General features: G+C 70.7%; 98 protein-coding genes and 1 pseudogene (1 of these 99 running past the window's edge). 42 read left to right on the forward strand and 57 right to left on the reverse strand.

What is annotated here, in order from left to right:
* Positions 1-70 precede the first annotated feature (70 nt).
* The 12 genes from AB0C30_RS48250 to AB0C30_RS48305 form a co-directional block, all read right to left on the reverse strand.
* The gene (locus tag AB0C30_RS48250; RefSeq protein WP_357957100.1) at positions 71-1,219 is read right to left on the reverse strand and encodes an IS630 family transposase; all 1,149 of its coding nucleotides are present in this window, start codon (positions 1,217-1,219) and stop codon (positions 71-73) included.
* A 152-nt stretch (positions 1,220-1,371) separates the two neighbouring features.
* Positions 1,372-1,677: a DUF6225 family protein gene (locus AB0C30_RS48255; protein ID WP_357957102.1), complete on the reverse strand. Its 306-nt coding sequence runs from the start codon at positions 1,675-1,677 to the stop codon at positions 1,372-1,374.
* Between the two features lie 76 nt (positions 1,678-1,753).
* Entirely contained in the window at positions 1,754-2,434 is a 681-nt protein-coding gene (locus tag AB0C30_RS48260) for an ATP-binding cassette domain-containing protein (protein ID WP_357957104.1), read from the reverse strand.
* Positions 2,431-4,242: a dipeptide/oligopeptide/nickel ABC transporter permease/ATP-binding protein gene (locus tag AB0C30_RS48265; RefSeq protein ID WP_357957106.1), complete on the reverse strand. Its 1,812-nt coding sequence runs from the start codon at positions 4,240-4,242 to the stop codon at positions 2,431-2,433. Before AB0C30_RS48265 ends, AB0C30_RS48260 begins: the two co-directional genes overlap by 4 nt.
* Before the next feature lie 56 nt (positions 4,243-4,298).
* A complete protein-coding gene (locus AB0C30_RS48270) occupies positions 4,299-5,291 on the reverse strand; it encodes an ABC transporter permease (protein WP_357957108.1) in 993 nt (330 codons plus the stop codon).
* Positions 5,292-6,881 (reverse strand): ABC transporter substrate-binding protein, encoded by a 1,590-nt coding sequence (locus AB0C30_RS48275; protein ID WP_357957110.1) that lies wholly within the window; start codon positions 6,879-6,881, stop codon positions 5,292-5,294.
* A 102-nt stretch (positions 6,882-6,983) separates the two neighbouring features.
* Positions 6,984-8,669: a helix-turn-helix domain-containing protein gene (locus AB0C30_RS48280; RefSeq protein ID WP_357957112.1), complete on the reverse strand. Its 1,686-nt coding sequence runs from the start codon at positions 8,667-8,669 to the stop codon at positions 6,984-6,986.
* Between the two features lie 2 nt (positions 8,670-8,671).
* Positions 8,672-9,982 carry a serine hydrolase domain-containing protein gene (locus AB0C30_RS48285; RefSeq protein ID WP_357957114.1) on the reverse strand — a complete coding sequence of 437 codons (1,311 nt, stop codon included), beginning with the start codon at positions 9,980-9,982 and terminating at the stop codon, positions 8,672-8,674.
* Positions 9,946-11,910: a S9 family peptidase gene (locus tag AB0C30_RS48290; RefSeq protein WP_357957115.1), complete on the reverse strand. Its 1,965-nt coding sequence runs from the start codon at positions 11,908-11,910 to the stop codon at positions 9,946-9,948. The genes AB0C30_RS48285 and AB0C30_RS48290 overlap by 37 nt, the downstream gene beginning before the upstream one ends.
* Positions 11,911-12,031: 121 nt before the next feature.
* Positions 12,032-13,534 (reverse strand): protein kinase, encoded by a 1,503-nt coding sequence (locus AB0C30_RS48295; protein ID WP_357957117.1) that lies wholly within the window; start codon positions 13,532-13,534, stop codon positions 12,032-12,034.
* Entirely contained in the window at positions 13,534-15,033 is a 1,500-nt protein-coding gene (locus AB0C30_RS48300) for a protein kinase (protein WP_357957119.1), read from the reverse strand. Before AB0C30_RS48300 ends, AB0C30_RS48295 begins: the two co-directional genes overlap by 1 nt.
* Positions 15,034-15,132: 99 nt before the next feature.
* Positions 15,133-16,416, reverse strand: coding sequence for a SpoIIE family protein phosphatase (locus AB0C30_RS48305; protein WP_357957121.1), 1,284 nt, complete (start codon positions 16,414-16,416; stop codon positions 15,133-15,135).
* A gap of 294 nt (positions 16,417-16,710) precedes the next feature.
* Here AB0C30_RS48305 and tuf point away from each other — a divergent pair, with 294 nt between their 5' ends.
* The 4 genes from tuf to AB0C30_RS48325 all read left to right on the forward strand — a co-directional run bounded on the left by tuf (position 16,711) and on the right by AB0C30_RS48325 (position 20,286).
* Complete coding sequence (gene tuf, locus AB0C30_RS48310; protein WP_357957123.1) at positions 16,711-17,889, forward strand: elongation factor Tu; 1,179 nt, start codon at positions 16,711-16,713, stop codon at positions 17,887-17,889.
* On the forward strand, positions 17,886-18,224 hold the full coding sequence (locus tag AB0C30_RS48315) for a hypothetical protein (RefSeq protein ID WP_357957125.1): 339 nt from the start codon (positions 17,886-17,888) through the stop codon (positions 18,222-18,224). The genes tuf and AB0C30_RS48315 overlap by 4 nt, the downstream gene beginning before the upstream one ends.
* A gap of 65 nt (positions 18,225-18,289) precedes the next feature.
* Positions 18,290-19,510, forward strand: a complete 1,221-nt coding sequence (locus AB0C30_RS48320) for an FAD-dependent monooxygenase (protein ID WP_357957127.1) — start codon at positions 18,290-18,292, stop codon at positions 19,508-19,510.
* A gap of 56 nt (positions 19,511-19,566) precedes the next feature.
* Positions 19,567-20,286: a helix-turn-helix domain-containing protein gene (locus AB0C30_RS48325; protein ID WP_357957129.1), complete on the forward strand. Its 720-nt coding sequence runs from the start codon at positions 19,567-19,569 to the stop codon at positions 20,284-20,286.
* Between the two features lie 429 nt (positions 20,287-20,715).
* On the opposite strand, the pseudogene AB0C30_RS48330 reads toward AB0C30_RS48325, so the two are convergent.
* From AB0C30_RS48330 to AB0C30_RS48365, 8 genes and pseudogenes are all read right to left on the reverse strand, one after another.
* Positions 20,716-21,560: pseudogene (locus AB0C30_RS48330) on the reverse strand (Tn3 family transposase).
* 437 nt (positions 21,561-21,997) lie between these two features.
* Positions 21,998-23,113, reverse strand: coding sequence for an FAD-dependent oxidoreductase (locus AB0C30_RS48335; protein WP_357957131.1), 1,116 nt, complete (start codon positions 23,111-23,113; stop codon positions 21,998-22,000).
* A complete protein-coding gene (locus tag AB0C30_RS48340) occupies positions 23,110-24,243 on the reverse strand; it encodes an ABC transporter ATP-binding protein (RefSeq protein WP_357957133.1) in 1,134 nt (377 codons plus the stop codon). The genes AB0C30_RS48335 and AB0C30_RS48340 overlap by 4 nt, the downstream gene beginning before the upstream one ends.
* Positions 24,240-25,529 (reverse strand): ABC transporter substrate-binding protein, encoded by a 1,290-nt coding sequence (locus AB0C30_RS48345; RefSeq protein WP_357957135.1) that lies wholly within the window; start codon positions 25,527-25,529, stop codon positions 24,240-24,242. Before AB0C30_RS48345 ends, AB0C30_RS48340 begins: the two co-directional genes overlap by 4 nt.
* 26 nt (positions 25,530-25,555) lie before the next feature.
* Positions 25,556-26,371, reverse strand: a complete 816-nt coding sequence (locus AB0C30_RS48350; protein ID WP_357957136.1) for a carbohydrate ABC transporter permease — start codon at positions 26,369-26,371, stop codon at positions 25,556-25,558.
* The gene (locus tag AB0C30_RS48355; protein WP_357957138.1) at positions 26,368-27,330 is read right to left on the reverse strand and encodes a sugar ABC transporter permease; all 963 of its coding nucleotides are present in this window, start codon (positions 27,328-27,330) and stop codon (positions 26,368-26,370) included. The genes AB0C30_RS48350 and AB0C30_RS48355 overlap by 4 nt, the downstream gene beginning before the upstream one ends.
* The gene (locus tag AB0C30_RS48360; RefSeq protein WP_357957140.1) at positions 27,327-28,388 is read right to left on the reverse strand and encodes an aminotransferase class I/II-fold pyridoxal phosphate-dependent enzyme; all 1,062 of its coding nucleotides are present in this window, start codon (positions 28,386-28,388) and stop codon (positions 27,327-27,329) included. The genes AB0C30_RS48355 and AB0C30_RS48360 overlap by 4 nt, the downstream gene beginning before the upstream one ends.
* A gap of 80 nt (positions 28,389-28,468) precedes the next feature.
* Positions 28,469-29,797 (reverse strand): alkaline phosphatase family protein, encoded by a 1,329-nt coding sequence (locus AB0C30_RS48365; RefSeq protein ID WP_357957142.1) that lies wholly within the window; start codon positions 29,795-29,797, stop codon positions 28,469-28,471.
* A 169-nt stretch (positions 29,798-29,966) separates the two neighbouring features.
* Between AB0C30_RS48365 and AB0C30_RS48370 the strand changes: the two genes are divergently transcribed.
* From AB0C30_RS48370 to AB0C30_RS48390, 5 genes are all read left to right on the forward strand, one after another.
* Positions 29,967-30,815 carry a MurR/RpiR family transcriptional regulator gene (locus AB0C30_RS48370; RefSeq protein WP_357957144.1) on the forward strand — a complete coding sequence of 283 codons (849 nt, stop codon included), beginning with the start codon at positions 29,967-29,969 and terminating at the stop codon, positions 30,813-30,815.
* The gene (locus AB0C30_RS48375) at positions 30,812-31,492 is read left to right on the forward strand and encodes an HAD family hydrolase (RefSeq protein ID WP_357957146.1); all 681 of its coding nucleotides are present in this window, start codon (positions 30,812-30,814) and stop codon (positions 31,490-31,492) included. The genes AB0C30_RS48370 and AB0C30_RS48375 overlap by 4 nt, the downstream gene beginning before the upstream one ends.
* Positions 31,493-31,601: 109 nt before the next feature.
* A complete protein-coding gene (locus tag AB0C30_RS48380) occupies positions 31,602-32,423 on the forward strand; it encodes a 6-phosphogluconolactonase (protein WP_357957148.1) in 822 nt (273 codons plus the stop codon).
* 40 nt (positions 32,424-32,463) lie between these two features.
* Positions 32,464-33,765 (forward strand): hypothetical protein, encoded by a 1,302-nt coding sequence (locus AB0C30_RS48385; protein ID WP_357957150.1) that lies wholly within the window; start codon positions 32,464-32,466, stop codon positions 33,763-33,765.
* Positions 33,766-33,767: 2 nt separating this feature from the next.
* The gene (locus AB0C30_RS48390) at positions 33,768-34,763 is read left to right on the forward strand and encodes a BadF/BadG/BcrA/BcrD ATPase family protein (RefSeq protein ID WP_357957152.1); all 996 of its coding nucleotides are present in this window, start codon (positions 33,768-33,770) and stop codon (positions 34,761-34,763) included.
* Between the two features lie 110 nt (positions 34,764-34,873).
* Here the strand turns inward: AB0C30_RS48390 and AB0C30_RS48395 are convergent, their stop codons facing one another.
* Complete coding sequence (locus AB0C30_RS48395; protein ID WP_357957154.1) at positions 34,874-35,611, reverse strand: GntR family transcriptional regulator; 738 nt, start codon at positions 35,609-35,611, stop codon at positions 34,874-34,876.
* A gap of 298 nt (positions 35,612-35,909) precedes the next feature.
* On the opposite strand from AB0C30_RS48395, the gene AB0C30_RS48400 reads away from it, so the two are divergent.
* From AB0C30_RS48400 to manD, 4 genes are read left to right on the forward strand one after another with little or no spacing between them, the layout of a single operon-like run.
* Positions 35,910-37,247 carry an extracellular solute-binding protein gene (locus AB0C30_RS48400; protein WP_357957156.1) on the forward strand — a complete coding sequence of 446 codons (1,338 nt, stop codon included), beginning with the start codon at positions 35,910-35,912 and terminating at the stop codon, positions 37,245-37,247.
* A 7-nt stretch (positions 37,248-37,254) separates the two neighbouring features.
* A complete protein-coding gene (locus tag AB0C30_RS48405; protein ID WP_357957158.1) occupies positions 37,255-38,199 on the forward strand; it encodes a sugar ABC transporter permease in 945 nt (314 codons plus the stop codon).
* Positions 38,196-39,008 carry a carbohydrate ABC transporter permease gene (locus tag AB0C30_RS48410; RefSeq protein ID WP_357957160.1) on the forward strand — a complete coding sequence of 271 codons (813 nt, stop codon included), beginning with the start codon at positions 38,196-38,198 and terminating at the stop codon, positions 39,006-39,008. The genes AB0C30_RS48405 and AB0C30_RS48410 overlap by 4 nt, the downstream gene beginning before the upstream one ends.
* Before the next feature lie 24 nt (positions 39,009-39,032).
* Positions 39,033-40,220 (forward strand): D-mannonate dehydratase ManD, encoded by a 1,188-nt coding sequence (gene manD, locus AB0C30_RS48415; RefSeq protein WP_357957162.1) that lies wholly within the window; start codon positions 39,033-39,035, stop codon positions 40,218-40,220.
* A gap of 282 nt (positions 40,221-40,502) precedes the next feature.
* Here the strand turns inward: manD and AB0C30_RS48420 are convergent, their stop codons facing one another.
* From AB0C30_RS48420 to AB0C30_RS48440, 5 genes are all read right to left on the reverse strand, one after another.
* Positions 40,503-41,312 carry a methyltransferase domain-containing protein gene (locus AB0C30_RS48420; RefSeq protein ID WP_357957164.1) on the reverse strand — a complete coding sequence of 270 codons (810 nt, stop codon included), beginning with the start codon at positions 41,310-41,312 and terminating at the stop codon, positions 40,503-40,505.
* Between the two features lie 139 nt (positions 41,313-41,451).
* On the reverse strand, positions 41,452-44,271 hold the full coding sequence (locus AB0C30_RS48425) for a glycoside hydrolase family 2 TIM barrel-domain containing protein (protein ID WP_357957166.1): 2,820 nt from the start codon (positions 44,269-44,271) through the stop codon (positions 41,452-41,454).
* 129 nt (positions 44,272-44,400) lie between these two features.
* The gene (locus tag AB0C30_RS48430) at positions 44,401-45,630 is read right to left on the reverse strand and encodes a M20 family metallopeptidase (RefSeq protein ID WP_357957168.1); all 1,230 of its coding nucleotides are present in this window, start codon (positions 45,628-45,630) and stop codon (positions 44,401-44,403) included.
* Positions 45,631-45,682: 52 nt separating this feature from the next.
* Positions 45,683-46,804, reverse strand: a complete 1,122-nt coding sequence (locus AB0C30_RS48435; RefSeq protein ID WP_357957170.1) for an amidohydrolase family protein — start codon at positions 46,802-46,804, stop codon at positions 45,683-45,685.
* A gap of 89 nt (positions 46,805-46,893) precedes the next feature.
* Positions 46,894-50,280 (reverse strand): phosphodiester glycosidase family protein, encoded by a 3,387-nt coding sequence (locus AB0C30_RS48440; protein ID WP_357957172.1) that lies wholly within the window; start codon positions 50,278-50,280, stop codon positions 46,894-46,896.
* Positions 50,281-50,554: 274 nt separating this feature from the next.
* On the opposite strand from AB0C30_RS48440, the gene AB0C30_RS48445 reads away from it, so the two are divergent.
* Both AB0C30_RS48445 and AB0C30_RS48450 read left to right on the forward strand, forming a co-directional pair.
* Complete coding sequence (locus tag AB0C30_RS48445; RefSeq protein ID WP_357957174.1) at positions 50,555-51,232, forward strand: hypothetical protein; 678 nt, start codon at positions 50,555-50,557, stop codon at positions 51,230-51,232.
* Between the two features lie 212 nt (positions 51,233-51,444).
* Complete coding sequence (locus AB0C30_RS48450) at positions 51,445-52,167, forward strand: VIT1/CCC1 transporter family protein (RefSeq protein WP_357957176.1); 723 nt, start codon at positions 51,445-51,447, stop codon at positions 52,165-52,167.
* A 22-nt stretch (positions 52,168-52,189) separates the two neighbouring features.
* On the opposite strand, the gene AB0C30_RS48455 is transcribed toward AB0C30_RS48450, so the two are convergent.
* The 7 genes from AB0C30_RS48455 to AB0C30_RS48485 all read right to left on the reverse strand — a co-directional run bounded on the left by AB0C30_RS48455 (position 52,190) and on the right by AB0C30_RS48485 (position 62,229).
* Entirely contained in the window at positions 52,190-52,825 is a 636-nt protein-coding gene (locus tag AB0C30_RS48455) for a LysE family translocator (RefSeq protein WP_357957178.1), read from the reverse strand.
* A gap of 30 nt (positions 52,826-52,855) precedes the next feature.
* The gene (locus tag AB0C30_RS48460) at positions 52,856-53,209 is read right to left on the reverse strand and encodes a spore germination protein GerW family protein (protein WP_357957179.1); all 354 of its coding nucleotides are present in this window, start codon (positions 53,207-53,209) and stop codon (positions 52,856-52,858) included.
* A gap of 24 nt (positions 53,210-53,233) precedes the next feature.
* On the reverse strand, positions 53,234-55,333 hold the full coding sequence (locus tag AB0C30_RS48465; RefSeq protein ID WP_357957181.1) for an alpha-galactosidase: 2,100 nt from the start codon (positions 55,331-55,333) through the stop codon (positions 53,234-53,236).
* A 66-nt stretch (positions 55,334-55,399) separates the two neighbouring features.
* The gene (gene zwf / locus AB0C30_RS48470) at positions 55,400-56,773 is read right to left on the reverse strand and encodes a glucose-6-phosphate dehydrogenase (protein ID WP_357957183.1); all 1,374 of its coding nucleotides are present in this window, start codon (positions 56,771-56,773) and stop codon (positions 55,400-55,402) included.
* 1 nt (position 56,774) lies between these two features.
* Positions 56,775-58,406 (reverse strand): glucose-6-phosphate isomerase, encoded by a 1,632-nt coding sequence (gene pgi, locus AB0C30_RS48475; RefSeq protein ID WP_357957185.1) that lies wholly within the window; start codon positions 58,404-58,406, stop codon positions 56,775-56,777.
* Positions 58,407-58,476: 70 nt separating this feature from the next.
* Positions 58,477-60,183: an IlvD/Edd family dehydratase gene (locus AB0C30_RS48480; RefSeq protein WP_357957187.1), complete on the reverse strand. Its 1,707-nt coding sequence runs from the start codon at positions 60,181-60,183 to the stop codon at positions 58,477-58,479.
* A 162-nt stretch (positions 60,184-60,345) separates the two neighbouring features.
* Positions 60,346-62,229: a hypothetical protein gene (locus AB0C30_RS48485; RefSeq protein WP_357957189.1), complete on the reverse strand. Its 1,884-nt coding sequence runs from the start codon at positions 62,227-62,229 to the stop codon at positions 60,346-60,348.
* A 187-nt stretch (positions 62,230-62,416) separates the two neighbouring features.
* Between AB0C30_RS48485 and AB0C30_RS48490 the strand changes: the two genes are divergently transcribed.
* The 4 genes from AB0C30_RS48490 to AB0C30_RS48505 all read left to right on the forward strand — a co-directional run bounded on the left by AB0C30_RS48490 (position 62,417) and on the right by AB0C30_RS48505 (position 68,150).
* Positions 62,417-64,720, forward strand: coding sequence for a phosphoketolase family protein (locus tag AB0C30_RS48490; protein ID WP_357957190.1), 2,304 nt, complete (start codon positions 62,417-62,419; stop codon positions 64,718-64,720).
* Entirely contained in the window at positions 64,696-65,883 is a 1,188-nt protein-coding gene (locus AB0C30_RS48495) for an acetate kinase (protein WP_357957192.1), read from the forward strand. The genes AB0C30_RS48490 and AB0C30_RS48495 overlap by 25 nt, the downstream gene beginning before the upstream one ends.
* Positions 65,884-66,153: 270 nt before the next feature.
* Complete coding sequence (locus AB0C30_RS48500) at positions 66,154-67,098, forward strand: acyl-CoA desaturase (RefSeq protein WP_357957194.1); 945 nt, start codon at positions 66,154-66,156, stop codon at positions 67,096-67,098.
* Between the two features lie 32 nt (positions 67,099-67,130).
* Entirely contained in the window at positions 67,131-68,150 is a 1,020-nt protein-coding gene (locus AB0C30_RS48505) for a hypothetical protein (RefSeq protein WP_357957196.1), read from the forward strand.
* 142 nt (positions 68,151-68,292) lie between these two features.
* Here the strand turns inward: AB0C30_RS48505 and AB0C30_RS48510 are convergent, their stop codons facing one another.
* The 5 genes from AB0C30_RS48510 to AB0C30_RS48530 form a co-directional block, all read right to left on the reverse strand.
* Positions 68,293-69,714, reverse strand: a complete 1,422-nt coding sequence (locus AB0C30_RS48510) for an NAD(P)/FAD-dependent oxidoreductase (protein ID WP_357957198.1) — start codon at positions 69,712-69,714, stop codon at positions 68,293-68,295.
* 203 nt (positions 69,715-69,917) lie between these two features.
* The gene (locus tag AB0C30_RS48515) at positions 69,918-70,337 is read right to left on the reverse strand and encodes a hypothetical protein (RefSeq protein WP_357957200.1); all 420 of its coding nucleotides are present in this window, start codon (positions 70,335-70,337) and stop codon (positions 69,918-69,920) included.
* Between the two features lie 56 nt (positions 70,338-70,393).
* Complete coding sequence (locus AB0C30_RS48520) at positions 70,394-70,738, reverse strand: nuclear transport factor 2 family protein (protein WP_357957201.1); 345 nt, start codon at positions 70,736-70,738, stop codon at positions 70,394-70,396.
* A 51-nt stretch (positions 70,739-70,789) separates the two neighbouring features.
* Positions 70,790-71,137: a MarR family winged helix-turn-helix transcriptional regulator gene (locus tag AB0C30_RS48525; protein ID WP_357957203.1), complete on the reverse strand. Its 348-nt coding sequence runs from the start codon at positions 71,135-71,137 to the stop codon at positions 70,790-70,792.
* Between the two features lie 184 nt (positions 71,138-71,321).
* Positions 71,322-71,960 (reverse strand): SDR family oxidoreductase, encoded by a 639-nt coding sequence (locus AB0C30_RS48530; RefSeq protein WP_357957205.1) that lies wholly within the window; start codon positions 71,958-71,960, stop codon positions 71,322-71,324.
* A gap of 554 nt (positions 71,961-72,514) precedes the next feature.
* On the opposite strand from AB0C30_RS48530, the gene AB0C30_RS48535 reads away from it, so the two are divergent.
* Positions 72,515-72,793, forward strand: coding sequence for a hypothetical protein (locus AB0C30_RS48535; RefSeq protein ID WP_357957207.1), 279 nt, complete (start codon positions 72,515-72,517; stop codon positions 72,791-72,793).
* Between the two features lie 201 nt (positions 72,794-72,994).
* Here AB0C30_RS48535 and AB0C30_RS48540 read toward each other — a convergent pair whose 3' ends face one another.
* Both AB0C30_RS48540 and AB0C30_RS48545 read right to left on the reverse strand, forming a co-directional pair.
* Positions 72,995-73,615: a pentapeptide repeat-containing protein gene (locus AB0C30_RS48540; RefSeq protein WP_357957209.1), complete on the reverse strand. Its 621-nt coding sequence runs from the start codon at positions 73,613-73,615 to the stop codon at positions 72,995-72,997.
* The gene (locus AB0C30_RS48545; RefSeq protein WP_357957212.1) at positions 73,612-73,752 is read right to left on the reverse strand and encodes a hypothetical protein; all 141 of its coding nucleotides are present in this window, start codon (positions 73,750-73,752) and stop codon (positions 73,612-73,614) included. The genes AB0C30_RS48540 and AB0C30_RS48545 overlap by 4 nt, the downstream gene beginning before the upstream one ends.
* A 174-nt stretch (positions 73,753-73,926) precedes the next feature.
* Here AB0C30_RS48545 and AB0C30_RS48550 point away from each other — a divergent pair, with 174 nt between their 5' ends.
* Positions 73,927-74,679, forward strand: coding sequence for an NUDIX domain-containing protein (locus AB0C30_RS48550; protein WP_357957214.1), 753 nt, complete (start codon positions 73,927-73,929; stop codon positions 74,677-74,679).
* 69 nt (positions 74,680-74,748) lie between these two features.
* On the opposite strand, the gene AB0C30_RS48555 is transcribed toward AB0C30_RS48550, so the two are convergent.
* The gene (locus AB0C30_RS48555; RefSeq protein WP_357957216.1) at positions 74,749-75,414 is read right to left on the reverse strand and encodes a lytic polysaccharide monooxygenase; all 666 of its coding nucleotides are present in this window, start codon (positions 75,412-75,414) and stop codon (positions 74,749-74,751) included.
* Between the two features lie 535 nt (positions 75,415-75,949).
* Between AB0C30_RS48555 and AB0C30_RS48560 the strand changes: the two genes are divergently transcribed.
* The gene (locus AB0C30_RS48560; protein ID WP_357957218.1) at positions 75,950-78,433 is read left to right on the forward strand and encodes a glycoside hydrolase family 3 N-terminal domain-containing protein; all 2,484 of its coding nucleotides are present in this window, start codon (positions 75,950-75,952) and stop codon (positions 78,431-78,433) included.
* A gap of 141 nt (positions 78,434-78,574) precedes the next feature.
* Positions 78,575-79,645 carry a PQQ-dependent sugar dehydrogenase gene (locus tag AB0C30_RS48565; protein ID WP_357957220.1) on the forward strand — a complete coding sequence of 357 codons (1,071 nt, stop codon included), beginning with the start codon at positions 78,575-78,577 and terminating at the stop codon, positions 79,643-79,645.
* A 3-nt stretch (positions 79,646-79,648) separates the two neighbouring features.
* Here the strand turns inward: AB0C30_RS48565 and AB0C30_RS48570 are convergent, their stop codons facing one another.
* Positions 79,649-79,867, reverse strand: a complete 219-nt coding sequence (locus tag AB0C30_RS48570; RefSeq protein WP_357957222.1) for a hypothetical protein — start codon at positions 79,865-79,867, stop codon at positions 79,649-79,651.
* A gap of 85 nt (positions 79,868-79,952) precedes the next feature.
* On the opposite strand from AB0C30_RS48570, the gene AB0C30_RS48575 reads away from it, so the two are divergent.
* Positions 79,953-80,534, forward strand: coding sequence for a hypothetical protein (locus tag AB0C30_RS48575; RefSeq protein WP_357957224.1), 582 nt, complete (start codon positions 79,953-79,955; stop codon positions 80,532-80,534).
* The gene (locus AB0C30_RS48580) at positions 80,498-81,130 is read left to right on the forward strand and encodes a copper resistance CopC family protein (protein ID WP_357957226.1); all 633 of its coding nucleotides are present in this window, start codon (positions 80,498-80,500) and stop codon (positions 81,128-81,130) included. The genes AB0C30_RS48575 and AB0C30_RS48580 overlap by 37 nt, the downstream gene beginning before the upstream one ends.
* 48 nt (positions 81,131-81,178) lie before the next feature.
* Here AB0C30_RS48580 and AB0C30_RS48585 read toward each other — a convergent pair whose 3' ends face one another.
* Positions 81,179-82,825: an L-lactate permease gene (locus AB0C30_RS48585; protein WP_357957228.1), complete on the reverse strand. Its 1,647-nt coding sequence runs from the start codon at positions 82,823-82,825 to the stop codon at positions 81,179-81,181.
* A gap of 87 nt (positions 82,826-82,912) precedes the next feature.
* Between AB0C30_RS48585 and kduI the strand changes: the two genes are divergently transcribed.
* Genes kduI through AB0C30_RS48600 form a run of 3 tightly spaced genes read left to right on the forward strand, consistent with a single transcriptional unit; the run spans position 82,913 to position 85,236 of the window.
* Positions 82,913-83,719 carry a 5-dehydro-4-deoxy-D-glucuronate isomerase gene (kduI, locus tag AB0C30_RS48590; RefSeq protein ID WP_357957230.1) on the forward strand — a complete coding sequence of 269 codons (807 nt, stop codon included), beginning with the start codon at positions 82,913-82,915 and terminating at the stop codon, positions 83,717-83,719.
* A gap of 3 nt (positions 83,720-83,722) precedes the next feature.
* Entirely contained in the window at positions 83,723-84,454 is a 732-nt protein-coding gene (locus AB0C30_RS48595) for an SDR family oxidoreductase (protein ID WP_357957232.1), read from the forward strand.
* Positions 84,455-84,468: 14 nt separating this feature from the next.
* Positions 84,469-85,236 (forward strand): IclR family transcriptional regulator, encoded by a 768-nt coding sequence (locus AB0C30_RS48600; protein ID WP_357957234.1) that lies wholly within the window; start codon positions 84,469-84,471, stop codon positions 85,234-85,236.
* A 14-nt stretch (positions 85,237-85,250) separates the two neighbouring features.
* Here AB0C30_RS48600 and AB0C30_RS48605 read toward each other — a convergent pair whose 3' ends face one another.
* From AB0C30_RS48605 to fxlM, 3 genes are read right to left on the reverse strand one after another with little or no spacing between them, the layout of a single operon-like run.
* Complete coding sequence (locus AB0C30_RS48605; protein ID WP_357957236.1) at positions 85,251-85,727, reverse strand: DUF6653 family protein; 477 nt, start codon at positions 85,725-85,727, stop codon at positions 85,251-85,253.
* The gene (locus AB0C30_RS48610) at positions 85,724-86,320 is read right to left on the reverse strand and encodes a TetR/AcrR family transcriptional regulator (protein ID WP_357957238.1); all 597 of its coding nucleotides are present in this window, start codon (positions 86,318-86,320) and stop codon (positions 85,724-85,726) included. The genes AB0C30_RS48605 and AB0C30_RS48610 overlap by 4 nt, the downstream gene beginning before the upstream one ends.
* A 27-nt stretch (positions 86,321-86,347) precedes the next feature.
* Positions 86,348-87,505 carry a methyltransferase, FxLD system gene (gene fxlM, locus AB0C30_RS48615; RefSeq protein WP_357957240.1) on the reverse strand — a complete coding sequence of 386 codons (1,158 nt, stop codon included), beginning with the start codon at positions 87,503-87,505 and terminating at the stop codon, positions 86,348-86,350.
* 123 nt (positions 87,506-87,628) lie between these two features.
* On the opposite strand from fxlM, the gene AB0C30_RS48620 reads away from it, so the two are divergent.
* On the forward strand, positions 87,629-87,916 hold the full coding sequence (locus AB0C30_RS48620; RefSeq protein WP_357957242.1) for an iron-sulfur cluster biosynthesis family protein: 288 nt from the start codon (positions 87,629-87,631) through the stop codon (positions 87,914-87,916).
* Positions 87,917-88,031: 115 nt separating this feature from the next.
* On the opposite strand, the gene AB0C30_RS48625 is transcribed toward AB0C30_RS48620, so the two are convergent.
* Complete coding sequence (locus AB0C30_RS48625; protein WP_357957244.1) at positions 88,032-89,012, reverse strand: acetylxylan esterase; 981 nt, start codon at positions 89,010-89,012, stop codon at positions 88,032-88,034.
* A 159-nt stretch (positions 89,013-89,171) separates the two neighbouring features.
* Here AB0C30_RS48625 and AB0C30_RS48630 point away from each other — a divergent pair, with 159 nt between their 5' ends.
* The 3 genes from AB0C30_RS48630 to AB0C30_RS48640 all read left to right on the forward strand — a co-directional run bounded on the left by AB0C30_RS48630 (position 89,172) and on the right by AB0C30_RS48640 (position 92,578).
* Entirely contained in the window at positions 89,172-90,935 is a 1,764-nt protein-coding gene (locus tag AB0C30_RS48630; RefSeq protein WP_357957245.1) for a glycoside hydrolase family 75 protein, read from the forward strand.
* A 29-nt stretch (positions 90,936-90,964) separates the two neighbouring features.
* Positions 90,965-91,243 (forward strand): hypothetical protein, encoded by a 279-nt coding sequence (locus tag AB0C30_RS48635; protein ID WP_357957247.1) that lies wholly within the window; start codon positions 90,965-90,967, stop codon positions 91,241-91,243.
* A gap of 105 nt (positions 91,244-91,348) precedes the next feature.
* Positions 91,349-92,578: an alpha/beta fold hydrolase gene (locus AB0C30_RS48640; protein WP_357957249.1), complete on the forward strand. Its 1,230-nt coding sequence runs from the start codon at positions 91,349-91,351 to the stop codon at positions 92,576-92,578.
* A 4-nt stretch (positions 92,579-92,582) separates the two neighbouring features.
* Here the strand turns inward: AB0C30_RS48640 and AB0C30_RS48645 are convergent, their stop codons facing one another.
* From AB0C30_RS48645 to AB0C30_RS48655, 3 genes are all read right to left on the reverse strand, one after another.
* Positions 92,583-96,572, reverse strand: coding sequence for a hypothetical protein (locus AB0C30_RS48645; RefSeq protein WP_357957251.1), 3,990 nt, complete (start codon positions 96,570-96,572; stop codon positions 92,583-92,585).
* Between the two features lie 394 nt (positions 96,573-96,966).
* Positions 96,967-97,818, reverse strand: coding sequence for a hypothetical protein (locus AB0C30_RS48650; protein WP_357957253.1), 852 nt, complete (start codon positions 97,816-97,818; stop codon positions 96,967-96,969).
* Between the two features lie 62 nt (positions 97,819-97,880).
* Complete coding sequence (locus AB0C30_RS48655; RefSeq protein WP_357957255.1) at positions 97,881-98,123, reverse strand: hypothetical protein; 243 nt, start codon at positions 98,121-98,123, stop codon at positions 97,881-97,883.
* Between the two features lie 217 nt (positions 98,124-98,340).
* On the opposite strand from AB0C30_RS48655, the gene AB0C30_RS48660 reads away from it, so the two are divergent.
* Entirely contained in the window at positions 98,341-98,883 is a 543-nt protein-coding gene (locus AB0C30_RS48660; RefSeq protein WP_357957381.1) for a GNAT family N-acetyltransferase, read from the forward strand.
* A gap of 120 nt (positions 98,884-99,003) precedes the next feature.
* Entirely contained in the window at positions 99,004-100,410 is a 1,407-nt protein-coding gene (locus tag AB0C30_RS48665) for an APC family permease (RefSeq protein WP_357957257.1), read from the forward strand.
* Between the two features lie 92 nt (positions 100,411-100,502).
* Here the strand turns inward: AB0C30_RS48665 and AB0C30_RS48670 are convergent, their stop codons facing one another.
* Positions 100,503-100,919, reverse strand: a complete 417-nt coding sequence (locus tag AB0C30_RS48670) for a hypothetical protein (RefSeq protein ID WP_357957259.1) — start codon at positions 100,917-100,919, stop codon at positions 100,503-100,505.
* Positions 100,920-101,393: 474 nt separating this feature from the next.
* On the opposite strand from AB0C30_RS48670, the gene AB0C30_RS48675 reads away from it, so the two are divergent.
* On the forward strand, positions 101,394-102,701 hold the full coding sequence (locus AB0C30_RS48675; protein WP_357957261.1) for an aspartyl protease family protein: 1,308 nt from the start codon (positions 101,394-101,396) through the stop codon (positions 102,699-102,701).
* Here AB0C30_RS48675 and AB0C30_RS48680 read toward each other — a convergent pair whose 3' ends face one another.
* Complete coding sequence (locus tag AB0C30_RS48680) at positions 102,702-102,896, reverse strand: hypothetical protein (RefSeq protein WP_357957263.1); 195 nt, start codon at positions 102,894-102,896, stop codon at positions 102,702-102,704.
* A 17-nt stretch (positions 102,897-102,913) separates the two neighbouring features.
* Entirely contained in the window at positions 102,914-103,555 is a 642-nt protein-coding gene (locus tag AB0C30_RS48685) for a hypothetical protein (RefSeq protein ID WP_357957265.1), read from the reverse strand.
* A 129-nt stretch (positions 103,556-103,684) separates the two neighbouring features.
* On the opposite strand from AB0C30_RS48685, the gene AB0C30_RS48690 reads away from it, so the two are divergent.
* The gene (locus AB0C30_RS48690) at positions 103,685-104,452 is read left to right on the forward strand and encodes an SDR family NAD(P)-dependent oxidoreductase (protein ID WP_357957267.1); all 768 of its coding nucleotides are present in this window, start codon (positions 103,685-103,687) and stop codon (positions 104,450-104,452) included.
* 134 nt (positions 104,453-104,586) lie between these two features.
* Here AB0C30_RS48690 and AB0C30_RS48695 read toward each other — a convergent pair whose 3' ends face one another.
* Complete coding sequence (locus AB0C30_RS48695; RefSeq protein WP_357957269.1) at positions 104,587-105,219, reverse strand: helix-turn-helix domain-containing protein; 633 nt, start codon at positions 105,217-105,219, stop codon at positions 104,587-104,589.
* Positions 105,220-105,279: 60 nt separating this feature from the next.
* On the opposite strand from AB0C30_RS48695, the gene AB0C30_RS48700 reads away from it, so the two are divergent.
* On the forward strand, positions 105,280-105,570 hold the full coding sequence (locus tag AB0C30_RS48700; RefSeq protein WP_357957271.1) for an antibiotic biosynthesis monooxygenase: 291 nt from the start codon (positions 105,280-105,282) through the stop codon (positions 105,568-105,570).
* A 191-nt stretch (positions 105,571-105,761) separates the two neighbouring features.
* On the opposite strand, the gene AB0C30_RS48705 is transcribed toward AB0C30_RS48700, so the two are convergent.
* From AB0C30_RS48705 to AB0C30_RS48715, 3 genes are read right to left on the reverse strand one after another with little or no spacing between them, the layout of a single operon-like run.
* Positions 105,762-107,198 (reverse strand): aldehyde dehydrogenase family protein, encoded by a 1,437-nt coding sequence (locus tag AB0C30_RS48705; RefSeq protein WP_357957273.1) that lies wholly within the window; start codon positions 107,196-107,198, stop codon positions 105,762-105,764.
* A 1-nt stretch (position 107,199) separates the two neighbouring features.
* Complete coding sequence (locus AB0C30_RS48710) at positions 107,200-108,366, reverse strand: P1 family peptidase (protein WP_357957275.1); 1,167 nt, start codon at positions 108,364-108,366, stop codon at positions 107,200-107,202.
* Complete coding sequence (locus AB0C30_RS48715; protein WP_357957277.1) at positions 108,363-109,544, reverse strand: M20 family metallopeptidase; 1,182 nt, start codon at positions 109,542-109,544, stop codon at positions 108,363-108,365. Before AB0C30_RS48715 ends, AB0C30_RS48710 begins: the two co-directional genes overlap by 4 nt.
* 228 nt (positions 109,545-109,772) lie before the next feature.
* Here AB0C30_RS48715 and AB0C30_RS48720 point away from each other — a divergent pair, with 228 nt between their 5' ends.
* From AB0C30_RS48720 to AB0C30_RS48740, 5 genes are all read left to right on the forward strand, one after another.
* On the forward strand, positions 109,773-110,744 hold the full coding sequence (locus AB0C30_RS48720; RefSeq protein ID WP_357957278.1) for an adenylate/guanylate cyclase domain-containing protein: 972 nt from the start codon (positions 109,773-109,775) through the stop codon (positions 110,742-110,744).
* Positions 110,745-110,796: 52 nt separating this feature from the next.
* Positions 110,797-111,279, forward strand: coding sequence for a SigE family RNA polymerase sigma factor (locus AB0C30_RS48725; protein ID WP_357957280.1), 483 nt, complete (start codon positions 110,797-110,799; stop codon positions 111,277-111,279).
* Entirely contained in the window at positions 111,276-112,301 is a 1,026-nt protein-coding gene (locus AB0C30_RS48730; protein ID WP_357957282.1) for a hypothetical protein, read from the forward strand. Before AB0C30_RS48725 ends, AB0C30_RS48730 begins: the two co-directional genes overlap by 4 nt.
* Positions 112,302-112,343: 42 nt before the next feature.
* On the forward strand, positions 112,344-113,333 hold the full coding sequence (locus AB0C30_RS48735) for an LLM class flavin-dependent oxidoreductase (protein ID WP_357957284.1): 990 nt from the start codon (positions 112,344-112,346) through the stop codon (positions 113,331-113,333).
* Positions 113,334-113,477: 144 nt separating this feature from the next.
* On the forward strand, positions 113,478-115,343 hold the 5' portion of the coding sequence (locus tag AB0C30_RS48740; protein WP_357957286.1) for a choice-of-anchor J domain-containing protein. 261 nt of this gene lie beyond the right edge of the window; the window shows 1,866 of its 2,127 coding nt (coding positions 1-1,866); the start codon lies at positions 113,478-113,480; its stop codon lies beyond the right edge, outside the window.

Consider the following 115,343-nt stretch of genomic DNA (forward strand, 5'->3'; position numbering starts at 1 on the left):
CCAGATGCATGGACGCGCAGGATTCACCCTCCTTCGCCATCGCATCCTTCTCGGATAGCTGCACGCTCGGTCACCACCGAATGTGAGACAGGGCCGAATGTGAGACAGGGCCGTTAAGTTGACACTCCCTCCGGCGTAGGCGCGGGTCGTCGGTGTTGCGGTTGCGCCAGGCGATGTAACGGCGGATCATGCTGCCCTGCTCACGGTGGCTGGCATGGTCGGTGCCGTTGAGGGCGAACTCGCGAAGTGCGGTGAATTGCGCCTCGATGCGGTTCAGCCACGAGGAGTTGGTGGGCGTGTAGGCGATCTCGACGTTATTGGCCTGTGCCCAATCGCCGACCCGCGTGTCCTTCTTGGTCGTCAGGTGCGGGCTGAAGTTGTCGCAGATGATCGCGATCCGCACGTCGGGTGGGTAGAGGCTGCGCAGGTAACGGCAGAATTCCAGGAACTCTCCGCGCCGCTTGCGCTTCTTGAGGGGCCCGTACATCTTGTTCCGGCCAACGTCCAGGGCGGCGAACAGGTGCCGTACGCCCTGGGTACGGGTGTAAGTGGCGCGCATCCGCGGCCGCGGTTCCCGGTCGGGCTCCTTGCCTTTGCCGCCGGCGCAAGCCCAGTGCCGGCTCGGGCGAGGTTGCAGGTTGAGCGGTCCGAACTCGTCCATGCAGAAGATCACGGCGGGGTCGTCATCCTGGCCGATCACCTCGCCATCGGCGATGGCGTACAGGTGCTCGACGCGTGCCTTCTTGACCGCGTAGTCCGGATCACGTGAGGACTTCCAGGTCTTCATGGCTTGAAAGGAGACATTTTCTGCAAGGAGAAGCTCGCGCAGGCCCTCATGGCTGATGTCGTCGACCACCCCCTCGGCGACCAGGAAATCGGCCAGCTTGGTCAGGCTCCAGCGGGAGAACGGCAACCCGTGCTCGGCAGGGGTGGACTTGGCGATCTTCTTGATCTCGACCCGCTGGGGCAGGGTGAAGGTCGGCGGCCTGCCGCCCTTGTACTTGGGATACAGCGAATCGAAGCCATCGGCGTTGAAGTTGTGGATCACATCGCGGACGCGGTCTTCGCTGGTAAAGGCCAATTCGGCGATCTTCGGCACCGGCATCCCCTGGGCCGACCACAGCACCATCTGAGCCCGCCGCCAGGTCACCACCGAACCGGTGCCGCGCCGCACGATGCGCAGCAGCCGACTCCCCTCATCGTCATCGATCTCACGCACGCGAACACGTTCAGCCACCAGCAGAGTCTGAAACGATCACGCCGACCGAGGTGGGACCTTGATCGGCGTGTCACCGCAAACAGGGCAAACCGAAGATGATGCGGCACTCGTTTCGTCCTCGACGGGACCGGCCACGGCAGACGCCAGCGCCCTCAACACTCCCGCGCGGCAGCACGCACGTACCAGTCAGAGGCGAAATCTGCCTGGAGGACCAGTTCGTTTCGCATCAGGTAGTCGGCGTCATGGAGCACGACTCCGCAAAGCACGAAGTGGTGCGGACCCGAGTCGACCGAGTTGAGGTCGACCGAGTCGGGCAGCTCTTCGCATCTCGGGGATATCGGCACGTCAATGCGCACTGGCGTCTCGTCGGCCAATTCATTGAGGGCATCGCGTAGCTGCCCCACCGTCAACTCGACAGTCTCGTGACGGTATCGCTCGATCTCCATGTCGTCAGCCATGCATCGAGATTAGAAGTCGATGAAGTGACCCGCTCACCCCCTGGACCAGACAGGGCAAACGCTGCCTGATGTGGCACTAGGTGAGCCGAGGCACCGCCTCCAGCAGGGCGCGTGTGTAGTCGTGGGCGGGCTCGCCGACCACCTGCTCCGTGGGCCCGGACTCGACGACGCGGCCCTGGTGCATGACCGCGACGACGTCGGAGACGTACCGGACGACCGCCAGGTTGTGCGAGATGAACAGCATCGACAGGCCCAGCTCGTCGCGGAGCGAGCGCACCAGGTTGAGCACCGCGCCCTGGACGGACACGTCGAGCGCGCTGGTGATCTCGTCGGCGACCAGCAGGTCGGGCGCGGCGCCGAGCGCCCGGGCGACGGCGACCCGCTGCCGCTGGCCGCCGGACAGCTCACGCGGGTAGCGCCCGGCCAGGTCGGCGGGCAGCGAGACGAGCCCCAGCAACCGCTCCACCTCGGCCCGCCGCCCCGCCCGGTCACGCCTTACCCCCTCCCCCACCGACTCGCCGACCGTCATGCGCGGGTCCAGGGAGGCGTACGGGTCCTGGAAGACCATCTGGACGTTGCGCGCCCCGTCGATCCGGCCCGTGTACGGCACCAACCCGCTCACCGCCCTGGCCAGCGACGACTTGCCCGACCCCGACTCGCCGACGAGCCCGACGATCCGGCCAGGGGGGATCTCCAGCGTGACCCGGTCGACCGCGGTGAACGCGCCGAAGCGCACGGTCAGGTCTTCGATGATCATTTGACCTCCCAGCAGGCCACGCGGCCCGCCTCGCCGTACGGGATGAGCGGAGGACGTTCGGCGGAGCAGCGGGCGGTCGCCAGGGCGCACCGGTCCGCGAAGGCGCAGCCATCGCCCACGTCCGATGGGGCGGGCTGGCGGCCGGGGATGCTCGCAAGGGGTTTGTCCCGGTCGGTGGCCATGTCGGGCAGGGAGGCGATGAGCGCCCGCGTGTACGGGTGCGCGGCTTCGGCGGCCAGCCGGCGGACGGGCAACTCCTCGACGACCCGGCCCGCGTACATGACCATGACCCGGTCGCACAGCTCGCCCACCACGGCGATGTCGTGCGTGATGAACAGCGCGGCCGCGCCGCTCTCCTCGGTGACCTCGCGCAGCAGCCGCAGGATCTGCCGTTGCACGGTCACGTCGAGCGCCGTGGTCGGCTCGTCGGCGATGATCAAGCGCGGCGTGGCCATCAAGCCCATCGCGATCACCGCGCGCTGCCGCATGCCGCCGGACAACTCGTGCGGGTGCTGCCGGGCGCGCGCGGCCGGGTCGGGCAGGTGGACGTGGCTGAGCCGGTCCACGGCCCGCCGGTTCGCCTCGGCCCGCCCGGCGCCCTGGTGCACCCTCGCCACCTCGGCGAGCTGCCCGCCCACCCGCAGCGCCGGGTTGAGCGAGGCCATGGGGTCCTGGAACACCATGGCCAGCGTCGTGCCGAGCTCCTTGCCCGACAGCGTGGCGAGGTCCCGGCCGCCGAGCAGCAGCCGCCCATAGGCGACCCTGCCCGGGTAGGGGACGAGCCCGCCGATCGCGGCGGCGGTCAGGCTCTTGCCGCTGCCCGACTCTCCCACCAGGCCGACGATCTCGCCGGGGGCGATGGTCAGCGACAGCCCGCGCACGGGCGTCACACCGCCGGGGAACGCAACGGTCAGGTCCCTGACCTCCAGCACCGCGCCGGGATCCGGCTCGCCGGGATCGGCCTGTACGGCCGCGTCCGACGCCTTCCCAGCCGCGGCGGTACGGGCGGCGGCCTTGGCCATGGCGTCGCCCAGCAGGTTGAACCCGATACCGGCGAGCGCGATGGCCGCCGCCGGGCCGAGCGCGACCTCGGGCGTGACGTAGATGCGGGCGAACCCGTCGAACAGCAGCCGGCCCCAGTCGAACGACGGCGGCTGCACGCCCAGGCCGAGGAACGACATCCCGGCCAGGCCGAGCAGGGCGCCGCCGAGCGCCTGGGTGAGCTGCAGGATGAGCGGCTCGGCGATGTTGGGCAGCACGTGCCCGGTCAGGATCCGGCGGCGGGACACGCCGAGCATGCGGGCGGCCGACACGTAGTCGGATCCGGCGACGGTCGCGGCCAGCGTCTGGGTGAGCCGGGCGAATCCGGGCGCGATGGCCACCCCGATGCCCAGGACCGCGCCGCGGGCGCCCAGCCCGGAGACGACCGCGGTGAACATGGCCAGCAGCAGTCCGGGGAAGGCGACCAGGGCGTTGACCAATCCGGTGATCAGCCGGGCGGGCCGGCCCGGCAGCACGGACGGGAGGGCGCCGAGCACGATCCCGGCCAGACCGCCGATGAGCGTGGCTGCCAGCGCCAGCGCCAGGGAGAACCGGCCGGCCACGAGCACTCTGGCGAGCAGGTCGCGGCCCAGGCTGTCGGTGCCGAGCGGGTGGGCGGCGGACGCGCCCTGGAGGATGGCCGCCGCGTCGATGCGCTCGGCGCTCGCGCCCCAGACGGGCGGCCCGACGACGGCCAGCACGATCATGGCCGCGACGAGCACGGCTCCGGCGACCGCCGCGGGCGTGCGCGGCAGGCGGGGCTTCACGCGGGACTCCCTGGTCGCACGGCCTTCACTCGTGTGCGCGGCGGGCGAGGCTTCACTCACGCCTCCCTGATCTTGGAGGTGGGGTCGAGCGCGGCCAGGGCCAGGTCGACGGCGAGGTTCACGACGAGCACGATCGCGCCGTAGACGAGGATGACGCCCTGGGCGACCGGATAGTCCTTCTGCGTGATCGACTCGACGATCTTCAGGCCGAGCCCCGGCCAGGCGAAGACGTACTCGACCAGCACGCTGCCCGCGATCAGCGCCGAGAGCAGCAGGCCGCCCAGGGTGAGGGTGGCGGTGAGCGTGTTGGGCAGCACGTGCCTGAGGTAGAGGCGGGCGGCGGGCAGGCGTTTGGCGCGCGCCAGCCGTACATAGTCGGTGCCCAGCTCGCGCAGCGTCTCCGCGCGGGAGATGCGGGCGATCATCGCGATCGGGCCGATCGCCAGGGCGAGGACCGGCAGCACGTACGAGACGGCGCCCGCCTTGCCCGCGGGCGGGAACGCGCCGAGGCCGATGGCGAAGACGGTCACCAGCGCGATCGAGTACAGGAACTCGGGGACGGCGACGGCGGTGCCCGTCACGGTGGTGAAGGCGTACTCGGTGCCGCGGTTGCGGCCGTTCTCGGTGCGGACGGCCGCCCACATGCCGAGCGGCACCGCCACCAGCAGCGCCACCACGGTCGCCAGCAGGGCCAGGGCCAGCGTGTTGGGGAGCCGGGCGGCGACGATCTCGACGACCGGCTCTCCCGAAAGGAACGAGGTCCCGAAATTTCCGGACAGCACGTGGCCGGTGTAGGTGAGGAACTGCTCGGGGATCGACCGGTCGAGCCCCAGCGCCGCCGTACGCGCCTGGACGAGCTCGATCGGCGCGGCCGGCCCGAGCGACGCCCGTACCGGATCACCCGGAATGAGGTGGATCATCGCGAAGGACGCGACGAGCAGCGCGGCGAGCGAGACGACGAACCGGACGATCTGCCGCACCACCCACCGCGACCCGCGCGACCGCTCCCGGCTCGGCGAGCCGGGTCCGGCCTTGTGGAGCTCGCGCACTCAGCCTCCTTGCGTGAGGCGGATCGAGGTCGGCACGACGCCCCCGGCCATCATGCGGAACGTGCCGCCCTTGCCGGCGGCCAGGACGGTGTTCTCCACGACCGGGACCAGGTCGGCGTTCTCGAACAGCGCCGACTCGGCCTCCAGCCACAGCTTGCAGCCTTCGGCCGCCGGCTTTCCCGAGGCTTGCGCGACGAGCGAGGTGTAGCGGGAGTTGGTCAGGTGGGCGAAGTTGGCGCCCTTGGGCGCGGCCGGCCCCGACAGGAAGCCGACGAGCTGGCTCGGCAGGGTGACGGCGATCGGCAGCCAGATGGCGTCCCAGTCCTGGGTGACGTTGAGCGACTCCGCCAGCTTGGCGTCGATGATGCCGTTCAGCTTCACCTCGACGCCGGCCTTCTTCCAGGCGGCGCCCAGGTACTCGGCCGCCGCCTGCACCCCGGATCCCCTGGTGGTGGGGTAGACGAAGCGCAGCGTCAGCCGCTTGCCGTCCTTGACCCTGACGCCGTCGGCGCCGGCTCGCCACCCCGCCGCGTCCAGGGCGGCGGCGGCCGCGGCCGGGTCGTTGGCGGGCACGTGCCCGGTGACCGTGTCGCCCTGGCAGGGTCGCGGGTCGAGGACGAGCCCGGTGGCGGGCCGGCCGGTGCCGCTGGCGGCGATCCCGGACAGCTCCTTGAGGTTGACGGCCTGGGTGAGCGCCTTGCGTACGGCCGGGTCGTGGGCGGGCCGGTCATCGCCCTGATGGTAGAAGAACTGGCCGTTCCCGTAGGGCAGTTCGCTCTTGACGACTCCCGGGGCGGCCGCCACGCGGGCGCGGTCGGGGCCGTAGAAGGTGGCGCCGTTGAGCGTGCCGGCGACGAGCAGGTTGGCGGCGGTCTGCTCGTTGGGCACGACCTTCAGCGTGACCGTCTCGGGCAGGTCCTTGGCCGTGGCTCCGCCGGGACCCCAGACGTACTCCCTGCGGACCTTGAAGGTGTAGTGGTCGCCCGAGACCGACTCGGTGAGCCGGTAGGGGCCGGAGCCGGAGGTGGCGTGGGCGAGCAGCGAACGGTCCTTGACGCCCTTGCCGCACACGATGAACATCTGCTCGGCACTCTCCAGGATGAAGCTGAAGGGCTCGGGCGTGGACAGGGTCACGGTGCCCGCCGCGTCGTCCGCCTTGGCCTTCATCCCGGTGGGCACGAGAACGCCGTAGATGGGCGACTTGGTGGCGGGGTCGGCGATGTGGTTGACGTTCTCGGCCACGTCGGAGGGGGTGAGCTTGGCGCCGTCGGAACAGGTCGCGTCCTTGCGCAGGGTGAAGGTCACCGAGTCGGGCTTGACCTGCCACTTCTCGGCGAGTGCCGGGACGATCCGGCCGTCGGCGCCGACGCCGACGAGGGTGTCGTACGCGAACGCGAGCACCTGGTTGGTGACCGACAGCACGCCCATGGCGGGGTCGAGCACGCCGGGGTCGGCGCTGAGGGCGAAGGAGAACGTGCCGCCGGTGACCGGCGCGCCCGTCCCCGAGCCGGTGCTTGTTTCTGTGCCCGCAGTGCCGCCGCAGGCCGCGGCGAGCAGGGCCAGCGCGACGAGCGCGGCTGGTTTTCTCATGTGGGGCGCTCCTGGGGAGTGGGATCTGAGGCACCACCCTGGTCGCTGACCGTAGATCGTTCTTCGTGCGCTGTAACGAAAAGCGCGGCGGGCGTGGTGCTATCACCCGAAGATGCGCATCTGGAGCATGACGGTGAGCCGGGCGTCGGCGTCGGACAGGTCCAGCCCGCTGATCTCGGTGAGCCGCTTGAGCCGGTACCGGAAGGTGTTGGCGTGTACGTGGACCCTGGCCGAGGCGGCGTTGACGTCGCCGAACGCGTCCAGGTAGGCCCGCAGCGTGGCGACCAGGTCGCTGCCGTGCTCGGCGTCGTGGTCGAGCAGCCGCTGGTAGGGGCCGGTCGGCGCCTGGTCCTCCGCCGCCGCCACGTCGGCGACCTGGAGCAGCAGCGACTCGAAGTGCACGGCGGTGTAGCCGGCGACCTGGCCCGTCGCGCTGCGGGCGAGCAGCACGCGCAGCGCCCGGTCGGCGTCCGCGCGGGACCTGGCGACGTGGGCGAGGCTGGCGGCCAGGCGGCCGACGCCGATGCTGGCCGAGTGCCGCGGCCCGACCCTGGCCAGGAAGCTCTCCGCGACGCGTACGGCCCGCGCCTCCTCCTCACCGCCCGCCTGCAGCGGCAGCACGGCGTAGGCCACCGAGCCGACGAGCGCGGCGGCCGCCTTGGGGTGGATGGCGCCGACGTGCAGCGCGAGCGCGTCGGCGAAGCGCTGCCGGTCGCTCTCGGCGCGCGCCGGGTCGTCGTCGGCGGGGTGCGCGAGCTGCGCGGCGAGCACGCACAGCCGGGCGGTGGCGATGCCGAGCCGCGCGGCGGCCTCGGGCGCGTCGGCGCCGCCCGCGAGCACGGTGGACAGCAGGTCGCTACGGAGCCGCCGCTGGGTGTCGGCTCCCGCCCGCTCGCGCAGCAATTGCAGGGCGACGATCTTGGCCGCGTCGGCGAGCGCGCGCTGCCGCTGGGGCGTGAGCGGCTCGCGGACGGCGGCCCAGATGGAGCCGAGGATCTCGTCACCCGTCCGCACGGCGACGGCCGCCCGGTTGATGCTGTCGCCGTCGAGTTCGAGGTAGACGGGCTCGTGGCTCTGGTAGAGCAGCTTGAAGAAGCCGTTCTCGTCGAGCATCCGCTGGTAGTGCTCGGGCACCTGGCGGCCGAGCACGGTGGCGATCCGGCCCTGGTCGGCCTCGTCCTGCCGTTCGGAGTAGGCCAGCACCCGCGCGGACCTGTCCTCGATCGTGACAGGCGCGTCGAGCAGCGCGCAGACCGCGTTGGCCAGCGAGAACAGGTCGCCCTGCGGCTCCTCCCCCGGCCCGGCCAGGTCGCCCTCCGCCAGCAGGGAGCGCAGCAGGGCGGCGACCTGGGCCCAGGAGGCGGCCCTGGTGAGTCCGAGCACGGCCACACCGGTCCCCAGCACGGTCGCGCGCACCTGCTCGTCAGCGTCCACGGGCAGCTTGACCACCACGCCGGCCGCCGCCGGGGCCCGCGTGAGCAGCGAGCAGATCTCCGCAGTGCCCTGCACGCCGACCGCCAGCAGGATGCCGCCCGGCGGGACGATCAGCTCGTCGAGCGGATCGAAGATGTGCACCCCGGTCACCTCGGCGTCGAGGTCGCCCGGCGAGGCGGCCACGTCGATCACGGTGCTGCCGAGGTCGTTCAGGATCCGTCCTAGGCTGGCGCGCGGGCGGTCGTTCATCCACTCACCGTAGTCCGGCCCGAAGCCGTTGTTCGGTCCGGAGCCGTTGTTCGGTCCGGAGCGAGTGAGCGGGCGGCCGTCCGCCCGCTCACCGTGGTCCGGCATGTTCAGCTGATCTTCGGAGTGGCGCGCGCTCCCAGGTGGATGTACGGCGAGCCGTCCTCGAGCCGGTAGAACACGGCGGACATCCAGTCCGGGTCCTCCTCCCGGCGGCAGACGAAGGTGACCTCGTCCACGGGGACGAGCTTCATCTCCATCGGCGGCTGGAGCGCGGCCAGAGCGCCGGTGGCCTCGCCGAGGATCCACAGCTCGCCGTCGCGGACGCTCAGCGTGGCGCGGAACCCGGCCCGCTCGTAGACGCCCACGTAGCCGTCGACGTCGACCTGGACGGGCGTCTCTGGCGGCCCGAGCCTGGGCGGCACGGACAGGCCGTCCAGCTCGGCGAACAGGTCGGTGGCCACGGCGTGCGTGAACGCGCCGCTGTGCCCGCCGTTGGCGGTGACGCACACGATCGTGCCGGTGTCCGGTACGGCCCAGAGCATGGCGTGCTGGCCGATGGTGTTGCCGCCGTGGGAGATGACCTGGTGACCGTCCCATTCGTCGAGGATCCAGCCGATGCCCCACTGCCTGCCCAGCGCGTACGGGTTGGGGATGTCGACCTGCGGCTCCCACATGGCGCGCGGGTCGTCCAGAAGGCCGCCTTCGAGGTGGGCGCGGGCGAACGCGACCACGTCGGCGGGCCGGGCGCAGATGAGCCCGGCGGGCCCGGCCGAGCGCATGAGGCCCCAGACGGGGGCGGTCGCGCCGTCGACGTGGCCCATGGCGGCGCGGAAGCGCAGCACGTCCTCCGGAAGGGTCCAGGTGTGGGTGAGGCCGAGCGGTTCGACGATCTGCTCGCGCAGCACGTCGTCCCAGCGCTTGCCCTCGAGCTTCTCCAGGATCCGGCCGGCGATGGTGAAGCCGGAGTTGCAGTAGGACTGGGTGGCGCCGAGCGGGTGGTTCTGGGCCAGGTCGGCGCAGGCCGCGACGTATTTCTCCACGCAGTCGTCGCCGCGCCCGGTGTCGAGGAAGAGGTCGCCGTCGATGCCGCTGGTGTGGGAGAGCAGGTGCCTGACCGTGACGGTCTTGGAGACCTCCGGATCCGCCACCCTGAACTCGGGCAGCACCTCGGCCACCGGCGTGTCGAGCGTCAGCCGGCCGCGCTCGATCTGCCGCATGAGCAGGGTCGCGGTCCACACCTTGGTGACGGAGCCGATCTGGAACAGCGAGTCGGGTGTCGCCTCGACACCGGTGTCCTTGTTGAGCGTCCCCGCCGCGAACTCGTGCACCTCACCCCGGTGCAGGTAGGCCAGCGCGGCCCCCGGAACCTCGTGCTCGGCGATCAGCTCGGCGAGCCGGTGACCCATTGCTCCAGCCACGTGATGATCCTCTCGTTGAAGTCGTACCGGTGTGAGGGGCGCCCGTTGAGAATGAACAGGTGCGAGGCGTCCGGATAGCGGACCAGCCGGACCGGCACCCCCTGCTCGCGCAGCGCGGCGAACCACTGCTCGGCCTGGCCGACCGGACAGCGGTCGTCGCTGTCGCCGTGCAGGAGCAGGGTGGGGGTGGTGACGCGGGCCACCTGGGCGATCGGTGACTGGGCCTGGAGGTCGCCCCGGCATTCGTACGCCTTGATGAGGGATCCGAGGTCGGACGTGCCCGCCATGCTGGCGAGGTCGCTGACGCAGCCGCCGGGGATGGCCGCCTTGAACCTGCCGGTCCTGGTCGACAGCCAGCACGCCATGTAGCCACCGTAGCTGTAACCGGCGACGGCCAGCCGATCAGGATCGGCGACGCCCTCCGCCACCAGGTCGTCCACGGCCGCGAGGAAGTCCTGCTCGTCGGCCAGCCCCCAGGCGCCGATGGTGGCGGTGAAGAAGTCCTCGCCGTACCCGTCGCTGGCGCGCGGGTTGACCAGCAGGATGGTCCAGCCGTCGGCGGCGAGCCGCTGGTGGTAGAGGTGGGCGCCGTCGAAGGCGGGCGACCACGCGTTGTGCGGGCCGCCGTGCACGTCGAGTAGCAGCGGGCCGGGGGTGGTACGGGTCTCGTCGCGCAGCACGAAGCCCTCGATGGTGGTGCCGTCGGGGGCGGTGAAGGTACGGGGGCGCGGGATGAAGAGGTCGACGTCCGGGAGGGCGTGGTGGGTGAGGGGCTCGCCGTCGAGATAGACGTCGCCGGCGCTGAGCGGGGAGGAGGCGACCCAGGCGACCCGGCCGGCAGCCACGGACACGCCGGACACCGTGAAGTCGTTGCCGACGATCTTCACGGCCTTCCCGGCCTCACCTGTCTCCTCTGACTTCCCGGCTTCCCCAGCCTCCCCGACCAGCGGCTCGCCCGGCAGGCGGTACAGGTGCGTGCGGCCTTGGTCGCGGGCGCAGAACAGCAGGTCGTCGCCCAGCAGCGCGGGGACAGCACCGGGATAACCGGGGGCGCCGGTCATGACGTTACGGTCGAGCCCGGTCTCCACCTCGTCGAGGGTGTCAGGGCCGAGCGTGTACAGGCGGGTGTGGCCGATGGCCTCGCGCAGCCCGGCCACCACCAGCCGGGCGCCCTGGCCCTGGCCGTCGCGGTCGGAGCCGGGGTCGGGAGTGCCGTCGCCGTCGGGGGCGGTGAGCCACCAGGCGCCGGTGCAGATGACGTCCGGCCCGGTGAGGCGCTCCGGTTTGCCCGGCGTCGGCCCGGTGGCGTCCACCTCGTACACCGCGCTCTCCACCACCAGGTCACGGTCGGGCGCCATGCTCGCCGCGAACGCCAGCCGCCGCCCGTCCGGCGACCACGACGGCTCGCCCGCGTGGAACCCGCCTTCGGTCACCTGAACGGTGTCGCCCGTCGCCACCTCCACCACGAACAGCTGCGTGGTCAGGCCGCGCAGCAGCCCGGTGCCGTCGGCCTTGTACTCCAGGATGTCGGCCACGACCGGCGCGTGGGGGTCGAGGTCTCCGTACGGTCCGCTGTAGGCGATCCGGCTGCCGTCCGGCGACCACACGGGCGCACCGGCACCGAGCGGCGCCGAGGTGAGCGGGCGCGGCTCGCCGCCGTCCATCGGCAGCAGGTGGATCTGCGCGCGCCCGTCGACCGGACGCAGGAAGGCGAGCTGCCGGCCGTCGGGCGACCAGCGCGCCGCGCTCCCGGAGGCGAGCCGGCGCGGCTCTGATCCGGGGGCGGCGAGCCAGATCTCGGCCTGGTTCTGGTCGGAGTCGCGGTCGGCGGTGGTGAGCGTGTAGGCGACGGCGCCGCCATCGGGGCGCAGCCTCGGGTCGGATGGGACCGCGATGCGGTAGAGGTCGTCGAGGACGAGGCGTGGCATGACCGTACGGTAGGCCCGGCCGGGTCACGGCATCTTCGGCACATCCGACGAAGGCCACCGCTCCCGTTGTGCGAAACACCAACGACCGCGTGACGCGAACCACCGGCCCGGGGACTCTCGCCTAGGACAACCGCTCGCACACCGTGAACGACACGCTCTGCCTGTCCTTCGAGGGTGTCAGCAAGTGGAAGACGATCGTGTGCCGACCTGGCTCGAAGGCGCCGAAGGGGTTGCGCCGGTTCTTGGTCGTACCGGTCACCCAGTCCGTCTTCCATCCCTCGTCCTGGCCGTCCACGACCCAGCGGTAGCCGTACTCGATCTGCTTGCCCGACGGGCCCTTGAGCAAGGCGACGGGGAAGAGGCTGGGCGAGTAGCAGTTCGGTCCGGTCTGCTGCCCGTCCAGGGTCAGCGACGCCAGGCGTACAGTCCCCGCGGCCGCGGTCTTGGTCGGAGTTGTGGTTCTCCGCGGGGAGGTCGTGGGTTTGGGCGTCGGCTGCCTCGAGACGGAGCTGGTGGGCTTCGAGTCGCCGGTCCGGGTGGGGCGCGACTTCTTGACCGGCGGGCTGGGTGTCTTGTCGGTGCCCTGTTTCTTGGCCGACGGACTGGGAAGCGTGGTGGCCTGCTGTTCCGTGGCTGACGGGAGGGGGGCGGCCGTCGGCGTCGTCGTGCCGGGCAGCAACATGATCGCCCCGGCCACCAGCGCGCCGGACACCGCCAGTGCCCCGGCGCCCGCCAGCAGCGCCTTCCAGCGCGGGCTGCTCACGGGAGGACCCGCCGTACCGGCTCGACGGCCCGTCAGGTCGCCCGCCGTACCGCCTCGATGGCCCGTCAGGTGGCCCGCCGTACCGGTGGGCGGGGCGCCGATGAGCCGGAGCAGGACGTCCTGCATGGCGGGCCGGGCGGCGGGGTCCTTGGCCAGGCAGGACAGTACGATCGGGCGCAGCGGACCCGGCAGGTCCCCGAGATACGGCTCGTCGTGGAGGATGCGGCGGAACACCGCGGGCAGCGAGTCGTTGCCGAACGGCGGGCTTCCTGTCGCGGCGAACACGATCACCGACGCCCACGCGAAGACGTCCACCGCGGGACCGAGCGGGGCGCCCGCGAGCTGCTCGGGCGCCATGTACGCGGGCGTGCCGACGATGCTGCTCGTCACCGTCAGCGAATGGCCGGCCGCGCGGGCGATCCCGAAGTCGATGACCCGCGGCCCATCCCTGCCGAGCAGCACGTTGGCGGGCTTGAAATCGCGATGCACCACCCCGGCCCGGTGGATCGCCGCCAGCGCGGTCGCGGTCGCCACCGCGAGCCGCTGCAGGTCGGCGCCGACATGGCGGCCGGCCTCCTGCAGCGAAGGGCCCTCGACATACTCGGTCACGATGTACGGCCGGCCGCCCAGCGAGGCATCGAGCACCTGGGCGACGCAGAACGGCTCCACCCGGCGCGCCGCGTCGATCTCCTTGGCGAAGCGGTGATCACCGGCCAGGCCGTCCGCCAGCAGCTTGACCGCGACCGGCCGCCCGTCGGGACCCTGGCCGAGGTAGACCACCCCCTGACCGCCCGCGCCCAGACGCCCGGACAGCCGGTACGGCCCCACGACCTGGGGATCTTCTGGCAGCAGCGGGGTCATCAGTCGTCGCTCGGGCAGATGGTGAAGGAGAAGGCCTTCGACACCGCCTGGGGGGAGGTGAGGCGGAGGGTGACCCGGTGGGTGCCGTCCGTCTGCACGAGCGGGCCGATGACCGTCTGGGTGTGGGATTCGGCGATGACGCTCTCAGAGCGCGACACCACCCGCCCGTCCAGGACCCATTCGTAGCGGAAGTCGGTGGCCAGTTTGGTCCCCTCGACCAGGCCGGAGATGTTGCCATGGTTGTACACGCAGTCCGGGGAGTCGGCGTGACTGGGACCGATGACTCGCACCCACACGATCCGGAAGGAACCGCTGCCCGATGACGATTTCGACGACGAGGTCGTGGGTTTGGGGGCGGTCTTTGTTGGTTTCACGGTTTGTGTCGGTTTCACGGTCCGCGTCGGCTTCGGGGTCTGTTTCACGGTCGGCTTCGTCGTGGTCGCCGGGCTCTTGGTCTTCGGGTGCTGACGCGTTTTCGTCTTCGCCGGGGTGGGCGTCCCGGTGGCGGTGAACGCCAGTGACCGCGTACTCGGCCCCGATTCCCGGAGGTCCCAGACGCTCGTGGCGCCCCAGGCGACGGCGCCCGCGACTGCCAGCGCCCCCATGCCCGAGACGCCCGCGACGAGCGCCGTCCTGGTCCCGTGCCGCCGCCCGGGCACCGTGGCCGGACCGCGGCCGTCGGGACCGTCCAGACGCCCAGGACCGTCCGGGGGCCTGGGGGCGGCTCCGCCCAGGAGCTGCAGCAACACGTCCCGCATGGCCGGCCGGCGCGCCGGATCCTTGGCCAGGCACCCCAGCACGATCGCGCGCAACGGTTGCGGAAGATCGCCGAGCTGCGGCTCGTTGTGCAGGATCCGGTTGATCACCGCGGGCAGTGAATCCTCACCGAACGGAGGCGCCCCGGTGGCGGCGAACACGATCACCGACGCCCACGCGAACACGTCGACCGCCGGCCCGATCCCCTCGCCGGCGAGCTGCTCGGGCGCCATGTACGCGGGCGTCCCCACGATGCTGCTGGTAGCCGTCAGCCCCGACTCGACGGACCGGGCGATCCCGAAGTCGATCACCCGGGGGCCGCCCTGTCCGAGCAGCACGTTGGCGGGCTTGAAATCGCGATGAACGATGCCCGCCTGATGAATGGCCGCCAGCGCGGTCGCGGTCGCCACGGCGAGCCGCTGCAGGTCGGCGCCGACGTGGCGACCCGCCTGCTGGAGCGAAGGGCCCTCGACATACTCGGTCACGATGTACGGCCGAGCGCCCAGCGAGGCATCGAGCACCTGGGCGATGCAGAACGGCTCCACCCGGCGCGCCGCGTCGATCTCCTTGGCGAAGCGCTCGTTGGCGAGTCCCTCGCGCAGCACTTTGACCGCGACCGGCCGGCCATCGGGCCCCTGGCCCAGATAGACCACACCTTGACCGCCCGCGCCCAGACGCCCGAACAGCTGGTAGGGACCCATGGCAGTGGGGTCGCCCTCCCGGAGGGGTTCGACGTGCGCCATGGAGCTCCTGTGACAAGGGTAGGGATCTTCGGCACCATAGCGGGAAATGTCAGATCAAGTGAGCCAGTCGGGTAAACCGGATCTTCCGGGATGCGCCCTTTACAGGCGGACGACGAGCAGGGCGATGTCGTCGCGGGCGCCGCTGCTGACGTCCATGCCCGCCAGGAGGGCGTCGGCGAGGGGTCCTGGGTCGAGCCCACCGGATCGGGCGAGTACGTCGGTCAGCCGGGCCAAGCCGACGTCGATGTCCCGGTCGCGGCGTTCGATGAGACCGTCGGTGTACAGGACGAGGGTGTCGCCGGGTGCGTAGGACAGCTCGGCCTGGGGGCGGGTGACGTGTTCGGGGCGAGCGCCCAGCGGCGGGTCGGTGGCCTGGTCCAGCAGCGTACAGGCGTTGCCCAGATGGCACAGGACGGGTGGCGGATGGCCGGCGCTGCTGTAGGTGATGCGGCGCCTCCTGGTGTCGATCACGGCCTTGACCGCCGTGGTGGCCAGCGCCCCTTCGAGCGAACGGGCGTACAAGCCGAGCACTTCCAGCGCCGGGGCCGGCTCCTTCACGGCGCGGATCGAGGCGCTGAGCGCGCTGCGCAGCATCCCCATGGAGGTGGCCGCTTCCAGGCCGTGCCCGACGACGTCACCGACCGCGACGGCGAAGCAGCCGTCCGGCAGGTCGACGACGTCGTACCAGTCGCCGCAGACGTTCAGCGTCTCCACCGCGGGCAGGTAGCGCACCTCGATCTCGGGGTGCAGGTCGAGGTCGGGGCAGCGCAGCATGGCCTCCTGCAAGGCGAGCGCGACGTGGTGTTCACGGGTGTGGGCCAGGCGGAGTTCCTCGTTCAGCCGCTGGAGTTCCTGTGCCCTGCCGTACAGTTCGGCCTCCATCTCGGCACGCCCCGGTGAGCGGCGGGTGGTGGGCCGCCGCGGGCCGAAGGAGCGGACGAACTCCGTCACGTCCTCGACCCGGTGGATGATCCACGACAGCGTCCCGTCCGGTGCCAGGACGGGGGTGTTGATCGGAGACCACCAGCGCTCCTCGAACGCTCCAGGACAGCCGGCGAGGGGAATGTCGTACTTCTGCAGCGCCATCGTGTCCGGCACCCGGTAGGCCAGCACCCGGTGCAGCGAGGCGCTCAGGTTCTTCACGCCGCTGGCGTGGGGATCCTCGGGGTTGTCGGGGAAAGCGGTGAAGATGTGCTTCCCGATCAGGTCCTCGGCGGTGCGGCCGGTCGCGCGCAGGTAGGCGCCGTTCACATCGACGATCATCAGATCCGGGTCCAGCACCAGGCATGGGGCCGGCGTCACGGCGAACAGCGCCGCGTAGTCGACCCGCGGTGTGGCCGGCCTTCGCGTGCCCGGCCGGCGAGAGCTGGTCAGCCTGCTCACGCCACCCACTCTATGAGGTGTTTTACCTGGTCACCACAGGTGAGGCCGCCTTACGGCATACCGCCCTGCCGCCTCCCGGGAATATTGCGTTGCGTGGCGGTGCTGAGCGCCTCACTATGGTCCTCATGTTCAGGCACGATCACCTCGCGACGCCCGCCAACGCGGGCGCGTTCGAGCGTGCCTGCGACGGCCTGGAGCGCTGACCTCTTCCCGTAAGTCCTGAAGTGACCCGGCGGGGGGAGGTAGTCGGCCCGTGCGGGTCACAGCACATCCAGGACTCAAGAGGAAAGAATCATGGCCAAGCAGGCCTATATCCGTAACAAGCCGCATCTCAACATCGGCACGATGGGCCACGTCGACCACGGCAAGACCACGCTGACCGCCGCGATCACCAAGGTGCTCGCGCAGCGGGGCCAGGCGACGTACACGCCGTTCGAGCGGATCGACCGCACGCCCGAGGAGGCCGTGCGCGGCATCACGATCAACATCTCGCACGTCGAGTACGAGACCGACACCAGGCACTACGCCCACGTGGACATGCCGGGCCACGCCGACTACGTGAAGAACATGATCACGGGGGCGGCGCAGCTCGACGGCGCGATCCTCGTCGTGTCCGCGCAGGACGGCATCATGCCGCAGACCAGGGAGCACGTGCTGCTCGCCCGGCGGGTCGGCGTCGAGCACCTGGTCGTCGCGGTCAACAAGGCCGACGGCGCCGACCCGGAGCTGACCGACCTGGTCGAACTGGAGCTGCACGACCTGCTCGCCGAGCACGGCTACCGGGACGTCCCGATGGTCCGGGTCTCCGGTTTGCGGGCGCTGGAGGGCGACCCCGAGTGGACGGCGTCCATCGGCGCGCTGCTCCAGGCGGTCGACGACCACATCCCGGTGCCGGTCCGGTACGTGGACGCGCCGTTCCTGATGCCGGTGGAGAACGTGCTCACGGTCACCGGCCGGGGCACGGTCGTCACGGGCGCCATCGAGCGTGGCGCGGTCCGGGTGGGCGACTCGGTGGGCGTCGTCGGGTTCGAGTCCGCTGCCGACGCCGGCTTCACCGCCGTAGTGACCGGGGTGGAGACGTTCGGGAAGACGATGGAGCGGGGTGAGGCGGGTGACAACGCCGCCGTGCTGCTGCGCGGTGTCCGCCGCGACCAGGTGCGGCGGGGCATGGTCCTGGCCGCGCCCGGCAGCCAGCGGGCCCGCCGGTCGTTCACCGCCCGGATCTACCTCCTCACGCCGGAGGAGGGCGGACGGCGCCGGCCGATCGCGTCCGGCTACCGGCCGCAGTTCTACCTGCGCACCACCGACGTACCCGGCCGGCTCCTCCTGGACGACCCCGCCCAGCCGGGCGACACGGTCGAGGTACGGGTCGAGCTGGGCAAGGCCGTCGCTCTGGAGCCGGGCCTCGGCTTCGCGATCCGCGAGGGCGGCCTGACGGTCGGCGCGGGCACGGTACTCGACGTACCTGCTTGACGACGGTCGCGAGCACGGTCCACGCAGTCGGGGCGGGCACGGTCACCGTGCCCCGCCCCGACGACTGTGCTGATCTCGACGAAGGTCCGCACTCGGGGGCAGACGGCGGCAGCAACTCGGCGTTCGCCTTCGGGGTGTCCTCCCGGGCACACACAGAAGGGGGTGAACAATTCCGGGTGCCCCACAACTGCGTCCCGCCCAGCCTGGACCGCGGCCTCGATGATCATCTGCTCGTACCGCCGCCGAGTGGTGCCGGAACCCGGTGCGGCCACGTCGACGGGATCGCCGGCGGCCGGCTTCGCCATCGGCACCACCACGGCCTGTTGACGTACTGACCAAAAGAACCGATATGGTCAGTACGTCGGCTAACATGATCTGGAAGCCTACAAAGGGAGTCGTCATGACCAACCACGGCAAAGCCGGCCGGGCGCTGGTGGTCGGGCTGGGGATCGCCGGCATCGCGACCGCATTGCGGCTGCACCAGATCGGCTGGGAGCCGGTAGTAGTGGAACGGGCGCCCGCCCGCCGCGCCGGCGGATACTTCATCGCGCTGTTCGGGTCCGGCATCGCCTCGGCCCGGCGGCTGGGCGTGCTGGAGGCCATCGGCGACCGCAGCGGTCCCCATGTCACCAGCTACGAGGTGGACCGCGCGGGGCACCGCCGTCCCGGCATGAACCCCTTCGCCATGGCCGCTGGCCCCCGGCCGCTGCTGCGCGGCGATGTGGAGCGAGGTTTGTTCACAGCGCTGCCGGACGATGTGGAGATCCGCTACTCCACCGTACCCACCCGCATCACCCAGGACGACGCCGCAGCCGAGGTGACGCTGCACGACATCGCCTCCGACACCACCGTGACCGAGCGCTTCGACCTGGTGATCGGCACCGATGGCATGCGCTCGACGGTGCGCAGGCTCGTCTTCGGCCCCGAGGAGGAGTACCTGCACCCGCTGAACTACATGGTCGGCGCCACCGTGCTGGACGGCCCGGTCGACGGCTTCGGCCTGCACGAGGGCCTGGTCCTGGCCGAGCCGGGCCGCTCGGTGTGGGCCTTCCCGTTCGCCGATCACGCCCCAAGCCTGCTGTTCTCCTACCGTACCGGCGACATCGACGCCGAATTCCGCCGCCCGCCGATCGAGTCCATCCGCGCCGCCTATGGCCCCGAACCCACCGGCCCCCTGCTGGAAGGGCTGCTGACGCGTTACGAGCAGGCAGCCGACGCGCTATTCGACTCGGTACAGCAGGTCAAGATGCCCCTCTGGCACCGTGGCCGTGTCGTCCTGATCGGCGACTCCGCCTGGTGCGTCACTCTGTACGCGGGCATGGGCGCCTCCAGCGGCATGGCCGGCGGCGAACTGCTGGGCACCATGCTCCAACGCCACCCCGGAGACCTGCCCGCGGCGTTGCGAGCCTGGGAGGAACGGATGAGGCCGTTCATCCACCTGCAGCAGGAAAGCGCCTTGCCCGGACGGCGTATCTTCACCCCGCATGATCGTAAGGAGCAGCTCCTGAGAGCTGGGATGATGCGCCTGATGCGGATGCCGGGCGTCGGCAAGGCCATGGGCAGGAGAATGTTCAACAACAAGGACATGCGGGCCAAGAACCTCGACGTCGCCGCCCTCTGATCGGTCCCGCACATACTGCAGCGGAAACTCGACAGCACGAAACGGAGGACAGCACGGTGAGCCAGCTGATCGAACACCACTCGCACAAAGCCGCCCGCATTCTGGACAGCGCCCGCGAGCTGGTGACCGATCACGGCGTGCGCAAGGTCACCGTCAGCGAGATCGCCGCGGCGGCAGGGGTCGGCAAGGGCACCGTCTACCTGTACTGGCCCACCAAAGAAGACCTCATCCTTGGCCTGTTCGCCCGCGAACTGCTGGCCTTCCTGGAGGCGATCATCGCCCGCATCACCGCCGACCCCACCGCCGTACAACCGCGCCACCTGGCCCCGCTACTGATCCGCACCGGGCTTCGCTCCCCACTGGCACGCCGCCTCACCACCAAGGACGCCGACCTGCTGCGGCTGCTCATCGAGCAGGCCGGCGACCGCGATCTGTTCGAGCGCACTCAGCCCAGCGCGATGTGCCAGGCGGTCATGCCGATCCTGCGCCGGCATGGACTGCTCCGCCAGGACCGCCCACTGGCCGACCAGTCCTACGCCATGCACGCCGTGCTCATCGGCTTCAACACCACCATGTCCGACTCCGGGTCCGCCCCGCCCAGCGCCGGCGACCCCGGCGAAGTCCTCGCCGACACCGTGGCCCTGCTCCTCGAACCCGCGGTCGCACCCGCCGACCAAGCCGTCACCGCTGCTGCCGACGACACCACCGCCGCCTTCCGCCAGATCAGGAACGCCGTCCTGGACATCATCGGCCGCAGCCAGACCCTCCAGCGATAAACCCGGCAGGCAAGGCCGACCACATTAGGGAAACCACGACGTCATCAGCCGCGGCGGCAACGAGGCGCTGTATCGGGGGCGACCGCGACAGCGTCGCCCGCATCCTCGTCGACCTGCAGGACTACCTGAAGATCTGCTGCTGACCGACATCGCGGAAGCGGGCTCGGCCGGTGGAGGCGGGCAAGCCGTGAAAGGGCGCAGCCCCGGAGCCGGCGCCTGCACGGGTGAAGGCGTAGCGGCGCAGGAAACATGAGGTGGTGCCAGAACCACTGCACAGTCCCGCCGCAGGTCCCGCGCACGCCGCGGTGAGTCCCACTGCGGATCTCGCAGAACGGCCTGTAGGAGCTGGGTGTTAATGAACACCAGCGAGGACTGCAGCAGGTGCAAGGTGGGCATGGACACCTCGGCGTGCTCACGGTCGGGCCCCGGTCAGAACGCCCTCGCGGCCGTAGAAGATCTTGTCGTTGGCGCTGTTCCAATTCTCCACGACCGGCAACCCGCTGTTGATCTCCGGCGCAGCTGCTCATCGGCGAGATAGTCGCAGGCGAAGATCGTGCGCACGACCCGGCCGAGCTCTTCCAGCGCCAGGCAGACCGGATGCTTGGGACCGTTGCCCTTCGTGAAACAGCGCAGCACCTGCTCGGTTTCCGCCGTGCGCAGTTGCAGCGCCGTCCCGTACTTGATCATCTGGTCATCATCGCGGGCGATGAGGTCCCAGTCGATCGGCCGTTTCTTGAGGATCTTGTCCATCTTTGGCCACGCGGCCGGAGCGGCTTCGGGCCTGTACAACTCGATCGCGCCGATGTTCTTCATCCGGGGCAGCAGCTTGCAGCCCAGCAGTTCGGTGAAGGCGAACCCGACGGTGGTGGCGCCGTGGGTGTCGGTGTGGTTCGCCTCGATCTCGGCGTTGGTGCGGTGCGCAGCAGGCCCTCGATCATCGCCGCGACCTCGGAGGAGGAACACGACTTCAGTTGCGAGTAGCTGCACAACCGGCCCTTGTCGACGTGCCAGTAGATCATGACGCCGTGACCGCCGTACCGGGCGTGGAACTCGGTCATCAGATTGGAGTCCCAGGAGGCGAACCGCTTGGAGTCCGAGGCGGTGCTGGTCGCCTCGCCCCACCAGCTCGGCTCGCGGGCCTCCAGGGTGGCGTTGACCACCGCGACGATCGCCGCCCGCAGGTTCTGACGGGTGAGGTAGGTCGCGCGCACGTGCCGCAGCGCGGCCTCGTCCTGGCCGTGGTCGCCGGTCGCGGCCATCTGCCGGATTCCCATGTTCGTGCGAGCGCGAAGCGTACGAGCAGCAGTCGGCGGTTCAGCGTCTGCTTGTCCAGCACCTCCCGGGTTGCCACCGATGTGAAGGCGTCGATGAGGAAGGCGGTGTCCTTGAGGACGTCGAGCAGGTCGATGGTGCCCCACCGGCGCTGGACTTCGGCCTTCAGTTTGCCGAGGTTCTTCGGCTCGGGCAGCTTGTCGAGCTTGGGGACGCTCACCCACGGTTTACCGCCCCGGGTGATGATCCGCACTCCGCCGGCGCTGCCCTGGGTCAGGCCGGTGTTCAGCTTGTCCAGGGCTACGTACTGAAACTGATAGCTAACTCTTCGCATATCGCCCGATTGGTTTGCAGGACTGGTCAGGGTGGCGGCTCACCGAAGCCATAAGAGGTCCAGGCCGGGTAGATCGGCTGGCGCGGGTCTCCAACATTGGATGATCTACCTTGCTCCATCCACGCTTCGGGTGACATTTCCGGACAGGCCCCAGTCTGGCCGGAATGGGGAGAGGATGGGGTCACGGAACTCGGTGAGGATCTCCGTGGCGAGCAGTCGGCCCAGGAGCGGGGCGAGGGTGATCCCGCTATGCGCGGAGAGTTCGTAGTAGCCGGGGAGAATCGCGCTTTCGCCTACGGCGGGCTTGCCGTCGGCTGGTGTCGGTCGTGGGCCTCGGGTGATTCGTCGTGGCGTGATGTGACCGGCGTCCGGGAACATGCGTCGGGCTCGGTCGAGGAGGGTTTCGGCGGCGAGTTCGGCCGTGGTCCGGTCGTGGTCGAAGAGGCGATCAATCTCGTGGCTGTGCAGAAGGGCACGACGGGGCCCATCAGGGCGGATGCCGAGCTGCGGGGTGCGGACGACGGTGGTCACAAGATCTCTGTCGGTGTCCGTTGCCACGACGAACCCGGACGTGACGTGAAGGGGCGGACGCGATACGGGGAGTTCGATGTCGGCGGCTCCGGCGCCCGTGGCGTCGACGACGCGGTCGGTGTCGGTTCGGTCTCCGTCAGCGAAGGTGATCTGAAGGCGGCCTGATCCGCTTGGGCTGATCGCGATGGCTTTGCGGTGCTGCATGGTGAGGCCGGTGAGGAAGTGCGCGCGGAGGGCTTCCGGGTCAGCCCATCCGTCGGCGGGGAACCACGCGACCGCGAGTGGTGGCGTGTCCAGGCGCAGGTGGGGTTCGCGTTCGCGGAACGTGCCGACGGGGAGGATCTCTCCGCCGTATCCGCGGGAGCAGGCGGCGTTGACTCGCCGCTCGGCGATGCGCAGGGAGTCTGGGCCGGTGGCGACGAAGTGCTGGCCGGTGAATCGGACGGCGGCTGCTCCGAGGGTGTGGGCGATGCGGCGGTACTCTTCGACGGCGCGGTCGTTGAGGGCGCAGAGGTCAGGGTCGCTCTTCGCGCTGCCGTTCACACACGCGAAAGACGCCGTCGTCGACCGAGCATCGCGCGTGTCCGCGTCGATGAGGGTGACGTGCGCGCCCTGGCGAGCCAGATGGTGTGCGGTGGCGGCTCCGAGGATGCCGGCGCCGAGGACGGTGACACGGGCGGGTGCGGTCATGAGAGGTCTGCTCGCTTGCCTTCGTCGTCGGGCAGGAAGATGTGGATGTCGTCTGGTCGCGCGTGGACGGTGGCGCTCTCACCCGCGCGGGGGCCATATCGCTCTCGTACGCGCAGCGGTGCGGAGAGCCCGCCGATGTGGACCATGTGATCGTGGCCGAGCATCTCGCTGAGCGCCACGCGACCTGTCACGGTGAGGGCGTCCGGTCCTCCGTCGTCACGCGTGAGCGACTCGGGGCGGATGCCGAGCGTGATGCGCTGCCCTTCGAACGATCGCAGCCGCTGTGGCAAGGCCACGGTGTTGTCACCGGAGCGGAACCGGCCTTCCTCGACGTGTCCGTCGATGAGGTTCATTCCGCCGAGGAATGATGCGACGAACGCGTTCTCGGGCCGGTTGTAGACCTGGTCGGGGGTTCCGTTCTGGGCGATCCTTCCGCCGTTCATGACGACGACTCTGCTGCCGAGGGTGAGTGCTTCGACTTGATCGTGGGTGACATAGACCATGGTGGTGCCCAGATCCCGCTGCAGGGCGAGGAGCTCCGCTCGCATGTCGACGCGTAGTTGCGCGTCCAGGTTGCTCAGCGGTTCGTCCATGAGGAGGACCCGCGGGCCGCGCACCAGGGCCCGGCCGATGCCGACTCGTTGGCGCTGTCCCCCGGAGAGCTCGGCTGGTTTCCGCTCGAGGAGCGCCTCGAGGCGCAGCAGCCGCGCGACCGCCTCGACCCGGCCGCGGCGTTCTTGTTTCGGCACGCGTGCCATCTTCAGCGGGAAGGCGATGTTGTCATGGGCGGTCTTGTCCGGGTAGAGCGCGTAGTTCTGAAAGACCATCGCCACGCCCCGACGTTGCGGTTCCATCGTGGTGACGTCTCGTCCGGCGACGTGGATGGAACCGCCTGTGGGTTGTTCGAGCCCGGCGATGCCACGCAGCAGGGTGGTCTTTCCGCAACCGGAGGGGCCGACGAGGACGGTGATCTCCCCGGGCAGGCAGTCGAGGTCGATCCGGTGGAGCGCGAGCGTACCGGATCCGTAGCGTTTGCTGACCTGGCGGATGGTGACACCGGCCGGCTCGGCCACAGCCGGCTCCTCCCGCATGGCGTCGGCCGCGGGCGGGTAATCGCCGAGGGTGGTCATGACAGGAGTCCCTTCGCGGCGTCGGCGGCCTCGTTCAGCGCGTCCTGGGGAGACTTTTCACCGGTGACCGCCCGGTAGATGCCGTTCTGGAGCTCCTTGGCGATCTCCGGACCGCGCTTCCCGGGCCAGCTGAACCAGCGGACCAGGTCCGTGCTCTGCTTGAGCGCCGCGGTGCGGGTGGGGCTGCTCTTCAAGAATTTCGCGAGGTACTCGTCGCTTTCGGCGGCGTAGTGGTTGACGGGCAGGTAACCGGTCGCTTTCGTGGTGGTCGTGGATCCCGCCGGGCCGACGAAGGCCTTGAGCGCCTTCCACGCCAGCTTCTGACGTTCGGGGGCGGTCGCGGTGATCACTAGAGCGTTCCCGCCGCCGGGCGCCTGCCGGTCCCCGCTGGTCGGAATGGGCAGTTCGGCGGTGCGCAGGTCGAACCCGGAGGTGCGTTCGTAGTTCGCGACCTGCGCGCTCGAATCGATCGCCATCGCGACGTCACCCCGGAAGAACGCCTCCCGCCCGTCGTCGGTGCCGTACGCGGGCATGAGGCCCGCTTCGACCATCCCCCGCCAGAACTCGAGCACCTTGACGCCCGGGTCCTTGTTGAAGGTGACGGCCGTCTCGGCGTCGTTCATCATGGAGCCGCCGTTGGAGCGGAGGAAGTTCTCGAACGACCACACGCTCTCGAAGTCCGACCAGTGACCGTATTTGGCGGTATGGGAGTCGACGATCGCGCGAGCGGCGGTCTTGACCTCGTCCCATGTCCGCGGCGGCTTGCCGGGGTCGAGGCCGGCCGCGGTGAACAGATCGGCGTTGTAGTACATCACCAGCATCGAGACCGCGTTCGGCATGCCGTAGAGCTTGCCGCCGACGGTGGTGAGGTCGAGCATCTCGTCGCTGTACTGCCGCAGGTCGAACTCCCTGTCACCGCTGGTGAACTGACCGAGAGGGACGGCGGCACCGGCTTCGACGAGCATGCGGACCTGATTGAGCCCGATCATGGTGATGTCCGGCGGGGTTCCCGCCGTCCGGTCGTTCTGCAAGCGGGCGAGGCTGTCTTCGTAGGAGTTTCCAGCCAGTTGAAGATCGACGGTGAGGCCGGTGCGTTCTTTCACGCTGCCGGCGATCTCGCCGAACGGCTTGGTGAACAGGCCGTCGAAGGCGTAGACGAGCGTGACCTTGTCCCCTGCCGCGTCGGGAGCCGAAGCGGTGGTGTCCGCGGAGCAGGAGGCAAGGAGGGAGATGGAAGCCGCCGCGGCGGCCACGGTCGCGCCGATCCGGCGGAGGGAGGTTCTCATGGGTCTTCTTTCTGTGCTGGTTGGAGTCAGTCGGAGGTGAGGCTGAAGCCGGCGATGAACTGTCGCTGGGCGATGAGGAAGCCGATCAGCAGGGGCACGATCGCCAGGAGCGAGACAGCCATCTGCGCGCCGTAACTGGTTCCGGATTCGAAGCTGACGAACCGCACGATCCCGAAGGGAACGGTCGCGTTGTCGGTGCTTCGCAGGACCACGGAGGGCCAGAAGTAGTCATTCCAGTGCGAGACGAAGCTGAAGACACCGAAGGACACCAGTGCGGGTTTGACGAGAGGGAACACCACTCGGGTGAGGGTCGCCCAGCCTCGTGCCCCGTCGAGGCGGGCGGCGTCGAACACCGACTGCGGGATGGTGAGGATGAACTGGCGGAGCAGGAAGATCCCGAACGCGGAGCTGACGAACGGCAGCACCAGACTCGGCATCGTGTCAAGGATCCCTAGCCTGCTGAACAGCAGGTAGATCGGGACGGCGACGATCTGTGTGGGGATCATCAGGCAGGTCAGCACGATCCACAAGCTCAGACTCCGGCCTCGGAACCGCAGCCGAGCCAGCGCGTACGCCGCCGGCAGGCACACCGTCACCTGGAGGCCGAAGATCATCGTGGCGGTGATGAAGCTGTTGATGTAGTAGCGGAGCATCGGGACTTCGCGGAACACCTCCGCGAAGTTCGCGAGGGTGAGTTCGGTCGGCAGAAACCCGTCGCGGAAGACTTGATTCTGTGGGGTGAAGGCGGTCAGCACCATCCACACGAACGGGGCGAGGATCGCGACCGCGCCGACCGCGAGGGCCAGATGGATGCCCGCCTGCGCTAGGGGGCGCGCTTTCATCGCGATCCCGCTTTCTCCAGGCGGGTGCCGAATCCGCGCATCTGCCAGGCCGTGACCAGCAGGCACAGCAGGAACAGGACGACAGTGGTGACGGCGGCCGAGCCGAAGTCGACGTTGCGGATGCCCTGTTGCCAGAGCAGGTGCGCGAGTGTGGTGGTGTTCTCGCCTGGGCCGCCGCGGGTCATCACCTGGGTTGTCTCGAACATCCGCAAGGCCGACGTTGTGGAGATGACGATGGTGAACACCGTCGCGGGGGCGATCGCCGGCCAGGAGACGTGCCAGAACCGGTGCCAAGCTCCAGCACCGTCGAGCAGGGCGGCTTCCTGGAGGTCTTTGCGGACGCCGGTGAGGCCGGCGAGGAAGATGACGGCATTGTAGCCGATGTTCTGCCAGTTGCCGACGATGGCCAGACCGGCGAGGGCGAGGTCGCTGGAACTGAGCCAACCGGTGCGTCCGATGAGCCCACCGAAGACGTGGTCGAACAGGCCCGACTCGGGGTAGAAGATCCACCGCCACGCCGCGGCCATCGCCACCAGCACCGCCGCGGTCGGGAGGAAATAGATGGCCCGCCAGATCGCCTGACCACGGGTGAGCGCGTTGATCCCGACGGCGACGAGCAGGCCCCCCGCCACCGAGGTCGGCACGGTCATCAGCGTGTACAGCAGCGTGTTGCCGAGCGCGTTGAGCAGTGCTGGGCTGGTGAGGACGCGGGCGTAGTTGTCGATGCCGACGAAGGTGATCTGCCCGCTGAGCGGGCTCCAGTCGAACAACGCGATCGCGAAGGCCAGAACAGCCGGCAGAGCGACGAACAGCAGCAGCAGGCCGGTAGCCGGGCTCAGCAGCGCGGCCGGTTCGAGCCGGTTCGGCAGCCGTACCCGGGGAGCCGGGAAATCGACGGGTCGCAGCCGCGCACGTGCCTGTTCGATGTCGGCGGTTCTGGCGGGAAGGGTCATGGTCATCGGCCGGCTCCGAGGGCGGCGGCAAGCCGTCGCACCCCGTCCGTGACGGTCTCGGGTGCCCCCGCATAGCTCACGCGTACGTGTCCCGGCGCCCCGAACGCGGCGCCGGGGACGACCGCGACGCCCGAGTCCTCGAGTAGCCGGCCGGCCAGCTCCGTGTCATCGAGCCCCCCGTGCGCGGATGTGGGCGGGAACAGGTAGAACGCTCCCTCGGGGGCCGGAAAGGAGATTCCCGCGGCAGAGAAGACGCCCATCAGCTCGTCGCGCAGGCAACGCAGTTCGCGGCGGGTCTCGGTCGCGACATCGGGCCCGGTGAGCGCGGCCAGAGCGGCGGCTTGTGCGACCCGGCTGACGTTCGAGCTGGTGTGTGACTGGATCGCGATCGCCGTCGCGGTGATCTCCGGCGGGGCGATGAGCCAACCGGTCCGCCAACCGGTCATCGCGTGGCTCTTACTGGTGCTGCCGATCGACACCACGTCGCACCCGGCGTCCAGAGCGGCCCGTGGGGTGGGGCGGATATCGGCGAAGCGCAGGTCGCGATAGGTGTCGTCGGAGATCACCCAGATGCGGTGGTCGGCCGCCCACCGCACGATCTGTTCGAGTTCGGTGTCGTCGTGGACGGCCCCAGTGGGGTTGTGGGGCGAGCATATGATCACCGCACGCGTCGCCGGAGTGCGCACGGCGTCCAGGTCCGCCGCACCGGGAAGGACATGCCCCTCGCGCGGGTACGCGAACACCGGCGTGGCGCCGGCGAGACGGATCGCCTCGGGGAAGGTGACCCAGTACGGCGCCGGAACGATCACCTCGTCACCAGGGCCCGCCAGGCTGCGAAGCGCGTTGTGGAGAGCCTGCTTCGCCCCGTTGGTCACGGCGACCTGGGCACGATCAGCGCGGATGCCGAGGCTCCGCGCCGCCCACCCGCTGATCGCGTCGCGGAGCTCGGGGTCGCCCGCCGTGTTGCCGTACCCGTGGCGAGAAGGGTCCTGAGCTGCGGCGATCGCCGCGTCGACGATGTGCCGCGGCGTGGGCATGGACAGCTGTCCCGCAGTGAGGTTCACGACGTCGCGTCCCTGCGCTTGCAACGTGCGGGCGAGCTCGCGCAACGATCCTGTAGGGGAAACGCTCACCTGGTGAGCAGTCATCGATAGGGCCTTTCAGCGAGAGTCGGAAGGCCGGCGAGGGCCTCAAGGATGGGGGTGCCGTCCACCTCATGCATGAGCGGGACGCCGAGGATCTCCAGCACGGTCGGGAGAACGTCGGGCAAGCCGACGGGCCGGCTGACAGTGAGCGCCCGCGCGATATGAGGGCCGTGGAGGATGAGCGGGATGCCGACATCGTCAGGCAGGAGGGTTCCGTGGGTGGCTGCGACCGTGCCGTGCGGATCGACCGGTAGCGCGTACGGGTCCACGGTGACCAGGACCGCGGGGCCGAGAAGCGGATGATCGCACCCGGCCTCGGCCATCGGCCGCACTCCGGGAACCCCGTACTCCGCGTCGGCGTACACGCAATCGGCCCACGCCTGCTCACGACACCACCGCACGAGATCACGACGCAGCGATGGACGCGCGTCCGCTGCGAGGTGGAGAGCGAAGGCCGCACCGCTGACACAGATCGTCACCAGTTCGGCCAGCGCCGCGGGCAGGTGGTCGAACAGCTCCTGCCCGAGCAGCGCACCTGGTGGAAGAGCGACCATGCCGTGGTCAGCGGTCACGATGGCGTCGACCGATCGGTTCCTGAGGCGCACAGAGGCGAGCAGCCGGTCCAGCTCCGCGTCGATATGACCAAGCATCGTGGCGGCCGCGCCCAGTCCCGCGGCGTGCCGGGTCTCGTCCGGTTCGCCGCACCAGAACACCAGCACGTCCGGATCGATCCGGTCGAGCAACGGCCCGGACGCGGCGTCCACCGCCCAGGAGAGCATCACATCCGCATCCGACGGCGGAGCGCCATGATCGCGCTCGAGAAGGGGACGGAGCGACGCCGGCAACACAGGCCCGACGACCGGATCGGCGGAGGCCATCACCACCGCTCCCCCGGCCGAGTCCACTTCGGGGTGGAGCAGATACGCGCACCCGGCACTGCCGGTGCCGACGACCATCACCCGCAGGCCCACCGCGGCGAGAATCTCCCCGAGCGTGGGCACCTCCACCGCCCGCCCGCGCACGGACCGCATCGTGAGGACCTCTCGGACCGCACCGGTGTTCAGGACACCCTCAGGGGTCCAGATCCGGTTCCCGATCACCCCGGTTCGACGCGGTAGACAGCCCGTCACCAGCGAAGCCGCCGCGGCACGGGTCACGGACGGCAGCACGGTACGCGCGGCCGTGCACCGCACACCGTCTTGGGCGAGACCCGACAGCGCGGGCATCACCCGCCCGGTGATGTCATCCGCACGCAGCCCGTCAACGACGAACAGCACGACCCTGGGTCGCTTCGCGGAACGTTCACGCGCCTGGCCTTCAACGTTCATCGTCCGCAGCCCCTCCCATCCGTATGGCACCGAACCCTTGCGAGTAGACTTTCTAACGTAGTGCTCTGAACGGAAAGTAAACTCCAAGCAAGCGGTCAGGTAGTTCTGGAAAGGACACAGCGCAGCGATGCCGTCACACTCCCCCGAGCCACGCCCCGCACAAGATCCGATGAGAGAGGTCCTCGCTCGCAGCAGGAGCAGCTACCCGTCACTGTCCAGCGCCGAGCGCCGCGTCGCCGACGCGCTCGAAGCAGCACCCCAGGAGCTGCTCCGGCTCCCGCTCAAGGCGTTCGCGGAACGGGTCGGCGTCGGTGAGGCGACCGTCGTCCGCTTCTGCCAGTCCATCGGCTACGACGGTTTCCGCGGACTGCGGATCGAATTGGCCACCCGCGCGCTCGTCACGACCAGCGACCCCCTGTCCCCGGTATCCCCGAGCGACGACGTCGCGACCATCACCGACAAGGTCCTGCGCTCCGGCATCGACGTGCTCACCGACACTCTCGCCACCATCGACAAGAGCGCCGTGTCCGCCGCCGTCGACGCGATCGCCGAAGCCTCGCGCGTGGAATGCTTCGCTGTCGGCAGCTCCGTCCCGATCGCTCTCGACCTCTACTACCGGCTGCTGCGACTCGGCGTGCCGACCAGCGTCGCGACCGACCCGCACATGCAAGCCACCTCCGCCGCCCATCTGACGGACACGGCCGTCGCGCTCGGGATCTCGCATACCGGGCGCTCGTTCGAGACGCACGCGACCTTCCGATACGCGAAAGCCGCCGGCGCCAAGCGGATCCTCATCACCAGCTACCGCGGCACACCGATCGGGGAGCTCGCCGACATCGAAATCGTCGTCGCCTCCCCCGAACCCACCCTCCGCCCGGACGCCGTCTCCAGCCGGCTGGCGCACCTCGCCGTCGTCGACGCCATCAGCGTCGCGCTCGCCATGAAAGACCCGGAACGCGCGGACGAAGCACTTCTGAGAGACGACGCCATCATCGCCGAGCGAGAGGTCACCAAATGACCCCCATCACCCTCGCCGTCCTCGACCTGGCAGGCACGACAGCCCAGGACAACGGCATCGTCGAAAAGGCCGTGCGCACCGCCGTACACACCATTACCGACGGAAACACCCCGCCCCACCTCGCCGAACGCTTCCACGCCATGCGCGGCGGCTCCAAGATCGACATGTTCCGGCACATCCTTGACGGCGACGCGCACCTCGCCGACCGAGCACACGACCTCTTCGAACAAGACCTCCTCGAACGCATCCGCGCCGGGCAGGTGCGGCCCATCCCCGGCGCCGCCGACACGCTCGCGCACCTCCGCGACCGCGGCATCCGTACCGCGCTGACCACCGGCTTCTCCCCGGCAGTGCGCGACGAGCTGCTCGACGTCCTCGGGTGGCGACCCCTGATCGACCTCGCGCTCTCGCCGCGGGACGCCGGACGCGGCCGCCCGCACCCCGACCTGATCTGGACCGCGGCGCTGCGGCTCCACGCCGGCAGTTGTACGAGCATCGCCGTGGCCGGCGACACCAGCAACGACCTCCACGCGGGAACACGAGCCGGCGCTGGAATCGTCGCAGGCGTCCTCACCGGCGCGCACGGGCGCGAACGGCTCGAACTCGCCCCTCACACCCACATCCTCGACACCGTCAACGGCCTGCTCCCCCTCATCGACGGCGCCCGCGGCGAGTAGCCGATCGCGGCGCCCGGACCGCTCAGCTTCCGACATCCTCGCCATTGCGAGAACCAGGCAGACCAAGCTAGGGTGACTGGTATAACTGGTCCACTGAGGAGTTGAGTCCGTGCGCGTGCCGCCAACCGTGTTCCCCGATCCCGAGGCTCTGGGACGCGCCCTCGCCGCGGAGATCGCGACGGAGCTCGAAGACGCCGCCCGCCGCGGCCGGCCGTACGTTCTCGGCTGTCCCGGCGGGCGCAGCGCGCACAGCACCTACTCGGCGCTGGCGGACGAGGTCGCGGCCCGGAGGCTGGACCTGGGCCACGTGGTGATCGCCATGATGGACGAGTACGTCGTCCGCGCCGAGGACTCCGGCCTGTTCCGCCGGATCGCCCCGGGCCTGCCGCACAGCTGCGTGCGTTTCGGCCACGCCGAGATCGTCGAGCCGCTCAACGCGGCGGCCGGCGCCGGGCGCGGCATCACCCACGACAGGCTCTGGGTGCCCGATCCCGCCGACCCCGACGAGTACGACCGCCGGATCGCCGGCATCGGCGGCGTCGACCTGTTCATCCTGGCCTCCGGCGCGAGCGACGGCCACATCGCCTTCAACCCCGCCGGCACCGGCGCGAACACCCGCACCCGCGTGGTGGAACTGGCCGAGCGGACCCGCCGCGACAACCTCGTCACCTTCCCGACGTTCGGCGGGCTGGAGGAGGTCCCCGCGTACGGCGTGACCGTGGGCGTCGGGACCATCCGGGACCTGTCGAAGCGCGTCGTGATGGTGGTGCACGGCGCGGACAAGGCCGAGGCGGCGCGCCGGCTCGCCGCGGCCGAGGGCTACGACCCCGGCTGGCCCGCCACCGTTCTGAGCGACTGCGCCCGGCCCCGCCTGCTCGCCGACGCGGCGACCGGCCTGGTGGCCGCGCAGCCCGCGTTCGACCGTCCCTGACCTGCACCTAGCCTCTATTGACACCCTTGAGGAGACAGTTATGGCCCGCATCAAGCTCGCGTATCTCGGCGGAGGTTCGTCGCGCGCTCCCGGGACGATGGCGTCGTTCATGCATCACGGCGCGGAGTTCGACGGCTCGGAGTTCGTGCTGATCGATCTCGACCCCGCACATCTGGAGAACGTCAAGACGATCACCGAGAAGATGGCCCGCAACGCCGGTCTCGACATCACGGTGACCGCGACCACCGACCAGCGGGAGGGACTTCGCGACGTCGACGCGGTGTTGTCCAGCTTCCGGCCGGGCGGATTCGCGGCGCGGGCGATCGACGAGCGGATCCCGCTGAAGTACGGCGTCATCGGCCAGGAGACGCAAGGACCCGGTGGCATGATGATGGCGCTGCGCTCCGTGCACGTCATCAAGGAAGTGTGCGCGAACCTCGCCGAGGTCGCGCCGGGGGCGCGGATCTTCAACTACACCAACCCGGTCAACATCGTCTCTCAGGCCGTGGCCGACAACACCGACATTCCGATCGTGTCGTTCTGTGAGGGGCCGATCGTCTTCCCGCCGGTCGTGGCCAAGGCGGCGGGGCTCGACCCGGACAAGCTGGCCGCCAACATGACCGGGGTCAACCACAACTGCTGGTCGAACGAGGCCACCTACGACGGCCAGGACGCTTTCCCGATCCTGCGCGAGCGCTGGGAGGCGCTACGGGACCGGCCGACCGACGACGTCAACGGCATGCGCGCGCTGCACCTCGCCGTGGCCATGGAGTCGATTCCGTCGGATTACTTCAACTACTACTACTTCAAGGACGAGATCCTCCGCGAGCGGCAGCTGGCGCCGCTGACCCGGTCGGAGGTCATCATGGCCTCGCTCGACGGCTACTGGGCGCACTACCGCGAGCAGGCCGAGTCTGACGCGCCGCACCTCGACCCGGCGCGTTCGCGCGGCGGCATCCATGAGCTGGAGCTGGCGATCGACGCGATCAGCGCGTTCTACAACGACACCGGCGCGCGACTGCCGTTCAACATCCCCAACGCCGGCGGCGCGCTTCCCGGGTTCGACGAGCGCACGGTGGTCGAACTGTGGGGCACCGTCGACGCGAAGGGCTTCCACCCCGAGCCGCAGAAGCCGCTGCCCCGCTCCGTACTCGGCATCACCCGCCAGCTCGCCGATTACCAGATCCTCACGGCCAAGGCGGCCTGGGACGGCACGGTCGCCGATGCGGTACGCGCCCTGACGGCCAACCCGCTGGTCCCCTCGCTCACGGTCGCCGAGGCGCTGTACGGCGAGCTCGCCACCGCCCAGGCCGCTTGGCTGCCCGAGCGGCTGATCCCCTGATCATGAGCACGCTCTACCTCGGCGTCGACGCCGGCAACAGCAAGACCGCCGCGCTGGTCTGCGACGCGACCGGGATGATCGCCGGGGCGGGCCGGTCGGGCTGCGGCGACATCTACGGCGCGGCCGGTCCGGAGGCGGCGGTGAGCGAGGTGCTGGCGGCGATCGGCACCGCCCTCGCCCAGGCGGGGGCGCGCCGTGCCGACGTCGCCGGCGCGGCCTTCCGGCTGGCCGGGGTCGACTGGCCCGAGGACCGGACCTACTGGGAGCACGCCCTCGGCGAGAGGTACCCCTCCAGGTCGATACTCAACGACGGGTACGCCGCGATCCGGTGCGGCGAGCCGTCCGGTGTCGGCGTCGCGGTCGCGGCCGGCACCGCCGCGGCTATCGCGGCGCGCGGCCCCGACGGAACCCTGTGGGACATGGGCTGGCGGGGCCAGCACGCGATGGGCGCGCTCGGCCTGGCGATCGAGGCGTTCCGCGCCGTGAACCTGGCCGAACTCGGTCTCGGCCCACGAACGGAGCTGACGGCGGCGCTGCTGGCGCACTACGACCGGCCCTCGGTGGATGAGCTGAACCACTGGTTCACCCGTCGTGAGGGAGCCGCCACCCACCCGCAGAAGGCCGGGTGCGCGCGGGCGGTCACCGCCGCGGCGGTCGCCGGCGATCCGGTCGCGGTGGAGATCGTCCAGGCGCAGGGCCGTCACCTCGCCATGTACGCCGGCGTGGCCGCGCGGCGTACCGGCCTGATCGCCGCCGGCGGGCCGGTGAGCGTGGTGCTGTCCGGGTCGGTGCTCATGGCGGACGCCTCCCCGGTCACCCGGGCGATGCTGGCGGAGTTGCCCGCGCACGTCCCCGGCGCGGTGCCGCACCGCGGCGCGCTCCCCCCTGTCGCCGGGGCGACGCTGGACGCTCTGGGCGAGGGTGGCGTGCCCCTGAGGGAAGCAGTTCTGGACCGACTGGCGGGCACGCTCCCGCCGAAGGCGTTCCTCGAAACCTGACAGGACTCCACCTCCTGAGAGGAGCGCCATGAGCGCGCCCATCGAGCCGGGCGAACCGCCCGTCGGCCGTCATGTCCGACGGGCCGGCCGGCGTACGCGGCCTGACGCCGTCAGATGGGGCGGAACAGGTCGGCCTGGAAGCGGTAGGCGTCGCTGCGGTAGATCATGCGGCCGGCGAGAATGGGAGTGCCGTCGTCGGCGTAGGTGACCTCCTCGCCGACCAGCACCGGGGCGCCGCGATCGACCTGGAGCAGCCGCGCGATCTCCGCGTCGGCGGCGTCCGCGCGCACGGTGTAGGAACTACGTGCGATGCGGATGCCGCACTCGCGCTCAAGCGTCTCGTACAGGGAGCGGTCGGTGAGGTCGACGTCGGCCAGTGCCGCCGCCTGGGACAACACCACCACGCTCGAGTCGAGACAGACGGGCACCCCGTCGAGACTGCGCAGCCGGCGCAGCTCCAGGACGCGCGCGGCCGGGGCGATGCCGAGCTGCTCGGCCTCCTCGAAGCTCGCCGGTCGCTCACTCCGCAGCAGGATCTCCGCGGTCGCGGTGAGGCCGCGGGCTCTGGCCATCTCCGAGAAGCTCTGCAGGGTGCTCGGCGGCTCGCCGACGACGTTGCGGGCGACGAACCAGCCGCGCTGCGCGGAGCGCTCCAGCTTGCCCTCGTCAGCGAGGCGAGCCAGGGCATGACGTAGAGTCGAACGGCTGACGCCGAGGCTTTCGGCCAGGTCACGCTCCCCGGGAAGCCGGCTGCCCGCCGCGAACACTCCCCGCCGGAGGGCGTCACCGAGCCTCCGGTAGGTCTCCATGACGGCGCTGCCCGCCTCCGTGTCCACACCGGTGCTCATGGCGGTCACGGTAGCACGCGGGAGCGGACCAGACATACCGAATTCTCGCACGGGATCGCCGGACGGCAATGGCGGACACTCCCCTTACCGCTGGAACGCCAAGCAAACCATTTGATGACATCTGGACTAACTGGTCTGGTCACCCTATGCTCGTCGATACCCGGGAGCCCGTCGGCTCGCCGATGAGGCGGCTGCCGACGTCACCGTCCGGCGGAGCCCGTTCCTCCCCTCGAAGACAGGAGACACCGTGGTCACGCTCGGAAGAACCACGCTCGGAAGAACAAGGCGACTCGCCGCCGTGGCGACATCACTCGCGGCGGCGGGGCTGCTCACGGCTTGCGTGCCCGGCGCCTCCGGCGGGGCCGTGACCGAGACCTCGACGGCCGGACCGGTCATCACCGACCCGGCGAAGATGGGCAAGGCCAGCCTCCGGGTGCTCGACTACTTCACCGGCGGCACCGACCTCGCCTGGATCAACGACGTCGTCTCGGCATTCGAGAAGAGGTACCCCAACATCAAGGTCGAGCGGACCTCCATGCCGTGGGACGACGTGATGAAGGCGCTGCCGCTGAGGCTGCGGTCCGGGAACCCACCCGACATCGTGCCCGCCAACAACGGCTGGCAGTCGCTCGGCACCCTGGTCCAGGGCGGGCTCGTCCGCAACCTCGACGACTACGCCGACGCGTACGGCTGGCGCACGAAGTTCCCGGCGTCGATCCTGCGCCAGCACCAGTTCTCCACCGACGGCAAGCAGATGGGCACCGGGTCGGTGTTCGGCGCCCCGGTGGCACGGGCGTCGGTCGTCGAGGTGTACTACAACCGCTCGCTGCTCAGCCGGATCGGCGCGACCGTGCCGAAAACCTTCGCCGACTTCGACAGCGCCCTGGCCAAGGCCAAGTCAGCCGGACTCACGCCGATCTCCCTGGGCAATCTGGAGCAGGTGGGCATCACCGGCCCGCTGTTCGCCACGATGGACGCCCTCGGGCAGCAGAACCGGATCTCCGACTTCATCTACTCCCAGAACGCCGTCCAGATGGCCGACACGGGCTTCCCCGAGGCCGCCGCCAAAGTGAAGCAGTGGGCGGACAAGGGCTATCTCACCAAGGACTTCGCCGCCGTCCCGAGCCAGGACGCGGCACAGGCGTTCGTCGACGGCAAGGCGCTCTTCCGGTTCGACTACTCCGGCTCTCTGCCGCTGAAGAAGGGCCAGAGCAAGGACTTCGGATCGTTCCTGATGCCCCGCGCGGACGGCGGCCACGCGGTCGCGACCGCGTCGTCGGCCAGCAACCTCTCCGTATCCGCCAAGACCGCGCACCCGGACGCCGCCGCGGCGTTCCTGAACTTCGCGGCCAGCCCCGAGGCCGCGCGGATCGCCGTGGAGCACACCACGATGCCGCTGCTCGCCACCGTCGAACCGGCCGGTGACGACCCGCTGTTCGCCGACGACGTCGCCGCGGCGGCCCAGCTCTCGGCCGACGATGCCTCCGTCCCGTACCTCGACTGGGCCACGCCGACCCTGCTCACCACGATCCAGACGCAGATGCAGGACCTGCTCGCCGGCAAGGTCCAGCCGGAGGCGGTCGTCCGATCGGCGCAGGCCGACTACGACAAGTTCCAGCGAACGCTGGGGAAGTAGCCGCGCCATGGTGACCGTGAAGCAACTCCCGGCGCGCAGCGCGTCCGCGCGGACCACGCAGCATGCGCAGGCACCCTCCAGCCACCGCCGCAGGCGCCGGTGGCTGGGGCTGGCCTACCTGGCGCCCGCCCTGCTCGTGTACGGGATCGTCGTGCTCGTTCCCGCGGTCCAGGGCGTGTGGCTGTCCTTCTACCGCTGGAACGGCATCACCGCGGCGACGTGGGCGGGCCTGGCCAACTACCTCGGCTTCCTCCAGGACCCGGCGCTGCGGCAGGCGATCGAGCACACCCTGTTCTTCATCGTGTTCTTCTCGGTCCTGCCCATCACGCTCGGCCTGACCAGCGCCGCGCTCACCGCCCGCAAGGACGTCAGGGGCGCGGCGGTCTACCGCTGGATCATCTTCCTGCCACAGGTCCTCACCCCGGCGGTCACCGCGGTCATGTGGAAGCGCGTTTACGCACCCGACGGGCCGATCAACTCGGTGCTGCGCGCCTTCGGCCTCGACTCCCTGGCCCACGGCTGGCTGGGCGACTACGACTGGGCGCTGCCCGCGATCGGCCTCGCCGGCACGTGGGCGGCCTTCGGCCTGTGCATGGTGCTGTTCATCGCCGGCACGCAGTCCATCCCGTCAGAGCTGTACGACGCGGCGCGGGTGGACGGCGCGGGCCCCCTGCGCGAGTTCCGAACGGTGACCCTCCCCGGGCTGCGCGGGCAGCTCGCGATCGCCGTGACCCTCACGGTGCTGGGCGCGATCCGGGTGTTCGACATCGTGTGGCTCACCACCCGCGGCGGCCCCGGCACCTCGACCATCACCCCCACCATCGTCATGTACCAGCGCGCCTTCGCCAATCCCGATGTCGGGGCGGCCTCCGCCATCGGTGTCGTCCTGGCGCTGGTCTCCCTTCTCATCGCGCTCGTCGTGGTACGGCTCACCGAGGACGGAACCCGATGATCTCCACCCGGGAAAAGCTCTTCAACTACGCGTTCCTGACGCTCCTGGCCGCCAGCGTGCTGTTCCCGATCGTGTACATCCTCGGCGTGGCCCTCAGCCCCAGCACCAGCGGCACGCTCGACCTCGCCCATCCGCAGTGGTCCAACTTCGCCGCCGCGTGGCAGCAGGCCGGCTTCGCGCACTACCTGCGCTCCAGTGTGATCATCACCGGGATCGTCGTGCTCGTCTCCACCGTGCTGGCAGTGATGAGCGGGTACGCGTTCGGCGTGCTCGGCGTGGTCGGGGAGAAGGCCATCTTCCCGCTCATGCTCCTCGGCATCATGATCCCGATGGAGTCGATCATCGTGCCGCTGTACTACGACTTCCTGTCCTTCGGCCTCACCGACGGCTACCAGGGCATCATCCTCGCGCACGTCGGCATGGGCGTGAGCTTCGGCGCATTCTGGATGCGCGCGGCGTTCCGTACGGTGCCGGCCGGCATCGCCGAGTCCGCCGAACTCGACGGAGCCGGCTCCTGGACGCGCCTGTGGCGGATCTACCTGCCGATCTCCCGGCCGGCCATCCTGACGTTCGTCGTGCTCAGCTTCATGTGGACCTGGAACGACTACTTCCTGTCCCTGATCCTCGTGGCCGACTCCGGCCACCAGCCCCTGACGCTGGGGCTCGGCACGTTCTCGGGCCGCTACCTCGTGCAGGTCAACCTGCTGGCCGCCGCGGCGGTGCTCATGTCGCTGCCCATCGTCGGCCTCTACCTGTTCTTCCAGCGGCAGTTCATCCGCGGCATGCTCTCCGGCGCCCTCAAGGGCTGATCCCCGTTCTCAGAAAGGTCGCTCATGAAGATCGTCGACGCCACTGTGGTCCTGACCAGCCCGGGCCGCAACTTCGTCACTCTGAAGGTGGAGACCGACGAGGGCGTCACCGGCCTCGGCGACGCGACTCTCAACGGACGTGAGCTCGCCGCGGCCGCCTACCTGCGTGACCACGTCGTCCCCCTGCTCCTGGGGACCGACCCCCACCGCATCGAGGACACCTGGCAGTCCCTCTACCGGGGCGCGTACTGGCGGCGCGGGCCGGTGACGATGGCCGCCATCGCCGCCGTCGACACGGCGCTGTGGGACATCAAGGCGAAGGTCGCGGGCCTGCCGCTCTACCAGCTGCTGGGCGGCGCGAGCCGGGAGCGGGTCGGCACCTACGGCCACGCCGGCGGGCGCGACATTCCGGAACTGCTCGACTCCGTCCGCGCCCGGCTCGCCGACGGCTATCCGGCGATCCGGGTGCAGGCGGGCGTCCCGGGCCTCAAGCGGGTGTACGGCGTCACCTCCGCCACCGGGCGCCGCCCCGTCGTGGAGGACTGGGACACTGCCGCCTACCTGCGCACCATCCCCAAGGTGTTCGACGCGGTACGCCAGGAGTTCGGCCCCGACCTGCCGCTGCTCCACGACGCCCACCACCGCCTCACCCCGAATCAGGCGGCCCGGCTGGGGAAAGATCTTGAGCCGTACGACCTGTTCTGGCTGGAGGACTGCACCCCCGCCGAGAACCAGGAAGGGCTGCGCCTCGTCCGCCGGCACACCACCACACCCCTGGCCATCGGCGAGGTCTTCAACACCGTCTTCGACTACCAGACACTGGTGACCGAGCAGCTCATCGACTACGTGCGCTCCGCCGTCACCCACTTCGGCGGGGTGTCCCCGCTGAAGAAACTGTTCGACTTCGCCGCCCAGTACCAGATCAAGAGCGCCGTCCACGGACCCGAGGACATCTCCCCCGTCGGCATGGCCGCCGCCATCCACCTCGGCCTGGCGATCCACAACTTCGGCATCCAGGAGTACGCCGGACACACCGACCTGACCCACTCCGTCTTCCCCCACGCCTACACCTTCACCGACGGCCACCTGCATCCGGGACAAGCGCCGGGGCTCGGCGTCGACCTCGATGAGGAACTGGCGGCCGCGCACCCGTACGAGCCGTCCTACCTGCCGGTCAACCGGCTCCAGGACGGCACCGTCCACGACTGGTAATGCCTCTTCGAGAAGCCCAGCTCGCCTGGGGAGCGGGTACGAACTCAGCGGCGAGCACGTCCACGCGCGTACCACCGGTCCCGCCGACGCGCAGCCGTCCCGTGCGGATGAGGCCGCCGGATGACCGGCACCCCGTTCCCCCTGTGGAATTTCCTGCGCGGGCTGCGTCGCCCACGATGAGGACACGGTGAGGACCGGCGACCGCCTGGTGACCCTCGCGAGGACGGTCTGAGGCGGACACCGGTCGTCGTACCCGCCCCGGCTCTCACGGCCGGGTCCCCGTCAGGCGCGGGTCCCGGTGGCGAATCGCACCGTGCGGGGGAGCACGAACGTCTCGTACGCCAGGGCGTCTTCCAGGGCCGCCCTGGCCTCCGGGTGCAGGTATTCGGGGATGGTCTCCAGGGAGGCGCGGCGGGCGGCCGACCACAGCCAGTCCCATACCTGTCCGGCCTCGACGACCACCTCGAACACCACGTCCTCGCAGCGAACCCCCTCCAGTCCGCCCGCCACGAGCAGCTCGGTCAGCTCCTCGGCCGTGTTGAGGGTGCGGTGGAAGGGGGCGGTGCCCGCGTCGGCGGTGTACGGGGCCAGGGCCCGCGCCACGAGGCCGAGCAGGTCGGCCTCGGCCGGGCTCGCCTGGGCCAGCAGGCTGGCGGCCAGCCGTCCGCCGGGCCGGAGGAGGCCGGTCATGGAGCGTACGGCGGCCAGCGGGTCGGGCAGGAAGTACAGCATCATCCCGGCCAGCACGACGTCGAACCGCTCGCCGGGCAGCAACTCCTCGGCCCGTTCCGCGTCACCCTGGAGGACCGTCGCGTGCGTCAGGCCGTGCCGCTCGATCTCGGCCGTGGTGGCGGCGACCATCCCCGGCGCGAGGTCCAGCCCGACCACCCGGCCCGTCGGCCCCACCGCCCCTGCCGCTGGGACGAGCGAGGCGCCGGTCCCGCATCCGACGTCCAGCACCCGGTCGCCCGGCTCCGGCGCGGCCTGCCGTACCAGCTCGGCGGCCACCGGGCCGAAGAACGGCACGCCGACCTGTTCGTAGGTGCCGGACGCGCGGTCGAACACACCGGCCATGTACTGCTTGGCATCCATGACGACTCCTTTGCGACAGAGGGGGGGAGGAGAGGGTGGAGTTGCGGTGGGAAAGGCAATCACAGCGGGCACTGGGCACTGGGCATCAGGCCGTCAGGCCCGAGGCCGTGAGGCCCCGGGCCGTCAGAACAGCAGGGCGTCAGGCGCCTTCCGTCGGGGTGAAGCGGAGACGGAAGGTGGCAGGCCGGGCGTGGAGTTCGTACTGCGGCAGCGTGGCCGGACCGCACGACGCGGTGCCGACGCCGTGCTGAGCGAAGTCCAGGTTGACGTGCACCCGGTCGCCCGGCGTCAGGTCCGGCCGGTGGCGGGCCGCCTCCAGCTCCGCCGTGGTCCAGCGGCGGGCGGTGAGGCCGAACACCGGAGCGCCCGTCACCCGGAGGCCGCCGGACTGGCCGGTCAGCTCGGCCCAGCGGACATCCGCTCGGTGCCCGTTCTCCTGCGGGTAGACGTATGGCGTCTGCAGGTCCTCGACGGTGGCGGACCATCGGCCTACCCTGGCGGCCATGCCGGTGTCGGGGTACGCCTCCCCCGGACCCCTGCCGAACCAGGTGACGTCGCCGAACGCCGCGGGCAGCGCCATCACGACGCCGAGCCTCGGAAGGGGCAGGCTCCACTCCCCGTCCGGCTCGACGTCCACGGTCAGTTCCAGCCCGCCGTCCGTGGCGGTCCACCGGTAGACCACGTGCAGGCCCAGGTCGGTGGCCGCCGGTGCGACCCTGGCGCGTACGGTCAGCCCGTCGCCGGTCTCCACGGCGTCCACTCGGTGGGTGAGCCGATGCAGGCCGAGCTGCCGCCAGCGATCCGCCAGCCCGCCGTAGGTGTCGTTGTCGATCGGCGCCCGCCAGAGCTCCAGCCGTGGCCCCTCGACCTCGATCCCGAACAGGCGGGTGAGCCGCCCGGTGCCGGGGTCGAACTCCAGGTCCGCCCCAGAACCGACGCCCCGGCCACCAGACGCCGCCCGGGCTGCGGAGGTCAGGCCGCCCTGGGCGCCAGATGACAGTCCGGCTTCGGTGGACAGGCGGGTCTGGCCCCACGCCACCTCGTGACCGGCGGCGGCCCACGGCTGGTCGGTGGCGAGCACCGCCCGTACCGTCAGCCAGCGCTCCCCCTCCCCACCGGGCAGGTCGGGCAGCTTGACCTCGCCACCCGTCGCGGGCACGTCGAGCGGGAACTCGGCGACCGCCACCCCCTCCTCCTCGACCACCGCGACGAACCCCAGGTGCGACAGGTCGCGATAGCCGTGGTGGTTGGCCACCCGCACGACCTGGGCCTGGTCGTCGAAGGCGAACCGGACCGGCTCGAACACCTTCTTCAGGTCCAGCAGTCCCGGCGAGGGCGTCCGGTCGGGGAAGACCAGCCCGTCGATCACGAAGTTCCCGTCGTGCACCGGCTCGTCGTAGTCACCGCCATAGGCGTACTCGAACTCCGGGTGTGCCAGACCGTGATCGATCCACTCCCAGATGAACCCGCCGGCCAGCCGTGGATAGCGCTCGAACAGCTCCTGGTAGTCGGCCAGGCCGCCGGGCCCGTTGCCCATCGCGTGGGCGTACTCGCACTGCACGAACGGCATCGCCCGCCGCCTGGCGTCGAGCTCGGGGTCGGCCAGCGGGTCCTCCACCCCCTGCCCGATGGCCTCGACCTCGGCGTGCGAGGCGTACATCCGCGAGTACACGTCGGTGTCGGCGCACGAGCGGTCGCCCTCGTAGTGGATCGGCCGTGACGGGTCGCGCCGCCGGGTCCAGTCGGCCATGAGGCTCAGGTTCTGGCCGACTCCGGCCTCGTTGCCGAGGGACCACATGATCACGCTCGGGTGGTTCTTGTCCCGTTCGACCGTGCGGCGCATCCGGTCCACGCACGCCTCGGCCCAGCGCGGGTCGTCCGTGGGGTTGCCGCGCCAGCCGACGTGGCCGAAGCCGTGCGTCTCCAGGTCGCACTCGTCGATCACCCAGAGGCCCAGCTCGTCGCAGAGGTCGAGGAAGCCGGGGTGCGGCGGGTAGTGGCTGGTCCTGACGGCGTTGACGTTGTGGCGCTTCATCAGCAGCACGTCGGCGCGCATGGTCTCGTACGGTACGGCGCGGCCGTGCTCCGGGTGGAACTCGTGCCGGTTCACGCCCTTGAGCAGCAGCGGACGGCCGTTGGCCAGGAGCACCCCGTCCTCGATGGAGATCGTGCGGAACCCGACACGCACCCGTACGGTCTCCTCGGGCAGCGTGACCACGGCCTCGTACAGACGGGGCGTCTCGGCGGTCCACGGCTCGGCGTCGACGACGATCTCGGTGCCGGGCGCCAGGTCGGCGACGCCGAGCTCGGCGATGGCCAGCCGTCCGGGGCCGTCGAAGCTCAGCGTGCCGCGACCGTCGGCATAGGCGGCGTGGACGAAGACGTCGGCGGCCGAGCGGGTCAGTGACACGTCCCGGAAGATGCCGGGCAGCCACCACATGTCCTGGTCTTCCAGGTAGCTGGCGGCCGACCACTGGTGGACGCGGACGGCGAGCACGTTGCGGCCCGGCACCAGCCACGGTCCGGCGTCGAACTCGACGGGCAGGCGGCTGCCGGTCGAGTGGCCCAGCTCGTGGCCGTTCAGCCAGACCCGGGCGAAGGACTCCACGCCCTCGAACCGCAGCCGCCCGCCGGTCCAGCCCTCGGGCAGGTCGAACACGCGGCGGTGGTCACCGGTCGGGTTCTCGTTCGGCACGTGCGGCGGGTCGACGGGGAAGGGGTACAGGTCGTTGGTGTACGCGGGCGAGCCGTGCCCGTGCAGCTGCCAGTGCGACGGCACCGGCAGGGTGTCCCAGGCGGAGTCGTCGTAGCCGGGATCGGCGAAGTCGTCCGGCAGGACAGCGGACGGAGAGAGGCGGAAGCGCCAGTCGCCGTTCAGGTCGAGGGAAGGGGCGTCAGAACGTAGTGCGGCCCTGGGTTCGAGGCGGCCCGAACCGGGTGCGAAGTTTTCGAGATCCATCGCCGCCGAGCCTAAAGGTTCTGGGCGGTTTCGTCATTGATGAGTATTGGTGAGTATTGGTGAGTTTCTTGTCCGTCCTGGTGCAACCGGCCGGCGTCTTGTCCGTCCCGGTGCAGTCGGACAGCGGCGTCATCTCGCGCGGGCCGGACGGCCCCCCGCCGTGAGATATCCGGCCAGCAGCGCCTCCGCCGTGGCCGCCACCCCGTCGTCTCCCGGCAGGAAGTCCGGGCTGTGCAGCCCGGCGGCCGTGTCGACGCCGACGAACATCATCAGCGACGGCATCACCGACGCGTAGGCCGCGAAGTCGTCCGCGCCGCACGAGCGCAGCTCCTCGGTGACCGTCCATCCCTGGTGCCGCAGCAGTTCCCCGGTCTGTACGGCCAGCGCCGGATCGTTGGCCAGCACCGGCTCCCCCGGCAGGACCCGCACCTCGCCGTGGCAGCCGTGCGCCCTGGCCACGTCCTCGACCAGCTGGGTGAACCGGTCGTGCAGGCCGCGGCGCCACGACTCGGACATGGTCCGCAGCGTCCCCCTGGCCACGGCCTCGCCGGGGATGGCGTTCGGCGCGGTGCCCGCGTTGACCATGCCGAACGTGACCACGGTGGGCACCATGGGGTCGGCGGCGCGGCTGACCATCTGCTGGGCGGCCACGATGATCTGGGACATGGCCACGACGGGGTCGCGGGCCAGGTGGGGGTAGGCGGCGTGACCCTCGGCGCCCCTGACGGTCAGCTCGAACTCGTCGGCCGAGGCGTTGACCGCCCCCGGCGTGCAGGAGACCACGCCGGCGGTGAGTACGGGCTGGACGTGCGCGCCGATCATGGCGCGTACCTGGTGCCGGTCGAGCACGCCGGACTCGACCACGTCGAAGGCGCCGGAGGGGTAGGTCTCCTCGCGCGGCTGCAGCACCACGACCAGCGGCGCGATCTCGTCCCAGCTCCAGGCTGACAGTCCCGTCGATCCCGGATCCCCTGCCTCCTCCACCCCGGCGTCCACGACGGCGCGGACCTTCGCCACCGCGCGGGCCAGGGCGACGACGGCGGCCAGGTGCACGTCATGACCGCAGGCGTGCATGGCGCCGTTGGTGGCGGCCCACGGGACGCGGGTGCGCTCGGCGATGGGCAGTGCGTCGAGCTCGCCGCGCACGCCGACCGCGGGGCCGGGAGAGCCGATCCTGATCACGGCGCCGGTGCCCGCCACGTACTCCACGAGGCCGCCCGACAGCGCGTCGAGCACGCGTTTGAGTGTCGGCCCCTCCTCCCCGGACACGCACGGCTGCGCGTGCAGCTCCCGCCTGAGCTTCACGGCGGCGGGCAGTTCGTCCAGTAGCGCCTCGCGCAGCAGTTCCCCCGGGCTCACTCAGATGCTCCTTTCGTCACTCCTTCCCCCGGTGCCCATTTCGCCGCCGTCCTCACCCGTCCGGGCCCAGGTCGTACACGCGGCGGGCGTTCTCGGCCCCCACCATGGCCGCCACGCGCACCGCCTGGGCGGCCGACCACTCGCCGTCGGCCACGAGGCCGCCGAGCACCCGCGCCATCGCCCGTCGCCACAGCTCGGCCCCGAGATGGTGCAGCTCAGCGGGCCCCCAGGCGTCCGACGAGAAGAGGATCTTGGCGAACGGCGCCAGCTCCAGGCTCTCCGCGACCACCTCGGCGCCGCGCGCACCCGTGTAGGTGACGCCCAGGCCCACGTCGAAGTAGACGTTCGGATAGGCGTGGGCGAGGAACCCGGCGTGACGCTGGTACGGGTAGCAGTGCAGCAACAGCAGCGGCACCCCCGTCGGCTCGGCCAGCTCGATCAGCCCGCGCAGCAGCAGCGGGTCGGATCGGCGCAGGTCGAGGTCGGGATCGCCGAACCCGGTGTGGAACTGCAGGGGCAGCCCGCGCTCGATACCGGCCCAGATGACGTGGCGCAGCAGCACCGGGTCACGGAGTCGCCCGCCCTCCTCCTGCCACCGGCCCGCCGCCTCGGCGACCTCGGCCGGGCCGGGCCGGGCGGGGTCGAAGTCGAGGCCGTGGCGGTAGGCGGCGATGGTCTTCAGGCCGCGGGCCGTACGGGTGCGCTCGTGGAGCGCCTCGCCGAACCGGTCGGCGAACCCGGCCGCGTCACCCTCGGCGACCTGCTCGGCCACCGACTCCAGGCGGACGATCTCGTCGGCGGGCCGGCCGCTGACCTCGGCCATGCCCGCCGGGCTGAGGATCTCCTCGCCCCGGTAGCCGGTCTCGACGAGGAAGTGCCCCACGCCGGAGGCCGCCAGCAGCCGCCCGTTGACCTCGGCCGCGCCCAGCCTGGCCCTTCTGGCCAGGTATTCCTCGGGCGTGGGGTGCGGGTCGAGGCCGAGCACGGGCGCGCAGTGGCGCAGGATCGCGTGGCCGACCTGGGAGTCGAACTGGGTCATCCAGTGCGGCACCGGCCGGTCCGACTCGGTGATCAGCTCCTCGAACGCGGTACGCGTCAGGTCGTGCGCGGTGGCTCCGTGGACATGGTGGTCGACCAGCTCGAGCCGTTCGATGGTCTCGACGAGGTCCGTCATGACGTCCATTGTGTCCGGCGGTGGGGGCCGGGTGTGGTGACCCCCACCGCCGTGTGTCAGGCGCCTGTTACGTCAGGCGGCCGCTTTTGTCAGGCGGCCGCGTTGGCCGTCAGCGCGATCGTCGCCTGGCGGGTGACGCCGCTGACCGTCAGCGCGACGGTCACCTGGCCCTTACGCAGCGCCGTGAGCGTCCCCGTCGCGGGGTCGAGCACGGCGACGTCCCAGGGCTTGGCGCTCTGCCGCGACCCGATGTGCAGGTTCGGCGAGCCCGACCACGCCACGGACACCGGGTAGGCGGCGGGCACCACCCGGGTGCCCTGCTTGACCGTCGCCGACACGGCCGCGGTCTTGCCGACCTGCACGGTCGCGGGGGCCGCGAGGGCGAGGTCGTCCACGTGCGGCCGTACCTGGGCGCCGAGCCAGCTGGGCGCGTCGGCGAACCAGTTGCGCTTGACGTGCTCCGCCTCCTGCGCGGTGACCGGGTCCACGCCCCACAGCGACCAGCCGGTGAAGCCGCCGTCGTCGGCCGCGGTGGCCGGGTTCTTGCCGGAGTTGCCGTTGATGAAGTACGGCACCGCGTCGACGTGCGAGGCGTTGAACGTGCCGACGTGGGCCCCGATGTAGGCGGCGCCCTTGCCGGTGGTCCGCTGGAAGTCCGCCAGCCAGCCCTCGACCAGCGCGGCCTCCTTGCGGTCGCCGAGCTGACTGCCCTTGCCGGGCGTGGGGTCGCGCGGCGGCACGTGGAACAGCACCGCCACCGAGCCGACGGACGCGTCCCGAGCCGCCGCGTCGAGCTGGGCCCGGAGCAGGGCGACCTGGTCGAAGCCGCCGCCCCGCAGGTTCAGCCGCGAGGTGTCCAGCGTGACGAACCGGGTGCCCTTGTGGTCGAAGGTCTGGTACGTGTCGCCGAAGACGGCCTTGAAGTTGTCGATCTTGCCGCCCATCACCTCGTGGTTGCCCGGGATGTAGTGGTACGGCAGCGTCCCGCCGAGCTCCTCGTCGAGGATCTTCTTGGCCAGCGCGAAGTCCTCGGGCGACGCCTCGTCCACCAGGTCACCGTTGATCAGCAGGAAGTCGGGCTTTGCGGCCTTGATCTCCTGAAGCGTACGGCGGGCGTTCTTGACGATGTCGCTGTCCGGGTCGCGGGCCACGAACTGGGCGTCCGACATGACGGCGAACCGCCACGGCATCTTGGCCACCTCGGGCTTGACGACCGGGTCGGCGACCTTCTGGGCGGGCGGCGCCGTCACCGACGGCGGCACCTTGGCCACCAGTCCGTCGATGAGGATGTCGTTGGTGTACTTCGCGTCGGTCTTGGTCTCGGCCACGTAGAAGCGCCGCAGCTTGAGCGGGTAGGTGACGCCGGACGGCACGGCGAACTCGACGTACTTCCAGCCGGTCCAGGTCATGTACGGGCCGCGCAGGATCTGCGACTGCCCCTGGCCGTCGTAGAACTCCAGGCTGGGCCACTCGCCCTTGCCGGTGGAGTTGATCCACAGGCCGAACGCCTGCGGCTGCCCCGCCACCTCGATCTGCTGCGGCGGGCTGGCGTAGGCGGCGCGGGTCGCGGTGGACTGGGTGAAGTCGTACGACAGCTTGAGGCCGCCCCCGCTCTGGCCGGGCGCGGCCGACAGCGAGCCGGTGGCCCGGGCGGCGGCGAAGCTCCACTGGGCCGCGTTCTCGAAGTCGGCGACCGGCTTGCCCTCGAAGCCCACGGTGACGGGCACGGCGGTGCTGATCTTGCCCACCTTGGCGGTGATCAGGCCGGACGTGGTCGCCTTCTTGGACTTGACGGTGAAGTAGCCCTGGTCGGCGGGCGTCACCTCGAAGGCGTCGTGGTCGTAGTCGAGCGTGAGGTCGTCCGGTTCGATGGGCGCGGTGTTGCCGTTGTGGTCGTAGCCGACGACGCCGAAGGTGGCCGTGGCGTCCGCGCCGGCCAGGCCGACCCGGTCCACGGTGGCGCCGAGCCGCTGGAGCGGCTGGAGCACGGTCAGCTGCAGCGTGCCCTTGGCGGCGCCACGGGAGGCGGTGACCGTCGTCTGGCCGGGGACCAGGGCGTGGAACTTGCCGTCACGGATGACGCCGTGCACCATCGGCTCGGCGCGCCAGGACGGGGTGCCGGCCGCCGGGCCGTACGTCTCGTCGTATCCGGCGGCGGTCAGCCGCCGCGTGAGGCCGGGGAAGACCCGGTCGGGGCGGCCACCGGCGACGGGAGAAGCACCGGGCGCCTTGGCGGGGTCGCCGGCCGTCTCCAGCCAGAAGCCCTTGAGTTTGCCGCTGCCCTCGGGGGCGAACAGGGCCAGGCCGTTCGGCACGTGACGCTCGCCGCCGTCGGACGGGCTGTTCTCGACCTGGACGTCGGCGGAGCCCGGCTCGCGGGCGAGCATCGTGGAGGAGCCGCCGCCGTCGAGGTTGAGCGCGTTGGCGGCGCCGAGCTCGACCATCATCGCGGCCAGCTCGTTGAGCGTGACGCCACGGCTGTCGGCCTGGCGGCCGTCGACGGTCAGCAGGTACATCTTCCTGCCGTCGGCCGAGAAGCCGACCGCGGTGCGCGGGTGCGCGGCCGGGTCGGTGGAGCTCTGCACGGCGCCGTCCTTGACCAGGACGTAGTTGCCGCCGACCGCCGCCTTGACGGCGTCGCCGTCCGACGACTTCGGCTGGTACTTCACGTCGATCTTGTCGCCTTGCTTGAGCCCGGCCAGCGTGGCGGCCGCGGCGTCACGGCCGAGCAGGATCGTGGTGCCCGCCGGGATCGGGCCGGTTCCCGGCGCCTGGCGTACCGCCGAGACCACGCCGTCGACCAGCTCGACCTCGGTCACGGCGGTGGCGCCCTCGACGGCGCGGGCCCGATTGTAGGAGCCCCACAGCGGCGTGAACAGGCCGACCCCGCCCGCCTGGACGATCTGGTTGAACTGGGTCAGGGTGATCGGCGCGCCGCCTGCGGGGGTGGCGGTGCCCTCGAAGTACATCCTCAGCACCCGCCCGAGGCCGTCGCCGGTGATCGCGACGGCCTTGTCGTGACCGGAGGCGGGCGACTGGATGAGCGAGCCGTTCTGGACGCCGATGCCCAGGGCGGCGCCCGAGCTGTTGATGTCGAAGAAGTCGCCGTTGACGGCCGCGACGGCGTGGGCGCGCTTGGCGGGCCCGGACAGCGGCTCGGTCTTGGACACCTCGCCGGAGTAGACGTAGTCGGCCTTCGCGGCGCCCAGGTCGGCGGTGACGGCGTCGGCCCGCAGCCAGCCGAGCTCGTCGTAGCGGTCGAACGAGGTCAGCGAGATGCCGGGGGCCACCGGCCGGGTCTTCTTGGCCGTCTCCAGCTGCTTGCCGGTGACGGCCTGGGTCAGCAGCGTGGAGGGCGGCGGATAGGACGACGCCTTCAGCGCGTCTTCGGCGGGGGGTTGGGGATCGGCCTGCGCGGGGGCGGCGATCCCTAAGACGAGCGCGGCCGCGACGGCCGCGTAGCGGAGGGTCTGCACGACCGAACTCAATCGTTCGCGGTTATAACTTTCAAGGCTTGACGATGAACTAAAGAATAATTTCAGCGGCTTCCGGCGACCGAACTGATCCACAAAGGTGGCATCCCTCTTACCCCAGGTGTGCGTGCGCGCCCACCGGGCAGGCTGCAGGGGAGGCAAAATCCCCCATCACTGGCGTTGTTGCTGTTATCAGCGCAGACTGGAAAGACGGCGATCCCGTAGAGCAGCATCCCGTGGAGCAGTGGAGCACCCCGTGGACAATCAGCTTGATCACATGCCGGTTCTGTCACGCGGCAGGCATCGCAACCCGAAGCGCGGCGCCTGCTTCATGGAGCTGGCGTCCTACCTAGCCGGAGAGCGGTGGAGCGACCACCCGGCCTGCACGCACCCGCTGCTGGCCGCACTCGCCCGCTTGGTCAACGACAACACCAGCGACGCGAACCGGGCCCGCCTCGTGGGCCTCGTTCCATCGATCATCGACCTGAACGCCGACGACCTCCGGGTGGACGCCCGGATCGCGCTGCGGTGCGCGACGACCGCGCTCCCGGTCTCGGCGGCCGAGCGTCAACTGGCACTCGCGGTGTCGGTGCTGGCGGCCGAGGAGATGCTGGCCAGACTCGACGGCGTCCCGTCCGGCCAGCCGGCCTCGGGCCGGTTCAGCACGGTCCCGCTGAGCGAGGAGAGCCAGCGGGCGATGGCGCTGGTCCCGCACGCGGCGGAGCAGGCCAGGCGCTTCAGCCGCGCGGCCCGGATTACGGAGAAGGGCTTCCGCCGGTACGCGGCGCCGAACGCGGTGCAGCTCTCGGTGGTGGGCATCGTCCAGGCCTGCATCCCGGACCCGGACACCCTGCTGCGCGACCTGCTGACCGGCGCCATAGCGGACTGCGAGGCCCTGATCCGCGGCACCGACACCCAGACCGCCCCGGAGCCGGTCACCCCTGCTCGCATCTGACCCGGCCCGGGCCTCTGTCCGACCCGGCTCCTGGGGGAGGCGCCGCGCCTCCCTCCGGGTCTCGCGCGCCCACCCGACCCCCGAGCCACACCCGCACACACGTTCGCGACCCGCGCCTTGTCGCAGGTCAGGGAAGCCTCCCCTTCGTTGCGGATCATCATGACATCTGCCTAAATTTCGTCTTAAGGCGTTATTGAGGCGGAGGATGTTTCATGACCATCGAGCTCGACCGGCCGTACTCTCCCGAGAGGCACCACAGCCACCGCGACGTGACTGGTGGCTGGTTGCGGCCGGCGGTGTTCGGGGCGATGGATGGACTGGTGTCCAATTTCGCATTGATCGCCGGAGTCGTCGGGGCGGCGGGTGCGGGCCGTGGGGCGGTGCTCGCCGGGTTCGCCGGATTGATCGCGGGCGCGTGCTCGATGGCGGCGGGCGAGTACACCTCCGTGAAGTCGCAGACGGAGCTGATGCGGGCCGAGATCGCCGTGGAGCGCCGTGAGCTGGCTCGCGACCCCGAAGGTGAGCTGGCCGAGCTGACCGCGATCTACCGTGCCCGCGGCCTGGACGCCGACCTGGCGGCGCGGGTGGCGGCCGGGCTGTCGGCGGATCCCGAGCAGGCGTTGCGGGTGCATGTACGTGAGGAGCTGGGCGTCGATCCCGACGATCTGCCGTCGCCGTACGTCGCGGCCGGGTCGTCGTTCTGCGCGTTCGCGGCCGGGGCGGTGGTGCCGCTGGCGCCGTTCCTGTTCGGGGCCTCGGGGCTGGCGGTGGCGCTGGTGCTGAGCCTGGTGGCGCTGTTCGTGTTCGGCGCGGCGGTGGCGCGGATGACGGCCCGCCCGTGGTGGCTGGGCGGCCTGCGCCAGCTCGCGCTGGGCGCCGGGGCCGCCGCCGTGACGTTCGGCCTGGGCCACCTGCTGGGCGTCACCGTCTCATAGACCAACTGCCCCGGACAAAGAGCTATGGGCGGCTGGCGGCGGCCAGGTTGACGCCGAGGGCGATGAGGGCCGCGCCCGTCAGCCCGTCGACCGCCTTCCGTACCGCCGGCCTGGCGAAGACCTTGCGCAGCGCTCCCACGATGTTGGCCACCAGGAGGAACCACAGCACCGTCAGTGCCAGCGCGATGACCGACAGCGTGAGCGTGTCGCCCGGGGACGCGCCCTCGCTGACGAACTGCGGCACGAGCGCCACGAAGAACAGCGCCGCCTTGGGGTTGAGCGCGTTCGTCAGCAGTCCCTCGACGAAGGCCGCCCACGCGCTCCGCTTCCCCGGGTCCGGCGCCTCCAGTTCCAGCGCGCCGCCCTTGCGCAGGGCGGCGCGCCACGCCTTGACGCCCAGGAACAGCAGGTAGGTGGCCCCGACGACCTTGACCACGGTGAACGCCATCGCCGAGGCCGCCAGCAGCGCGGCGACGCCCGTCGCCGCGGCCACCACCCAGGCGAACACGCCGATCGAGATGCCCAGCGCCGCCGCCATGCCGTACAGGCGACCGGAGATCGCCGAGCGCCGTACCACGACGGCGAAGTCGGGCCCTGGGGACATGGCCCCGAGCATCACCACACCGCCGAAAGCCAGCACTTGCGTCACAGAGGTCATGACGCTCACGGTACTAAAAACAGGCAAAAATCAGCGCTTGCGGCTTTTCTTGAGGATCGATCGGATGGTCAGCAGCAGCACGATGGCCACGATCTGGCCGCCGATGACGATGCGGTTGACGTCGACCGCCGGCTGCCAGCGGACGTCGCCGTCCTTCACCACGAACACCCCGGCGGGAGTGGCGCTGAGGCCGAATCCGCCGCCGCTGCCTTCGCCGCCGGGCGCGGCGTCCGGATCCACGGAGGCTTCCTGCCTGCCCATGCCCCCGCCGCCGCCCTGGACGACCCGGGCGACGGGGATGACCGTGACGCCGTCCTGCTGGATCGGGTCGCCGAAGACCCGCTTGACGGTGGCGGAGTCCTTCGCGCGTTCGACTAATTCCATGATGTCCATCCCCACATGCTGGCCCTAGACCCGGCGCAACACCACCATCTCGCTGCGGTAGTCGGCGCCGGAGTGGAACCAGGTGGGCAGGGTGAGGCCGTGGTGCATCAGCGTGGCCCCGTACCAGGAGCCGCCGGGCCCCTCGTAGACGGCCGACGGGTCGAGCCCGGCCAGGCGGAGCCGCCGGGGCGGCTGCTTGTCCAGCGCGAAGGGGTTGTAGGCGAGCACGACCACCTGGTCGCCGAGCGTGTACTGGACGGCGGAGGCGCTCTCACCGGGCCGGCCGGCCAGCCGGTGCAGCGCGCCGTGCTGGATCACCGGGCGGACGGCCTTGTAGTCGGCGATGAGCTGCCTGGCCTCCTCGAGCTCCGCGGCGCTCCACCGGGTGAGGTCGCCGCCGATGCCGAGCGTGCCCGCCATGGCCACGTGGAAGCGGTAGCGCAGCGGCACCTCCCGGTGGGTGATCGGGTTGGGGCTGTCGGTCACCCAGCACGACATGGCGCCGGCGGGATAGAGGTAGGAGAAGCCCCGCTGGATCACCTGCCGGTCGCGGGCGTCGGTGTTGTCGGAGGTCCACACCTGGTCCGTACGGCGGAGCATGCCGAAGTCGGCCCGGCCGCCACCGCCCGAGCACGACTCGATGCGGAGCCCCGGATGGCGCCCGCGCAGCTCGTCCATGATCGTGTAGACGCCCCTGGTGTGCTCGATCCAGAGCAGGTCGCCGCCCTCGGCCCAGCCTGCCTGGCTGAAGCTGCGGTTCATGTCCCATTTGAGGTAGGCCAGGCCGTACTCGCGGACGAGCTGGTCGAGCCAGCCGAGCGCCCACTCGCGCACGTCGTCGCGGGCGTAGTTGAGCACGAGCTGGTTGCGCATGGTGTCGCGGCGGCGTTCCGGGTAGTGCAGCACCCAGTCGGGGTTCTTCCGGTACAGGTCGCTGTCGGGGTTGACCATCTCGGGCTCGACCCAGAGCCCGGCGAGCAGGCCGAGGTCGCGTACGCCCTGGAAGAGCGGGCGCAGGCCGTGCGGGAAGCGCTCGGGGTTGGGCCACCAGTCGCCGAGCCCGCGCGTGTCGTCGGTGCGGGCGCCGAACCAGCCGTCGTCCACCACGAACAGCTCCACGCCGAGGTCGGCGGCCCGGCGGGCCAGGTCCAGCTGGCCGGCCTCGGTGACGTCGAACCCGGTGGCCTCCCACGAGTTGTACAGGACGGGCCGTTCCTCGCCGGGTCTGGGCAGGACGTGCTTGCGGGCGTAGTCGTGCCAGGCCCGGCTGGCCGCGCCGTAACCGCCGGCGGTGTGCAGGCCGAGCGCGGAGGGGGTGCGCAGCGACTGGCCGGAACCGAGGGGCCAGGTCAGGCCCTCGTGGCCGAATCCGGCGCTGACCGCGACGTCGCCCTCGGGGCGGCGCTGCGTGGTGAGCCGCCAGGAGCCGCTCCAGGCGAGCGCGACTGTCCAGAGGTCGCCGGTGTCCTCGGTGGCGTCGCCGAGCATGATCCACGGGTTGGCCTTGTGCGAGGTGGTGCCGGTCCTGCTGCCGAATGTGGTCTCCCCCGCCGGCAGTTCGCCGCTCTGGAGCTGAGTCTCGCGGCCCCAGCCCCCGGCGGCGCTGGTGTAGCGGAAGCCCGCCTGTTCGGGGATCACCCAGCTGCCCGAGTCGAGCCGCCGCAGCCGCAGGGGCGCGGCCGACTCGTTGGTGACGTTCACCCAGCGCTCGATGACGTCGCAGTCGTCGAAGACCCGTACGTGCAGGCCCACCCGGAGGCCGTAGGCGTGGTCGCGCAGGACCACCTCCACCTCGTTCTCACCGAGGACGGCGTCCTCGAAGCCGAGCTCGACGGAGCGGACCCCGCCCTCGTAGACGGCCTGGAGCGAGGGCACGCCCCAGCGGCGGCCGCCGTCGACGGGCAGCATCTCCGTCGCGTCGTCGGGGTCGAGGAAGCCGGTGACGATCCAGCCGGGGGCGTGCTCGGCGACCTGGCCGAGGGCCCCGGCGGGTAACCGGGGCCCCCAGTACCACTGCACGACCCGAGTATCGCCGTCGGCTTCCTCGAACCCGAAGACATAGGAGGTATCGCGGGTGAGTGCAGCCCATGTGTGCGCGTGGGCGGGAACAGGGATGAGGGGCATGCCTGCGATCGTCGGACCTATCGGCCCCGCCGTCAATGCCGCTCATCGCTGCCCGCCCGCGCGGGATCAGTCGAAGGTGGTCGAGATCTCGTGCCACCCGCCGGGCGCGATCTTCTCGGCCGCCTTGGGCCCCCAGGTGCCCTTCGCGTACGGCAGCGGCGGGTCCGGCAGGTCGAGGATCGGCTGGACGATCCGCCACGACTCGTCCACCAGGTCGAACCTGGCGAACCGCAGCGGATCGCCGCTCACCGCGTCGGCCAGGATCCGTTCGTAGGCGGCCTCCATCGGCCCGAGCACCTTGGTGAAGTCGACGCTCACCGGCACCTGCCGGGTGCGCTGCTTGCCCGGCTCCTTGGCCAGCACGTCGAACGTCACCCCGGCGTCGGGCTGCAGCCGGAACCTGATCAGGTTGGGGTTCAGGTGCGGGTCGTGCGGGAACAGCGAGATCGGCGGCTTGCGCAGCTCCGCGACGATCTCCAGGTCGGTCATCGGCAGTGCCTTGCCGGCGCGGATGCAGAACGGCACCCCGGCCCATCGCCAGTTCTCGATGTAGGCGCGCAGCGCGACGAACGTCTCGGTGGTCGAACCCTTCTTGACGCCTTCGGTGTCGAGGTAGCCCTCGTACTGGCCGCGGACCACGTCGACGGGCTTGATGGCCTCGACGGCGCGCAGCACCCGCCACTTCTCGTCCAGCTGGGCGCGGGCGTCCTTGGACGGCGGCGGGTCCATGGCCAGGATGGCGAGGAGTTGCAGCAGGTGGTTCTGGACGACGTCGCGGATGGCGCCGTTGGCGTCGTAGAAGGCGCCCCGGTCGGCCACGTCGAAGTCCTCGGCCATGGTGATCTGCACGCTGCGGACGTAGTTGCGGTTCCAGAGGGGCTCGACCAGCATGTTGGCGAACCGGAACACCATGAGGTCCTCGACCGGCTCCTTGCCCAGGAAGTGGTCGACCCGGCGCAGGTGATCCTCGTCGAAATACTTCAGCAGCTCGGCGTTGAGCCCCCGGGCCGAGTCCAGGTCGCTGCCGAACGGCTTCTCCACCACGAGCCTGGCGTCCCTGTTGAGGCCCTCCGCGGCCAGCCCCTCGGCCACGACCGAGAACAGCGCGGGCGGCACGGCCAGGTAGTGGACCAGGAAACCCTTGCCCTCCAGCTCCTCGCGGAGCCGGGTATAGGTGCCGGAATCGCGGTAGTCGCCCGCCACCAGCCGCAGGTTGCCCGCCAGCTTCTCGAACGCCGCGTCGCGCACGCCGCCGCAGGCCGCGCGGGCGTGCTCACGCAGCCCGTCGAGGTCCAGGTCGGTCTTGGCCACGCCGATGATCGGCAGATCGAGCTCGCCCTTGGCGGTGAGCTGGTAGAGGGCGGGCAGGACCATCTTGCGCGCGAGGTCGCCGGTGATGCCGAACAGGACGAGCGCGCCCGCGGCCTTGGTCGCCCCCACCTCAGACCCGCCTTCCGCGCAGCTCGCGGTAGCGCCGGACGAGCCCTTGAGTGGAGGCGTCCGGGAAGTCTGTCGGTGGCTCCTCCGAGGTGAGCGCGGGCGCCAGGTCGAGCGCCATCTTCTTGCCCAGCTCGACGCCCCACTGGTCGAAGGAGTCGATGCCCCAGATGGTGCCCTCGACGAACGTCGCGTGCTCGTACAGGGCCACGAGCTGGCCGAGCGTGGACGGGGTGAGCTTGGCGGCCAGGATCGTGGAGGTGGGGCGGTTGCCGGGCATCACCTTGTGCGGCACGATCTCGGGCGGCGTGCCCTCGCCGGCGATCTCCTCGGCCGTCTTGCCGAACGCCAGCGCGGAGGTCTGCGCGAACAGGTTCGCGTTGAGCAGGTCGTGCATGCCCTCGCGGTCCTCGAACGGCTCGGCGAACCCGATGAAGTCGGCGGGCACCAGCCGGGTGCCCTGGTGCAGCAGCTGGTAGAAGGCGTGCTGGCCGTTGGTGCCCGGCTCGCCCCAGAAGATCTCGCCCGTGTCGGTCGTGACGGGTGTGCCGTCGGCGCGTACGGACTTGCCGTTGGACTCCATGGTGAGCTGCTGCAGGTAGGCGGGGAAGCGGTGCAGCCGCTGGCTGTAGGGCAGCACGGCCCGGGTCTGCGCGCCGAAGAAGTCGTTGTACCAGATGCCGAGCAGGCCGAGCAGCACCGGCATGTTGGCCTTGAACGGCGCGGTGCGGAAGTGCTGGTCCATGGCGCGGAACCCGGCCAGCATCTCGCGGAACCGCTCGGGCCCGATCGCGATCATCAGGGACAGGCCGATGGCGCCGTCATAGGAGTAGCGGCCGCCGACCCAGTCCCAGAAGCCGAACATGTTCGCGGTGTCGATGCCGAACGCGGCGACCTTCTCGGCGTTGGTCGAGACGGCCACGAAGTGCTGCGACACGGCGTCCTCGCCGAGCGCGTCAACCAGCCATTGGCGGGCGACCTTGGCGTTGGTCAGCGTCTCCATCGTGGTGAACGTCTTGGAGCTGACCACGACCAGCGTGCTCGCCGGGTCCAGACCGGCCAGGTTGCCGGTGATGTCGGCCGGGTCGATGTTGGAGACGAACCTGGCCGCGATGCCGGCGTCGGCGTAGTCGCGCAGCGCCTCGTACGCCATGGCCGGGCCGAGGTCGGAGCCGCCGATGCCGATGTTGACCACGGTGGTGATCGGCTGCCCGGTGGCGCCCGTCCACTCGCGCGAGCGGACCCGGTCGGCGAAGGCGCTCATCTTGTCGAGCACGGCGTGCACGTCGGCGATGACGTCCTGGCCGTCGACCTCCAGCTTGGCCTCCCGGCTCATGCGCAGCGCGACGTGCAGGACGGCCCGGTCCTCGCTGACGTTGATGTGTTCGCCCCGGAACATCGCGGCGATCCGGTCGCGCAGCCCGGCCCGCTCGGCCAGCTGGACGAGCAGGTCGATCGTCTCGTCCGTGGCGCGGTGCTTGGCGTAGTCGAGGTAAAGATCACCGGCGGTCAGCGTCATCCGCTCGGCGCGGCCCGGATCCTCCGCGAACAGCTCGCGCAGCTGCTTGCCCGCCAGCTCCCCGTGGTGCTTGTCCAGTGCCGCCCACTCCTGGCTCTGGGTGATGTCGCCGCCCACTCGTCCTCCTCGTGCCGTCAAACGATCACACTAATCCCGTACCGGGCAAGATATCGCGCGGGTCTCCAGGTCAGTGGGATTCCCTGCCCACGGCGTCGCCGCTCGAACCTGTGAGGAAGTCGAGGTCCGCCCCCTTGTCGGCCTGCATGACGTGGTCGACGTACAGGCGCTCCCAGCCGCGGGGCGGGGCGGCGTGCCCGTTGACGACCGGCTCCCTGGCGGCCAGCTCGGCGTCGGGGATGTCGACGTAGAGCCGCCTGGCCGCGACGTCCAGCACGATGGGGTCGCCGGTCCGCACCCGCGCGAGCGGGCCGCCGGCCGCCGCCTCGGGCGCGGTGTGCAGCACGACCGTGCCGTACGCGGTGCCGCTCATCCGGGCGTCGCTGATGCGGACCATGTCGCGTACGCCCTTGGCCAGCAGTTTCGCGGGCAGCGGCAGGTTGCCCAGCTCGGGCATGCCGGGGTAGCCCTTGGGCCCGCAGCCGCGCAGCACCAGGACCGAGGTCTCGTCGACGTCCAGGTCCGGCGAGTCGAGCCGGGCGTTGAGGTCCTCGACGCTGTCGAACACGACGGCCCGGCCGCGGTGGCTCAGCAGCTCGGGCGAGGCGGCGGCGGGCTTGATCACCGCGCCGTCCGGCGCGAGGTTGCCGCGCAGCACCGCGATCCCGGCCTCGGGCAGCAGCGGGTCGGCGCGGCGGCGGATGACGCTCTCGTCCCAGATCTCCGCGTCGGCGAGGTGTTCCACGAGCGGCCGGCCGCTGACGGTGACCGCCGCCGGGTCGAGCAGGTCCTCGACCTCCTTCAGTACGGCCGTCAGCCCGCCCGCCCTGAACAGGTCGTCCATCAGGTGCCGGCCAGCGGGCTGGAGGTCGACCAGCAGCGGCACTCCCCTGCCGGTCCGGTCGAAGTCGTCCAGCTCCAGCTCGACGCCGAGGCGCCCGGCGATGGCCAGCAGGTGGACGACGGCGTTGGTGGAGCCGCCGATCGCGGCCAGCGTCACGATCGCGTTGAGGAACGATCCCCTGGTCATCACCCGACTCGGCCGCAGTTCGCGCCGTACCAGCTCGACAGCGAGCCGGCCGCTCTCGTGGGAGCGTTCGAGCAGCCTGCTGTCGGGTGCGGGGGTACCCGCCGTGCCGGGCAGGGTCATGCCGAGGGCCTCGGCCATGCAGGCCATGGTCGAGGCGGTGCCCATCGTGTTGCAGTGGCCGCGGCTGCGGATCATGGACGACTCGGAGCGGAGGAACGCCTCGCGGGAGAGCGTCCCCGCGCGTACCTCCTCACTCAGCCGCCACACGTCGGTGCCGCAGCCGAGCGGGACGCCGCGGAAGTGGCCGGTCAGCATCGGGCCGCCGGGCACCACCAGGGCGGGCAGGTCCACCGAGGCGGCGGCCATCAGCAGCGACGGGATGGTCTTGTCGCAGCCGCCGAGCAGCACCACGCCGTCGATCGGGTTGGCGCGCAGCATCTCCTCGGTGGCCATGGCGGCCAGGTTGCGCCAGAGCATCGCGGTCGGCCGGACGTTCGTCTCGCCGAGGGACACGACGGGCAGGTTGAGCGGGACGCCGCCGGCCGCCCACACGCCCTGCTTGACGCTGTCGGCCACCTCGTCGAGGTGGGAGTTGCACGGGGTGAGGTCGGAGGCGGTGTTGGCGATCGCGATGTGCGGCCGGTCCCCGTCGAACGCGGCCTCCGGCAGGCCGCGGCGCATCCAGGCGCGATGGATGTAGGAGTTGCGGTCTTGACCTGAGTACCAGCGGGAGCTGCGGAGCGGCATGCCCTCATCCTGACATCCCGCCATTTTGGGGATGAAACCGGCGGCCCGCACAGGGACACGGGCCGCCGGGGGGCGTGATCTCACTGGCCGCCTAAGCGTGAGATCACGGTCCAGGGTGGATACACCTGTTAGGCGTTCCATCCCGTTCCACGCCGTTCCACGTCACACCGGGTGATAGCTGCATCGCACCCCCATCTGTACGGCTGACCGCAGCCGCTCCGCGATGACCGGGTCCGCCTCGCCGATGCGCACCAGGGCCCGCCTGATGGCCTTGCCCACGGCGATCCTGGCCCGCTCCTCGCTGCCGGCGAACTGGCGCGCCCGCCCGGCCAGCCCGGTGGCGGCGGCCAGCTCGTCGATCAGCCAGTCGCGCTCGGCCCGCAGCGTGGCGGCCCGCTGCAGGTCGTGCATCGCCTCCAGCTCCTCGATCTCGGCCTGCAGCCCGGACAGCCGCCGCTTGTAGGTCTGCCTGGCCTGCTCGTCCAGCACCGGCTGGGCCGACTCGGCGGCCTCGCCGGCCGCCGCCCCCGCGGCCAGGTCCACGGCCGGGATCTCGCGACCGGGGTTGGCCAGCAGGGTCGCCAGGTGGGCCATGCCCACGATGTGGTCGACGAGCACGGTCCGGCCGGCCAGCTCGATCCGCCACTTGCGGCCCTGGCGCACGCAGACGACCTCGGCCGGGGCCGCCGGACCGTCGTCGGGCAGCGCCATACCCATCGACGCGGCCTCCTGCCGGGCCAGCGCCAGGACCCTGCGCGACTCCTCGGTCCCGTGCAGGGCCTGGCCGAGCCGCAGGCGGGAGAGCGCGACGGCGGGCCAGTGCCCCAGGGCGAGATTGTCGTGCACGGCGGCCCGCAGGTAGGCGATCGCCTTGTCCGTCTCGCCGCAGGTCAGCATGGCCACGCCGAGAGAATGGCGGACCGAGCCGAGGCAGGTGACACCCAGGCTGACGACGACGGGCAGCCGCTCGAACGGGCGGAGCACGGCATGAACCTCGGCCGCCGTCTCCGCGTCGCCGAGCAGGTACGCCGCCTCCGCCGCGCCGTACATCGAGATGAGCCAGGTGCTGGAGTGGGGCAACGCCCCCAGGTCCCGGACGCGCAGCCGGGCCAGCGCCCCCTCCGCCAGCCGCCGGTCCCCCGCGGTGGCCGCCGACACCGCGAGCACCGCCCACAACGAGCTGTCCACCGCGCTGAGATCCGGCGAGTTGACCAGGTCCGCCAGCATGGGGACGAGCTCGGCGGTGCGTCCCTGGTACCAGCGGATGGCCGCGAGCTGGCCGGCGTACCAGCCCGCGCTGTCGATGTCACCCGCCGCCGCGCCCCGGTCGGCGCAGGCTCCGGCCATCGCCTCAGCCTCCGCCAGCCGGCCGCTCCTGATGCCGAGCATGACCTCCATCGCGTCCACGACGAACCCGACCGCCAGGTGGTCCTCCCTGGACAGCAGGCCGCGCAGCTCCACCAGCGCCCGCTCGGCGTGGGGGTCGGCGTCCAGCACCAGGTCGACGGTCCGCCAGAGCAGCCCCATCAGCAGGTCGCCGCGGCGCCCGGTCCGCGGCGCCTGCTCGATCAGCTCCTCGGCCAGCGCCAGGCGCAGGGCGCCGTGCTCGGGTCCCAGAACGCAGTGGTGGGCCAGGCTCAGCGCCTCGGCCAGCGCGACGGGGTCACCGGCCTGCCTGGCCTCTTCGACCATGGCCAGGATCGCCTCGTGCCCTCCACCGCGGTAGTCGTCCTCCCCGGCCAGGCGTACCCGCAGCCGTAACCCCAGCGAGGAGCGCGGTTCGACCAGCGCCAGAGCCTGGCGCTGGCGCGCGCGCACCGCGGCCGCCTCGGCGGCCGTGCGGTGCTCGTGCACCCACAACCCACCCAGCCCGAGCGCCGCCCGCGCCATCCCGTCCGCGTCGCCGTGCCGTTCTGCCTCCCGATGTGCGGTCTCGAACCAGCGCCGCGCCGCCCGCAGGCTGCCTTCCCCATACAGTGCGTGCTCTCCCGACAGCAACGACATCTCTATGTCGTCGTGTACGGCCAATCCCCGCGATCCACCCACCGGCGTCCTCCGCACCCCGTTTTTGGCAGTGCGCGTTCGCGCGTACTGCCAGTGACTGCGGCCCCCCACCGATATGACGGATGTTAACCGAATGCGGTTCAGCTAGGTCGGATCAAAGTGCATCAAATTGGATCAGGATGACCGCTGCCTAAGGTTGAGCTGCGTTTCTGGAGGAATCAGCAGAGACATGGAGCGAATCGATGCGTACTGGCGCGCGGCGAACTATCTGTCGGTGGGCCAGATCTATCTACTGGACAATCCACTACTAAAGACGCCATTGACCCCAGAGCACATCAAACCTCGCCTGCTAGGTCATTGGGGCACCACACCGGGACTGAACTTCTGCTTCGCCCACCTCAACCGGGTGATCCGCGAACGCGACCAGGACATGATCTACATCGCCGGGCCCGGCCACGGCGGTCCCGGGACGGTGGCGCACGCCTGGCTGGAGGGCACCTACTCCGAGCGCTATCCGGACGTCTCCCAGGACGCGGCCGGGATGCAGCGGCTGTTCCGGCAGTTCTCCTTCCCCGGCGGCATCCCGAGCCACGCCGCGCCGGAGACGCCCGGCTCCATCCACGAGGGCGGCGAGCTGGGCTACTCGCTCGCGCACGCCTACGGCGCCGCCTTCGACAACCCCGAACTGGTCGTGGCCTGCGTCATCGGCGACGGCGAGGCCGAGACCGGGCCGCTGGCCGGGAGCTGGCATTCCAACAAGTTCCTCGACCCGGCTCATGACGGCGTGGTGCTGCCGATCCTCCACCTGAACGGCTACAAGATCGCCAACCCGACCGTGCTGGCCCGCATCCCCACGGAGACGCTGGTCGCGCTCATGGAGGGCTATGGCTACCGGCCGCATATCGTCGGCCCCGACCACCAGGAGATGGCCGACACCCTCGACACCGTCTTCGACCAGATCGCCGAGTACAAACAGCGCCGTTCCGACCGGCTCCCCATGATCATCCTGCGCACGCCGAAGGGCTGGACCGGGCCCCGCGTCGTGGACGGGCTGCCGGTGGAGGGCACCTGGCGGGCCCATCAGGTGCCGCTGGCCAAGGTACGGGAGAACCCCGAGCACCTGGCGATGCTGGAGGAGTGGCTGCGCTCCTACCGGCCCGAGGAGTTGTTCGACGACGACGGCCGGCCGGTGGCCTCGATCCGGGAGACGGTGCCGCCGGGCGACCGCAGGATGAGCGCCAACCCGCACACCAACGGCGGCGAACTGCTCCAGCCCCTGCGACTGCCCGACTTCCGCGAGCACGCCGTCGAGGTCAAGACGCCCGCCACCCAGTCCAGCGAGCCGACCCGGGTGCTCGGCGCCCTGCTGCGCGACGTGATCGCCGCCAACCCGCGCGCCTTCCGGCTGATGGGCCCCGACGAGACCGACTCCAACCGGCTCTCGGCCGTGTTCGAGGTCACCGGCCGGGCCTGGAACGCCCGCCTCGAATCCACCGACGTGAACCTGGCCCCCGGCGGCCGGGTGATGGAGGTGCTGAGCGAGCACCTGTGCCAGGGCTGGCTGGAGGGCTACCTGCTGACCGGGCGGCACGGGCTGTTCAACTGCTACGAGGCGTTCATCCACATCATCGACGCCATGTTCAACCAGCACGCCAAGTGGCTGGAGTCCTCCCAGAAGATCCCCTGGCGGCGGCCGGTCGCCTCGCTCACGTACCTGCTGTCCTCGCACGTCTGGCGGCAGGACCACAACGGCTTCTCCCACCAGGATCCGGGCTTCCTGGACGTCGTGGTCAACAAGAAGGCCAGCGTCGTACGCGTCTACCTGCCGCCCGACGCCAACACCCTGCTGTCGGTCGGCGACCACTGCCTGCGCTCGCGCGACTACGTCAACGTCATCGTGGCCGGCAAGCAGCCGATCCTCGACCTGTTCACCATGGACCAGGCCATCGCCCACTGCACCCGCGGCCTGGGCATCCTGCCGTGGGCCTCCACCGACGAGGGAGGCGACCCCGACGTGGTGCTGGCCTGCGCCGGCGACATCCCCACCCTGGAAACCCTGGCCGCCACCGCGCTGCTCCGCGAGCACCTGCCCGAGCTACGCGTACGCGTGATCAACGTGGTCGACCTGATGCGCCTGCAACCACCCTCAGAACACCCGCACGGCCTGCCGGACAACGAATACGACACCCTGTTCACCACCGACAAGCCGGTCATCTTCAACTTCCACGGCTACCCCGCCCTCATCCACCGCCTCACCTACCGCCGCCACGGCCACGCTCACATGCACGTACGCGGCTACAAGGAGGAAGGCACCACCACCACACCCTTCGATATGGTCATGCTCAACGACATCGACCGCTATCACCTGGTCATGGATGTCATCGACCGCACCCCGGGCCTCGGTTCCTCCCAGGCTCACCTGCGTCAGCGGATGACCGACGCCCGCCTGCGCGCCCGCGCCCACACCCGTGAGCACGGCGAGGACGCGCCCGAGATCCGGGAGTGGACATGGCCGGACAGATTCTCGTCCTGAACACCGGCTCCTCCTCCATCAAGTACGAGCTGGTGGACGTGGAGTCGCGCGAGCGGCCGGCCAGGGGTCTGGTGGAGCGGATCGGCGACAAGGAGGGGCGGTTGACCCACCACACTGGGGACGACCCGCCGTACGAGCGGAAGGAGCGGTTCGGCGACCACGCGGCGGGGCTGGCCGTCATGCTGGCCGCCTTCGACGAGGCGGGGCCCGCGCTGAAACCGGTGGCGGTGGGGCATCGGGTGGTGCACGGCGGGACCCGCTTCCAGGAGGCGGTGCTGGTGGACGACGACGTGATCAGCGCCATCGGGAACCTCTCGGCGCTCGCACCCCTGCACAACCCGGTCAACCTCACCGGCATCCGGGTGGCCCGCGAAGCCTTTCCCGGCGTGCCGCAGGTGGCCGTGTTCGACACCGCCTTCCATCGGACGCTGCCGCCCGAGGCGTACACCTACGCCGTGCCCCGCGACTGGCACGACCGGCTGGGCGTGCGGCGCTACGGCTTCCACGGCACGTCCTGCGCGTACGTGTCGGCGCGGGCGGCCGAGCTGCTGGACCGCGATCCGGCGCGGACGAACCTGATCGTGCTGCACCTCGGCAACGGCGCTAGCGCGACCGCGATCGAGGGCGGCCGCAGCGTCGACACCTCCATGGGGCTCACGCCGCTGGAGGGGCTGGTCATGGGCACCCGTTCAGGGGACGTGGACCCGGCGCTGACCGGCTACCTGGCCCGCGCGGGCGGCATGGACATCGTGCGGACGGAGAAGGAGCTGTCGTACCGCAGCGGCCTGCTCGCGCTCGCCGGCACCGGCGACATGCGGGAGGTACGGCGACGGGCCCGTGAAGGCGACGAGCGGGCGCGGCTGGCGCTGGACATCTACGGCCGCCGGATCAAGAAGTACGTCGGGGCCTACTACGCGCTGCTCGGCCGGGTGGACGCGATCGTCTTCACGGGCGGCGTCGGCGAGCACGACCCGGCCACCCGGGCCGCCGCGCTGACCGGGCTGGACCGCCTCGGCATCGCCCTCGACCCCACGCGCAACGAGGCCGACGAGACGGGCGAGCGGCGGGTGTCCACGCCGGAGTCGGAGGTGGCCGTGCTGGTCGTGCCCACCGACGAGGAATGGGAGATCGCCCGTCAGACACTCGCGCTGATCCGCGTGTGACCGGCTGCGCGGAGCGTATCCTCTGACCTCGACCGGTCCCAGAGGTAGGGCCAGCCCTACCCCGAAGACGGGTGACAGCAGGACTTCGCGATCACGGTTATCCCGAAATGCTGATGGTGAACGATCGGGAATCGAGTCTGGAGCATCGGAGAATCTGTGACTGACGTGAGCACTACTCGCGCCGCCACGGCCTCGGCATCGGCACCGGCATCGGAAGAGAGGGGGAGCGACTTCGCCCGCCTGTCACGCCGGGTGGCCCAGGCAGGCCTCATGGAACGGCGACCCGTCTACTACGCCACGCGGATCAGCGTGGTGACGGGCCTCTTCGCGGCGGGCTGGCTGGCGTTCGCCCTGGTCGGCGACTCGTGGTGGCAGATTCTGGTCGCGGTGTTCCAGGCGGCGACGTTCGGCCAGGTGGCCCTGCTCGCCCACGACCTGGCCCACGGGCAGGTGTTCCCGTCCCGGCGCACCAGCGCGATCGCGGGCCTGCTCGTCGGCAACCTCGGCATCGGGCTCAGCTACGGGTGGTGGCAGGACAAGCACACGCGCCACCACGCCAACCCCAACCACGAGGACCACGACCCCGACGTCGCGCCCGACGTCCTGCTCTGGTCGGTCAAGCAGGCCGAGGCCAGCCGGGGACTGCCCAGACTCATCGGCCGCTATCAGGCGTTCCTGTTCTTCCCGCTGCTGACGCTGGAGGGCCTCAACCTGCACATCTCCAGCGTCCGGGCGCTGCGCCGCGACTCTCTCAAGAACCGGATGGCCGAAGGGCTGCTGCTGCTCGCGCACTTCGTCATCTACCTGGGTGGCGTGTTCGCGGTCCTGCCGGTGGGCAAGGCCGTGGTCTTCCTGCTGGTGCACCAGGCGTTCTTCGGCGTCTACCTGGGGTGCACGTTCGCCCCCAACCACAAGGGCATGCCGGTCCTCACCGCCGAGGACGAGCTGGACTTCCTGCGCCGCCAGGTGCTCACCTCCCGGAACGTACGCGGCGGACACGTGATCAACACGGCGCTGGGCGGCCTCAACTACCAGATCGAGCACCACCTGTTCCCCGGCATGCCGACCCCCAACCTGCGCAAGGTGCAACCGCTGGTGCGGGAGCACTGTGAGTCGCTGGGAGTGGCTTACGTGGAGTGCGGGCTGCTGGCCTCCTGGGGCCAGGCGATGAAGCACCTCCACGAGGTGGGCGCGCCGCTGCGCGCCCGCCGGTAGGACTCGACGCGAGCGGTGTGCCGGGTGACGCGGTGACGCGGGTCCTGGAGGCCAGGGAGATCGCGCGGCGGTGGGTGGCCGAGGTGGGCTCCGGGCTGCCCGGGTTCGGCGGGGCGTTCCTGACCGGCTCGGCGTTGTGGTCGCCGGCGGACGCGGTCCTGGCCACCAGCTCCGATGTGGACGTGATGGTGGTGCTGGATGTCCCGGAGCCGCCCATCAAGCCCGGCAAGCTGCGCTACGACGGCGTTTTGCTGGAAATTTCGTATATGTCGGGCGAGCGGTTGGCGTCGGCGGAGGACGTCCTGGGCGACTACCACCTGGCGGGCAGCTTCCACCTGCCCGGGGTGCTGGCCGATCCGGGCGGGCGGCTGACCGCGCTGCACGAGGTGGTGGCCCGCGAGTTCGCCGACCGGCGGCGGGTGCTGCGGCGGTGCGGCGCGGCGATGGACGTGGTGCGCCGCGGGATCGCCGGTATGGACGAGGCGGCGGCGCCGGTCGACCAGGTGATGTCGTGGCTGTTCGGCACCGGGGTCACGACTCATGTGCTGCTCGTCGCCGGGCTGCGCAACCCCACCGTCCGCCGCCGTTATGAGGCCGTACGGGAGCTGCTGGCCGGACACGGGATGCTGGACCGGCACGAGGCGCTGCTGGAGCTGCTCGGCTGCGATGGGCTGGGGGCGGCGCGTGTGGCCGGGCACCTGGAGGTGCTGGAGCGGGTGTTCGACGCGGCCAAGGACGTCCAGGCCGCGTCATACCCGTTCTCGTCGGACATCAGCGAGGCGGCCCGGCCGCTGTCGATCGACGGCAGCCGGGAGCTCATCGCGGGCGGCCTGCACCGGGAGGCGGTGTTCTGGCTGGTGGCGACGTACGCGCGGTGCCTGAAGAAGCTGTCACTGGCCGGGGCGCCCACCGGGCCCTACGAGGAGGGGTTCCGCGCTTTGCTGGCGGACCTCGATGCCGAGACGTTCGCGGACCGGCGGCGGCGCGGGCAGCGCGTACTGGACGCGCTACCCGACCTGTGGCACACCGCTGAAACCCTCGCCCCCGTCTGACGCTTTGCCCGGCTGACGTTTTTGTCCGGCTGAGCCCTCAGCGGCGCACTCGCGGCCGGCCGGGCGGCGGCGCCTGGGTCCTCGCTCACCGCTCGCTCGTGTCCGGCCGCGCCGCACCTGACCCCGTACCGGCCCGCTCGCGTCAGAGGCCGTACTCCTCCAGGAGGCGCAGCCAGATCTCGCTGACCGTGGGGAAGGACGGGACGGCGTGCCAGAGCCGGTCGAGCGGCACCTCGCCGGTGACCGCGATGGTCGCCGCGTGCAGCAGCTCGGCCACCCCGGACCCGGCGAACGTGACGCCCAGCAGCACCCGCCGCTCCTCGTCCACGACCGCCTTGGCCCGGCCCCGATAGCCGTCGCCGAGGAGGTAGGCCCCCGTGACGTTGCCCAGATCGTATTCGACCACCCGCACCGCGAATCCGGCCTTGCGGGCGGCCGCCTCGGTGCGGCCGGCCGCGCAGATCTGCGGGTCGGTGAACACCACCTGCGGCGCCCCGAACTCGTCCGCGATGTCGCGCATCGCGGGGAGCGTGTCGTTGCCGCCGTTGGCGCGCGCAGCGATGACGTCGCCGCAGACCCGCGCCTGGTACTTGCCCATGTGCGTGAGCAGCGCGCGGCCGTTGACGTCGCCGATCGCGTACAGCCAGCCGCCCTCGACGTCCGTCGCCCGCATGCTGTCGTCCACCTCGACCGAACGGCCCCCGGCCAGGCCGACCGTCTCGAGCCCCAGCCCGGCCGTGGCGGGCACCCGGCCGGTGGCCACCAGCAGCTCGTCGGCCTCCAGCGGCGGACCGTCGGACAGGTGCACGGTCACCTTGCCGCCGGGCTCCGGCCGCTCGACGCGTACGACGTCCGTGTGGGTCCGCACGTCGATCCCGGCGTCGGCGAACGACTCGGCCAGCAACTCGCCGGCGAACGGCTCCATCTTGGCCAGCAGCGACCCGCCGCGTACGAGGACCGTGGTCTGCCGCGCGCCGAGCCCGTGCATGGCCTGCGCCATCTCACAGGCGACCACTCCACCACCGATCACGGCCAGCCGTTCCGGCACCGCCTGGGCGGCCGTGACCTCGTGACTCGTCCAGGGCTTCGCCTCGGCCAGTCCCGGCACCGGCGGGACCAGCGCGGTGCTCCCGGTGGCCAGCACGACGGCGTGCCGCGCGGTCAGCACGCGTTCGGTGGTTCCCTGTCCGTCTCGCGTGGTCACCAGCACTCGCTTGGCCCCATCGAGCCGCCCCCGGCCCCGGACGAACTCGATGGGCACGTTCTTGATCCACTCGACCTGCCCCGAGTCGTTGTAGTGCGACACGGCCTCGTCGCGCCGGGCGAGCACCTTGCTCACCTCGAGCGGACCGAGCGACATGCCGGGCACCCGGCCCACCTCGGCCGCCAGGTCTATCGGGCGCAGCAGCGCCTTGCTCGGGATGCAGGCCCAGTAGGAGCATTCGCCACCGGCCAGGCGGTCCTCCACGATGGCGGCGGTCAGACCACCGCGCACGGCTCTGGCCGCGGCGTTCTCGCCGGTGGGGCCGGCGCCGATCACTATGACGTCGAACTCGTCGGTCATGCCTACCTCTCCCGTAACGCTCGCCCCGCGACTGCGGCTCTCACCAGCAGTCTCCCACCGGTCCTTTCGCCCTTCGCCAAGGGGAGGCACTGACGGGCAGGTTTCGCCCGGCTGTCCGGGGCGGGCACGCTTGGAGACGGCCGGTAATTTGGCGGACCGGTAGTTGGGGCCGCCGGTCCTGCGTGGGCGCCGGGCGCGCTGGGTCAGTTCTGTCCCGGCACCGGCTTGCTCGGCCGGTTCCGCTCGGGTACCGGTCCGGACGGCCAATGGTCCTCGGGCGTCCTACCGAGAGGGTCGGCGATGACCAGCATCTCGTTGCCGCCGAAGTCGCCGACCACCTGGAATCCGGCCTGCGCCAGGATCGTGCGCAGGGCGAGCTGTACGGCGGTGCGGATGGTCTCGTACTTCACCATGTCGGCCTTGGCGAGATCGGGAGATGCCTCCCACGCGACGACCACACCGCGACCGGGCTCGCGCCGGAGGCTGAGACCGCCTTCACCCGACGACCCGGACGGCCCGTTCGGCCTGGGCGGCTTCGGGGGCTCCACGGTGAACCCCGCGTTGGTTAACTCTTGGCGGATGAGATGTTCCAGGTCGGCGGGGTCGTACCGTGCGGGGTTCACCTCATCCTGCTGCCCCAAGACCGCCCTCTCATGCGGGTATCCCGTCGTGTGGCGGATCACCTCAGCGCGGACAGGCCCCACAGTTCGGCGATGCGTCCGTCTCGCACCCGGAAGATCTCCAGCATCGTCGGCGGCTGCTCGACGACATCGGCCGGGAGCCCGTGCAGGGTCGTGCGGACGGCGACCTTGTCCCCGTCGATGAGCATGTCCTCGACGATCACCCGAATATCGGGGAACCTCTCGTGAAACCGCGTCCACGAGCGGACGACGCTCTCGGCTCCAGTCGTGCCCAACGGGTGGCTGACGAAATCCGGAGTGAAGATCGTCTCGGCGGCCCCGAAGTCATGGGCGTTGAACGCCTCGTACATGCGCTGCCCGACAGCTCGCACGTCATCGGTCATCTGTCTGCTCCTTCCTGGGTTATCACGGGTTTCTGGGGATATAACGGGCCATCAGCCGACTGGGTCGATGCGTGCCATATTGGCGCGCAGGCGCTCCAGAGCGCGCAGCACGATCTCCCGCTCTTGTGTGCTGATCCCGTCGAGCAGCCGCACCTGGTATGCCTGGTGAGACCGCTCAAGATCAGCGGCCGCTCGTTCACCGGTGGATGTCAGGCTGGCCAGGGTGTAGCGGTTGTCCGCCGGATCGATGCGACGGCTGACCAGTCCCTCGGCCTCGAACTCCTTGATCAGCCGGGTGACGCTCGCCCCGTCGAGGGACAGGCCCTGACGCAGGTCGCTGTGGCTGGTCTCCCCGTTCCTCCACAGCCGCATCAGCAGCTGCAGTCTGGATGAGCTCATCCCCACATGCCGCGCGAACGCCTGACGCGTCTCACCGCAGGCACCGCCCAACTCGCGGAAGAACCTGTCTTCGGGAGTCTCCACACGCGATCTCTCTGCTGTCGGCGCCCCCATCCCCGCTGGAAGAGCGATCACCTCTACTCTTTCTATCAACAACTCTTGATTCAATCAAGAGTATGCGTCGTCAAGAGGCCACCGAAACGGCGTGGCGCACGGACATGGGATCCGCGGCCAGCGCGAGCAGGCAGTGGGCCGTGTCGGCGCGGGTCGTACTGAGGCCGCCCTTGATGTTGGTGTCCCACGCCGTGCGGTACCGGCCCGTCAGCCCGCGGTCGGTGAGGCGGCTCGGCCGCACGATGGTCCAGTCGAGGTTCGTCGCGCGCAGCCGCCGCTCGGCCTCCCGGAGGTCGGCGTAGGAGTGCTTCAAGAGCCGTTGCACGATGAGCGGCTTGAGCACGTAGCGGGTGAACACGCCGTCGCCCGCGTCGGCCACCAGGCCGCTGGCGCTGGTCATGAGCAGGCGCCGCGTACGGCCGCGGGCCATGGCCGTGGCGATGGCGCTGATGCTGTCGGAGCACACCGTGGTGGGCCCCCGGCCGCCGGGACCCATCGCGGACAGTACGGCGTCGCGGTCCCTGACGGCGGGCGCGATGGCGTCCGGGTCCATCAGGTCGGCCTGGACGATGTCGAGGCCGGACGGCAGGTCGGCGGGCAGCCGCCGGGGATCGCGGACCACCGCGGTCACCTCATGCCCGGCGGCGAGCGCTTGGCGAAGCAACTCGATTCCAGTGCCTCCGGTAGCTCCGAAGATCGTCAGTTTCATGGGTCCTCCCAACTCCCGCCCATAGTGAGTGAACGCCCACTCACCCGTCAAATCGGAGGGGCGGGATGTGAGGATGCGTACGGCACTCGCGTCAGCTGATGAAGCTCTTGGGCGAGGTCCGGCCGCGGCGGGCGCCGATCAGGACTACCGTGCTCGACCGCCTGGAATGCGGCGGTCGAGCAGGCCCCGACATCATGGCCAAGACCGGGCGCGCACTCGCCACATGGGGCCTATACCAGGAGTACGGGTTCACCAACGCCGACGGCACACAACCGCACTTCGCCGCATACCGGACCGTAGGTTTGGAAGCCGAATACGACACCGACTCGTCGGCGGCCACCGCCCGCTCACGCCGGTGGAAGCGAGGAAGCGCACAGCCAATGCCGGACCGTCCACCACCTCAATGTCGAGAGCGGACATTGTCCGGCTGTCTGCTCGGCCGGCAACCTGGCGAGCAGTCGTGCGACCGCACCGCTCGCGCTGTGCAGAATCCACGCCTCACGATGGCAAACCGCATCTAGGCCACCTGCGCAGGTGGCTTCTACGTTCAGAGCATGCTCCTCAAACGCCTCGCCGCCACAGCCGGCGCCGCCCTGCTGGTCGTGGCCCTGATCGCCGCCCCTGCCCACGCGGACGGATCACACGAGTGCTTTTCCGGCGCCCGGACTTCGAACGGCGACTCCTACAAGTTGAGCGGCTGGACGTGCAGCGGCTCCGGCTACTACCAGGTCACCGTCCTCATCAGGTTCGGTGACGCCAAGGGCACCTACTCCTGCCCCAGCGTCTTCTCGTGGAACGGGGATCTGGCCGGGGACAACTGCCGCTTAACCTAAGCGACATTCCCTGTCAGGCCGGCCCCACCACCCGGTGTCGCACACGGCGAGGGTGGCGTTGATCAGGATGCGGATCCCTCACGCAGGTCGTCGCGGTTGGTGAACAGCCCGTGGGTGCGGCGCAGCGCCGCGTCGGTGACAGTGCACGAGGCAGTCCCTGAGGCACGGGCGAGAATCCTCAGGATGCATCCCGGGAGCGCGTCAAGCGCGGACGTCGAAGCCCAGCGCGGTGGCCACGACGGTCGCCTGGAAGGAGTCGATGATCGCCTTCTTCAGCGTGACCGTCGACGGGTCCAGGTCGGACAGGTCGCTGCCCCGCAGATCGCAGCCCGTCAGGTCCGCCCCGCTGAGCCAAGCCCCGGAAAGATCGCTCCGTAGCACCTCGGCCTTCTCCAGCCGGGCGCCCGACAGGTCGGCCTCGCGCAGCCGCACCCCATGAAAGGCGCTCCCCCGCAGGTCGGCGCCGGGCAGGCCGGTGAACGACCAGTCGCCGCCCTCGACCTTCAGCAGCCCGTAGGAGCAGCCGTCGAACATGCTGCCCGTCAGCTTGCATCCCTTGAACGTCGTGTCGAAGAACGAGCACCGCGAGAACGTGCAGTTGAGGAACATCGCGTCCTCGTGCACGGACACGTTGAAACGGACGCTGCTGAACGTGCACTCCTCGAAGACGCACCCGGTGTTGGTCAGCTCCGTCATGTCCACGTCGACGAACAGCACCTGATGGTAGGTCTCCTGGGTCAGCTCGCGACCGTCCCAGTCGGCCGAGCGGACCGTCGTGGTGGTCGGGGACGCTGACCGGCCGTGCTTGCGGCCGGCCGTCATCCGGCGGCCTCCGTCGGCTCGACGACGACCACGGGCGACTCCACACGTCTCTGGGCCGGCCCGACGAGAAGTCGCCGCCGACCTACCTCGGCCTGCTCGGCCATCCAGCCCATCGGACCGTCTGCGCGGGTGTCCACGTAAGCCCTCCTTCCGCGTCCCCGCGAGCCTCCCACGCGTCACCGACAGAATCCGCCGCACCGGGCCCGCGCAGCAAGACACCGCCGACCCGCGTAGCAAGACACCGCTGGCCCGGGGGTTTCTTCGCGCCCGATCCGCCGTTGGTGTCGGTCGTGATGTGCCAGCATGAGTCGGTGACCGAGCCATTGCCACGGCCTCGCGAGGTCAGCCTTCTGGAAGTCGGCCGGCTCCGCCTGATCGAGGACGCCGCGCCGCGGGTGCCGCCTGCTGAGCGGGTGGCCATGGATCGCCTGTGGGAGGAGGCGGTCCAGGCCAACCCCTGTCTCTTCGATGGGCCGGTGGTAGCGTGCGCGGGGCTGGATCGGGATGGGCCGCACAGCTTGGTTCTCACCTGGGCGAGGACGACCTACCGGCACCGCGCTCTGGGGCGGGTTCCGGGGGCCACCTCGTGGCTGCCGTCTCTTTTCGTCACTGTCGCGCAACCGGCAACTGATGACGGGAGCCTGCTGGTGGGGCGGATGTCGGCGTCGACGGCCACTCCTGGTCGCTGGCAGCTACCTGGTGGAGCGGTCGAACCGCCCGCCGAGGGTGAGAGCCTCGATACGGCCGCCCTCCGCAGGCACGCCGCTCGGGAACTGGCCGAGGAGACCGGCCTCGGCACAGCGCCGAGCGAGCTGTCCCTGTGGCTGGTCACGCGCGGCGAGAACGGGAGCGTGGGCGTGGTGTTCCTGGCCCCGCACCGGCCGGCGTCGCTGCTGCGCGAGCGGTTCGCCGCTCTGACATCCGCCGAGACGGCACAGGGGCGCGATCCGGAACTGGAGCAGATCGCTTTCGTCCGCTCCCCGACCGAGGTGGCCGGACTCAAGGGCGCTTGCGTGGACTACCTAGGGCCGCTCATCCGCCACTACATCAACTCGGGCTCCTAGAAGCGGACGAACCGGGAGGCCACGGGCCGTTGCCGGCACATTCCGCCTGAGTCCGGGCCGCGCCCAAGCTCAGGTGAAGTTGACGTCGCTGCAGAAGTAGTACGTCTGATCCATGTGTGAGGCTTTCCAGATCGTGTAGATGACGTGGCGGCCGGTGCGTCCGGCCGAGGTCAGGTTATTGATCATGTACGTCTGGCTGGGCGCGTACTTGGCGGTCTCGCGGACCAGTTCCAGGTGGTTCCAGCCCAGGGCGGTGGTCGTGGCGTTGTAGCCCTGGCGGGTGATGTAGACCCTGATGTAGTCGGCGCCATGGCTGGCCTGATCGTTCAGGCGGATGTTGAAGGTGCTGCCGAGGTTCGTCATGGTCCAGGCGCCTGGTGTGTCCATGGACCGGTAGCGGCCGCCTTGGGTCTGACCCGCGCTGCACAATTGGCCGTTGGGGATGACCGCCTGGTGATTGCCGCCGACGTTGTCGCGGTAGAGCCCGTTCCAGTTCCACATGGCGTTCGTGTTGTCCTGCCATGCCTGCCAGCACATGGGGTCTCGCTGCTGCATGGTGGGGTTCTGGAAGTCGCTGCCCCAGCGCAGCCAGCAACCGTAGTTGCGGGATGCCGGGTCGACCACGGATCCATGCGCTGACGCGGTGCCGGCCAGCGGGAGGGCGTAGAGCGTCGCCGCGAACAGCAGCAGGGCCAGGGCGCGGAGCGCCCAGCGCGGTGTACGGGTGTAGGGCATGGTGCGGTCTCCGTGTTCCGGTGGGGGTCTCGGTTATTGGGAGCGCTCCTGCATGGCGGCGACGGTAGATGACTGCATAAGTGAAGACAATGACAGGCGAGAGTCAACATGCTCGCCGCCGCATGCGGGCCGCCGTCGATTCGGGGGGCGAGCAGCGGAAAGGCGGTTCCGTGGCCGAGCCGGTGATGTTACGGGGTGGGGGAAACTTTCAGCCGCTGACCGACGCCCTCGTCGTGGCCCTGAAACCGCTCGCTGGTGCCCGGGATCGGGCAGGTGAAAGCAACGGGAGTTGTTCGCGCCGTGGCAAAAGGCCTGCGCCGCGCATCGGGCCGCGGGAAATGCCCGGTGAAAGTTTCACCCGGTCTCGGCCGTTTCCGCTGGTGTCGCAGGCGGGCCTGGGTGAGGCTGTGGACGGCCAAGGGAATGGCGGAGCGGTGGCCTAGAGTCGATATTGGGAGCGCTCCCAATATCGATCTCGACGCACTGACCGAGAGACGCACGGGCCAAGCGACGCACCGACCAAGAATGGCGGGCCATGAGAAACGCGAGCATGAAATGGACGGCGCGGGCGGCCGTGACGCTGCTGGTCGCCGCCGTGCTGGGCGTTCCCGGGGGTCCCGGCACCGGCGCCGGGCAGGCCGTTTTCGCGTCGGCCGCGTACCCGTACCAGGATCCGAGCCTGCCCGTGCCCACCCGGGTGGCCGACCTGATGGGCCGGATGTCGCTGGATGAGAAGCTCGGCCAGATGACCCAGGCCGAGCGCGGTTCGGTCAGCGCCGGCGACGTCACGACGTACCGGCTCGGCTCGGTGCTGTCGGGTGGCGGGTCCGGGCCGTCCCCGAACACGGCCGCGTCCTGGGCGGATATGTACGACAATTTCCAGAACGCGGCCTTGGCCACGCCGCTGGGCATCCCCATCCTGTACGGCGTCGACGCCGTACACGGCCACAACAACGTCGTCGGCGCCACGATCTTCCCGCACAACATCGGGCTCGGCGCGACCAGGGACCCCGCGCTGGCGCAGCGGGTCGGCCGGGCCGTGGCCGAAGAGGTCTCCGGCACCGGCGTGGACTGGGATTTCGCGCCCTGCCTGTGCGTGGCCCGCAACGACCGGTGGGGCCGCACGTACGAGTCCTTCGGCGAGAAGCCCGAGCTGCCCTCGTCCATGGCCACGATCGTGACCGGCCTGCAGGGCACCGTGCTGAACGGCCCCGCCTCCGTGCTGGCCACGGCCAAGCACTACCTCGGCGACGGCGACACCACGGGCGGCGTGGACCAGGGCGACACCCAGCTGTCCGAGGCCGACCTGCGGGCGATCCACCTGCCGCCGTTCAAGGCCGCGGTGGAGCGCGGGGTGGGCTCGGTGATGATCTCCTTCAGCAGCTGGAACGGCGCCAAGCTGCACGGGCACCAATACCTGATCACCACCGTGCTCAAGGGCGAGCTGGGCTTCTCCGGCTTCGTGGTCTCCGACTGGGACGGCATCGACCAGATCGACGGCGCCGCCGGCACCTCCGCCCTCGACGTGCGCACGGCCGTGAACGCCGGCATCGACATGGTGATGGTTCCCACGGCCTGGCGGCGGTTCATCGACCTGCTGCGGGCCGAGGTGCAGGCGGGCCGGGTGACCACGGCCCGGGTCGACGACGCGGTCCGGCGCGTTCTGACGAAGAAGTTCGAGCTCGGCCTGTTCGAGAAACCGCTGACCGACCGGTCCTACACCGCGACCGTCGGCAGCTCGGCGCACCGCGCCCTGGCCCGCGAGGCGGTGGCCAAGTCGCAGGTCGTGCTGAAGAACGGCGGGAACATCCTGCCGCTCGCCCGGGGTGGCAAGATCTTCGTGGCGGGCAAGAGCGCGGACGACATCGGCAACCAGAGCGGCGGCTGGACGATCTCCTGGCAGGGCTCGTCCGGCGCCATCACCCCCGGCACCACCATCCTGCAGGGCATCAGGAACAGCGCGGGCTCGGCCACGACCGTCACCTACAGCCGCGACGGCAGCGGTATCGACGGCTCCTATCGCGTGGCGATCGCCGTGGTCGGCGAAACGCCGTACGCCGAGGGCCAGGGTGACCGCCCAGGCGGTCTGGGCCTGGACACCACCGACCTGAACACCATCGCCACGCTGCGCGCGGCCGGGGTGCCCGTCGTGGTCGTGCTGGTCTCGGGGCGCCCCCTCGACATCGCGGCCCAGCTGCCCGGCTGGAACGCCCTGGTGGCCGCCTGGCTGCCGGGCACCGAGGGCCAGGGCGTGGCCGACGTACTGTTCGGCACGGTGCAGCCCACCGGCAAGCTGCCCGTGACCTGGATGAGCAGCGCCTCCCAGGAGCCGATCAACGCGGGCGACGGCAAGACGCCGCTGTTCGCGTACGGCTTCGGCCTGACGTACGGGCAGGCGCAGGACGACACCAGCCCGCCCACCGCGCCCGGCACGCCGGTCGCGTCCGAGATCACCTCCTCTTCCACGCGCCTGTCGTGGTCCGCCTCGTCCGACAACGTGGGCGTGACCGGCTACGACGTGGTCCGAGTGCAGCCGACGGGCGAGACGACGGTGGCCACGGCCGCGACCACCACGGCCACCGTCACCGGCCTGGCCGCGAGCACGGCCCACACCTTCGCCGTCTACGCCAAGGACGCCGCCGGCAACCGCTCGCCGCGCTCGGGGACGGTCACCGTGACCACGCGCGCCGACGGAGGAACGGGCGGCTGCACGGTCACCGCGACGACGCAGAGCCAGTGGAGCACCGGGTACGTCATCCAGGTGGCGGTGACCAACACCGGCACGAGCGCCGCGAACGGCTGGGGCGTCACCTTCACCTTGCCGTCCGGCCATCAGATCACCGGGTCGTGGAACGCCGCCCTGACGGTAAGCGGCCAGGCCGTCACGGTGGGCAACGCCGCGCACAACGGGACGCTGGCGCCCGGCGCGAGCACGTCCTTCGGCTTCCAGGCCAGTCGCCCGGCCGGCGACACCCACCTGCCATCCGGCTACGCCTGCGCGGTGAAAATTACATCGTAGGAGGCGGCCGAACGCGCAGCTCGCGGGGCCGGCGCCGCGACAGGTGACGGATCAGATCATTGTTGACGCGTCGAAAACTGCGTAGCGTACGAGTCCCCCGTCATTGACGATGATCTCGACAGATCGGTCAAGGAGCCCGCCATGCGCGCGCGAACGACCCCGTCCCTGATCATGATTCTCTTGGCCGCCGTGGTGCTCGTGATCACGAGCCCCACCGCCGCGCAGGCGATCGGCGGCTTCGACTACTCCCGGGCGCAGGTGTCCGCCACCGGCCTGCAGGTGCCGTGGGGGCTGGCCTTCCTGCCCGACGGCAGCGCGCTGGTCTCCGAGCGCGGCACCGCCAGGATTCTCCAAGTACGCCCGGGACAGACCCCAGTTCGGGTGGCGACCGTCAACGGGGTCGCCGCCTCCGGCGAGGGCGGGCTGCTCGGCATCGCCGTGTCGCCGACGTACGCCCAGGACCAGTGGGTCTACGCCTACTTCTCCACGAGCAACGACAACCGGCTGGTACGGTTCCGGCTGAACGCGCCGCAGACCCAGAACGTCCTGTTCTCCGGCGTGCCGCGGGCCTCCATCCACAACGGTGGCCGCATCGCCTTCGGCCCCGACGGACAGCTGTACGTGTCCACCGGCGACGCCGGCAACACCGCCAACGCACAGAACCTGAACACCCCGGCGGGCAAGATCCTGCGTATGACGCCGAGCGGCGGCGTCCCGGCGGACAATCCCTTCGCTGGCTCCCGGGTCTACAGCTACGGCCACCGCAACGTGCAGGGCCTGGCCTGGGACGCGCAGGGCAGGATGTACGCCAGCGAGTTCGGCCAGAACACCCGGGACGAGATCAACCGGATCGTCGCCGGCGGCAACTACGGCTGGCCCACCTGCGAGGGCGTCTGCGGCAACCCGTCCTTCCGCGACCCGATCGTCACGTGGTCGACGGCCGAGGCGTCGCCGAGCGGGCTCGCGTACGCCAACGGCACGCTGTTCGCCGCCGCCTTGGGCGGGACCCGGCTGTGGACCGTCCCTCTGACGAGCGCCGGCGGGGCCGGGACCCCGGTCGCCGAGCTGCGGGGCACCTACGGGCGGCTGCGCGCGGCCGCGGTGGGGCCGGACGGATGGCTGTGGGTGACGACGAGCAACCGTGACGGGCGCGGCGCCCCGGTGGCCCAGGACGACCGCATCATCCGCATTCCCCCCACTGGCACGCCCTGAGCGTCAGTGTCCGGCGTGCTCCTGGGGCTTGGCCACCACCCAGGCCCGCGCGGAGCCCACCTGGCGCTCCAGATCGGAGAGGAGGGCGGCCAGGTTCTCGTGGTCCATGTACGCGGTCTGCTCGATGCTCGATCGGTGTGTCTCCACCTGCCCCGCCAGGCTGTTGATCTTGCTCAGGGTGTCGCTGAGGTCCCGACTTTCCTGCTGACTCAGATCGCACATGCCCTCACAGTAGATACCGCCCCTCCGGCCGTACATATGTCCGGCAAGTAGATTGTCCGTGCCTGAAGGCTGCGAGGATGGGCGTATGCGCTTCGCCCGGGCTCTGGTCTTCGCGGTGGTGTGTGCCGCCGTGACGGCGGCCGGGCATGCCTTCGCGGGCGGCGCGGCGGTCGCGCCCGGCGTCATGGTCCTGGGCGGGCTGGGCGCGCTCGGCCTGGCGTACGGCCTGGGCGGGCACGAGCGCGGCCCCGAGGTGGTGTTCGGCGCCACGGTGGGCACGCAGGCAGTGCTGCATCAGCTGTTCGGGGTGACCGCGCCCAGCAGCGGGCACGCGCATCTGACCGTGGGCATGCCGCTGGCGCACCTGACGATCGCCGTGCTGACGGGCTGGTGGCTGCATCGGGGTGAGAGCGCGTTCTGGCTCATGGTGCGTCTGGCGGGCCGTCCCCGGCTCGCCCTGCCGCGCCCGCTTCGCCCGGTTCCCGCCCTCGCTCCGCTACGCCGGGCGCCGGCGCGGGCGCCGCTGAGGCCGTCGATCACGGTCCAGATCGCGACCGCGGAGCCACGCAGAGGACCTCCCACGAGGGGAGTCACCGAATCGCCAACACTTCCCTCGTCATGGAGTCCACCTTGCCTTTCTTCCTTCGCAGAACCCTGGTGGCGGTGATCGGGTGCGGGCTGTTCCTTGCCGCCACCGCGCCCGCCGCCCTCGCCCACGACAGCCTCAAGAGCAGCTCACCGGCCAGGAACGCCACTGTCTCCGGCGTCCAGACGATCGAGCTGGAGTACTCGTCACGCGTCCGCTTCCCGCTGGTGGTGCTGCGCACCGCCGACGGCAAGACGATCCAGCTCGGCGAACCGCAGGCCGACGGTCCCAAGGTGCGGACCGCCGTGCCCACCAAGCTGGCGGGCGGGTCATACGTCATCGCCTGGCGGGTGGTCTCGTCCGACGGCCACCCGATCGAGGGCGAGATCCCCTTCACCGTGAAGGGCGCCGCCGCTAGCACGACGGCGTCCGCCACCGAAGCCGCCTCAGCCGCACCCGCCACGTCAGCGGAGGGCACCCGACCTGCCGCTGCGGCGCAGGGCGGGGGCATCCCGGGCTGGCTCTGGGGCGGACTCGCCGCGCTGGTGGTGGCCGGCCTGGCGGTCTGGCTGCTGTCCAGACGAAGCAGCGGCCCCAGCGGCCCTGACAGCCCCGACGGCCCAGCCGATCAGCCGGCCGCACCGACGGAGCAACCGGACGTATCAGCGGGGCCGTAGACGTACCAGCCGGACGTACCGGCGGGGCCATAGCCGACCCACCCGGTGTCAGGGCACCATCCAGCCCAGCACCGGCGTCGACTGCAGGAACACCAGCACGCAGAGGATGAGCAGCAGCACGGCGCTCCAGCCGACCACCCGGCGGAACAGGTTGCCCTCCTCCCCCACCAGGCCGACCGCGGCCGTGCCGATGGCCAGGTTCTGGGGCGAGATCATCTTGCCCATGACGCCGCCGGCGCTGTTGGCCGCGCCGAAGAGCTCCGGCGGGATGTTCAGCTGGCCCGCCGCGGTGGTCTGGAGCTTGGCGAACAGGGCGTTGGCGCCCGCGTCCGTACCGGTGATCGCGACGCCGAACCAGCCGACGAGCGGTGACAGGAAGGCGAAGAACGCGCCCGCGCCCGCCAGGAACAGCCCGAGCGTCTGGATCTGCCCCGAGAACTGCATGACGAAGGCCAGGGCGAAGACCGACAGGATGGTGACGATGGCCCAGCCGAACTGCCGGATCGTGGCCCCGTAGGTGGCCAGCGCCGAGGCCGGGCTGATCCGCAGCACGAGGAGCGTGAGCAGCCCGGAGACGAACAGCAGCGTCCCCGGGTGCGCGGCCCACGGCAGCTCGTAGACGACGGGCACGGCCTTGCCCGCCGGGTTCACCATGTCGAACCCGGGCCAGGCGGGCTTGACGGTGAAGCCGGCGAGGTAGGTCTTGATCGCGGGGATCTGCGCGATGGAGAACAGCGCGATGATGATCGCGTACGGGGCGAAGGCCGCGATCTTGTCGCCGGTGGTGTCGCCGCCGGGGCGGCCGTGGGTGCGGACGAACGCCGGATCGTCCACGGACCCGCCCGCGATCGGCGTCGGGCTCGGCGTGAACCCGACCGTCTCGGCCGGCTTCCAGATCTTGCCGAACGCGACCAGCACGATCGCCGAGACCAGGGCCGCCGCGATGTCCGTGAGCAGGTAGTTGACCTGGGACATCAGGATCTGCGTGACACCGAAGCTGAGCCCGGCGACCAGCGCGGCGGGCCACGCCTGGCGCAGGCCGCGCCGCCCGTCGGCGACGAAGATCAGGATGAACGGCACGAGCAGCGCGATGAACGCGGTCTGCCGGCCCGCCATCGCGCCGAACGGCTCGGGCGGCAGCTCGGTGACGCTGCCCAGGATGGTGATCGGGTTGCCCATGCCGCCGAAGGCGACGGGCGCGGTGTTGGCGATGAGCGCGATGACCGCGGCGCGCATCGGCTCGAAGCCGAGGGCGATGAGCATGACCGCGCAGATGGCGATCGGTGAGCCGCCGCCGGCCAGGGCCTCGATGAGCGCGCCGAAGGAGAACGCGATGACGATGGCGGTGATCCGCTTGTCGTCGCTGATGCCCTGAAAGGCCCGGCGCAGCACCGCGAAGTGGCCGCTGCGCTCGGTCATCTTGTAGATCCAGATGGCGTTGAAGGTGATCCACAGGATCAGCAGCACCGCCCTGGCCGCGCCGTACAGGGCGGAGTCGAGCGCCTGGGTGACCGGCATGCCGTACGCGAAGGGCAGGATCGCGATCAGGAAGCCGACGACCAGGCCGGAGATGCCCGCCCAGTGCGCCTTCCACTTGAAGACGCCCAGCAGCACCAGCACCGCGAGCAGGGGCAGGGCGGCCAGAAGGGCGGACAACCATAGGGAGCCGGTGGGGTTGAAGTTCTGCTGGTACACCGCGCGCCTCCGGGGGTAGGCGTTCCATTGGATAGAACAGTGTTCCGTGTCTAGGATCGTAGGACGCCGAACAACCGGAGGGAAGAGATGGAAATACGGCATGCCACCGCTCCCGACCAGATCCGCCATTTCGGCACCGCGGAACTCCGCGCCCGTTACCTCGTCGAGGGCCTGTTCGGGCCGGAGGTGGACGGTGTCTACACCCACCAGGACCGGATGGTCGTCGCCGGGGTCAGGCCGAGCGGGAAGGCCCGGCTGGGGGCGTTCGACCCGCTGCGGTCGGAGCACTTCCTGGAGCGCCGCGAGCTGGGTGTGATCAACATCGGGGAGCCGGGCACCGTGGAGGTCGACGGCGTGCCGTACGAGCTGGACCCCAAGGACTGCCTGTACGTCGGCAGGGGCGCGCGCGAGGTGACGTTCGAGCGCGGCACGTTCTACCTGGTCTCCGCCCCGGCGCACGAGACGTTCCCGACCACGCACGCGCGGCTGAAGGACGTTGATCCGGTACGGCTCGGCGGCGCCGACGGCTCCAACGACCGGACCATCTACAAGTACATCCACCTCGACGGCATCCGCAGCTGCCAGCTCGTCATGGGCGTGACCGTGCTGGAGCCCGGCAGCATGTGGAACACCATGCCGTGCCACACCCACGACCGCCGCACGGAGGTCTACCTGTACTTCGACCTGCCGCGCGAGGAGCGCGTCGTGCACCTGATGGGCCGCCCCGACGAGACCCGCAACCTGATCGTGGCCAACGAGCAGGCGGTGATCTCGCCGAGCTGGTCGGTGCACTGCGGGTTCGGCACGCGCAGCTACGCGTTCGTGTGGGCGATGGCCGGGGAGAACCAGGCGTTCGACGACATGGACCAGGTCGCGATCACGGAGATGCGGTGACGGATGGAGCTGTTCTCGCTCACCGGCCGGACGGCACTGGTCACCGGGGCGCGGTCGGGGATCGGCCGGGCCATCGCGGTCGGCCTCGCGCGGGCCGGGGCCGACCTCATCCTGCACGGCCATCGCGACGACCTCGACGAGACCGAGCGCCAGGTGAAGCCGCTCGGCGCAGACGTACGCAAGCTCGTGCTCGACCTGGGCGACCCGGCCGCGATCAGGCCCGCGCTGGAGCCGGTGCTGGCCCAGGGCGAGGTGGACATCCTGGTCAACAACGCGGGCACGATCAGCCGGGGCTCGACCAGCCTGGACGACTGGCGGCGGGTGATGGCCGTCGACGTGGACGCCGTGTACGTGCTCAGCCAGGCGCTGCTGGAGCACGGCGCCACGAAGGTCATCTCGATCGCGTCGCTGCTGTCGTTCCAGGGCGGGATCAACGTGGCGTCCTACGCGGCGGCCAAGCACGCGGTGGCCGGGCTGACCAAGGCGCTGTCCAACGAGTGGGCGCCACGGGGCGCCCAGGTCAACGCCATCGCCCCCGGCTACATCGCCACCGACGTCACCACGGCCCTGCGGGAGGACTCGGGGCGCGAGCGGGAGATCAGGGCGCGGATCCCGGCCGGGCGCTGGGGCGAGCCCGCGGACCTGGAGGGGGCGGCCGTGTTCCTCGCCTCGCGCGCCTCCGACTACGTCACCGGCCACGTGCTCGTCGTGGACGGCGGCTGGCTGGCCCGCTGAGTATGCTTGATCGGGTGGAACCCAGGCCGAGCACCGCCATCGACAAGGCGCTTTGGGTGCTGGAGGCCCTCGCCGAGCACGAGAGCGTCACCAAGATCGCGACGGCCACGGGTCTGCCCAAGTCGACGACCCACCGCATCCTGCAGTCGCTGGCCGAGCACGGTTTCGCCCGGCCCGACGGCGGCGGCGGCTACCTGCCGGGTCCCAAGATCCTCACGCTGGCCGGCCGGATGCTGGCCCGCTTCGATCCCGTACGCCAGGCCTCTCCGGTGCTGCAGCGCCTGCACGACCAGACCGGCTACACCGTGCACCTGGCCGTGCTCAACGGCGACGAGGCCGTCTACGCCGCCAAGCTGGAGGGCCGCAAACCCTACCAGATGCCCTCGCGCGTCGGCATGTCGCTGTGGCTGCACACCAGCGCGATCGGCAAGGCGATGCTCGCGGCCATGTCCGACGACGAGGTGGCGGGCATCGCCACCCGCACCGGGCTGACCAGGCGCACACCCGCCACGATCACCACGCAGGCCGCGCTCCGCCGCCACCTGGCCCGGATACGGGAGTGCGGCTTCGCGATCGACGACGAGGAGAACGAGGCGGGCATCCGCTGCGTCGCCGCGGCCGTCTTCGACCACATGGGGCACGTGGTGGCCGGGGTGAGCATCTCGACACTGACCCACGAGCTGTCGGTGGCGGACGCCGAGGAGCTCGGGCCGCTGGTCGCGGCCACCGCGCACGAGGTCTCCCGCACCCTGGGCGCCCCGATGGAGCTGCCAACCGGTTAAAGGCTGCCAACCGGTTAAGCGGCCTTGTGGCGCTCGTACAGCTGGCCGAGGCGGTCGATGCGCCAGAGCTGGCCGAGCACGACCAGCGTCGCGCCGAAGACGGCGGGCCACACCTCCAGCGCGACCAGTCCCCACGCCAGCAGCGCGAACCCGGCCAGCCCCACGGCGATGAGCAGGCGCTGCACCTTGCGATGATCGCCGGCCACGAGCGACCGGTTCTGGAACCACATCTTCTCGCCGTAGATGCCCTTGGCCGTCCAGCTCGTCGGCTGCTCGATCGCCGGGAAGGCGTGCGGGTTGACGATCAGCCAGACGACGACCAGGGCCACCGGCACCAGGGACCACCAGCCGATCCACGTCCTGCTCCAGATGGCCAGCATCATCAGCGGGATCGCGGCGAACCTGGTCCAGACGCTCCACGGGTTGGCGTGCCGCTTCCACGCCTCGTCGGTCATGCCCGCGGCCCGCGCGTATCTGTTCAGCACGCTCATGCGATGAGCCCCCTTGCCAGCGCGTTGATGGTGGCGTCGAGCACCTGCTCGAAGTCGGGTCCGTATCTGTCGCGGTTGATCACCAGCAGGCCCGCGGTGCGCAGCACGCCCATCAGCACCTCCGGCGGGACGTCCGCGACGATGACGCCGGCGCTCTGCCCCTGGGCGAGGTAGTCGATCAGCGGCGTCATCAGATGCGGGGTGACCCGGGCGAGCTCCTCGGGGCCGACCCGGCGGGCCACCGCCTCGAGCTCGTCGGGGCGGGTGAGCAGCCGCCGGTAGAACGGGTCGGTGGTGAGCGCCTCGATCATGCTCCGCATGAGCCCGGCCAGCGCTTCCACGCTGGGCGGCCGGTCGAGCGCGGCGGCCAGCAGCTTGCCCATCAGCGGCGCCCGGCGGACCATGACCTCCTTGTAGAGCTCCTCCTTCGACTCGAAGAACGCGTAGAAACTGCCTTTCGCGATGCCCGAGGGGGCGACCAGCTCGTCGAGCGAGGTCTTCTTCAGCCCCTGGGCGGCGAAGAGCTCTTCGGCGGTGTCGAGCAGCCGGGCGGTGATGCGCGCCCGGTCGTCCGCCGTGAACGCCACGGCCATCTATGCCCCTATGACTACTCTGGATATTCAGTCATAGCTTAGCACCAGGCTGGTGTTCCGCTTGGCGATGACGGCCGCGCCCTCCGGCGCCGGGCCGGGGTAGGCGTCGATGCGCAGGTCGCAGGCTTCCGGGCGGCCCGCCGCGTCCCACGCCTGGACGTGCGCGATCAGCTCCGCCGCCAGCGCCGCCCCGCCGGGCCCGTACCCGCGGGCGCGCAGCTCCTCCTCGGCCGCCAGTACGGCCAGACCGTCCCCGCTGACGATGCCCACCGTCATGCCATAGCCCTGGGTGGTCACCGGGGCCCACCGCAGCCGCCCGGTCAACGACCCCCAGCGGGGCTCGTGCAGCGCCAGCCACAGGCCCACCCCGCCGCCCATCAGCGACAGGCGGGGCAGCGGCGCCACACCGTCGACGGCCACCTCGGCGAAAGGCTCGTCCAGCATCGCCAGGACATCGCCCACCTCGCGCGCCTCGGGCAGCGTGAGCACCAGATCGGCATCGCCGTCCAGCATCAGCGTGACCTCGGGCCCGGCGGAGGGGCCGCGCATGCGCATGAAGCCGCAGGGCTCCACCGACCGGCTGGACCAGTGGTCGCCGGCGTGCTCCATGGCCACGGACACCTGCACGCCGCGCAGGTCGAGCGGCACCACGAGCCGGCCGCCGGGCGCCAGTTGCTCCAGCCAGGCCGGGGCCAGGTCCCACACGCCGACGGTGGCGATCACCCGGTCGTACGGCGCCTCCGCGGGGAAGCCGGCCGCGCCGTCGGCGCACTCGACGGTCACCTCGGGATAGGCGGCGGCGTCGAGATGCAGCCGCGCCGCCGCGACCACGTCGGCGTCGATGTCGACGCTGACCACCCGTCCCTCGGGCCCGGCCAGGTGCGCGAGCAGGGCGGCGTTGTAGCCGGTGCCCGCGCCGATCTCCAGCACCCGGTGGCCGGGCCGGACGTCGAGCTGGTCGAGCATGATGCCCATGATCGCGGGCTGCGAGGAGGAGCTGATCGGCCTGCCCTCCTCATCGCGTTTGGTGACGATGGGCTCGTCCCGGTAGGCGGCCTCCGGGTCGAAGTCCGGCAGGAACCGATGCCTCGGGACCAGCCGGAACGCCTCCGCGACCCGCTCGCTCACCTCCCCGCGCTCGAGCAGCTGGGCGACCATGGCCTCGCGGTACTCGTCGAACTCCATACCCGACATGATTCCCGCGAGCGGGCAAGAATGCCTGGCAAAGATTTCGAGTCAGAAGGTTTGACCGGCTGAATGGGGGAAGGGCAGGCAGTTCATGTACGTCGATCGTGAGGAGGAGCCGTAGTGCTCACCCTGACAAACAACGCAGCCCAGGCGATTCGCGACTTGACCGCGTCCGCGCCCGAGCCTGCGCAGAGCGGCATCCGCATCTCGTCCCAGGGCGAGGGCTCGAGCTCGCTGACCCTGTCCCTGGCCACCGCGCCGGAGCCGGCCGACGAAGTCGTCGAGGCGGAGGGCGCGCGGGTGTATCTCGACCCGGTGGCCGCGACCGTGCTGGAGGACAAGTCTCTGGACGCGGGAGCGGACGACCAGGGCTCTGTGTCCTTCCTGGTGACCGACCAGCCCGTCTAGATGGGCCTTATCGGCTTGGCGAGCGGCCGGGCCGACTGAAACACGGACCACCGCCGGTCCGGTACGTACCTTTCGTCGGGCCGTACCGGACCAGTGGTTCGTCAGGCTGTACCGGTCAGGCGCCGGCGAGCAGCTTGTGCAGGTAGCGGATCTGCTCCTCGTTCTGGAAGCCGCCGCCGCCCTCGTGGCCGTTCCACGGCCAGACGCTGATCTCCTTCGGCCCACGCCAGTGGTTGTAGGCGGCGAAGACCGTGGACGGCGGGCAGATCTGGTCCATGAGCGCCACCGAGTAGAGCGCGGGCACCTGCCCGCGGGCGGCGAAGTTCACGCCGTCGAAGTACGACAGCGTGCGGAACACCTGGTCGGCGCTCTCCCGCCGGCTGGACAGGAACCGGACGATCTCCTGGTACGGATCCCGGTCGGTGATTTCCACGGCCCGGCGGAAGTGCGTCAGGAACGGCACGTCGATGAGCGCCGCCTTGATCGCCGGATGCAGCGCGGCGGTCGCCTGCGCGATGCCGCCACCCTGGCTGCCGCCCGAGGCGACGATCCGCGAGGCGTCCACGGCCGGGTGCGCGGCGGCCACGTCGACCGCGCGGACCGCGTCGGTGAAGACCCGCCGGTAGTAGTACTGGTCGGGGTCGAGGATGCCGCGGGTCATCATGCCGGGGGCCTGGGCGTGGTCGCCACCGTACGGGTCGCCGGTCACACCGGGGCTGCCCGGGCTGGCGCCGCCGTGACCCCGGGTCTCCATCACGAACACCGCGTAACCCGCGGCGGGCCAGGTCAGGTGGTGATGCGGGAAACCGCGGCCGCCGCTGTAGCCGATGTAGTGCATCACACACGGCACCGGCCCCTCCACACCGCGCGGCACGAGGAACCAGCCATTGATCCGATGTCCGCCCCAGCCCGCGAAGGAGACGTCGTACACGTCGACCGAGGCGAGTGGCAAGTCGTAGGGAGTGAACTCGGCAGCCGAGTCAAACTCGCGTGCTTCCGCGAGCGTGCGCGTCCAGAAGTCGTCGAAATCGGCGGGCTCATCACGGTCGGGGAGGTAGGAACGGAGCTGCTCAAGCGGCAGGTCGAACAGGGCCACGTAGGTCTCCAGCCTTCGTAGAGGGTGGAGCTATTTCATAGCATCTGTTGGCGTTCACGCTATTTGGGCCCCTCTACGGGGTTGACTGCGCTTTGACGGAGTGGTCCCATCTCCAGTTGTTAGGAAGCCTTCCTAACGAATTCGGCAGAAGGGCCAGCCGTGCACTCTCCAGCTCGGGCTCGCTTACGCTTACGCCCGCTGATCCTGCTCCCCCTCCTCACCCTCCTGGCCGCCACCCTGACCGCTCTGCCCGCGCGGGCGGCCACGGTCCGCTACGAGGCCGAGAACGCCACCGTCGTCCAGGGCGTCGTCGAGGCCAACCACACCGGCTTCTCCGGCACCGGCTTCGTCAACGGCGACAACGTCGTGGGCCCGTACACCGAGTGGACGGTCAACGCCCCCGCGGCCGGCACCGCGACGCTGGCCATCCGCTACTCCAACGGCACCACCTCGGCGCGCACCGCGGACGTCTCGGTGAACGGCACGGTCGTCTCGGCCGGCCGCTCCTTCGGCACCACCGCCAACTGGAACACCTGGGCCACCTCCACGCTCACCGCGACGCTGAACGCGGGCGACAACACGATCCGCGTCACCTCGACGAACGCGGGCGGCAACCCGAACCTCGACTACCTCGAGGCCACGGTCGCCGACGCGCCCGCCAGCGAGTACCAGGCGGAGGCGGCCACCCTGTCGGAGGCCAGCGTGGCGACCAACCACACCGGCTACACCGGCACCGGCTTCGTCGACTACGTCAACGCCGTCGGCGGGTACATCGAGTGGAGCGTCAGCGTGGCCGACGCGGGCACCCACACCCTGACCTTCCGCTACGCCAACGGCACCACGGCCACCCGGCCGATGGACATCGCGGTCAACGGCACCGTGGCCGCCGCCGGAGTGAACTTCGCCGGCACCGGCAACTGGGACACCTGGGCCGACGGCCAGGTCACCGTCACCCTGAACGCCGGCGTCAACACCATCCGCGCGACCGGCACCTCCGCCAACGGCGGCCCGAACGTGGACCGGCTGTCGGTCAGCGGCTCCGGCGGCCCGGACGGCCAGGCGCCGAGCGTGCCCGCCAGCCCCCGCGTGACCGGCACCTCGGCCAGCAGCATCTCGCTGGCCTGGAACGACTCCACGGACAACGTCGGCGTGACCGGCTACAAGGTCTACGAGGGCACCACCGTCGTGGCCACCTCACCGACGGCCAGCGCCACGATCAGCGGCCTGACCTCCGGCTCCACCCACAGCTACACGGTCACCGCCGTCGACTCGGCGGGCAACGAGTCGGGCCACAGCGCCACGGTCACCGGCACCGCCACCGGCGGCACCACCGGGCCCACGGCCGACCAGCTGCTGGCCAAGGTCACGGCGTGCAGCCAGATCTCCAACGGCAAGTACAAGACCGACTCCGACGTCAGCACGGCGACGGTGGCGGTGTGCGAGAAGACCGGCGCGGTGTTCTGGAAGGGAGACATGGACATCGACTGCGACGGCGTACGCACGACGCAGTGCAACGAGGACACCGACTGCTGCTTCCAGAACGAGACGTTCTGCCAGACCAGCTCCGGCGGGCCGCTCAACGCCGCGCAGCTCGCCTACATGGTGGTGCCCAGCGCCAGCAGCATCTGGGACTACCGGACCAAGGGCATCGGCTGCGGGACGGTGGTGGCGATCGTCTACAACGGCCAAGTGGAGTACGCCGTCATGGGTGATACCGGACCGACGGGCATCATCGGTGAGGCGTCCTACCGTACGGCCGCCGACCTGGGCATCAATCCCGACCCGAGCAACGGCGGCACCGACAGCGGCGTCACGTACATCGTGTTCACCGGCTCGGGCACCAAGGTCTCGACCATCGAGAACCACACCCAGGCCACCAACCTGGGCAGGACGCTCGCCCAGCAGTTCCTCAACAACAACTGAAACCGCGCGGCCGGGGTAGAGGCGTCCGGGTGAACTATCACGTGATCAGGATCCCGGAAACCCACCTCTCCCCCGGCCTCATCCTCGACGCGCCGGCCGATCCGGTCGACTTCCTGCTGGTGTTCGGCGACGACGACGCGGAGTCGCGGGCGCGGCTCCTGACCGACGACACCGGGCGGCCGGTGCTCCGGGTGGGCGGGTACGTGACCGGCCGGGGCACCGTCGTGCAGGAGCGGCTGTGGACGGTGCGGGAGATGGCGCCACGCGACGGCCACCTCCGGCTCCGCCTGGGCGACTCGCTCACCTGACCTGGACCACTCGCCGCCCTCCTGGCCTGCGACCTGGGCCAGGAACATGGGGCGCCGTTGGCGGTTTCGGTCGCCCGTACGGGTGGTTTGGGCTAGTTTCGCCCTGTGCGTGCTCTAGCCAGACGGGCCGGTCGGCTGCTGACCGGGCTCGCGATCCTGGCGCTCTCGCCGATCGCGGGCCTGGCGGCGCTGGCCGGCATGGCGACGATCGGCGCCCCGCCGGACGTCTTCGCCATCACGGGGCTCGCGGTGTTCGCGTCGGTGTTCTTCCTCGGCCTGCTGCTGTGCGTGCCGAGACCGCGCCCGGTCTGGGGGCGCTGGCTGCGGGCCCTGGCCATCCTGTCGGTGGAGGCCGCCGTGGTCTGGCAGGTCACGGCCGCCACCCTGCACGCCCCGCCGGACGCGTCCGCGCCGCCGCCCGCCGTGGCCGGGCAGCGAGAATGGCGTCTGGCGACGGGCTCCGAGCTGGCCTACGTACGGCTGACGCCCAAGCGGGCCACGCGGCCGGATCCGGTGGTCTTCCTGCACGGCGGGCCGGGCACGGCCGACCTGGCGGGCGACTCGGCGTTCCTGGCCGGGCTGAGCGCCGACGGCTACACCGTGTACGCCTACGACCAGCTGGGCGCGGGCCGGTCCGCGCGGCTGACGGACCCGCGAGGGTACGGCCTGCCTCGCGACGTGGCCGACCTGGAGGCGATACGGCAGGAGATCGGCGCCCGGCGGCTGATCCTGATCGGCCACGACTACGGCGCCCGGCTGGCCGCCGCCTACCTGGCGGAGCACCCGGACCAGGTGGCCAAGGCCGTCCTCACCTCCCCGGCCCCGCTCGACGGCCAGGAGGCCGCCTCCCCCTTGCCGCTCAACCCCTCGGCGACACCCGTCGGCCCTCCGGAGACGACCTCCCCCTTGGCCTCGGAGGCGGCCTCCCTCCTCGGCCTCAGCCGCCCGCCGTCGCCGCGGCTCCTCACGGTCTACACGCTCCTGCGGGCCGACCCCCAGGCCGCGCACGCCTTCGCCGGAGACCGCGAGGTGGAGGCCGCCTACGGCAGCGGCTACGCCGGCCTGGCCCAGCGCGCCGCCCCGGACGGCCTGCGCCGGGGCCTGGCGGCCTCGACCGCGCCCGCCCTGATCGTCAAGGGCGTCCACGACCGGCGGACCTGGTCGGCCGCCGCCGACTACCGCACTGCCCTCCCCCGGGCCGAGCTCGCCTACGTGGCGACCGGCTCGTACCGGGGCAAGCCTTACCTGAACGTCCTGCGCGCCTTCCTGGCCGGCCGGCCGGTGCGGACCTACGACGGCGGGGGCCCGCCACCCGGCTACCTGGGCCCCCGCTGACGGCTCAGGTTTTGGGGGTGCCCGTGGCGCAACGCCCGACCTTGGTCCCCGCCACCTTCCACTCGGCGCCGGGGAACGGGGACATGAAGTGCGTCAGCAGGTCCACCGCGTAGTCGGGCACCTGGCCGCCGGGGTCGAGCAGCGACACCATCTGCGGGCCGTCCGCGCCGCGCAGCGTGATCGAGTTCGTGCCGTTCGCGGCGAAGCCCGGCTTGGCATCGACGGTCAGGCAGGCCAGCTGCACGCCCACCGCGCTGATCGCCTGCTTGGCGCCGATGCGGCGCATCCGCTGGTCGTAGCGGCGCAGGGCGAGCGAGGTCACCGGGCCGATGCGGACCGTGTCGCGGAAGATGTCGTTGCCGAGCTTGCGGCTCAGCTTGACGTTCACGTTGACGTCGGGGCGCAGGCTGACCCCGCTCGCGGCGAGGGCGAGGCGCTCGTAGTTCCCCTCGAAGCCGGGGGCGATGTAGCCCAGCGCGGGCGGCGCCTTCATCCCGAACGGGATCTTGCCCGGTCTGATCCGCAGCCACGCCATGCGGCGGATGTCCAGCGACAGGTCCTTGATCGTGCTCTTGCCGAGCCCGAAGTCGCCGCCGACCTGGTAGGAGAGGAAGCCGGTGGTGTACGGGATCTCCTTGCTGACCGCGATGCGCTGCCGCGCGACCGGGTCGACGGTCAGCCCGCCGCGCACCTGGACCCGTCCTGTCGGCACCGGCCGGGACACCAGGTCGAGCGACTGGTCCGGGTTCAGCCGTACGGTGGTGTCGGCGGCCAGGTCGGTGACGTCGAGCGACACGTCGCCGAGCCGCCCCGTCCGGTCGATCAGCCCGCCTTCCACGCCGAGGTGGCCGTCGAGCGTGTTGACGCCGCCCAGCGCCTTGTAGGTGAGCGTGGGCACGCGCAGGTTCGCGCCGGAGGCGTCCGCGTCCACGCCGAATCGGGCCGGCACGTCGCCGAAGCGCAGCTCGCCGGTGCCCGCCCCGTCCACGGTGACCTTCGCGCTGAGGCGCTTGACGGCTGCGGAGTTCGTGACGCGGATGCGGGTCTGCGCGCCATAGCTGCCCTGTACGGCGACGGCGGCCGGGACCGGGTCGATGGCCACGTGACCGCGCAGGGTGCCCGCCTCGGCCAGCAGGTCGAGCGAGCCCAGCGTCGCGGCGGGCTCAATCCGGTAGTTCGCCTGTACGGCGTTGCCCTGCGTCACGTCGAACGGGCCGACGGACATGCTGGTGATCTTGGAGGGCAGTCCGGTGAGCGTGGCCCGCGCCTTGATCGGCACCGGCGCCAGGATCGTACTGGCCAGGTAGACGCCCAGTGAGCGGCGCTTGGGCGTGAATCCGGCGAACGTGAACGTCTTCTTCGCCAGATCCACCGTGACCTGGTCCGGCAGGCCGGACACGTCGAGGTAGCCCTGGACGCCGAAGCAGCCGCGCTCCGTACAGAAGGCGCCCTGCCCGCACCCGGCGGACCCGGCGACGCAGCCGCCGTCCACCAGCGAGATGCCGCCGGGCACGGCCGGTGCGGCCGCCATGTTCTTGAGCGCGCCCGCCTTGCCGAGCCAAGCGCGGGCCGTCACATCGAGCCGGGACCCCGAGTACGTGAGCGCGCCCCCGGCCGCCGAGACCGCCAGGCGGCCGGGCAGCGGGCCGAGCCTGCCGAGCAGGCCGAAGCGCAGGTCGCCCCGGGTGACGTCGGTGTCGAGGGCGAGGGTCTGCCGGGCCGCCTTGAAGTCGGCCGTGAAGCCCTGGTCCCCCGGGCTGAATTCGACCGTGCGCAGGCCCTTGACCCGCACGCTCGCGTCGAGGTCGCCGGTGGCCTCGTCGTAGTGGGCCGACAGATGCGGACCGGCGGGCACCTTGGCGCCGTCGTGGTTGGCGAACGCCACGGCCGCCGAGCCGACCGGGCCCGACAGCCCGCGGAAGCGGTAGGCCGCGCCGCTCCAGGAGGCGTCGAAGCGGGCGGGCACGCCGCTCACCTCGGCGGCGGCGGTGATGTAGCGGCCCTGTACGTTCGCGCGGGCCAGCGCGGAGACCGAGCGCACCGGGCCGTCCGAGGTCCAGGTCAGGGTCTTGGCGGCGGTGTCGGCCACCAGCTGGACGTGCTTGCGCACCCCCGACACCTCGGCCTGGACGTCCTCGCCCTGGGGCTTGGTGACGTACGCCTTGTTGGCGTAGATGCGCGCCTTGCCCAGTGTGGAAGAGGAGGCGATGTCGACCGTCGAGCGCTCCCCCAGCTCCCAGCCGGCCTTGACGTCGTCGTGCACGCCCTGGATGGTGCCGTCGATCGTGGGCCCCGACCGGGTGTCGGTGTAGGCCGCCCTGATCTTGTCGATCACGCCGCTGGCCTGGTAGACGGCCTTGCGCGCGGCCGGGTCGAGGGTCACGTCGACCTTGGCGGGCGTGTTGGAGATCTCCAGCCTGGCCAGGCGGGTGCCGTCGATGCTGGCCGCGCCGAGGAAGGACCGGCCGCTGGCGCCGACCTCCAGCTGGGCGTGGGGGGCGGCGCCGTACGTGACGTCGAATCCGGACAGGCCGGTCAGCAGCCCGGACACGCCTACGGCGTCACCGTTCTTGATCATCGTGACGTGACTGCCGCGCGGGCTGGAGACGGCGCCTCCGTCGCGCTGCAGCACGACCGCGAACCTGCCGATCTTCGAGCTGGTGGTGTGCGTCACGCGGTGCTCGGCCAGGTCGTTCACCAGGCGTACCTTGGCGGGCAGCCCGCTGAGCTCGGCCCGCAGGACGGTCTTGGCGGCGGCCCGGTCGAAGTAGAGCAGCTTGGCCGACCCGGCCCGCGGGTGGCCCGAGTCGACGGTCAGGATCTGCTTGCCGTTCGTGGCGGTGTAGGCGGCGGTCATGGACGGCGGTGCGCCGCGCACCTCGACGCTCGCCGCCCGGGCGAGAGCGCCGTCGGCGTAGACGTAGTTGTACAACTCGGCGTGGCGGATCGAGGTCGTGCTGCTGAAGCGGAGCCGGGCGCCGTCCTTGTCCCGGGTCAGCCCGATCTTGGCCTTGGTCGGCATCTTGTCCAGCGTCGCCTTGGTGTAGCGACTGCCGCTGACGGCCAGCGCTTCCAGCTTGGCGGCGGCCGAACTGGTGACGTCCAGGGCGGTCGAGTCGAGGTCCACGTCGACCGCGAGCTTCTCGGTGGCGGGCGTCTGCCGCAGGCTCACCACGCTGCGGCCGGTCAGCCCGGCCACGATCGCGGCAGAGGCTCCGGGATCGGTACGGTCGACGCTCGCCTTCACCCGCTTGCCCGTGAGGTCGACGGTGAAGGTGCCCCAGTCGGCGCCGGACAGCGACGCGCCTCGGTGCAGCCCGTCGAAACCGACCGACACCCGGCCGTCGTACTCCGCCCAGACCTGCGCCTTGAGGTTCGTCTCGGCGCCGGGCAGCCGCCTGACCGCGAAGCCGAGCCCGACGGAGGAGTCCTTGGGACTGGCCGTGGGCACCAGGTCGGCGGCCAGATCCGGCATGCTGTCCCCGGTCACGTCGGCGGCGGCGGGCACGCCCACCGGGCGGGTGACCGAGCAGGAGACCGGTACGGCCTCGCTCTCCACACAGAGCCGGTAGGTCAGCGCGGAGACGACCTTCTGGGCAGCGAGCCGGTCGAACAGCCCGGCGACCGGGTTCTTCACCGCCAGCGTGGCCGCCTGACCGGTGTCGGGCAGCAGCCGCTTGGGATCGGGCCGCGACGCGCCGACGCGCTTGGCCGCCTCGGCGGTGATCTCGTTGACGAGCGCCGGGCCGGCGGGCGTCGTCACCTCCGGCGCCTGCGGGCCGACGGCCTCCGAGCCCGCGTCCCTGCGGGCCGGCGACGCCTCCATCGGCACGTTCACGGCCGCGGGCGCCGGCTGCCGTACGGCGGGCACCGGGCGGATCTTGGGCTTGGCCACCTGTTCGTCCTGCGGCCGTTCTTTGCTGTACGGCCGTTCGTACGACGGCGCTGCCGCGTGCGCGGTGACGGGCACGACCGCCAGAGTCGCGCTGATCATGGAAGCGGAAACGAGCACGCGCCCCAGGGCGTGCCATGGATACCGCACGGAACAGTTACCCCCGAAGCGGTCTCAATCATCCCATCAGAAACATAAGTCACGAGACGACCACACTTCATCACTCACCGTCAAATCGGATCCGACATGGGACCCCAACCTCGGCAAATGTCCGGACGGATGTTCTGGCACGACCTGGCATAACCGGAAAAACGGGCGAGTGGGGAAGGAAAGCGGCCAGGGCGACGAAGGCCCGCTCACGCGCTATTCGGTGAGCGGGCCGTTCGGGGAGTAGACCGTTCGGGGAGCGGGGCGTTCGAGGAGTAGGTCGTTCGGGGAGTAGGTCGTTCGGTGAGCGGGCTGTGCGGGGAGCGGGCCGGTGCCGGTTACGGGCGGCTCAGGGACGCCTGAACCCGGTGATCTCGCGGCCCCCGATGGTGGTCGGCCGGCTGGCGTCGGCCATCCGGTACCAGGCGAGCGCTCCCGCGGCCACCGCCGGCGCGAACTGCGCGCAGGAAAGGATCACCATGGCCAGCCGCGTGCCGAGGAACTCGGTGACGGGGCGCAAGGCGGGGTTGATCCGGGCCGCGATTCCGGCGCCCGCGATGGCGCCCAGGCTGACGGCGGAGAATGCCAGCGCGATCTGGTGGATACGGTCGAGGTCCTGGACCGTATCGGACAGCGCGGCGGACAGCCGGCGTGTTCTCTCGGTCAGATGGTTGCCCGCGGCGATGAACTCGACCAGCCTCAGATCGGCGGAGTCCTTGGCGAGCCCGTCCCAGGACGCGGCGATGGCCTCCCGGACGGCCCGGGTGTCGTGTCCGAAGATCTGTCCGCAGTCGTAGGCGATGTTGTCCCAGCCCGAGATCGCGCGGTCGAGGTTCTCGTCCGAAGGCACGACCATGGAGACCCAGGCGAGTCCGGCGGCCGCCGCCGTATAGCAGAACGCCTTCGCGTACGTCAGGTTCCTCAGCGTGGCCTGGCTCCGCTCGGCGATCTTCGACAGCCTCTCTCTACGGAGCTCAGGACTGGACCGGAAGGCGTTCCGCACCCAGGCCTCGTCATTAGCCGCACGGAGCAGTGCCTGCTCCTTCTCGAACGCCACGCTGAGCCGGGACACCAAGCCCATCGCCGCGACGCTCGCACCACCGGTGAACGACCACGGAAAGGGCGTGTCCAAACTATAGGGATCATGGTCGTAGTAGGGTTCGGGAACGTCGGTGGGCTTCGCCTCCTGGGATTCGGCCACGGCGGCGAGCACCGTGCGGGCGTTCTCGCTCTCAGCCGTGCTGTAGCCGTCCTCGGTCTTCTTCAGCAGGCCGCCAGGGTTGTGGCCTCGTTTTTACCGTGGCGGAACTCCTGCTTGAGGTCTTCCCAGGTGTTCATGTACTCGTGCCGGGCAGGCCACTCACACGCCGCGCTCAGGGCGAACATGCCGAGCGAGACCTCATTTCCCGCGTGATATTTCGAGCCCAGATCTTCCGCCGCCGCTTCCAGGCTCATCTTCGCGTTCGCGAAGCCGCCCTTCTCGAAGGCGAATCCGTCACGAGCCATGTGATCATCCCATCGCGTAGCGGCTTCATCGCAACTGTGATCACACGCTATCGGTTCGGGGGAGTTCCGCTCGGACGGCGCGGTGGCCGTCGTCGCAGCCGTCCGCGGCCGAGATGTAGACCTGGCCTGCTGCGCCGCCTCCGAGCAGGCGGGCCTCAAACACCCGGAAAACCGGTCGAGGGACCGCGGCCCCGGTGGCTAGCGTATGCGCGTGCACATGTACCTGGAGACCGATCGCCTGACCCTGCGCCGCTTCACCGAGGCCGACGCCGAGCGCCTCGTCGAGCTGCACAACGACCCCGAGGTGATGCGATACCTCAACGGCGGGAAGGCCACCCCGCGCGAGGTGATCGTCGGCGAGACGCTGCCCGTCTTCATCAGCAGTGGCCACTTCTTCGCCGCCGTCGAGCGGGAGACGGGCGAGTTCCTGGGCTGGTTCCACCTGCGGCCCCCCAAGGACGGCCCCGAGGACGAGCTCGAACTGGGCTACCGGCTGCACAAGTCGTGCTGGGGCAAGGGCTACGCGACGGAGGGCTCGCGGGCCCTCATCGACAAGGCGTTCGCCGAGCTGGGCACCCGCCGGATCTTCGCCCAGACGATGACGGTGAACCGCGGCTCCCGGCGGGTGATGGAGAAGTGCGGGCTGCGCTTCGTACGGACGTTCTTCCAGGACTGGCCGGACGTCATCGACGGCTCCGACCAGGGCGAGGTGGAGTACGAACTGCTCAGATCAGACTGGGCGGCCCGCCCGAAGCGCTAGGCCCGTGATGGGGGCATCTCCAGCGTGGCGTCGCCGGCTCCGCCGTGGGCCGGAGTATCCGCGGGCCGGGTGGGGTACGTGATCACCTACTACAGCGGCCGCACGATAAGGAATCCCCCTGTGGCACACACCAGTCCACCCGGCCATCTCGCGACGAACAGCGGCGAGCAGCCCAGCCTGAAGCAGGTGATGGGCCCGGGGCTGTTGCTGCTGTTCATCATCGGCGACATTCTCGGAACCGGCATCTACGCGCTGACCGGCCAGGTCGCGGGCGAGGTGGGTGGCGCCGCCTGGCTGCCCTTCGCCATCGCCTTCTTCGTCGCGTTGATCACGGCGTGCTCGTACCTGGAGCTGGTCACCAAATATCCGCAGGCCGCCGGGGCCGCGCTCTACGTGCACAAGGCGTTCGGCACGCACATCCTGACCTTCATGGTGTGCTTCGCCGTGATGTGCTCCGGCATCACCTCAGCCTCCGCCGCCTCGCGGGCCTTCGCCGCGAACCTCAGCACCGGATTCGGGCTCGACGCCGGCAACGGCGTCATCCTGATGATCGCTCTGGGTTTCATGCTCCTGGTCCTGGCGGTCAACCTGCGCGGCGTCGGCGAGAGCGTCAAGATCAACGTTGTGCTCACCGCGATCGAGCTCTCGGGACTGCTGCTCGTCATCGTGATCAGCCTGTACTTCATCTCCGGCGGGAACGCGGACTTCTCCCGCGTAGTCGCCTTCGAGACCCCCGAGGACAAGAGCGTGTTCCTGGCGGTCAGCGCCGCCACCTCGCTGGCGTTCTTCGCGATGGTCGGGTTCGAGGACTCGGTCAACATGGCGGAGGAGACGAAGAACCCGGCCCGGATCTTCCCCCGCATGATGCTCACCGGTCTCGGGATCACGGGTCTGATCTACGTGCTCGTCTCCATCTGCGCCGTCGCCGTGGTCCCCGTCGGAAAGCTCGCCGACAGCGAGACCCCGCTGTCGCTGGTGGTGCAGACCGCGGCCCCCGGCTTCCCGATCGCCGACCTGCTGCCGTTCATCTCGATGTTCGCCGTCGCCAACTCGGCGCTGATCAACATGCTGATGGCCAGCCGGCTGCTCTACGGGCTGGGCAGGCAGGGCGTGCTGCCGGCCTTCCTGTCGAAGGTGCACCCCACGCGCCGCACGCCGCAGGCGGCGATCCTGTTCACCACCGCCATCGCGGGCGGTCTCATCACCTTCGTCTCGCTGGACCCGGAGAGCCCGGTCGTGGCCCTGCTGGGCGGGACGACGTCGCTGCTCCTGCTCGCGGTGTTCGCGCTCGTCAACCTGTCCGTGCTCGTCCTGCGCAAGGACCGGGTGCCCGAGAAGCACTTCAAGGCGGGCCGAATCCTGCCCGTGGTGGGCACGTTCACGTGCCTCTACCTGGTGCTGCCATGGTCCTCCGGGCGTCCGGCCGGCCAGTACCAGATCGCGGGTGTACTGCTGGCGATCGGCCTGGTCCTGTGGATCGTCACCTGGTACGTCCGGCAAAAGGAAAGCGTGAACCGGTCCGCGTGATCTGAACCGGTCGGCCAACGGATCGCCGAGGCTCCCTTTCGCCGTGGCAGCCTCCTGGCCGTTCATCGGGCGTACGGCGCACCTTGCCGCTATCAGGTCCGCCCACCGGGGCGTGGTCGTCGCCGGACCGCCGTGTACGGCACACGCGGCGACCACTGCCCGCCGTCACCGCGCACCATCACATACGCGGTGAGCGGCGGCGCGAACGAACTGCCACCGCACAGCACCCGCCCCGTGTCGAGCGAGTAACTGCCGGACGGTCCGTTGCCGCCCGCCTGCGCCGTGGTACGGCCCTGCCACAGCACCCGGTCATCCGAGGCGCGCTTGACCTGGACGGTGACCTGGGTACCCGGCGTCAGGTAGTAGCCGCGGACGGCCACGGTATGGTCCGGCCCCTCGTTGGTGGTGGAGCAGCTTTCACCGTCGCAGGAGGGCCCGCTGCCGGCGTGGTTGCGCTTCACCATGATGACCCAGGCCAGCCTGCGGGCCGCCATGGCCTCCTCCACCATCTCTCCTTCGGAGGTGATCGCCCCGGCGCCGCGGAGCGCGGTAACGAACGGCGGTACCGACGTGGTGGTGTGGGTGGACGCCGAGACGGGGGCGGATCGTCACCGGTTACTCCTCCGCGTTGGCGCGCCCGGTGCGCTGGGGCAGGACGCCGAGTCCGACGCGCAGGCTTTTCGGGGCTGGCCGGCTGTCACCTCCCGGTCATACACCTACGCCCCCGCCTACCTGCGCGACCGTTTCACCGGCACGCACATGGTGCACCCTGCAGCCCGAACAGCGCAGCATCGACCGGCTCGCCACCTTCGCCTGGCTCACCGGCGGGGTGGCCGCGGTCGCCGACGTCCTCGACGGGGAGGCGGCCGAGCCCGCCCGGTCGCGGCCGTGACACGACCATGACACGGCGCGCACGAGGTGAGGACACCGCTGGCCGACAGTGGAGGGCGTTCCGGCGATGTGATCACGAAAGGGAGAAGGCGTTGGCTGACGACGGAGGATGGGACAGGCGTTCGGTGTTGCGGGGCGCCGCGGTGCTGGCCGGCGCGGCAGCGACAGCTCCGCTGCTGGGCGGGGCGGCCACGGCGCTGGCCGCCGGCGGTGACGCGGACGCGCTGTTCAAGGCCGGGAAGTTCGAGCAGGCCGCCCGCGCGTACGAGGAGATTCTGAAAGCGGACCCGAAGAACCTGCACGCGGCCCGGCAGCGCGGCTACGTGGCGCTGCTGTCCAACCGGTTCCCCGAGGCCGAGAAGTACTTCAAGCTGGCCCTCACGCTGGCCCCCGACGACAAGGAGACCAACTCCTACCTGGGCGACTGCTACATCCGGCAGGACAAACTAGCCCTCTCCGCACCGCACTGGAAGGCGGCCGGCGAGGACGGCTACGCCAAGTGGTTCGCGGCGGTCAGCGGCGAGGCGTACCAGGTCCATGGCGACTCCGCGCAGCTGCCGATCCAGCAGATGGACCCGATCCCGCTGGTGGAGGGCTCGGTCAACGGCGGGCCGGCCAAACGCTTCATGTTCTATACCGGAGCCCCGAATCTGAGCCTGCGGGGGTCGGTGGCCAAGGAGGCCGGGCTGAACCCCGTCGCCAGCCAGAAGGTCGAGTACGAGAACGGCACCGTCTGGGCGTACTACGGCGTGCTGGAATCCCTCAAGCTGGGCGGCATCGAGCTGCGCAACGTCCCCGTGGGCTGGTCGACGACGGAGTCGGGCGAGGACGTCGGCACCGACAGCGACGGGCTGATCGGCACGTGGGTCTTCTACCACCTGCTGACCACCTTCGACTACGCGGGCCGGTCGCTGATCCTGCGCCGCAGAACCGCCGAAGCGGCCAGGAAGGCGCGCGCGGGCGCCAAGGCCCTGCCGCTGTGGCTGGCCCGTGAGCAGTACCTGCACAGCGTGGGCAGCTTCACCGGCAGTACCGGCTCCCGCACCGGGGTGGTGGGCGTGAACTTCGGCGGGACCAGCGAGATCGCCGCCGGCCTGCGCGGGAAGACAGGCGAGGAGCTGGGGATCCGCGCCGACTACGACCGCGAGATCGGCACCTTCGGCAGCAGCCACCCGGCCGTCGTCTACCCCTGCTACCCGAAGGAGGTCCGCCTCGGCGACGCCGTCGCCAAGGAGGTCTACTGCTACACGAACCCGAACTCGGCGATCAACGTGCCGTGGCCGTTCGGGACGGGGTTCGACGCGATGGGCTGGTTCTCCCACTGCTTCTGGAAGCCCTACAACATCACCGTCGACTTCACCGACATGAAGCTCTACCTCGCCCGCGGCAAGGCCACCTGATCACCGCCCCGGGCCGAGCCAGGTCGTGAGGGCCGCCCGGAGCGCGTCCAGATCCGTCCGGCCGTTTCGGGCGACCCAGGCGACGTACCCGTCGGGGCGGATGAGGACGGCCCGCCCACCACGGACCGCGGAACCTGGACTTTCGACGACACCGGCCGCGTCCCGGCGCTCCTCGCCCTGGTCCTTGGCCCACAAGATCTCTCAGTGGTCTTCTAGGCGCTCAGCGCCGGCGTGCCGGGTCCGCGGCCGAGCAGCAGCGCCCCCAGCCACAGCACGGCCATCCCCACCGCGACCAGCGCCGAGTCGCGGCCGACGCCGAGCATCGCCACGGCCAGCACCACGACCCCGGCCGCGACGACCACGGCGCTGAGCGAGGTGACCCGGTGCAGCACCGCCATGATCCCGGCCAGCACCAGCAGGGCCACGAAGAACAGCTGGGCCCCCACCGAGTACACGACCAGCTCCACCCCGGGATACCCCTGCACCTGGTCGAACACCGCCCGCATCGCCGCCCCGTCCGCCGAGGTGAACCCGGCCACCAGGTCGATGACGAGCTGCGCCACGTTGGCCAGGACGCTGAACAGCGCCACCCCCGTCGCCGCCCACACGGCCGCCTTCTGCCCGCCGGTCGTGGGCGCCGCCATCCGCCGCAGCTCCAGCACCATGACGCCGAACAGCAGGAACCCGAGCAACCACACGGCATGCGCGGCTGTCCACCACGGACCGGGCACGAGATCGCCGTCGATGGGACGCATGAGGAGCCAGCCACCGAGGAAGGCGGCGGGTCCGGCGGTGAAGGAGGCCCTGGCGACGCTGTTCGCGAGGCTGTTCGCAGGGGTGTCGGTGGAGATCATGCCACCACGATGCCGCGCCGCCCCGGCCCGCATCATCGGTGATCGCCCCTGACGTGTCCCTGGGAATCGCCGACACCATCTCAGGGCAGACCTGGTGTACTGGTCAGACCAGTTGCTAGGCTAGCCGACATGACGGCATACGACGCGTTGTTCCGCCTGGATGGGCGGCGCGCAGTGGTGATCGGGTCCGGAAGCGGGATCGGACGGGAGTCGGCGCTGGCGCTGGCCGCGCACGGCGCTGAGGTGGTCTGCGCGGACCTGGATCCCGCCGCCGCCGAGGAGACCGCGAAGCGGTGCGGCGGGGCGGCGTCGCGCGGGGTCGATGTCCTCGACGCGGACGCGGTGCGGGCCCTCGCCGCCGAAGCGCCCGCCGACGTGCTGGTGTTCACCGCCGCCACGAATGTGCGCAAGCGGCTGCTGGACTACTCCGGCGAGGAGTTCGAGCGGGTCGTACGCCTCAACCTGCGAGCCTCGTTCGACGTGGTCCGCGCGTTCGGCGCCGGGATGGTGGAGCGCGGGCGCGGGTCGATCATCGGGTTCGCGTCGATCCGGGCATCGGTGACCGAACCCGGCCAGGGCGTCTACTCCGCCACCAAGGCCGGGCTGGTGCAGTTGCTGCGCACCGCCGCCGCCGAGTTCGGCCCGTCCGGCGTGCGGGTCAACGCGGTCGCGCCGGGCGTGGTCGAGACGCCGCTGACCCGGCAGATCAAGGACGACCCCGCCTGGTACGGCGCGTACGCCGCCAAGAGCGCGCTCGGCCGCTGGGCTCAGGCGGAGGAGATGGCGGGCGCCGTGGTCTACCTGGCGAGCGACGCGGCGAGCTTCGTCACCGGCTCCGTCCTGTACGTGGACGGCGGCTGGACCGCCGTGGACGGACGCTTCGACCCACCCAACTGAGCGTCCAGCGCGCTGGACCGACATCACCAGACCAGGACCGGCGTCGCCGGGTCAGCACCTGTGCCACCAGGAGTCAGGACCAACATCGCCAGGGCACGACCGGCGTCGCCAAGTCAGGACCGTCCGCCGCCAGGTCAGGGCTGGCAGAGTCGGCCGCGCAAGGTCTCGCCGACCCAGCTCTCCCAGCGTTCGCGTGACCAGCCGCGCTCCCGGACGAACAGCAGGTACAGCTCCGGGCTGAGCAGCCCGTACAGCACGTCAGCGGCCTCCTCCACCGGCAGGTCCGCCCGTGCGCCCGGCTTGCCGGCCAGCGCCTTGGCCGCCCTTTGCTGGACGACGTAACGCGGGTCGACGTCGTGCGGCCACAGGGCGGCGACCTCGGGGTCGCTCGCGGCCGCCGCCTCCAGCACCTTGCCGATCGGCGCGATCCGCTCCAGGACCGCGGTCGCGCCCGCGACGTAGGCGCGCAGCATGTCCTGGGCCGTGTCGGCGGCCAACGCCGCGACGTACCACGGCCGGTCCATCGTCGCCACCGGCTCGTCGTCACCGGCGATCGTCACGTCGACCAGTTCCTTCAGCAGGGCGCGCTTGTTGCCGAAGACGAAGTAGATCGTCTGCACCGCGACCCCGGCCCTGTCGGCGACGTCCTGCAGATTCGTCGCGCCGTATCCGTCCTGCGTGAACAGCTCCAATGCCGCCGTACGGATGCGCCGGCGCGTCTCCTTCGCCTTCTCCGCCCGTTTGTTCGGCCGCTTGACATCGCTCATGGATAGAGTCTATCTCTAGATCCAGTCACTAGAAGTCAACTCTAGAGAAATGGTCCAGCCATGTCAGTCATCAGCGTCACCCGTTTCCAGGCCGATCCCGCCGAGGCCGAACAGGTCCGGGCCCGGCACGCGACCCTGGTCTCCGCGGTCAGGGACAAGCTGCCCGGCCTCACCGAGGCGCGCCTCGGCCGGCTCGACGACGAGACGTGGGTCGGCGTCTGGCGCTGGGACTCGGCCGCCAGCCTGCAAGCGGCCCGCCAGACACTGCCGGGCACCGCCGCGGCCACTGCGGCATTCGGGGTGGCCCGCGAGGTCACCGCGGAGGACATCGAGATCCTCGACGAACTCTGACCCCTGTCCCGACCCCGGAACCTGAGACCGGACTTGAGACCGGGATCCCAGATAGGGACCCGAGCCCGGGGTCGGGGTCGAGGGTCGGGGTCGAGGGTCGGGGTCGGGTCGGAGCCCGAGCCCCCGACGCGCCCACCAGGCGACCGAACCGGTCTGTCCAACCCCGCGACGCCCGACGACCCCATATCCCCTCAGGGGCGAATGATCGCCATCCGGGTCACCGTGAGCTCCTCGATGGCGAACCGGGGCCCCTCCCTGCCGGCGCCCGAGTCCTTGACGCCGCCGTACGGCATGTTGTCCGCCCGGAACCCCGGCACCTCGTTGACCACCACCCCACCCGCCTCGATCCGGTCGATCGCGGCGAAGGCCGTGGCCAGCGAGCGGGTGAACACGGCGGCGTGCAGGCCGTACCTGGAGGCGTTGACGGCGGTGAACGCGGCGTCCAGGCCGGGCACCGAGCGTACGCACACCACTGGGCCGAAGATCTCCTCGTCCCAGGCGGCGGCCCCGTCGGGCACGTCGGCGAGCACGGTGGGCGCGATGGCCCGCCCGTCGAGCCCGCCGCCGGTGACGAGCGTCGCGCCCGAGCCGCGGACCCAGCCGAGCACCCGCTCGGTCGCGGCCGGGTCGATCAGCGGCGCCACCCGGGTCCGCGGGTCGCGGGGGTCGCCCACGACCACGTCCTTCATCCGCCCGGCCAGCAGCGACAGGAACTCCTCCCGCGCCGGCTCCTCCACCAGCACCCGTTGCACCGAGATGCACGCCTGCCCGGAGGCGTAGTAGCCGCCCCGCACCACCGCCGCGGCGGCGGCCTCCAGGTCGGCGTCGGCCGCCACCACGAGGGCGGCGTTCGAGCCGAGCTCCAGCAGTACCTTGGTGGGCGCCGCGCTCTTCGCGATGGCGTGCCCGGCCGCCGCCGAGCCGGTGAACGACACGGCCCCGATCCGCCGGTCCTCGACCAGCGTCCGGCCCACCTCGACGTCGCCGGTGACGAGCTGTACCCCGGCAGGGGGCAGCGCGCCCGACTCGCGAAGAAGATGGACGAGCCAGAGCGTCGCCAAAGGCGTCGCGGGCGCGGGCTTGACGATCACCGGGCAACCCGCCGCCACCGCCGGGGCGATCTTGTGCGCGGCCAGCAGCAGCGGGTAGTTGAAGCCGGTGATCCCGACCACCACCCCGATCGGCCGCCGCGTCCAGAACCCGATCAGCCCCTCCCCCGACGGCAGCAGGTCCAGCGGCACGGTCTCGCCGTGGAGCCGGCCCACCTCCTCGGCGGCGGTGAGGAGGGTGACAAGCGTCCGCGCCACCTCGACCTGGCAGTCGACCAGCGGTTTCCCGGTCTCGAGTACGAGCAGGCGCTCGAACTCCGTACGCCGTGCGGCCAGGGCGTCATGGGCGGCCATGAGCGCGGCGCGGCGGGCGTGCGAGGGGAGCGCGGCCATGGCGGGGGCGACCGCCAGCGCGGCCTCGACGGCCTGCCGGGCCAGCGCGGCGGTGCCGACGGGGGCGGCCGTCACCACCGAGCCGTCGTACGGGAAGACCACCTCGGCGGTGTCCTCGACCTCGGCCCACCCGTCACCCACGGGCAGCCCGCCGGGCCAGTTCCCCGGCCAGTCCTGAAATGTCACGCTACTTCCCCCAAGCGCTTGGAAACACGTCTCGATAGGCGGGCGCGCCGTCACGGCCGGTGGCGGCGAGCATGGCGTGCGCCACGGCCCGGCTGAAGACATCGGCCCCGGCGGCGAGCACGTCATGCAGCCCAGCGGCACCGGGCGCATTCCGCCCGGCACCCACAGGCGCCGGCCCGGCCGCACCCTCAAAGCCCTCGGTGCTCCCGGCAGCGCCTCCAAGGCCCACGGTGCCGGGTTCCGGGCTGTCCAGCGCCGTAGGCCCGAGGAAGGGGAAGGGGAGGGCACAGGTGGAGAGGCCGAAGATGGTGTCGCCGTCGACCATGGTGTGGGCGGGCCTGATCGCCCGGGCCAGCCCGTCGTGCGCCACGCCGGCCAGTTTGCCGCACTGCGCCTTGGTGAGCGTCAGATCGGTGGCCACCACGCCGATCGTCGTGTTGAACGACGTCACCGTGGCGCCCGGCCAGGCCGCCACCTCGTCCTCACCGGGCTCGCGGAGATGATCGAACTCGCCGGGCAGCCCGTAGCGGGTGCCGGACAGCCGTCCGCCGGTGGGGTCCAGCACGGACCCGACGGCGTTGACGACCGCCATCGCGGCCACGGTGACCCCGGAGGGCAGGACGACGCTGGCCGTACCGATTCCGCCGGCCAGCCCGCCCGCCACCGCGCCGGTGCCCGCCCCGACCGACCCGCACGTCCATGGGTCCGGGCCGTGGGAGTGGGCGGCGGCGTCGTACGCCTCGGCGCCCAGCGAGCCGTCCGGTACGGCTCGGAACGCACCGCCACGGCCCAGGTCGTAGATGACGGCGGCGGGCACGATCGGCACCACGCCGCCCTCCACCGGGAAGCCGATCCCCGCGTCCGCCAGCCGGTCCATGACCCCGCATGCGGCGCTGAGCCCGTACGCGCTGCCGCCCGTCAGGACGATGGCGTGCACCCGCTCCACCAGGTTGCGCGGGTCGAGGAGCTCGGTCTCCCGGGTGCCCGGCGCGGCTCCCCGCACGTCCACCCCGGCCACCATGCCGCCGGGCGGCGCGAGCACGACGGTGGTCCCCGTGCGGTAGCCGTCGCCCACCCGCTGCGCGTGCCCGACCCGCAGCCCGGCGACGTCGACCAGCGAGTTCGTCGCCCCGGCCGTCACACGGACCGGGTCTGACCCGGCCGTCATGACGCGGACCGGGTCAGGAAGCGCCGGGCCGCCTCGGCGAACACGCGGGTGCACCGCACGATCTCCGCCACCTCGACGTACTCGTCCGCCTGGTGCGCGATCCACTTGCCGCCCGGCCCGTACACGACCGACGGGATCCCGCCCCAATGCGTCAGCACCGTGCCGTCCGTGGACCCGGGCACGCCGCCGTACACGGGCGCGGCGCCCGTCACGTGCTGGTGCGCGACGGCCAAAGCGACCACCACGGGGTCGGAGACGGGCACGTCCACCGGCGGCCGGTCCACCAGGATGGACACCTCCGCCGCGATCCCCTCGAAGGCCGCCAGCGCGGCCACCCGCTCGGCCACCGGCTTGTGCTCCACGCCGGGGATCGTCCGCACGTCGATGAAGACCGACGCGGTCGCGGGAATGACGTTCACCTGCTCCTCGGTCCCGGCCCGCACCACGGTCGGCGTCACGTACACCTCCCCGAGGTGCTCGTGCGCGGGGTGCAGCCCCTGCAGCTCCGCCTCCAGCGCCCGCAGCGCCACCAGCAGCGCCCCGACCGCCTGGACGGGGTTGCGGCCGTGCTGCGGCATCGCGCCGTGCGCCATCTTGCCGGTGAAGTCGACCCGCAGCCGCAGCGCGCCCTTGGCGACCGCGCAGATCTCCCCGGCCTCGGGCTCGGCCACGATGGCCCCGTCCACGTCGGCGGCCAGGCCGGAGGCGACGAAGTGGTGGGCGCCGAGCATCAGGCCCTCCTCGTCGGCCAGCGCGCACACCTTGATCCGCCCGGGGAACGGCCCGGCCAGCTGCAGGGCACGAGTGGCGTAGAGAGTGGCGGCCAGGCCCGACTTCATGTCCGCGCTGCCGCGCCCCCACAGCCGCCCGTCGCGGATCTCCCCCCCGAACGGGTCCACGGTCCACGTCGACAGGTCGCCCTCGGTGACCACGTCGGTGTGCCCCTCGAACATCAGCGTCGGCCCGTCACCCCCGCCGCCCTCGACCACGGCCACGACGTTGGGCCGGCCGGGCGCGGCCTCGTCCACGACCGGCTCCCACCCCCACTCGCGCATCTTGGCGGCGACCAGCTCGGCGGCGGGCCGCTCGTCGCGGCCGCGCGCCGGGTCGTTGGTGCTCGGGATGCGGACCAGCGCCTGGGTGAACTCGACGACCCCGACCTCATCCACCTCGATCACAACAATCCCTCCAATGTCGGTACGGCCCGGGGCAGCGTCCGCGTGTAGAGGTTCTGGCCCCCACGGGGATCCAGGTGCCGATTCGCCTCACGCCTTACGGCCTCCTGGCTAGTGCACTGGTCGGACCAGTAGGCTACGCAGATTGCCAGTCCGCGACGGCTCGGGTCAAGGGGACGAGCGGCCCGCTCTGCGTGCGCTACTGGTGCAGCCAGGTGTTATGTTGCGGTCGTGGCGCGCGAGGATCCCGATGGACTGACGGAGGCGTTCCTTCGCGAGCCCCGTCGTTACACCAGCCACCAGGTCGCCGACATGGCCGGCGTCCCGGTCTACCGCGCCCGCAGGTTCTGGCGCGCGCTGGGTTTCGCGAACGTCGCCGACGACGCCGTCGAGTTCACCGACTCCGACGTGGCGGCTCTGCGGACGCTGCTCGGCATGGTGAGCGACGGGGTCTACGACGAGGAGCACGTACTCCTCATGGCCAGATCCCTGGGCCGGGCGACGGCGCGGCTGGCCGAGTCGCAGGCCGAGCTGGGCGCCGACGCGCTCGACCAGGCGGGCGTGCCGCTGAGCGAGCGGCCGCGGGCGTGGCGCAGGCGGGCGGATCGGGTGATGCCCGACCTGGCCCGGCTGCTGGTCTACGCGTGGCGGCGCAACCTGGCCGCCTCCGCCCACCGGCTGGCCGAACAGGAGACGAGCGCGGCCCGGCTGACGGTGGGGTTCGCCGACCTGGTCGGGTTCACCAGGCTGAGCAGGCAGATCACCGAGACGGAGCTGGCCGGGCTGGTCGACAGGTTCGAGGGCCGCTCGGCCGACGTGGTGACCTCGGGCGGCGGGCGCATCGTCAAGACGCTGGGCGACTCGGTGCTGTTCGTGTCCGGGAAGGCGCACGAGGCGGCGGAGATCGGCCTGCGCCTGATCGAGACCCACGCCAAGGACAAGGGCATGCCGCAGCTGCGCGTGGGGCTGGCCGTGGGGCCGGTGCTCGGCCGGATGGGCGACGTGTTCGGCACTCCGGTCAACCTGGCCAGCAGGCTGACCGCGCTGGCCTATCCGGACACGATCCTGGCGGGCCCGGAGATGGCCGAGGAGCTGGAGGGCGACCGGGCCTTCGAGCTGCGCCCGGTCAGACGCCTGTCCGTACGAGGGCTGGGCGAGCTGGTCCCCTTCACGCTCAGCCGCCAGACGGACGGGGCAACCTAGGTCCGCGCTCGATGCGTCCCTACCGTCGACAGGCGACGACAGGAGGCGGTACGTGGCGGACCGGGGGATATATCAGGACTTCGTGGTCACTCGATCGGATCGGCTGTTACGCACGGCGTACCTGCTGACCCACGACTGGGCGACCGCGGAAGACCTGCTCCAGGAGTCGCTGGCCAAGGCATGGTTCGCCTGGGCCCGTGTGGAGGAGCCAGAGGCGTACGTGCGCAAGGTCCTGGTGACCACCTACACCTCGTTGTGGCGCAGGAGATGGCGACGTGAGCTGCCGAGCGACGACCTGCCGGACACCCCGGCCAGCGATCCGGTCTCCGACGACCGCGACGCGCTGTGGCGGGCCGTCGGCCGGCTTCCCGCCAGGCAACGGGCGGTGGTGGTGCTGCGCTTCTACGAGGACCTGCCGGTGACGGAGGTGGCCCGGCTGCTGGGCTGCGAGCCCGGCACGGTCAAGAGCCAGAGCGCCAAGGCGCTGGCCAAGCTGCGCGTGGACGAAACCATTGTGAAGGAGCTGCACCGATGACCGTTCATGACCTGCGGAACGTCCTGCGCGAGCACGGTGACGGCCCCTCCCCCGCCAACCCGGCCCGGCACGAAGAGATAGCGGCCCGCATCCGGCGGATCCGCCTGCGCAGGCGGATGCTGGGCGGCGGCGGGGTGGTCGCGGTGGCGGCGGCCGTCGCGCTGGGCGTCTCCCTCCTCCCCGGGTCCCTCGCCGAGCCGACGGAGCCGCGGCACGAACCCGCCGCCGAGGCCACCGCCATCCCCACGGGGCTGGCGGGCTTGCTGCCGGAGCAGTTCATCGCCTCAGACGGGACGAAGTACCGGCGGATCGCCATCACGTCGATCAAGAGGACTGGGCCGACCAAGGTCTCGGTGACGATCCCGGTCTCCGGCAAGCCGCTCGACGTCGGAGCGGTCTGCGCGGGGCCGGACAGCAGCGCGCCGAGGATATCCGCCGGCAACAGGTCCATGACGGCCCACTTCAGCGGGTGCTCAAGGCGCATGCGGCTGCAGCCGCTCCAAGTGCCGGCCGCCACGCGTGGCAAGCTCACGATCACCTTCGACACGACGACCAGCGGCAAGGTTTGCCTCATCCGGAACGGCAAGTGCGTGCCGCGGGAATTCACCCGCGGCGCCTGGTCACTGGCCGTCTACGAGTGGACGCCGCCCGCGCGACCGGCTGAGCCGACGACGCTCGCGGCCATGCCGGACCACGCGGGAAAGGCACGGCTCGCGGAGACGAAGGCCGGTGTCTGGCCTCAGGAGGGCTCCGCCACGTTCAAGGTGCGGGGCAAGGTCGGCTTCGACACCTCGTGCACCGGCGATCTGGCCGATCGCCTGTGGTTCAGCTTCGTGGTGAACGGCCGCCCGCAGGGGGGCAGCGGCGCCTGCGGCGTATGGGAGGGCGGCGCCTTCCCCTCGGCGGTGAGCGAGTTCAGCTTTCCCACGAACAAGACGACCACCGTCAAGGTCACCTGGAAGCTGCTGGGCAGCGACACCAACCGCCCGGTCCGCTGGGCTGTCGGCCTCTACCAGAAGTAGCCCGGAAGCAGCCACGCCCCGGCGCTGTTGCCGACATATGTGATGAAGCTTTCGATCCTCGATCGCTCCCTCGTCCGCGAGGGGCACGACCCGGCGACGGCGCTGCGCGACACCGTCAGGTTCGCCCGGCAGGCGGAGGAGCTCGGCTACCACCGGTTCTGGGTGTCGGAGCACCACAGCGTGCCGGGGGTGGCCGGCTCGGCGCCGACCGTGCTGGCCGCCGCCGTCGCCGCGGCCACCGACCGGATCCGGGTGGGCACGGGTGGCGTGATGCTGCCCAACCACCGGCCGCTGGTGGTGGCCGAGCAGTTCGGGGTGCTGGAGGCGCTGAACCCGGGCCGCGTCGACATGGGGCTCGGCCGCTCGGTGGGCTTCACCGGCGGCATTCGCCGGGCGCTCGGCCATGGCAAGGAGGACGCCGACGAGTTCGGCGGGCAGCTGGAAGAGCTGCTCGGCTATTTCACCGGGGACCAGCGGGGGCATCCCGGTGTGCACGCGCTGCCCGCCGAGGGGCTGCGGCCGCAGGTGTTCGTGCTGGCCATGGGCTCGGGGGCGGACATCGCCGCCGAGCACGGGCTGCCGATGGTGATCGGGGGCGGCGGGGTCCGGCTGCGGGAGGCGATCTCGCGCTACCGCGCCGGGTTCCGCCCCTCGGCCTGGGCGGCGGCGCCGTACGTCATCGTGGCGGCGAACGTCGCGGTCGGTGAGACGGCCCGCGAGGCGGAGCTGCTACAGGTGCCGGAGGCGTGGGCGACCGCGCGCTCGCGGACGAGCGGCGCCTTCCCTCCGCTGTCCCCCGCCGAGCGGGTGCTGGCGACGGCGATGACCGAGCGGGAGCGGGCGCTGTTCGAGGAGTCCCGCAAGGGGCAGATCCACGGCACCGCGCACGAGGTCGAGATCGAACTCGGCGCACTGGTGGAGCTCACCGGCGCGGACGAGGTCCTGGTGACCATGAACAGCTTTGACCTGGAGCGGAGGCTCGATTCCTACCGGCGGCTGGCTCGGATAGCCGAGCGAGCACGAATTCAATAAAGCTTTTTGGCAATTGACTTACTTGCGCGCCCATCCCTTGGTCAGATAGTCACATTTTGTCACCCTCGCTGACCACTCCAAGGGGGCTTCATGGGGCGCACCCGATTCATCGGAATCGCGGCCTTAATCATGGCATTACCGTTTTTGTCCGCCATACCGGCACAGGCCGATCCGAAGGCTCCGCCGGCCAGCGACATCCGAGAGCTCTCCCGCAAGGATTTCAAGCTCGACGGCAAGCCCGTGGACGTGCCCGCCAAGTACGAGGCCAAGGCACGGGCCAAGACGAAGGCCGCCGCCGACACCCCGCCGGTCGGCACGGTCCGGCAATGGCTCGGACTGGACGACTTCAACGGCACGCTCTACCGCAAGGACTACACGCTGCGCGGGGTCGGCAACAACATCGAGGTCTGGGTCGCCAACGACCTGTCCTTCCCCGCCGGTGACTGCCGGGCGCAGATCGCCAACTCCACGCAGGTCACCGACGCGCAGGTGGCGGACCTGGTCACCCAGTTCGACACCAACATGTACCCGAAGGAGACCGCCACCTTCAGCACGCCGCCGGACCGCGACGGCACCAACGCCGTCCTCGGCCCCGACGCCAACGGCAACGGCGGCGTCTACACCGGCGGCGGCAACAAGACCGTCACCCTGGTCGACAACGTCAGGGACGACAACTACTACAGCTTCCCCGCCGCTCCGACGTACATCGCGGGCTTCTTCTCCAGCCAGTTCAACGAGCTGCTGGACCGCAACGTCATGACGATCGACGCCTTCGACTGGGCGCACCGCACCGGCGCGAACCCGCCCGACGAGCCGACCGCCGACCTGTGCACCTCGCGCCCGGCCCGGCCGCGCCAGTACGAGGGCACGTTCGCGCACGAGTGGCAGCACCTGGCGCACTACTACACCGACCCGCTCGAGACCACCTGGATGAACGAGGGCCTGTCGGACTTCGCGATGTCGCTGGTCGGTTACTCCAACCCCAAGGCGACCGTCAACGAACGCGGCACCGACAGCCACATCTACTGCTTCCAGGGCTTCGGCATCGTCCAGACGCCGTACAACACCAACCCGCGCGACTGCGGCGGCCCGGAGAACTCGCTCAACATCTGGGGTGAGGGCGCCAACGCCAACGGCGTGCTGGCCGACTACGGCAACGCGTACTCGTTAATGGTGTTCCTGTACGACAGATACGGCACGGCGTTCATGTCGGGGCTGCACCGTGACGGCACGCTGCAGGGCCTGGCGAGCCTGAAGGCGAACCTGGCGGCTGCGGGCGCCAAGAACATGTACCAGGTGATCCACGACTTCCAGACCTCCACCCTGGTGGACCGGATCGTCGGCGGCACCAAGGGCGTCATGCTCGGCGTGCCCAAGAAGCGCGTGACGACCGCCAGCCTGAACTCGACCGTCAACCTGGCGAACCCGGCCACCTACAAGACCGCCGGCGCCGCCCCCAACGGCGCCGACTACGTGCCGCTGCAGAAGGCGGACGGCAAGTTCCTGCGCGGGGTGGACCTGCGCTCGCTGTCGTTCGAGGGCGCCAAGGCCCTGCCCGCCCAGCCGCTGACCTGGACCGTCGTCTCCGACGACCCGGACCGCGCGGGCAACCCGGTGCTGTTCTCCGGCAACGCCAGCAACACCAACGCCGCCGCCGTCACCAAGGTGACCGTCCCGGCCGCCGACCCGACGCTGCGCTTCCTCGCCAAGTACGGGGCGGAGCAGGGATTCGACTACGGTTACGTGATCGTCTCCACCGACGGCGGCAAGACCTACACCTCGATCCCCGGCGACAAGACGGTCACGGGCCCGCTCGGCCCCGGCGTCAACGGCACCACGACCGGCTTCGAGCCGCACACCTACAGCCTGTCGGCCTACGCCGGCAAGGAGATCCTCCTCGGCTTCCGCTACGTCAGCGACGGCGGGGTCAACGAGGGCGGCTGGAAGATCGACGACATCACGGTCGGCGCCACGGCGGTCAGCGACGGCTCGTCGCTCGACCCGTTCGAC

Origin of the sequence: Nonomuraea sp. NPDC048901, assembly GCF_040649695.1 — a bacterium.
Taxonomy (GTDB): domain Bacteria; phylum Actinomycetota; class Actinomycetes; order Streptosporangiales; family Streptosporangiaceae; genus Nonomuraea.

What these genes read in the sequence shown, in the direction of transcription:
- AB0C30_RS48300 (WP_357957119.1), bottom strand. Translation starts at nt 15,033, where the DNA reads ATGGCGCACGTCGAACCCCTCCGGGAGGGCGACCCCACTGCCATGGGT.
- AB0C30_RS48280 (WP_357957112.1), bottom strand. Translation starts at nt 8,669, where the DNA reads ATGCCGGACCACGGTGAGCGGGCGGACGGCCGCCCGCTCACTCGCTCC.
- AB0C30_RS48295 (WP_357957117.1), bottom strand. Translation starts at nt 13,534, where the DNA reads ATGACCCCGCTGCTGCCAGAAGATCCCCAGGTCGTGGGGCCGTACCGG.
- AB0C30_RS48710 (WP_357957275.1), bottom strand. Translation starts at nt 108,366, where the DNA reads ATGACGGCCGGGTCAGACCCGGTCCGTGTGACGGCCGGGGCGACGAAC.
- AB0C30_RS48465 (WP_357957181.1), bottom strand. Translation starts at nt 55,333, where the DNA reads ATGCCCCTCATCCCTGTTCCCGCCCACGCGCACACATGGGCTGCACTC.
- AB0C30_RS48610 (WP_357957238.1), bottom strand. Translation starts at nt 86,320, where the DNA reads ATGGCCGTGGCGTTCACGGCGGACGACCGGGCGCGCATCACCGCCCGG.
- AB0C30_RS48290 (WP_357957115.1), bottom strand. Translation starts at nt 11,910, where the DNA reads ATGCCACGCCTCGTCCTCGACGACCTCTACCGCATCGCGGTCCCATCC.
- AB0C30_RS48425 (WP_357957166.1), bottom strand. Translation starts at nt 44,271, where the DNA reads ATGGATCTCGAAAACTTCGCACCCGGTTCGGGCCGCCTCGAACCCAGG.
- AB0C30_RS48690 (WP_357957267.1), top strand. Translation starts at nt 103,685, where the DNA reads ATGACGGCATACGACGCGTTGTTCCGCCTGGATGGGCGGCGCGCAGTG.
- AB0C30_RS48385 (WP_357957150.1), top strand. Translation starts at nt 32,464, where the DNA reads ATGGCCCGCATCAAGCTCGCGTATCTCGGCGGAGGTTCGTCGCGCGCT.
- AB0C30_RS48730 (WP_357957282.1), top strand. Translation starts at nt 111,276, where the DNA reads ATGACCGTTCATGACCTGCGGAACGTCCTGCGCGAGCACGGTGACGGC.
- AB0C30_RS48670 (WP_357957259.1), bottom strand. Translation starts at nt 100,919, where the DNA reads ATGGTGGAGGAGGCCATGGCGGCCCGCAGGCTGGCCTGGGTCATCATG.
- AB0C30_RS48405 (WP_357957158.1), top strand. Translation starts at nt 37,255, where the DNA reads ATGGTGACCGTGAAGCAACTCCCGGCGCGCAGCGCGTCCGCGCGGACC.
- AB0C30_RS48700 (WP_357957271.1), top strand. Translation starts at nt 105,280, where the DNA reads ATGTCAGTCATCAGCGTCACCCGTTTCCAGGCCGATCCCGCCGAGGCC.
- AB0C30_RS48695 (WP_357957269.1), bottom strand. Translation starts at nt 105,219, where the DNA reads ATGAGCGATGTCAAGCGGCCGAACAAACGGGCGGAGAAGGCGAAGGAG.
- AB0C30_RS48660 (WP_357957381.1), top strand. Translation starts at nt 98,341, where the DNA reads ATGTACCTGGAGACCGATCGCCTGACCCTGCGCCGCTTCACCGAGGCC.
- AB0C30_RS48520 (WP_357957201.1), bottom strand. Translation starts at nt 70,738, where the DNA reads ATGACCGATGACGTGCGAGCTGTCGGGCAGCGCATGTACGAGGCGTTC.
- AB0C30_RS48340 (WP_357957133.1), bottom strand. Translation starts at nt 24,243, where the DNA reads ATGACCACCCTCGGCGATTACCCGCCCGCGGCCGACGCCATGCGGGAG.
- AB0C30_RS48500 (WP_357957194.1), top strand. Translation starts at nt 66,154, where the DNA reads ATGGAACGGCGACCCGTCTACTACGCCACGCGGATCAGCGTGGTGACG.
- AB0C30_RS48530 (WP_357957205.1), bottom strand. Translation starts at nt 71,960, where the DNA reads ATGAAACTGACGATCTTCGGAGCTACCGGAGGCACTGGAATCGAGTTG.
- AB0C30_RS48435 (WP_357957170.1), bottom strand. Translation starts at nt 46,804, where the DNA reads ATGACGGACCTCGTCGAGACCATCGAACGGCTCGAGCTGGTCGACCAC.
- tuf (WP_357957123.1), top strand. Translation starts at nt 16,711, where the DNA reads ATGGCCAAGCAGGCCTATATCCGTAACAAGCCGCATCTCAACATCGGC.
- AB0C30_RS48365 (WP_357957142.1), bottom strand. Translation starts at nt 29,797, where the DNA reads ATGAACGTTGAAGGCCAGGCGCGTGAACGTTCCGCGAAGCGACCCAGG.
- AB0C30_RS48495 (WP_357957192.1), top strand. Translation starts at nt 64,696, where the DNA reads ATGGCCGGACAGATTCTCGTCCTGAACACCGGCTCCTCCTCCATCAAG.
- AB0C30_RS48510 (WP_357957198.1), bottom strand. Translation starts at nt 69,714, where the DNA reads ATGACCGACGAGTTCGACGTCATAGTGATCGGCGCCGGCCCCACCGGC.
- AB0C30_RS48445 (WP_357957174.1), top strand. Translation starts at nt 50,555, where the DNA reads ATGCCGGTTCTGTCACGCGGCAGGCATCGCAACCCGAAGCGCGGCGCC.
- AB0C30_RS48410 (WP_357957160.1), top strand. Translation starts at nt 38,196, where the DNA reads ATGATCTCCACCCGGGAAAAGCTCTTCAACTACGCGTTCCTGACGCTC.
- AB0C30_RS48355 (WP_357957138.1), bottom strand. Translation starts at nt 27,330, where the DNA reads ATGACCATGACCCTTCCCGCCAGAACCGCCGACATCGAACAGGCACGT.
- AB0C30_RS48335 (WP_357957131.1), bottom strand. Translation starts at nt 23,113, where the DNA reads ATGACCGCACCCGCCCGTGTCACCGTCCTCGGCGCCGGCATCCTCGGA.
- AB0C30_RS48460 (WP_357957179.1), bottom strand. Translation starts at nt 53,209, where the DNA reads ATGGAATTAGTCGAACGCGCGAAGGACTCCGCCACCGTCAAGCGGGTC.
- AB0C30_RS48535 (WP_357957207.1), top strand. Translation starts at nt 72,515, where the DNA reads ATGCTCCTCAAACGCCTCGCCGCCACAGCCGGCGCCGCCCTGCTGGTC.
- AB0C30_RS48565 (WP_357957220.1), top strand. Translation starts at nt 78,575, where the DNA reads ATGCGCGCGCGAACGACCCCGTCCCTGATCATGATTCTCTTGGCCGCC.
- AB0C30_RS48345 (WP_357957135.1), bottom strand. Translation starts at nt 25,529, where the DNA reads ATGAGAACCTCCCTCCGCCGGATCGGCGCGACCGTGGCCGCCGCGGCG.
- AB0C30_RS48645 (WP_357957251.1), bottom strand. Translation starts at nt 96,572, where the DNA reads ATGATCAGCGCGACTCTGGCGGTCGTGCCCGTCACCGCGCACGCGGCA.
- AB0C30_RS48605 (WP_357957236.1), bottom strand. Translation starts at nt 85,727, where the DNA reads ATGAGCGTGCTGAACAGATACGCGCGGGCCGCGGGCATGACCGACGAG.
- AB0C30_RS48480 (WP_357957187.1), bottom strand. Translation starts at nt 60,183, where the DNA reads ATGCCGCTCCGCAGCTCCCGCTGGTACTCAGGTCAAGACCGCAACTCC.
- AB0C30_RS48655 (WP_357957255.1), bottom strand. Translation starts at nt 98,123, where the DNA reads ATGGCTCGTGACGGATTCGCCTTCGAGAAGGGCGGCTTCGCGAACGCG.
- AB0C30_RS48575 (WP_357957224.1), top strand. Translation starts at nt 79,953, where the DNA reads ATGCGCTTCGCCCGGGCTCTGGTCTTCGCGGTGGTGTGTGCCGCCGTG.
- AB0C30_RS48450 (WP_357957176.1), top strand. Translation starts at nt 51,445, where the DNA reads ATGACCATCGAGCTCGACCGGCCGTACTCTCCCGAGAGGCACCACAGC.
- AB0C30_RS48320 (WP_357957127.1), top strand. Translation starts at nt 18,290, where the DNA reads ATGACCAACCACGGCAAAGCCGGCCGGGCGCTGGTGGTCGGGCTGGGG.
- AB0C30_RS48390 (WP_357957152.1), top strand. Translation starts at nt 33,768, where the DNA reads ATGAGCACGCTCTACCTCGGCGTCGACGCCGGCAACAGCAAGACCGCC.
- AB0C30_RS48685 (WP_357957265.1), bottom strand. Translation starts at nt 103,555, where the DNA reads ATGATCTCCACCGACACCCCTGCGAACAGCCTCGCGAACAGCGTCGCC.
- AB0C30_RS48540 (WP_357957209.1), bottom strand. Translation starts at nt 73,615, where the DNA reads ATGACGGCCGGCCGCAAGCACGGCCGGTCAGCGTCCCCGACCACCACG.
- manD (WP_357957162.1), top strand. Translation starts at nt 39,033, where the DNA reads ATGAAGATCGTCGACGCCACTGTGGTCCTGACCAGCCCGGGCCGCAAC.
- AB0C30_RS48395 (WP_357957154.1), bottom strand. Translation starts at nt 35,611, where the DNA reads ATGAGCACCGGTGTGGACACGGAGGCGGGCAGCGCCGTCATGGAGACC.
- AB0C30_RS48490 (WP_357957190.1), top strand. Translation starts at nt 62,417, where the DNA reads ATGGAGCGAATCGATGCGTACTGGCGCGCGGCGAACTATCTGTCGGTG.
- AB0C30_RS48555 (WP_357957216.1), bottom strand. Translation starts at nt 75,414, where the DNA reads ATGCCCTACACCCGTACACCGCGCTGGGCGCTCCGCGCCCTGGCCCTG.
- AB0C30_RS48420 (WP_357957164.1), bottom strand. Translation starts at nt 41,312, where the DNA reads ATGGATGCCAAGCAGTACATGGCCGGTGTGTTCGACCGCGCGTCCGGC.
- AB0C30_RS48525 (WP_357957203.1), bottom strand. Translation starts at nt 71,137, where the DNA reads ATGAGCTCATCCAGACTGCAGCTGCTGATGCGGCTGTGGAGGAACGGG.
- fxlM (WP_357957240.1), bottom strand. Translation starts at nt 87,505, where the DNA reads ATGGAGTTCGACGAGTACCGCGAGGCCATGGTCGCCCAGCTGCTCGAG.
- AB0C30_RS48375 (WP_357957146.1), top strand. Translation starts at nt 30,812, where the DNA reads ATGACCCCCATCACCCTCGCCGTCCTCGACCTGGCAGGCACGACAGCC.
- AB0C30_RS48255 (WP_357957102.1), bottom strand. Translation starts at nt 1,677, where the DNA reads ATGGCTGACGACATGGAGATCGAGCGATACCGTCACGAGACTGTCGAG.
- AB0C30_RS48275 (WP_357957110.1), bottom strand. Translation starts at nt 6,881, where the DNA reads ATGAGAAAACCAGCCGCGCTCGTCGCGCTGGCCCTGCTCGCCGCGGCC.
- AB0C30_RS48735 (WP_357957284.1), top strand. Translation starts at nt 112,344, where the DNA reads ATGAAGCTTTCGATCCTCGATCGCTCCCTCGTCCGCGAGGGGCACGAC.
- AB0C30_RS48260 (WP_357957104.1), bottom strand. Translation starts at nt 2,434, where the DNA reads ATGATCATCGAAGACCTGACCGTGCGCTTCGGCGCGTTCACCGCGGTC.
- AB0C30_RS48455 (WP_357957178.1), bottom strand. Translation starts at nt 52,825, where the DNA reads ATGACCTCTGTGACGCAAGTGCTGGCTTTCGGCGGTGTGGTGATGCTC.
- AB0C30_RS48350 (WP_357957136.1), bottom strand. Translation starts at nt 26,371, where the DNA reads ATGAAAGCGCGCCCCCTAGCGCAGGCGGGCATCCATCTGGCCCTCGCG.
- AB0C30_RS48595 (WP_357957232.1), top strand. Translation starts at nt 83,723, where the DNA reads ATGGAGCTGTTCTCGCTCACCGGCCGGACGGCACTGGTCACCGGGGCG.
- AB0C30_RS48560 (WP_357957218.1), top strand. Translation starts at nt 75,950, where the DNA reads ATGAGAAACGCGAGCATGAAATGGACGGCGCGGGCGGCCGTGACGCTG.
- AB0C30_RS48370 (WP_357957144.1), top strand. Translation starts at nt 29,967, where the DNA reads ATGAGAGAGGTCCTCGCTCGCAGCAGGAGCAGCTACCCGTCACTGTCC.
- kduI (WP_357957230.1), top strand. Translation starts at nt 82,913, where the DNA reads ATGGAAATACGGCATGCCACCGCTCCCGACCAGATCCGCCATTTCGGC.
- AB0C30_RS48570 (WP_357957222.1), bottom strand. Translation starts at nt 79,867, where the DNA reads ATGTGCGATCTGAGTCAGCAGGAAAGTCGGGACCTCAGCGACACCCTG.